82 protein-coding genes are annotated in these 90199 nt (G+C 64.0%); 33 read left to right on the top strand and 49 right to left on the bottom strand.

Annotated features, from left to right (window positions below; translation table 11 throughout):
- The first annotated feature begins 322 nt into the window (after positions 1–322).
- From cysT to BJ122_RS12880, 4 genes are all read left to right on the top strand, one after another.
- Positions 323–1150, top strand: coding sequence for a sulfate ABC transporter permease subunit CysT (gene cysT, locus BJ122_RS12895; protein WP_110781391.1), 828 nt, complete (start codon positions 323–325; stop codon positions 1148–1150).
- Positions 1147–2016: a sulfate ABC transporter permease subunit CysW gene (gene cysW / locus BJ122_RS12890; RefSeq protein WP_110781390.1), complete on the top strand. Its 870-nt coding sequence runs from the start codon at positions 1147–1149 to the stop codon at positions 2014–2016. The genes cysT and cysW overlap by 4 nt, the downstream gene beginning before the upstream one ends.
- Positions 2017–2135: 119 nt before the next feature.
- Positions 2136–4295 carry a malate synthase G gene (locus BJ122_RS12885; RefSeq protein ID WP_110781389.1) on the top strand — a complete coding sequence of 720 codons (2160 nt, stop codon included), beginning with the start codon at positions 2136–2138 and terminating at the stop codon, positions 4293–4295.
- Between the two features lie 99 nt (positions 4296–4394).
- Complete coding sequence (locus BJ122_RS12880; RefSeq protein WP_027276448.1) at positions 4395–4595, top strand: CsbD family protein; 201 nt, start codon at positions 4395–4397, stop codon at positions 4593–4595.
- Between the two features lie 174 nt (positions 4596–4769).
- On the opposite strand, the gene BJ122_RS12875 is transcribed toward BJ122_RS12880, so the two are convergent.
- Together BJ122_RS12875 and BJ122_RS12870 are read right to left on the bottom strand one after the other, a co-directional pair.
- Complete coding sequence (locus BJ122_RS12875) at positions 4770–4931, bottom strand: Thivi_2564 family membrane protein (protein ID WP_103011156.1); 162 nt, start codon at positions 4929–4931, stop codon at positions 4770–4772.
- A gap of 117 nt (positions 4932–5048) precedes the next feature.
- Complete coding sequence (locus BJ122_RS12870; protein ID WP_245407724.1) at positions 5049–5663, bottom strand: DUF2865 domain-containing protein; 615 nt, start codon at positions 5661–5663, stop codon at positions 5049–5051.
- Between the two features lie 252 nt (positions 5664–5915).
- Between BJ122_RS12870 and BJ122_RS12865 the strand changes: the two genes are divergently transcribed.
- Complete coding sequence (locus BJ122_RS12865; RefSeq protein WP_430694783.1) at positions 5916–7013, top strand: AI-2E family transporter; 1098 nt, start codon at positions 5916–5918, stop codon at positions 7011–7013.
- A 366-nt stretch (positions 7014–7379) separates the two neighbouring features.
- On the opposite strand, the gene BJ122_RS12860 is transcribed toward BJ122_RS12865, so the two are convergent.
- A complete protein-coding gene (locus BJ122_RS12860; RefSeq protein WP_110781386.1) occupies positions 7380–7796 on the bottom strand; it encodes a hypothetical protein in 417 nt (138 codons plus the stop codon).
- A 427-nt stretch (positions 7797–8223) separates the two neighbouring features.
- Complete coding sequence (locus BJ122_RS12855; RefSeq protein ID WP_110781385.1) at positions 8224–9030, bottom strand: response regulator; 807 nt, start codon at positions 9028–9030, stop codon at positions 8224–8226.
- Positions 9031–9244: 214 nt separating this feature from the next.
- Between BJ122_RS12855 and BJ122_RS12850 the strand changes: the two genes are divergently transcribed.
- Together BJ122_RS12850 and BJ122_RS12845 are read left to right on the top strand one after the other, a co-directional pair.
- Positions 9245–9454, top strand: a complete 210-nt coding sequence (locus tag BJ122_RS12850; RefSeq protein ID WP_027276443.1) for a NepR family anti-sigma factor — start codon at positions 9245–9247, stop codon at positions 9452–9454.
- Positions 9454–10002: a sigma-70 family RNA polymerase sigma factor gene (locus BJ122_RS12845; RefSeq protein ID WP_027276442.1), complete on the top strand. Its 549-nt coding sequence runs from the start codon at positions 9454–9456 to the stop codon at positions 10000–10002. The genes BJ122_RS12850 and BJ122_RS12845 overlap by 1 nt, the downstream gene beginning before the upstream one ends.
- Before the next feature lie 227 nt (positions 10003–10229).
- Here BJ122_RS12845 and BJ122_RS12840 read toward each other — a convergent pair whose 3' ends face one another.
- Both BJ122_RS12840 and BJ122_RS19030 read right to left on the bottom strand, forming a co-directional pair.
- On the bottom strand, positions 10230–11879 hold the full coding sequence (locus BJ122_RS12840) for a CHASE domain-containing protein (protein ID WP_110781384.1): 1650 nt from the start codon (positions 11877–11879) through the stop codon (positions 10230–10232).
- Between the two features lie 233 nt (positions 11880–12112).
- Positions 12113–12337, bottom strand: a complete 225-nt coding sequence (locus tag BJ122_RS19030) for a hypothetical protein (protein WP_146227189.1) — start codon at positions 12335–12337, stop codon at positions 12113–12115.
- A 77-nt stretch (positions 12338–12414) separates the two neighbouring features.
- Here BJ122_RS19030 and BJ122_RS19640 point away from each other — a divergent pair, with 77 nt between their 5' ends.
- Positions 12415–12780 (top strand): hypothetical protein, encoded by a 366-nt coding sequence (locus BJ122_RS19640; protein ID WP_245407723.1) that lies wholly within the window; start codon positions 12415–12417, stop codon positions 12778–12780.
- Positions 12781–13102: 322 nt separating this feature from the next.
- Positions 13103–13510, top strand: a complete 408-nt coding sequence (locus BJ122_RS19635) for a hypothetical protein (RefSeq protein ID WP_245407722.1) — start codon at positions 13103–13105, stop codon at positions 13508–13510.
- A gap of 927 nt (positions 13511–14437) precedes the next feature.
- On the opposite strand, the gene BJ122_RS12815 is transcribed toward BJ122_RS19635, so the two are convergent.
- Both BJ122_RS12815 and aadR read right to left on the bottom strand, forming a co-directional pair.
- Entirely contained in the window at positions 14438–15652 is a 1215-nt protein-coding gene (locus tag BJ122_RS12815) for a cyclic nucleotide-gated ion channel (RefSeq protein WP_110781382.1), read from the bottom strand.
- A 45-nt stretch (positions 15653–15697) separates the two neighbouring features.
- Positions 15698–16417, bottom strand: coding sequence for a transcriptional activatory protein AadR (gene aadR, locus BJ122_RS12810; RefSeq protein WP_027276437.1), 720 nt, complete (start codon positions 16415–16417; stop codon positions 15698–15700).
- A 193-nt stretch (positions 16418–16610) separates the two neighbouring features.
- Between aadR and BJ122_RS12805 the strand changes: the two genes are divergently transcribed.
- On the top strand, positions 16611–16925 hold the full coding sequence (locus tag BJ122_RS12805) for a c-type cytochrome (protein ID WP_110781381.1): 315 nt from the start codon (positions 16611–16613) through the stop codon (positions 16923–16925).
- A 21-nt stretch (positions 16926–16946) separates the two neighbouring features.
- On the opposite strand, the gene BJ122_RS12800 is transcribed toward BJ122_RS12805, so the two are convergent.
- The 3 genes from BJ122_RS12800 to BJ122_RS12790 are packed head-to-tail and all read right to left on the bottom strand — an operon-like array spanning position 16947 to position 19980.
- Complete coding sequence (locus BJ122_RS12800; RefSeq protein ID WP_110781380.1) at positions 16947–18047, bottom strand: ABC-type transport auxiliary lipoprotein family protein; 1101 nt, start codon at positions 18045–18047, stop codon at positions 16947–16949.
- 5 nt (positions 18048–18052) lie between these two features.
- A complete protein-coding gene (locus tag BJ122_RS12795; RefSeq protein ID WP_103011168.1) occupies positions 18053–18829 on the bottom strand; it encodes an ABC transporter ATP-binding protein in 777 nt (258 codons plus the stop codon).
- Between the two features lie 2 nt (positions 18830–18831).
- A complete protein-coding gene (locus BJ122_RS12790) occupies positions 18832–19980 on the bottom strand; it encodes an ABC transporter permease (RefSeq protein ID WP_110781379.1) in 1149 nt (382 codons plus the stop codon).
- A 207-nt stretch (positions 19981–20187) separates the two neighbouring features.
- Here BJ122_RS12790 and BJ122_RS12785 point away from each other — a divergent pair, with 207 nt between their 5' ends.
- Positions 20188–20601, top strand: a complete 414-nt coding sequence (locus BJ122_RS12785) for a hypothetical protein (protein WP_110781378.1) — start codon at positions 20188–20190, stop codon at positions 20599–20601.
- Positions 20602–20699: 98 nt separating this feature from the next.
- Here the strand turns inward: BJ122_RS12785 and BJ122_RS12780 are convergent, their stop codons facing one another.
- Together BJ122_RS12780 and BJ122_RS12775 are read right to left on the bottom strand one after the other, a co-directional pair.
- Positions 20700–23408 carry a bifunctional acetate--CoA ligase family protein/GNAT family N-acetyltransferase gene (locus BJ122_RS12780; protein ID WP_110781377.1) on the bottom strand — a complete coding sequence of 903 codons (2709 nt, stop codon included), beginning with the start codon at positions 23406–23408 and terminating at the stop codon, positions 20700–20702.
- Between the two features lie 199 nt (positions 23409–23607).
- A complete protein-coding gene (locus BJ122_RS12775) occupies positions 23608–24033 on the bottom strand; it encodes a CBS domain-containing protein (RefSeq protein WP_181418949.1) in 426 nt (141 codons plus the stop codon).
- Between the two features lie 271 nt (positions 24034–24304).
- Here BJ122_RS12775 and BJ122_RS12770 point away from each other — a divergent pair, with 271 nt between their 5' ends.
- Complete coding sequence (locus BJ122_RS12770) at positions 24305–25822, top strand: bifunctional aminoglycoside phosphotransferase/ATP-binding protein (RefSeq protein ID WP_110781376.1); 1518 nt, start codon at positions 24305–24307, stop codon at positions 25820–25822.
- A 3-nt stretch (positions 25823–25825) separates the two neighbouring features.
- Here the strand turns inward: BJ122_RS12770 and BJ122_RS12765 are convergent, their stop codons facing one another.
- Both BJ122_RS12765 and BJ122_RS12760 read right to left on the bottom strand, forming a co-directional pair.
- Complete coding sequence (locus BJ122_RS12765) at positions 25826–27637, bottom strand: PHA/PHB synthase family protein (RefSeq protein WP_110781375.1); 1812 nt, start codon at positions 27635–27637, stop codon at positions 25826–25828.
- Positions 27638–27644: 7 nt separating this feature from the next.
- Positions 27645–28469, bottom strand: coding sequence for a universal stress protein (locus BJ122_RS12760; protein WP_110781374.1), 825 nt, complete (start codon positions 28467–28469; stop codon positions 27645–27647).
- A gap of 164 nt (positions 28470–28633) precedes the next feature.
- Between BJ122_RS12760 and BJ122_RS12755 the strand changes: the two genes are divergently transcribed.
- From BJ122_RS12755 to BJ122_RS12725, 7 genes are all read left to right on the top strand, one after another.
- Positions 28634–29467 (top strand): universal stress protein, encoded by an 834-nt coding sequence (locus BJ122_RS12755; protein ID WP_110781373.1) that lies wholly within the window; start codon positions 28634–28636, stop codon positions 29465–29467.
- Positions 29468–29697: 230 nt separating this feature from the next.
- Entirely contained in the window at positions 29698–30426 is a 729-nt protein-coding gene (locus BJ122_RS12750; protein WP_110781372.1) for a CBS domain-containing protein, read from the top strand.
- A 145-nt stretch (positions 30427–30571) separates the two neighbouring features.
- Positions 30572–32215 (top strand): sensor protein FixL, encoded by a 1644-nt coding sequence (fixL, locus tag BJ122_RS12745; RefSeq protein WP_245407721.1) that lies wholly within the window; start codon positions 30572–30574, stop codon positions 32213–32215.
- A complete protein-coding gene (gene fixJ / locus BJ122_RS12740; protein ID WP_027276423.1) occupies positions 32205–32822 on the top strand; it encodes a response regulator FixJ in 618 nt (205 codons plus the stop codon). The genes fixL and fixJ overlap by 11 nt, the downstream gene beginning before the upstream one ends.
- Positions 32823–32901: 79 nt before the next feature.
- Positions 32902–33318, top strand: a complete 417-nt coding sequence (locus BJ122_RS12735) for a response regulator (protein WP_110781371.1) — start codon at positions 32902–32904, stop codon at positions 33316–33318.
- A 134-nt stretch (positions 33319–33452) separates the two neighbouring features.
- The gene (locus tag BJ122_RS12730) at positions 33453–34142 is read left to right on the top strand and encodes a helix-turn-helix domain-containing protein (protein WP_110781370.1); all 690 of its coding nucleotides are present in this window, start codon (positions 33453–33455) and stop codon (positions 34140–34142) included.
- A gap of 320 nt (positions 34143–34462) precedes the next feature.
- Entirely contained in the window at positions 34463–35770 is a 1308-nt protein-coding gene (locus tag BJ122_RS12725) for an O-acetylhomoserine aminocarboxypropyltransferase/cysteine synthase family protein (RefSeq protein ID WP_110781369.1), read from the top strand.
- 122 nt (positions 35771–35892) lie between these two features.
- Here BJ122_RS12725 and BJ122_RS12720 read toward each other — a convergent pair whose 3' ends face one another.
- From BJ122_RS12720 to BJ122_RS12660, 13 genes are read right to left on the bottom strand one after another with little or no spacing between them, the layout of a single operon-like run.
- Positions 35893–37263, bottom strand: a complete 1371-nt coding sequence (locus BJ122_RS12720) for an NADH-quinone oxidoreductase subunit N (protein WP_110781368.1) — start codon at positions 37261–37263, stop codon at positions 35893–35895.
- Complete coding sequence (locus BJ122_RS12715; RefSeq protein WP_027276419.1) at positions 37260–38708, bottom strand: complex I subunit 4 family protein; 1449 nt, start codon at positions 38706–38708, stop codon at positions 37260–37262. The genes BJ122_RS12720 and BJ122_RS12715 overlap by 4 nt, the downstream gene beginning before the upstream one ends.
- A complete protein-coding gene (locus tag BJ122_RS12710; RefSeq protein WP_110781367.1) occupies positions 38699–40669 on the bottom strand; it encodes an NADH-quinone oxidoreductase subunit 5 family protein in 1971 nt (656 codons plus the stop codon). The genes BJ122_RS12715 and BJ122_RS12710 overlap by 10 nt, the downstream gene beginning before the upstream one ends.
- 2 nt (positions 40670–40671) lie before the next feature.
- Positions 40672–40980 (bottom strand): NADH-quinone oxidoreductase subunit NuoK, encoded by a 309-nt coding sequence (gene nuoK, locus BJ122_RS12705; protein WP_110781366.1) that lies wholly within the window; start codon positions 40978–40980, stop codon positions 40672–40674.
- Entirely contained in the window at positions 40977–41477 is a 501-nt protein-coding gene (locus BJ122_RS12700) for an NADH-quinone oxidoreductase subunit J family protein (RefSeq protein WP_110781365.1), read from the bottom strand. The genes nuoK and BJ122_RS12700 overlap by 4 nt, the downstream gene beginning before the upstream one ends.
- Entirely contained in the window at positions 41474–41995 is a 522-nt protein-coding gene (gene nuoI, locus BJ122_RS12695; protein WP_037267624.1) for an NADH-quinone oxidoreductase subunit NuoI, read from the bottom strand. The genes BJ122_RS12700 and nuoI overlap by 4 nt, the downstream gene beginning before the upstream one ends.
- Positions 41992–42951, bottom strand: coding sequence for an NADH-quinone oxidoreductase subunit NuoH (gene nuoH, locus BJ122_RS12690; RefSeq protein ID WP_110781364.1), 960 nt, complete (start codon positions 42949–42951; stop codon positions 41992–41994). The genes nuoI and nuoH overlap by 4 nt, the downstream gene beginning before the upstream one ends.
- The gene (nuoG, locus tag BJ122_RS12685) at positions 42948–45566 is read right to left on the bottom strand and encodes an NADH-quinone oxidoreductase subunit NuoG (RefSeq protein WP_110781363.1); all 2619 of its coding nucleotides are present in this window, start codon (positions 45564–45566) and stop codon (positions 42948–42950) included. Before nuoG ends, nuoH begins: the two co-directional genes overlap by 4 nt.
- Complete coding sequence (locus BJ122_RS12680) at positions 45563–46849, bottom strand: complex I 51 kDa subunit family protein (protein ID WP_110781362.1); 1287 nt, start codon at positions 46847–46849, stop codon at positions 45563–45565. Before BJ122_RS12680 ends, nuoG begins: the two co-directional genes overlap by 4 nt.
- The gene (gene nuoE / locus BJ122_RS12675; protein ID WP_110781361.1) at positions 46846–47319 is read right to left on the bottom strand and encodes an NADH-quinone oxidoreductase subunit NuoE; all 474 of its coding nucleotides are present in this window, start codon (positions 47317–47319) and stop codon (positions 46846–46848) included. The genes BJ122_RS12680 and nuoE overlap by 4 nt, the downstream gene beginning before the upstream one ends.
- Complete coding sequence (gene nuoC / locus BJ122_RS12670) at positions 47316–49061, bottom strand: NADH-quinone oxidoreductase subunit C/D (protein WP_110781360.1); 1746 nt, start codon at positions 49059–49061, stop codon at positions 47316–47318. Before nuoC ends, nuoE begins: the two co-directional genes overlap by 4 nt.
- Entirely contained in the window at positions 49058–49675 is a 618-nt protein-coding gene (locus BJ122_RS12665; protein WP_103011184.1) for a NuoB/complex I 20 kDa subunit family protein, read from the bottom strand. The genes nuoC and BJ122_RS12665 overlap by 4 nt, the downstream gene beginning before the upstream one ends.
- The gene (locus tag BJ122_RS12660) at positions 49672–50067 is read right to left on the bottom strand and encodes an NADH-quinone oxidoreductase subunit A (protein ID WP_110781393.1); all 396 of its coding nucleotides are present in this window, start codon (positions 50065–50067) and stop codon (positions 49672–49674) included. Before BJ122_RS12660 ends, BJ122_RS12665 begins: the two co-directional genes overlap by 4 nt.
- Before the next feature lie 454 nt (positions 50068–50521).
- On the opposite strand from BJ122_RS12660, the gene BJ122_RS12655 reads away from it, so the two are divergent.
- The 4 genes from BJ122_RS12655 (at position 50522) to BJ122_RS12640 (ending at position 56671) form a co-directional block, all read left to right on the top strand.
- Positions 50522–52330, top strand: a complete 1809-nt coding sequence (locus tag BJ122_RS12655; protein ID WP_110781359.1) for a glucan ABC transporter ATP-binding protein/ permease — start codon at positions 50522–50524, stop codon at positions 52328–52330.
- A 261-nt stretch (positions 52331–52591) separates the two neighbouring features.
- Complete coding sequence (locus tag BJ122_RS12650; protein WP_110781358.1) at positions 52592–53998, top strand: D-alanyl-D-alanine carboxypeptidase family protein; 1407 nt, start codon at positions 52592–52594, stop codon at positions 53996–53998.
- 236 nt (positions 53999–54234) lie between these two features.
- Positions 54235–55923, top strand: a complete 1689-nt coding sequence (locus tag BJ122_RS12645; RefSeq protein ID WP_110781357.1) for a long-chain fatty acid--CoA ligase — start codon at positions 54235–54237, stop codon at positions 55921–55923.
- 262 nt (positions 55924–56185) lie between these two features.
- Complete coding sequence (locus BJ122_RS12640; protein WP_110781356.1) at positions 56186–56671, top strand: peroxiredoxin; 486 nt, start codon at positions 56186–56188, stop codon at positions 56669–56671.
- Between the two features lie 196 nt (positions 56672–56867).
- Here BJ122_RS12640 and rnhA read toward each other — a convergent pair whose 3' ends face one another.
- From rnhA to ispH, 3 genes are read right to left on the bottom strand one after another with little or no spacing between them, the layout of a single operon-like run.
- A complete protein-coding gene (gene rnhA / locus BJ122_RS12635) occupies positions 56868–57329 on the bottom strand; it encodes a ribonuclease HI (protein WP_110781355.1) in 462 nt (153 codons plus the stop codon).
- Positions 57326–58306 carry a homoserine kinase gene (locus tag BJ122_RS12630; RefSeq protein ID WP_110781354.1) on the bottom strand — a complete coding sequence of 327 codons (981 nt, stop codon included), beginning with the start codon at positions 58304–58306 and terminating at the stop codon, positions 57326–57328. The genes rnhA and BJ122_RS12630 overlap by 4 nt, the downstream gene beginning before the upstream one ends.
- Positions 58307–58311: 5 nt before the next feature.
- A complete protein-coding gene (gene ispH / locus BJ122_RS12625; protein ID WP_110781353.1) occupies positions 58312–59274 on the bottom strand; it encodes a 4-hydroxy-3-methylbut-2-enyl diphosphate reductase in 963 nt (320 codons plus the stop codon).
- 243 nt (positions 59275–59517) lie between these two features.
- Here ispH and BJ122_RS12620 point away from each other — a divergent pair, with 243 nt between their 5' ends.
- From BJ122_RS12620 to BJ122_RS12605, 4 genes are all read left to right on the top strand, one after another.
- Positions 59518–60222 carry a DUF1013 domain-containing protein gene (locus tag BJ122_RS12620; protein ID WP_027276400.1) on the top strand — a complete coding sequence of 235 codons (705 nt, stop codon included), beginning with the start codon at positions 59518–59520 and terminating at the stop codon, positions 60220–60222.
- Positions 60223–60577: 355 nt separating this feature from the next.
- Positions 60578–61075: a phosphate-starvation-inducible protein PsiE gene (locus tag BJ122_RS12615; RefSeq protein WP_110781352.1), complete on the top strand. Its 498-nt coding sequence runs from the start codon at positions 60578–60580 to the stop codon at positions 61073–61075.
- A 235-nt stretch (positions 61076–61310) separates the two neighbouring features.
- Positions 61311–61637, top strand: a complete 327-nt coding sequence (locus tag BJ122_RS12610; protein ID WP_110781351.1) for a hypothetical protein — start codon at positions 61311–61313, stop codon at positions 61635–61637.
- Between the two features lie 190 nt (positions 61638–61827).
- Complete coding sequence (locus BJ122_RS12605; protein WP_110781350.1) at positions 61828–62043, top strand: hypothetical protein; 216 nt, start codon at positions 61828–61830, stop codon at positions 62041–62043.
- Between the two features lie 466 nt (positions 62044–62509).
- Here BJ122_RS12605 and BJ122_RS12600 read toward each other — a convergent pair whose 3' ends face one another.
- The 5 genes from BJ122_RS12600 to BJ122_RS12580 form a co-directional block, all read right to left on the bottom strand.
- A complete protein-coding gene (locus tag BJ122_RS12600; RefSeq protein WP_110781349.1) occupies positions 62510–64054 on the bottom strand; it encodes a hypothetical protein in 1545 nt (514 codons plus the stop codon).
- Positions 64055–64193: 139 nt separating this feature from the next.
- The gene (locus tag BJ122_RS12595) at positions 64194–65489 is read right to left on the bottom strand and encodes an adenylosuccinate synthase (RefSeq protein ID WP_110781348.1); all 1296 of its coding nucleotides are present in this window, start codon (positions 65487–65489) and stop codon (positions 64194–64196) included.
- Positions 65490–65858: 369 nt separating this feature from the next.
- Complete coding sequence (locus BJ122_RS12590) at positions 65859–67463, bottom strand: MBL fold metallo-hydrolase (protein ID WP_110781347.1); 1605 nt, start codon at positions 67461–67463, stop codon at positions 65859–65861.
- Positions 67460–68377: a ribose-phosphate diphosphokinase gene (locus BJ122_RS12585; protein WP_110781346.1), complete on the bottom strand. Its 918-nt coding sequence runs from the start codon at positions 68375–68377 to the stop codon at positions 67460–67462. Before BJ122_RS12585 ends, BJ122_RS12590 begins: the two co-directional genes overlap by 4 nt.
- Positions 68374–69915 (bottom strand): thymidine phosphorylase family protein, encoded by a 1542-nt coding sequence (locus BJ122_RS12580; RefSeq protein WP_110781392.1) that lies wholly within the window; start codon positions 69913–69915, stop codon positions 68374–68376. Before BJ122_RS12580 ends, BJ122_RS12585 begins: the two co-directional genes overlap by 4 nt.
- A gap of 208 nt (positions 69916–70123) precedes the next feature.
- Here BJ122_RS12580 and BJ122_RS12575 point away from each other — a divergent pair, with 208 nt between their 5' ends.
- From BJ122_RS12575 to BJ122_RS12565, 3 genes are all read left to right on the top strand, one after another.
- Positions 70124–70945: an aldo/keto reductase gene (locus tag BJ122_RS12575; protein WP_110781345.1), complete on the top strand. Its 822-nt coding sequence runs from the start codon at positions 70124–70126 to the stop codon at positions 70943–70945.
- 6 nt (positions 70946–70951) lie between these two features.
- Positions 70952–71428, top strand: coding sequence for a Cys-tRNA(Pro) deacylase (gene ybaK / locus BJ122_RS12570; protein ID WP_103011194.1), 477 nt, complete (start codon positions 70952–70954; stop codon positions 71426–71428).
- A gap of 131 nt (positions 71429–71559) precedes the next feature.
- Positions 71560–72489 (top strand): DMT family transporter, encoded by a 930-nt coding sequence (locus BJ122_RS12565; protein ID WP_110781344.1) that lies wholly within the window; start codon positions 71560–71562, stop codon positions 72487–72489.
- Positions 72490–72528: 39 nt separating this feature from the next.
- Here BJ122_RS12565 and mbfA read toward each other — a convergent pair whose 3' ends face one another.
- Positions 72529–73500 (bottom strand): iron exporter MbfA, encoded by a 972-nt coding sequence (gene mbfA / locus BJ122_RS12560; RefSeq protein WP_027276389.1) that lies wholly within the window; start codon positions 73498–73500, stop codon positions 72529–72531.
- A gap of 167 nt (positions 73501–73667) precedes the next feature.
- Here mbfA and BJ122_RS12555 point away from each other — a divergent pair, with 167 nt between their 5' ends.
- Entirely contained in the window at positions 73668–75023 is a 1356-nt protein-coding gene (locus BJ122_RS12555; protein WP_110781343.1) for an esterase-like activity of phytase family protein, read from the top strand.
- A gap of 267 nt (positions 75024–75290) precedes the next feature.
- On the opposite strand, the gene BJ122_RS12550 is transcribed toward BJ122_RS12555, so the two are convergent.
- From BJ122_RS12550 to BJ122_RS19290, 12 genes are all read right to left on the bottom strand, one after another.
- Positions 75291–76976 carry a methyl-accepting chemotaxis protein gene (locus BJ122_RS12550; RefSeq protein ID WP_110781342.1) on the bottom strand — a complete coding sequence of 562 codons (1686 nt, stop codon included), beginning with the start codon at positions 76974–76976 and terminating at the stop codon, positions 75291–75293.
- A gap of 223 nt (positions 76977–77199) precedes the next feature.
- Positions 77200–78789: a phosphoglycerate dehydrogenase gene (gene serA / locus BJ122_RS12545; protein WP_110781341.1), complete on the bottom strand. Its 1590-nt coding sequence runs from the start codon at positions 78787–78789 to the stop codon at positions 77200–77202.
- Between the two features lie 224 nt (positions 78790–79013).
- A complete protein-coding gene (locus BJ122_RS12540; protein WP_110781340.1) occupies positions 79014–80183 on the bottom strand; it encodes a phosphoserine transaminase in 1170 nt (389 codons plus the stop codon).
- Positions 80184–80424: 241 nt separating this feature from the next.
- Positions 80425–80766 carry a hypothetical protein gene (locus tag BJ122_RS12535; protein ID WP_110781339.1) on the bottom strand — a complete coding sequence of 114 codons (342 nt, stop codon included), beginning with the start codon at positions 80764–80766 and terminating at the stop codon, positions 80425–80427.
- 74 nt (positions 80767–80840) lie between these two features.
- Positions 80841–82151 carry a methyl-accepting chemotaxis protein gene (locus BJ122_RS12530; RefSeq protein ID WP_110781338.1) on the bottom strand — a complete coding sequence of 437 codons (1311 nt, stop codon included), beginning with the start codon at positions 82149–82151 and terminating at the stop codon, positions 80841–80843.
- The gene (locus BJ122_RS12525; protein WP_110781337.1) at positions 82126–82650 is read right to left on the bottom strand and encodes a PAS domain-containing protein; all 525 of its coding nucleotides are present in this window, start codon (positions 82648–82650) and stop codon (positions 82126–82128) included. The genes BJ122_RS12530 and BJ122_RS12525 overlap by 26 nt, the downstream gene beginning before the upstream one ends.
- A 164-nt stretch (positions 82651–82814) precedes the next feature.
- Positions 82815–83282 carry a GNAT family N-acetyltransferase gene (locus BJ122_RS12520; protein ID WP_110781336.1) on the bottom strand — a complete coding sequence of 156 codons (468 nt, stop codon included), beginning with the start codon at positions 83280–83282 and terminating at the stop codon, positions 82815–82817.
- A gap of 101 nt (positions 83283–83383) precedes the next feature.
- Positions 83384–84196, bottom strand: coding sequence for an outer membrane protein (locus tag BJ122_RS12515; protein ID WP_110781335.1), 813 nt, complete (start codon positions 84194–84196; stop codon positions 83384–83386).
- A gap of 142 nt (positions 84197–84338) precedes the next feature.
- Positions 84339–85163, bottom strand: coding sequence for an outer membrane protein (locus BJ122_RS12510; protein ID WP_110781334.1), 825 nt, complete (start codon positions 85161–85163; stop codon positions 84339–84341).
- Positions 85164–85395: 232 nt separating this feature from the next.
- Positions 85396–86646, bottom strand: coding sequence for an MFS transporter (locus tag BJ122_RS12505; RefSeq protein WP_110781333.1), 1251 nt, complete (start codon positions 86644–86646; stop codon positions 85396–85398).
- Positions 86647–86794: 148 nt separating this feature from the next.
- Complete coding sequence (gene glmM, locus BJ122_RS12500; protein WP_110781332.1) at positions 86795–88144, bottom strand: phosphoglucosamine mutase; 1350 nt, start codon at positions 88142–88144, stop codon at positions 86795–86797.
- A gap of 202 nt (positions 88145–88346) precedes the next feature.
- Complete coding sequence (locus tag BJ122_RS19290; protein ID WP_181418948.1) at positions 88347–88520, bottom strand: hypothetical protein; 174 nt, start codon at positions 88518–88520, stop codon at positions 88347–88349.
- 154 nt (positions 88521–88674) lie between these two features.
- Here BJ122_RS19290 and BJ122_RS12495 point away from each other — a divergent pair, with 154 nt between their 5' ends.
- Both BJ122_RS12495 and BJ122_RS12490 read left to right on the top strand, forming a co-directional pair.
- Entirely contained in the window at positions 88675–89814 is a 1140-nt protein-coding gene (locus BJ122_RS12495) for an alpha-hydroxy acid oxidase (RefSeq protein WP_110781331.1), read from the top strand.
- Positions 89815–90004: 190 nt separating this feature from the next.
- Positions 90005–90199 (top strand): hypothetical protein (locus tag BJ122_RS12490; RefSeq protein WP_146227188.1); only part of this gene is annotated, 195 nt, incomplete at its 3' end.

The following is a 90199-nucleotide window of genomic DNA, read 5'->3' as shown; positions in this document are numbered from 1 at the left end:
CCGCACCGGGTTACGGCGAGATGATCGGCCGGGAATCTACCGAGCGGCCTCCGTCGCGCTGACTGTGCACCAGCACTCCGCAGATACAGGAATCTCTCTTCGCCACACCATCGAGATTCCGGGCCTGCGCGCTAATGCGCGCATCCCGGAATGACAACGAAATTGAATCCGTCATTGCGGGCGCAGCGAAGCAATCCAGAACGTCGTACACTGCGCATGAGAACTGCTTCGCCGCAGCGGAGCGGTTTTCGTCATCATCAATGTGCTGACCGCCGTGAGGTTCAAGTCTCGCAGCATCAGGTCTAATAGCATCAGGTTTCCCTTGCCACGCAGCGTTATTCCAGGGTTTGGGCTTAGCTTCGGCATCACCGTGCTGTATCTCGGCGCGATCGTGCTGCTGCCGCTCGGCGCGCTGATCCTAAAAGCTTCGGACATCGGCCCGGCCCAGTTCTGGGCCATCATCAGTTCGCCGCGTACCTTGGCGGCGATCCGGCTGACCGTGACGATGGCGCTGGTCGCCACCCTGTTCAACGCCATTTACGGCACGCTGCTGGCGTGGGTGCTGGCGCGCTACCAGTTTCCCGGCAAAAGGCTGCTGGATGCGCTGGTCGATGTGCCATTCGCGCTGCCGACCGCGGTCGCCGGGCTGGCGCTGACCGCGCTATTTGCCAAAAACGGCTGGTTCGGCGCGCCGCTCGATCAGCTCGGCCTGCAAGTGGCCTATACGCCGCTCGGCGTCGCGATCGCGATGGCGTTCACCAGCATTCCCTTCGTGGTGCGCACCGTGCAGCCGGTGATCGAGGATCTTGGCACCGAGGTCGAGGAAGCCAGCCGCTCGCTCGGCGCCAGCGACTTCCAGATTCTCAGCCGCATCATTCTGCCCTCGATCTTTCCGGCGCTGCTGGCCGGCTGCTCGCTGGCATTCGCGCGCAGCCTCGGCGAATTCGGCGCGGTGATCTTCATCGCCGGCAACCAGCCGATGAAGACCGAGATCGTGGCGCTTTTGACCTTCATCCGCCTGGAGGAATACGACTACCAGGCCGCCGCCGCGATCGCCTGCGTGATGCTGGCGATGGCATTCGTAATGCTGATCATCACCAACACGGTGCAGGCTTGGCAGCTGCGTTATCTCGGACGGGGCGGCCAATGACGCCCAAGCCCGATCGCGCGCTGCCGAAACATCTGATGTCTGCCCCGGTCGGCTCCGGTCCGATCGCCCGCTGCGTGGTGCTGGGCGTGGTCGGGATCGTGACGCTGCTGGTGCTGGTGGCGCCGCTGGCGCTGATCTTTAGCTCGGCGCTGGCGCCGGGCCTCGCCGGCTTGCTGCGCAATCTTGGCGACCCGGGCACGCTGCACGCCATGCTGCTGACCACGATCACGGCGCTGATCGCGGTGCCGGTCAATATCGTGTTCGGCCTCGCCGCGGCCTGGACCGTCACCAAATTTGCATTCCCCGGCCGCACGCTGCTGATCGCGCTGATCGAGCTGCCCTACTCGATCTCGCCGATCGTCGCCGGCGTTGCCTTTCTGTTCGTCTATGGCTCGCAGGGGCTGTTCGGGCCGCTGCTCGAACAGCTCGGCATCAAGGTGATGTTCGCGCTGCCCGGCATCGTGCTGGCCAGCCTGTTCGTCACCGCGCCGTTCGTGGCGCGCGAGGTGATCCCGCTGATGCAGGTACAGGGCACCGATGAGGAAGAAGCCGCGGTGACGCTGGGCGCCTCCGGTTTTGCCACCTTCGTCCGGGTTACCCTTCCCAATATCCGCTGGGCGGTGCTGTATGGCGCGATCCTTTGTAACGCTCGCGTGATGGGCGAATTCGGCGCGGTGTCGGTGGTGTCCGGCAATATCCGCGGCCAGACCACCACGCTGCCGCTGCAGATCGAGCTTTTGTATCAAGACTATAATGTCGCGGGCGCATTTGCCGCGGCGACCACGCTGACCGCGATCGCGCTGCTGACCATTCTGCTCAAAGTGCTGCTGGAACGGCTGAGCGGCGACGAGCGGCGGCTGCCCTGATAGCAGGGGCCTTCCAAAAGTTGCCAGTTTGGCGCAAATAGGCGCTGGGACCGCTCAGGGAGGCGGTCCCTTTGTTCTCATTCAATCGCCGCTTGTGCCATTTCTCGCTGGAAGATCAAATGAATCGCATCGAAGCCCACGGCCTGAAAATTGCGCCCGTTCTGTTCGACTTCATCACCAAGGAAGCCGCTCCCAACACCGGGATCGCACCAGACGCCGTATTTGCCGGGCTGGCCGCCATCGTCAATGATCTGGCGCCGAAGGCCCGTGAGCTGCTCGCGTTCCGTGATGCGCTGCAGGCCAAGATTGATGCGTGGCACCTCGCCAATAAGGGCAAAGCCGTCGATCTTGAGGCTTACACCTCCTTCCTGAAGGAGATCGGCTATCTGCTGCCCGAGCCGGCGACCGTGGAAGTCGAAACCGCCAATGTCGATGAGGAAATCAGCCGGCTATGCGGCCCGCAGCTCGTGGTGCCGCTCAGCAACGCCCGCTATGCGCTGAACGCCGCCAATGCGCGCTGGGGCAGCCTGTATGACGCGTTCTATGGCACCGACGCCATTCCGCACGAGCCGAGCGAAGCCAAGGGCTATGACAAGGCGCGCGGCGACAAGGTGATCGCCAAGGCCAAGGCGTTCCTCGATCAGGCCGTGCCGCTGGCCACTGCCAGCCACACCGACGTCACCAGCTATAGCGTGATCGCCGGCCAGCTCTCGGTGAAGCTCAAGAGCGGCAATGCCACCGGCCTGAAGAATGCCGCTCAGTTCGTCGGCTACCAGGGCGACGCCGCCGCGCCGAGCGCGCTGCTGCTGGTCAATAACGGCCTGCATATCGACATTCAGATCAACCGCAGCCACCCGATCGGCAAGGACGATGCCGCCGGCGTCGCCGACGTGATGCTGGAAGCCGCGGTCTCGACCATCCTCGACATGGAAGACTCGGTCGCCGCGGTCGATGCCGACGACAAGGTGCTGGTCTATCGCAACGCGCTTGGCCTGCTGCAGGGCACGCTGTCGGCCGAGTTCGACAAGGGCGGCAAGACGCTGGTGCGCGCCATGAACGGCGACCGCAGCTATCAGACCGCGGACGGCAAGGGCGTGACGCTGCACGGCCGCAGCCTGCTGCTGATGCGCAATGTCGGCCACCACATGTTCACCGATGCGGTGCTCGATGCCTCCGGCGCCGAGATTCCGGAAGGTTTTTTGGATGCGGTGGTGTCCGGCCTGATCGCGATCCACGATCTCAAGGGCCAAGGCAAGATCCGCAACAGCCGCACCGGCTCGGTCTACATCGTCAAGCCGAAGATGCACGGCCCGGACGAAGTGGCGCTGACCTGCGAATTGTTCGGTCGCGTCGAAGCCATGCTCGGCCTGCCGGCCAACACGCTCAAGGTCGGCATCATGGATGAGGAGCGCCGCACCACGGTCAACCTCAAGGCCTGCATCCAGAACGCCAGCAAGCGCATCGTGTTCATCAACACCGGCTTCCTCGATCGCACCGGCGACGAGATCCACACCTCGATGGAAGCCGGCCCGATGATCCGCAAGAACGAGATGAAGGCACAGCCCTGGATCAAGGCCTATGAAGACTGGAACGTCGATATCGGCCTGACCTGTGGCCTGCCCGGCCATGCCCAGATCGGCAAGGGCATGTGGGCCGCCCCCGACAAGATGGCCGACATGCTGGCGCAGAAGCTCGGCCACCCGCAGGCCGGCGCCACCACCGCTTGGGTGCCCTCGCCGACCGCGGCCACGCTGCACGCCCTGCACTATCATCAGGTCGACGTGATCGCCCGGCAGCAGGAGCTGAAGAAGGGCGGACCGCGCGCAAAACTGTCGGACATCCTGACCATTCCGGTGTCGCAGTCGAACTGGGCGCCGGAGGACGTGCGCCAGGAGATCGACAACAACTGCCAGGGCATTTTGGGCTATGTGGTGCGCTGGATCGACCAGGGCGTCGGCTGCTCCAAGGTGCCGGACATCCATGACGTCGGCCTGATGGAAGACCGCGCGACCTTGCGCATCTCCAGCCAGCACCTCGCCAACTGGCTGCACCACGGCGTGGTCAGCAAGGATCAGGTGATGGAGTCGCTGCAGCGCATGGCCGCGGTGGTCGACAAGCAGAATGCCGGCGATCCGCTGTACAAGCCGATGGCGCCGGGTTTTGACGGCGTCGCCTTCAAGGCGGCCTGCGACCTGATCTTCAAGGGCCGCGAGCAGCCGAATGGCTACACTGAATTCATCCTGCACGCCCGCCGCCGCGAGGCGAAGGCTGCCGCTTGATGAACTGACCATGCGGGCCGCGGTGACCATTGTCGCGGCCCGGAACGTTGTCGCCGCTTCGTCGTTGCCCATCCATCAATGTCACAGGAGTTGACGAAGATGGATTGGAACCGGGTTGAAGGTAACTGGAAGCAGTTCAAAGGCAACGTCAAGGAGAAGTGGGGCAAGCTCACCGACGACGATCTCGACACAATCGAAGGCCGCCGCGATCAACTCGAAGGCAAGCTGCAGGAGCGCTACGGCTACGCCAAGGACCAGGTCCGCAAGGACGTCGACGACTGGTTTTCGACGCTGAAGTAGCTGGCTTCCACCATCGACACAAAAGCCCCGGCGCGATGCCGGGGCTTTTTTTGTTGGACGCAGCGCCTTTGTTCATCGCGTAGCCTTCAAGACGTGGATACCCACGAGAAGCGCGGGCATGACGATTCTAATCAAAAGGCTGTCGCTCCAGACTAGCGCGTTCACGGCCACCGATCAGAACACCGCGAGATATTTCAGCAGCGAGATGATGCCGATGATGATCACGATCACCCGCGCGATCTGTTTGGCGCGGCCATCGAGCGGCAGCAGATTGATCAGATAGAGCACCAGAAAGACGACCAGAAAGGTAATCAGCACACCGATCAGCAGCGACATCGAACCATTTCCTCAAGCGGCGTGAGCTGGACCGCGCGGGTGCCGCGAGGCCACGCGCTCGGCTCAACGGCTGAGGAACTGATCGGTTCCGGACTGGGAACGAGGGCGGGCCAGTGGCTACTCGGCGGCCACCACGCGCGGCGCGGCCGATTGCGTGCGCCCCGAGGACTCAGCGGGCGACAATTCCAGATTGCCGCGGCGGCGGTCGATGCGGCGCGCGACCATCAAGCCATCGGCACCGGCCACGATATCGCCCTTGCGCAGGGTGGGATCATCATCGATCTCGACCTTGGCGAGGCCGAACTGATCCTTGCCGTTGCAGGTGCAGCCCTTGATGATCTCGGTGCGATAGCGAAACGCATTGGGCAGATCGCTGTAAGAGCGACCGCCCGAGGAGGCATGATCGATCGTGCCGCCATAAAACACTTTGGTTTCGGAGGCCGGACACAGGCTGTTGCAGGATTCGACCCGGCTGGCATTGTCGGCGCCCGACACCGGGAAATAACGACCGTCGCAGGTGCGCACACAATAGGCCTGGCCGCCGCCCGAGCTGCGCGCCTGCGGCCGCGGGGCGCGATCGCCCTCAACCGCAAACGGCAGTGATAGCGGCGCGGCCGACGGACGTGGTGGTTGGAAGCCGCCAAACAAGGCGGAGAAGAAGTCCTGGCCATGCGCCACACTCGGCGCCGCTGCCAGCGCCGCCGCGATGACCAGCACGGCGGAGGTCGGCAAAGACGGGCCGGGTCGTGACGCTCTCCCTGGCTGCCCGTTCATCTCACGCCCTCCACCTGTTCTCATCTGTCCCGCGATCGACCGAAAGGTTCATCGCAGCCGCTCAAAACGGCCGGCACAGCACCAATGCCGGGCGCGGGCAGCCGGTTCCGGCGGGTTGTGCCGCTCGCGCGCGCCCTCGGAACTTTGCAGCGGCGATCACGTTGCCGATCACGCGGCGGGGCCGATAATGGGGATCAACGTTTGCGTATCATGCCATCCGATCCGGTCGGCACGCCCGTTCCTGACAGCAATTCAGCTATCCCGCCGCTGATCCGCCGCACCGAAATCGTGCCGGTGGCGCTGGTCGCTCTTGTCATTATTATCGTCATCGGATCGCTCTACATCGCCAAACCGTTCTTCCTGCCGGTGATCACCGCCTTCGTGGTCGGCACCATGCTGGCGCCGGCCGCCGGCCGGCTCGAGCTGCACCGCGTGCCGCGCGCGCTGTCGGCGGTGCTGATCGTGGCGCTGGCCTTTGCGGTGGTGGCGTTCATGGTAACGCTGATCGCAGCCCCAGTGGTCGATTGGAGTGGCCGGTTGCCCGAGCTCGGTGCCAAGCTCAAAGAAAAGCTGCAGATGTTCGACGGCGTGATCGCGATGTGGCGGCAGATGCAGACCGCACTCGGCAGTCCCGACCACATCTCCGCGCCGATCCAGTTTCCGACCATCGAATGGATGCAGCCGACCTATGAATTCCTGTCGCCGACGCTGACCGAAACGCTGCTGTTTCTGGTGACGCTGGTGCTGTTCATCGCCAGCTGGAAGGATCTGCGCCGCGCTATGGTGATGACCTTTGCGGAGCGCGACACCAGGCTGCGAGTGCTGCGTATCCTCAATGAGATCGAGGGCAGCCTCGGCAGCTATCTGCTGACCGTGACGGTCATCAATTTCTGCTATGGCATCGCTACCGGAGTGATCTGCTGGCTGAGCGGGATGCCCAATCCCGCGGCGCTCGGCGCGCTGGCGGCAATGCTGAATTTTCTGCCGATCATCGGGCCGTTCGTGATGTTCGTGATCCTGACCTTGGTCGGGATCGTCAGCTTTCCAACGCTCGGCTCCGGTTTGATGGCTCCCTTCGGCTTTGCGCTGCTGACCTTCGTCGAAGGCCATTTCATCACGCCGGCGATCATTGGCCGGCGGCTGTCCTTGAACGTGCTGGCGGTATTCATCACGCTGGCGTTCTGGACCTGGCTGTGGGGGCCGATGGGCGGTTTCCTCGCGGTACCGCTGCTGATCGTGGCGTTGGTGCTGAAAGAGCACCTTGTCCCCGAAGACGCACCCAACCTGCCCGGCAGCGACGACAAATGATCCGAACGCGGGCAAAGACGTGCCGAAACGGCCGTGGAATAGATCATATGGATTAGATCATATGGACTCGATCATCCGGTCGCGGCCAGTCGGATTAGGCTAAGCAGCCTCGGCTGCTCAGCCTAAACTGTCCGAAATCGAGCGATTGGAATGCCGGTTGGCATGAGGATGATCAGCCTAAGCCGATAGGCCGAGAGCTTTCGGTCTAGACCGGCTGGCCTAATCTCGGGGGGGCATCCAGCCTAGGTCTTTCGCACGAACCAAGACGGCCTAGCATTCTCGGCCTAGCCCGCTTGTCCTATGTCCTGGATCGGTGAGCCTAGCGCGCTCAGCGTAAGATGCTCGCTCTAGCTTGGTCTATCTCGATTAGGTCACGCAGCGGCCGGGCGGCAATTGCCGGGCGATATCGGTGAGCACGCTCACCACCGGCTCGCACGCCACCATCGGTTTGCCGGCCGGGATCTGAGCCGGACGGGTCGGCGCCGGGCGGGCCGCCTCGCCGCTCACCACCGGAATCCGCACCAGATAGGACGAAGCGGCGGTATCGATCGGACGAACCGCAAAGGTCAGACCGGGAGCGATCACGCCCATGGTCACGCGATCCGCTTTCGCGGCCCGATTCACGGCCATCGACGGCGGCGTAGCCAGGTCCGCCCGCAGATCAACCTGAAGCGGCTGGCGCAAATCGCTACCCGCTGCGAGCTGCGCGACGCCGAAACTGATCGCGAGCGCCGCTGCGCCAAACACCAGTTTTGCTGTCTTCGTTGTCGCCGTGATCATCATGGCCGTCGTCTCGAACGCCTCACATCTATATGTCGAGGCAACGTGACGAACGGTCGGGTGGTTCCAACGAAAATTGCTGATCACTTGCTCGTGTGAGCAGACGTCAACCAAATAGTAAGGAACGTTTCGGGCTTTCGCGCGTCTTTGTCGCAGCCGGTCGTCCCCCTGCCCCCTGAGACCGGCGAAAGAATGGGGCGCGACTGTGGTGATGCCAGTCGCGCCCCAAACTTTTGAAGGCGAGGTGGGATTAGTCAGGTCGCGCGTCCGGCTTAGCGGCGCTCGCCCAGTGAGCCGCCGATTGTGCAGCTGCGAAGGCGCCAACAATCGAAGCCTCAATAAAAAGAAGCCGCAACAAAAATCGGCGCCGAAGCGCCGATTTCCAAACTCATCTGGTGACAGCGACCAAGCCGCCCAAGTTCAGTTCACGTCACGACACTGCGGCGCGCGCGGTGCGATTGCGCGAATTGCGCTGGAAGAACAGCGCCTGGCTCGCCACCGCCGACACCATCGCCGGCTGGAACGGTTTTGAGATCAGGAACGCCGGCTCGGGCCGCTCGCCGGTGAGGAAGCGCTCGGGGTAAGCGGTAATAAATACCACCGGCACCTCGAAGCTCTTTAACAAATCATTCACCGCTTCCAGCCCCGAGCTGCCATCAGCAAGCTGAATATCAGCCAGGATCAGGCCAGGGCGACGGTTCTTCGCCAGCGCCAGCGCGTCGGCGTGAGTGCGGGCAACGCCAATGACGCTGTGACCGAGATTCTTGACCAGGCTCTCCAGGTCCATGGCGATGAAGGTCTCGTCCTCGATGATCAGCACGTCGGTCGCGATCTCGGCGGCCATCTCGCGGCCGGCCTCCTCGGCCAGACGGCGAACTTCCTCGACCTCCAGCTTGAGGATGAAGGAGACTTCCTCCTCGGAAAAACCCTCCAGCGACAACAGCAGGAAGACCTGGCGCGGCAGCGGCGTGAGGTTGGAGAGCCGCCGCTCGGGCGGCATCGTCAGAGTCACCACGTCGGTATCATCGTTCAGCGACACCGAATTCCAGATCTGGGTGAACAGCCGGAACAAGCCGACGCGCGGTCCGTGCTGCTCATCCAGCAGCGTCGGATCCTGCAGCAGCGCCTCGAGCATCGCTGCGACATAGGCGTCCCCCGACGCCTGGCTGCCGGTCAGGGCCCGGGCGTAACGGCGCAACAAAGGCAAGTGTTCAGCAACAAGCTGTGATCGGGACATCCCCACTCCATGCGGTTTTTTGAGACCGTCAGGATCGCAACGGCTCTCAGCGAACTTATCTACGCTTAAGGCTCCGAAAAGTTCCCAGGCTTTGGAACTTTATCGTCGGCTCTGCATTAGCCCCCCAAGGCGAAGCGGCAACGGCTTGTAAAAACTGCAAAAATCACTGCCGGCGCCGGAAATATCACCTTCAGGGGAAAGACATGGACCTGTCATGAAAGATTTCAAGGCTCAGAAAGCGCCGGCACCGGCGAAGCAAGGCGGACTGAACCCGGAAATTCAGGCCCGCATCGGGCACCAATTGCGCGCCATGTATGATGACGTGGTGCGTCAGGGGGTGCCCGATCGTTTTGCGGAGTTGATCCGCAAATTAGACGTTCCTGGCGAAACGCCGACTTCGGGCCACATCGAAGGGAGGGACTAATGCCTCTCACCAACGCGCTCCGTGACGACATTCTGGCGGCGGTGCCAAGCCTGCGCGCTTTCGCAATCTCGCTGAGCGGTAACGCCGACCGGGCGGACGATCTGGTTCAGGAAACGTTGCTGCGCGCCCTCGCCAATATCGACTCGTTCCAGCCCGGCTCCAATCTGCCGGCCTGGTTGTTCACCATCCTGCGCAACCTGTTTCGGTCCGACTACCGCAAACGGCGGCGCGAGGTGGAGGATGCCGAAGGCAGCTACGCCAAAACGCTGAAATCGCAGCCGGGCCAGAACGCGCATCTGGAATTCGAAGAATTCCGCGCCGCACTGGAAAAGCTGCCGCAGGATCAACGCGAAGCGCTGATCCTGGTCGGTGCCTCCGGCTTCTCCTATGAAGATGCTGCGGCGATCTGCGGCTGCGCGGTCGGCACCATCAAGAGCCGCGTCAACCGCGCGCGCTCGAAACTCAGCGCCATGCTCTATGTCGAGGGCGCTGAGGATTTTGGCCCCGATGACACCGTTCGCGCGGTGATCGGCAGCAGCGGCAGCTAATCAAGCTGCCGCGCTGGAAAGCGATAGGCCCCGGTCGGCAATGCCGGGTTTGCGAATAATCGGATGGAAAGTGCACTCTTGAGCAGCGGTGACGCAGCTCAAGAGCAAAGGCGTGACTGCCAGCGAGGCGCCAGCAGCCACATCATGTCCTTCCAAGCGAGCAGCAATAGCCGCGGCCTGCCCTCATCTATCGATCTCAATGGTTCAACAGCGGCGTGCGGCGACCTTCAAGGCCGAGGCTTGACTGGCGCGGCGATCCGCCCGGTGCGCTCGCGTTCACCCTGATCGACCACCGTCGCCAGCGGCGCGGTGATTTCATAGACATAGCTGACATCGGTGAAATAGCGCTTGGCCTGACCACCGAGCGCCTCGGGCACCACGCGGTCGAGCAGGATCACGCCGAATTCGCTGTCCTCGCGGCGCGTTGCCGCGGTGCTGTTGAATTCTTCCCATCGGAAATGGAACAGGGCGTCGTCGCCGCTGCCGGTAACTGTCCACTGCGCCACCACATTCGGCTGCTGGCCGTGCGGCGCGCTGTCGGCATGCGACGCCAGTTCGAAGAACAGCAAGGCCAGGCTTTGCGCGGCGCGGGCGCTGACCATGATGTCCGGGCCGTTGACCGCGATGCGCGCGGCATGGGGCACGGCGCGCGAATCCAGCAGGCCATTGAGCTTGACGCCCTGCCATTGGCTGTCGGTGAGCAGCGACACCACATTCGACATGGCGTGAATGCGGCCGATCAGCAATTCGCGGGCGACATCGACGTCGGAGCCATGCCGCAAGGTGCGGGTCACGATCGACTGTATCACCGCGAGGATGTTCTTGACGCGATGATTGAGCTCATCGATCACCGCGGTGAGCCGGCGCTCGAAGCCGATCCGGACCTCGATCTCGCGGCGCAGCCGCAGATTGCTATAAGAAATGTAGCCGAACAGCCCGCAGATCAGCATGGTCAGCACGATGCCGATCGCCGCGGTGAGCATGGCGCTGTTCTGAGCCCGCGTCACTGAGCTGGTCTTGGGATAGTAGGCCAGAATCCAGTCGCGGCCGCCAAACCGCTCATTCCGGAGCACCGACGGCGGGTTTTCGGCGGGCACCGCCCGCACGCTGACCACGCCGCGATCGTCGGCGATCAATTCGCGATCGGCGGCCCGCGGGTCGCGCAGCGCCACCGAGAACATGGCGTTGTCATCATTGGTCAGCATCAGCGGCGCCAGCTCATAGCTGAACGTCACAAAACCGATCGCCTCGTCGCTGCCCGACTGCTGAACCGGGGCAGCCAGTACCAGCCCGATGGTATCATTACGATGGCGCAGCTCGAATGGATCGGAAGCAACCGGCTTGCGTTCGCGCAGCGCGCGCGCCAGCGTCGGTCCGAGCTGGAGATGATCGGTCAGGCTGCGGCCGAGCTGTTCGGTGGTAGCGTTGATGCGCGGCTCAACATCCATCAGCACGTCGAGCGACGATGCACTGTCATCCGGCGCCTTGATCGGGCCTTGAGAATTGCGGATCGCAGCATTTGGGAACCCGGCGTTACGCAGCACCCGCTCGGCTTCGGCGATCTCATCAGGGCGCAGCCGCAGAACCCACCCGGCCGACACGAAGTCAGTCTTGAAAGCGTAGATCGCGCTGCGTAGCGGCTCGAGCATATCGGCCCGCAGCACTGAGGGCGTGCGAAACAGCCCCGACGCGACGCGGCCCAGCAATTCGCGCTCGGTGAGCCGGTCCTGCACCAGGCTGGCGTGAATATCGATCGCGCGCGCGAGCGCGATGCGATCGATGGTCAACTCCTGATCGTAGGCCCGATGCGCAGCCAAACCCGACAGCAGCCCGCCGACGATCGCCAATAAGCCGATGATGAAGCCCAGTCGAACCACGAGCGCCTACTCAGCAATCAGGATGGCCCGAAACCACTCGTCCGCGCCAAGGAACACGCGCGACAACCGAGCGGCCTGGAGAAAATGAGGGAACTCGACCACGTTCGCAACCGACGATTGTCACCACATCCACATTGACTACGTCGTGCTGATCACACCTTGCGCATGTGGACATTGAGTGAATCAATCGTCTGTACCTGAAATTGTTCCGGTGCGGCAGCCTCGAGCTGACCTTAACGACCGGCCGGGTATCTGGCGATGCGCTGCGCACCATCGGACGTGATCAGCACCGCCGTACGAAATTTCGCTGGGCGCGCGCTCACCACATGCCTCTGCAATCGCGGCAATGAAAACCAAGCGCCGCAACATTGCAAGGCGACGCCCTGCTGCACCTCACGCGCGGCTGTGCGGCGCATCAACGCGCTGCCGCGGCACAACAACGCATTCGTCGCACTCATGCACCGATCTTACGCCGCGCGACGGCTTCGACTTATCCACCGCGCTGCGGCAATCAGATGAAATGCCTTCATTTTGATTGACCCATCGACCACCGTTCGACGAAATTGATTCGGAACACAATGGAAAGCAGTGGGTATTGAGTATGTCGCAGCACCGAGAGAACCGCGATCAGGCCGACCATCGCGTCGAGCTCACCGGCGGCAGCACCGAGAGCACCACCTATCACAAGCAGGAAGGACGGCCGGCATCGACGCCGCCGCTGCTCAAAGCAGCCGCCGCTAACGAGCCGCAAGCGTCCGAGCGCGCGGAGATCGCGCGCCGCGTGGCGGCGTTCCGTGAGCGGCAATTGCTGCTCAAGCGACAGCGCGAGGAATATTATGACGCGGTTTTAGCGAAGACACGCGCAGAACTGCGTAGTGGTCCGAGGTCAACCCGGCGCTAACCGCCGGGTTTTTTCGTTCCAGCAACTCAACGCTTAAGCTTCGGAACCATGCGGCGCGCGGTCGCGCCGCGCCGTCTCGTCAGAAACGACCGACATCCTTTCCAAATTCATAATGCATTTTCGCATCTTAGCATTGCGCTGAGCGGGACGCTTGCGGCTTTGCAATCATAGCGCGATTAGCAGCAGCGGCTCGACCGATTGGCTAGTAGTAGTACTCGCGCTCACGCTGATTAGTTCGTTTGTACCAACGACGCTTACCTATTTTGCGTTGTCGATCAGAAATTGCTGTAGTAGAAGGGCGCTTTATTGATAGGAGCACCGAGTGGCCAAAACTAGCACAGCCAAGTCTGCGAAGGCGAAAACCGCCAAGGCGAAGACCGCGAAAGCGAAGACCGCCAAGGCGAAAACCGCCAAGACCAAGACTGCGAAGGCCAAGACGGCGAAGGCCAAGACTGTAAAGGCCAAGACCCTGAAGGCTAAGACCCCGAAGGCTAAGACCCCGAAGGCTAAGACCGCGAAGACCAAGACTGTTAAGGCCAAGGCGACGAAGCCCGCCGCCAAGGGCAAGATCACCCGCCGCGAATACACCAAGGAGGACGTGAAGGAGCTTCGCGCTTTCTCCAAGGCCCGCACTCCGGTCGCGGAGATTGCTCGGCTGACGAACCGCACCGTTGGTTCGCTGCGCCAGAAGGCGCTCAAGCTCGGCATCGGCCTCGGCCATCAGCGCTGATTGCGGCGCCAAGACAACGAAGGCGAAGGCCCGCGTTGTTGGACTAACGGCTGCTCGTGACCTGAGCTTCGGGTACCGCATCGGCGGTCGCTGTGAAGCAAGCAGCGATGAGCCCTGCTCTCGCAGCTGTCACGTCGCGTAGAGCCGCGCCTCCATGTGGAGCGGCCGGGTGATATCCGTCAGGATGCTGATCTCCCGACCGCCCACATGAAGGGGGCTTCACGGTATTGATGGTGCTGGCCCCATCTGAATGTCGCGCTGCGCGCGTGTCGACGCGGCAAGCGTCACCTCCACACTGCAAACTTGACAACATAATCAGTACGTTGACTGATCCCGCGCGTCCCACGCGGCGTCGATGTCCGTGATCTGTCGCGGCACATGCGATCGCGCCCGTACCCGCTGATCGAGCTGAGCCTGATCGTGCCACGGCAATGAGGACCCGCGCCACAAATGCGGCCCATGATGGGCGTTCAGCGGTAATCATGTGCTGATCAGCCAACCCGGGTGATGATCAGCGCCAAGATCAGCGCAAGGATCAACGCAGCGCAAACAGCGAGTGCAAGCTTCAAGAGCCGGCAAGCGCTAGGCCATGGCCGACGCGATGCGTCATCCGTCTTGCTATAAATGTCCCAGAATTGGAAACGCACGCCGCTGATCGCGTTGTCGAGCGAGGCGGACACCGGTTTCGCGTCAAGAAAACGCTTCAGAACAAAGTTAGAGCTCGCGTCAGAACAAAGTTATACCAACGGCTCCTACCATTGAATCGTCATGCCCGCGCTTGTCGTGGGCATCCACGTCTTGAAAGCGCTGCAAGATCAAAGACGTGGATGGCCGGGACGAAGCCCGGCCATGACGTGCGGATGGGTTGGTATCAATTTCCGTTGGTAATAGAGCTGCGGTTCGGATTCAATCAGAACGGCAAAAGCTTTAAGAGGCCGTGGCTTCCTTGACCGCGTCGTCCATCTCGATGGTCTGACCGCGGCCATGCACGATCATGTCGATCTTCTTGGCGATACCGGGCTCGCGCGCGATCAGTGCGCGCAGATCCTCAGCGTCGAGCATCAGCAGCCGCAGCCGACCGACGGCGCGCACCGTGGCGGAGCGCTCCATCCGCTTCAAAACCGAGCTTTCACCAAAGAAATGTCCTGAGCCGAGCGAGATGCGCCGGCCGCGCTGCTCAGGCCCGAGTTCAATCTCGACCTCGCCTTCGGCGATGAAATACATCGAATGCGCGGGCTCACCGCGCCGGAACACGATGTCGCCGCGCTCATATTGCCGTGCATGGAGCAATTGCATGATGTGCGCGATGTCAGTGGCGGTGAGATGCGAAAACAGCGGCACCCGCGCCACCATGTTCCAGTTCACGATGAAATCGCGGCGGTGGATCATCTCTGAAAACGCGTTGGCGACGATGCCGACCGGCAGCGCGACCATGATCAGGCCGCCGATGATGGTGAACGAGGCAATCATCCGGCCGAGCCCGGTGACCGGCACCACGTCGCCATAGCCGACGGTGGTCAACGTCACCACCGCCCACCACATCGCTTCGGGGATCGAACCGAACTTGTCCGGCTGGATCTGACCTTCGACCAGATGCATCGCGGTGGCCGACACCAGCGTCGCACACAGTAGGATCACCAGACAGGCCAGCAGAGCCCGCCGCTCGCTTTCCAGCACCTCGAGCAGCGAGCGCATGCCGGATGAATAGCGCGCGAACTTCAAGACGCGCAGCACGCGCAGGATCACCAGCACGCGCAGATCGTCGGAGCCGACCAACGCCACCCACAGCGGCGCCACGGTGAAGAAATCGACGATGCCCTGCGGGCTCAGCACATAGGCCTTGCAGGCGTTGAAGGTCGACATCTGTCGGTAGAGCAGATGTTCGGGCGCAATCCAGACGCGGATGTAATATTCGATGCTGAAGGCCGCGAGGCTGATGTACTCGACCCAGCGGAACAGCGCGCCGTAGCTGGCGCGCAAATCCGGCACTGATTCCAGGACGGTGGTGGTAATGCTGACAATCAGCAGCAGTGCAATACCGCGATTGACGATGATCGCCGCGCGCGAACCCTGCGGCGCCGATTCCAAAATCTCGTAAAGATAATGTCGGGCTTCTGCGTGGAATGCCCGGCCCTCGCTCATGTTCGTAGCCTTCAATAGTCTCGAAGGCTGCGTGTCATGAGGCGCTTAGGCCGCCGCCAGGGCGTCGAAACGCTTCGGATCCAACACGCGAACGCCGTCGGGAACGATGACGATCAGTTTTTCCCGCTCCAGCTTGGTGAAGGTCCGGCTCACGGTCTCGATGGTGAGGCCGAGGAAGTCCGCGATATCCTGGCGGCCCATCGGCAACGTCACCGTCTTCGTGACCCCCTCCACCCGAGCCAGCCGGTCGCGCCAACTCACCAGGAATGCCGCCACCTTTTCTTCAGCGGAACGGCGTCCGAGCAGCAACATCTGGTCCTGAGCTTGACCGAGTTCGCGGGTGGCGAACTCGTTCATTCTCATCAGCATGTGCGGTTTATTCTCAATGAAACGATTGAAAGGTCCCTTAAAGAACCGGCACGTCACCACGGTACCAATCGCATCGGCCGAGAAGCTGTAGCGCGGGGTCGGCGCCATGCCGAGAAAATCGCCCGGCAACGCAAAGCCGATGATCTGACGACGACCGTCCGGCAGCAGCTTGTACAGCCGCGCGATGCCTTCAATCAGGCTGAAAACGGAATCGGATACCTCGTCCTCGGAGAACAACGGCTCCTTGGGGGCGTAACGCACGTGCTGAGCCAGCCGCTCGAACTCCTGGTGCTCCTCAGGACTGAGTTCGCCGCAAATCGCGAGCGGGCGAACTGAGCAATGGGTGCTGCAGCGGAATTCCTCACAATTCGTGTTCGGAAACGCAAGGTGCGGCATGGTTACTCCGAGATCAGTCGGTTGGCTTGCCCTGTGGTTCGGCGCCAGGATCGACCTGCCTGATAGGTGACATGTAATCGCTAATATGTTGGCAAATTGTCAAGCCAACTTGACACAGATCAATGCCCGAAGGCAACGCTACTTCAGAACTCCAACTTGACCAAAGTTTCTTTCCACAATGCGAACTGAGCCGATGCGGACCGTTGTTGCCTGTCTGATTCTCCTGCTGGTGACAGCGAACAGCGCTTTGGCCGCCTCTGCGTCCGAACGGCGTGGCAAGGCGTTTGCCAAGGCCCATTGCGCGCGCTGCCATGCCATCGACCGCCGCTCGGCCAGCCGCAACGAGGACGCGCCGCCGTTCCGCACTTTGCATCGGCGGTATCCAGTTGAGACGCTGGCGGAAGCCTTCGCGGAAGGCATCTATACCGGCCACCCGGAAATGCCCGCGTTCGAACTCGATCCGCGCCAGATTAACGACCTGCTGGCGTTCTTGAAAAGCCTGGAATAGCGCCAGCCGGCCCCCTTGCCGCTACAGCGTCGCCGCGGTCCAGCCCACCAGGTCCTTCGCAAGTGCAGCAAAAGCGTCGTTGAACGCCGCCAGCACCGGCAGCGGCTCCAGCTTGTTGATCGGGCGGCTCGCCTGGAACAGCCGCGCCGCCGCCACCTTGCCATCCTTGCCGAGAATTTTGGCGGCGAGCGCGATCTGCGCCTCCGGCTGATCGCCGCCAATCTGGAAAGTGTGTAAATCGATCACCAGCTGGTGGTCGGCCTGCACCATGTCCGAGGCCCGGATCGGGGCATGGGCGATGTCATAGACCTCAAAACTCTGCATCAGCTTGGCTTGCAGCAGTTTGGGAATGGCGTCGCTCCACTGAAAACCGGCCAGCTCCGGCGCTTCCAGACCGGGGGCGAACAGCAGCCGCTGGGTATCGAGCATCACCACCGCATTCGGTTCGGCAATGGCGAGCTGGCCCTTGATCGGCTTACCGGCCGGGAAGTCGCTTGGGATCTTCAGGTCATAGATGCCCTTGGTCACCACTGGCTTGTCGGCGCCGGTCATGCGCTCGATGCCGGCGACAATGCCGTCGAGCTTGCCGGAATTGCGCGCCAGGCTGTCGGCGAACACCTTGAGGCCGGCGATGGTCTCCTTCAGCGGCTCGGCGTTTTCGGACAGCACGGAGTCGACCTTGCGCAGCGCATCGCGCGCCGCCTGGGTCATGCTCTGCCCGGCGCCCGGATCGGCGATCAGCGTCGGCAGCTGGCCGGACGGCGTGGTGGCGCTGCCGCCCTCCAAGGCGATCACCGGCACGCCGGTCAGCCCCTGGAAATCGAGCCCGACCTTGGTGTCGGCGCGCACCGGGGTGGCGGCATCGACGGCAATGGTGGCGTTGACCTGGCGTGGACTGTCCGGCACCAGCCCGAGCGCGGTCACCTCCCCGACCCGGATGCCGTTGAACAGCACCGCGGCGCCGACCAGCAGCCCCGGCACCGGGCCATTGAACTGCACCTGATAGCTGGTGCGGGCGCCGAGCCCGCTGGAATTGTGCAGCCAGAACACGAAGCCGAACACCGCAGCGATGGCGGCGAGCACAAAGGCTCCGACGATCACGAATGGCGCCCGCGTTTCCATCTCACCTAGTCCTTTGCTGGCCGCAGCATCTGCGACCGCTTGCCGTGGAAATACGCCCTGACCCAAGGATGCTCCGAACGCAGCAGCTCCGCCATCGGACCGATCGCGACGATCTTGCCATCGGCCAGCGCTGCCACGCGGTCGCAAACGGTGTTGAGGCTGGCGAGATCGTGGGTCACCATGAACACGGTGAAGCCCAGGGTCTGCTGCAGTGTCTTGATCAGCGTATCGAAATCGCCGGCGGCGATCGGATCGAGCCCCGAGGTCGGCTCATCGAGAAACACGATGCCCGGATCGAGCGCCAGCGCCCGCGCCAATGCCACGCGCTTGGTCATGCCGCCGGATAATTGCGAGGGGAATTTGTCCCAGTCATCGGGCCCGAGCCCGACCAGTTCCAGCTTGGCGGTGGCGATCTCGTCCATCAGCGCGTCCGACAGCGTCAGGTTTTCGCGCAGCGGAAACTGCACGTTCTGACGCGCGGTCAGCGACGAGAACAGCGCGCCCTGCTGAAACAGGATGCCCCAGGCCGCGGCGCGGCGCGCGTGGCCGCCGAGCAGCCCGCCATCATCGCGGCCGCGCACTTCGATCTGGCCGCTGCGCTTGGGGATCAGGCCGATGATGGTGCGCATCAACACCGATTTGCCGCCACCAGAGGCGCCGACCAGGCCAAGGATTTCGCCGCGCCGCACGTCCAGCGACAAATGGTCGAGCACGGTCTGTTGCTCGAAACCAACCACCAGATCGGTGACGCGGATCGCGAACTGATCGCTGGCGGCGGTCATCGTCACATCCCGATTGAAGCGAAGAACACGGCGAACAGGCCGTCCAGCACAATCACGCAGAAGATCGACTTCACCACCGAAGTGGTGGTCTGTCGCCCGAGCGACTCCGCACTGCCCTGCACGCGCAGCCCTTCGCTGCACGCCACCAGCCCGATCACCAGCGCCATGAACGGCGCCTTGATGATGCCGACCTCGAAATGGGTCACCGACACCGCTTCATGCAGCCGCGCGATGAAGATCGCCGGGCTCATGTCGCCATAGAGCCAGGCCACCAGCCCACCGCCATAAAGCGCCGCCATCGAGCCGATGAAACTCAGGATCGGCAGCGCGATCACCAGCGCCAGCACCCGCGGCAGGATCAGCACATCGACCGGATCGAGATCCATGGTCGACAGCGCGTCGATTTCCTCGCGCATTTTCATCGAGCCGAGTTCGGCGGTGTAAGCGCTGCCCGACCGCCCGGCGACCATGATCGCCACGATCAGCACGCCGATCTCGCGCAGCACCAAGATGCCGACCATGTCGACCACATAGGACTCGGCGCCGAATTTGCGGAAATGGAAGATGCCCTGCTGGGCGATGATGGCGCCGATCAGAAAGGTGATCAGCACCATGATCGGGATCGCCTGCCAGCCGACCCGGTACACTTGATAGACCAGCGAGGTGAAGCGCAGCGTGCGTGGCCGGCGCAGCACGCCGAGCAGCGCCACCGCCAACGCGCCCAGCATCTGTAGAAATACCAGGACCTCGATCCGCGCGTTCCAGGTGGCGCGGCCGAGCCGTTCCAGCCCATCGAGCACGACGCCGCCGCGCCGCGGTGTGCCGGGCTGTTTGCGATTGACCTGATGCAGTTCAGTTATCAAACCGGCATGGCGCTCGGTCACCCCGACCAGTTCGGCACTGGCGCCGTGCTGCACCGCCTGCCGCGACGCCTTTTCCAAAAGCCAGGCGCCGAGCGTGTCGATTTCCTGCACCGCCGAAAGATCGATGGTCAGCGTCCGCGCCGCCGCGAGCTGTGGCGCCACCTCATCGAACAGCCGCTCCAGCGTTGCGGCGTTACCTGCGGTCCAGATTCCAGCGGGACGCAATTCGAGTCGGCCACTGCTGACGGTGGTCTCGAGCGTAGCATCAAGGCCCAAGCGTCCGTCCATTTATCACACCAGTTCTGCACGTTGCGCCAGCAAACGCACACGTCCCAACAGAGGCTAGTTGAGTTATCGCGGCGCCACAAGAGCGGGGTAACACCGCTGTTTGACGCAGATCAAACGCCATATTCACTGTGTTTTCTAGGCTCAGCTATCGCGTTTAGTTTCGCCGTGTTGTTTCATGGCGGGATGGCTGAAGATTAGGAAACCAATATGACAAAGGCCTCGTCACCGCCGATCCTCAACACGTCGCTGCCGTCGTGCTTCCGCAGGATCAGGCTGGAACTTGCGCGCGAGCCCGACCATCCCGAGGGGGAATGGAACGTCGCCTACATCATGGTGGCGCCGCTCGATGACGAGGGCCGCATCGACCCCGATCAGTGGAAGAAGCACCGCGATGCCTGCCGCGTCGCGCGCCAGCGCCCCAATGAGCCGGAAAGCCGTGGCCATCTGGTGCATCGCCCGGGCGGATCATGGGCGTTCCAGTATGATATTTCCGGTGAGGTGCACGGCGACGAAGCCGGCTATCACTTCCAAGACGAACGGTTCGTGCTCGATGAGTACGTTTCGATCAAGGATGGCGGCAAGATGCGCACCTTCCGCGTGGTCGGCGTCTCACACCTGTAAGGGTAAGCGGCGCGGGCCGCCTGCCCCAAGGCATCGGATCATAAAAGTGAAGCCGCCGTTTCCGGCGGCTTCACTGTTTTTGCACGACACTTGTTTTATTATTCCGCCGGATCGTTGCCGAGCGGCAGCGTGACGTCGCAGATATCCTTATCGTCCTTGCTCGACTTGATCTGGAAACCGAGCGCGCGGCACATCGCCAGCATCACCGTGTTTTCGTGCAGCACCTTGCCGACCACGTTCTGCAAGCCTTCGGCCTTGGCGTATTCGATGATCAGTCTCATCAAAGCCCAGCCCAGGCCTTTGCCCTTGAGGTCAGAGCGCAGCAGAATCGCGTATTCGCCATTCTCATAGAGCGAATCCGAATGCAGCCGCACCACGCCGGCCACCTCTTCGGTCTCCTCATCAATGGCGACGAACGCCATCGCGCGCGAATAATCGAGCTGGGTGAGACGGGCGATGAAGGCGTGGCTGAACTCCTTCATCACCGCAAAGAACCGCAAGCGCAGATCCTGCGGCGTGACCTTCTTCAGCAGCTCCTGCAGCGCCGGTTCGTCATCGGGCCGGATCGGTCGCACGAACACTTTCCAGCCGTCCTTGACGACCAGATGGCGCTCCCACTCCGACGGATAGGGCCGCACCGCGCAGCGCGCATTGCCGCGGCCGGCAAAGCGCACCGACGGCGTGCCGACCATCACCCGCGAGTCGATCGCCAAGACGCCGGTTTCGTCGGCGAGCAGCGGATTGATGTCGAGTTCGCGCAATTGCGGCAGATCGACCACCATCTGCGACAGCTTGACCAGCGTCAGCGCGATATCATCAAGCCGCGCCGCTGGCACGTCGCGATAGCCGCGCAGCAGTTTTGATACCCGGGTGCGGGCGATCAGATCGCCGGCGAGTTGCAGATCGAGCGGCGGCAGCGACAGCGCCTTGTCGTCGATCACCGCGACGCCGGTGCCGCCATGGCCGAACGCGATCACCGGCCCAAAGGTCGGATCATCAGCGATACCAAGGATCAGCTCGCGCGCCTTCGGCCGCACGATCATCGGCTGCACGATCACGCCCGCCAGCCGCGCGCGCGGCCGCATTTCCTTGGCGCGTTGCAGAATGTCGGCGGTGGCGGCGCGCACCGCATCGACACTGGTGAGATTGAGCACCACGCCGCCGACGTCCGATTTGTGCGGAATGTCATGCGACAGCACTTTGACCACCACGGTATGGCCGTCGGCGAATAGTTTGGCCGCGAATGCCGCGGCCTCATCGGCATCGGCCGCCGCCAGCATCGGCACTTGCGGGATCTGGTAGGCGCCGAACAGCTCGCTGATCTCGATCGGATCGAGCCAGCGCCGCCCCTGATCGACCGCCGTTTCCACGATGCGCCGCGCCACCTCGACATTGGGCACGAAATCCTTGGGCATGCTCGGCGGCACTTCGGTGAGCGCCTCGACCGCCTCGCGGTAATGCACCAGATGGATGAAGCCGCGCACCGCGTCGTCTTCGGTCGGGTAATTGGGGATCGCGGCAGCATCGAACATGCGCGAAATGCTGTCGTCGCCGCCGATCCAGGCCGTCAGCACCGGCTTGGCCGGCGTGCGCGCGGCGCGGTGTTCGTTGACGATCCGCACCACGGTGGTAGCGATGTCGCTCGACCCGGCAATCGCGGTTTGCACATTCATCACCAGCACGGCGTCGTTTTCCGGATCGGCGAGCAGCGCTTCCAGCGCTTCGGCGTAGCGGTTGGCGTCGGCATCGCCGACCAGATCGATCGGGTTCGAGCCCGACCAGGTGGTCGGCAGCGCGGCGTTGAGCCGCTTCATGGTCGGCGCGGAAATCGCCGCGGGAATGCCGCCGAGTTCGACCAGCCGATCGACCGCGAGCACGCCGATGCCGCCGCCATTGGTGGCGATCGCCAGCCGCTTGCCGCGCGGCGCGGTGACCCGGCCGAGCGTTTCGGCGCAATCGAACAATTCGCGCAGGTCATAGACCCGCAACATGCCGGCGCGGCGGAACGCGGCGTCATAGACCGAATCCTCGCCCGCGAGCGCGCCGGTGTGGGTCGCGGCGGCACGCGCGCCTTGCGCCATGCGCCCGGATTTCACCACCACCACCGGCTTGACGCGCGCCGCAGCACGCGCCGCCGACATGAATTTGCGCGCGTCGGTGATCGCCTCGACATAGAGCAGGATCGCCCGCGTCTTGTAATCAAGCGCGAAGTGATCGAGCAGGTCGGAGATGTCGACATCGAGCTGCTCGCCGATCGATACCAGACCTGAAAAACCGATCGATTTTTCGACCGCCCAATCGACCATGCCGGCGGCGATCGCGCCCGATTGCGAGATCAGCGCCAGATGGCCGGCGCGCGGCATATGAGCGGCGAAGCTGGCATTGAGCGCCATTTCCGGCACGATCACACCGAGGCAGTTCGGTCCCACCAGACGCACGCCATATTCCCGCGCCAGCCGGTTGGCCGCTTCGGCGTACGAACCGGCGCCGCGCCCGAGACCGGAACTGATGATCACCGCGCCGGCAACGCCGAGCTTGCCCGCTTCCGAGATGATCGACGGCACGGTGCGCGCCGGTGCCGTGATAACGATGAGATCGGGAACAAAGCCGAGTTCGCTCAGACTCTTCGCGGTCGGCGTACCACCGATTTCGGGATAACGCGGGTTCACCACGCCGAGCGGACCGGGAAACTGCCCCGAACGGATGTTGTTGAGAATCGCCCGTCCCAGCGAGTCGGGCCGCGGGCTTGCCCCCACCAGCGCCAGCGACTGCGGCGCCAACAGGCTGCTCAATCGGTAATGCGACATCGGACCTCGGTAGAGACGCGGGGAAGCGACAGTCGATCAAGCCTTCGGTTTCAGCAGCAAATCGCTGCCGAACCGCAGCCATACTACAAGGGCGCAGGCCCAAGTCGAGATGCGTTTCGACGCAACCCGGCGAGATCGTGATGGCAGGCGGGAAACAAAAAAGCGACCGCAAGCGGTCACCTTATCAAAGCTCAAGGCTTCAATGCCGGGTGCAATCCGCCAGAGCGTGGATCACATCCTCGCGCGAGATGATGCCCAGCAGCTTACGGTCGTTATCCAACACCGGGATGCTGCGGGTCTGATGATCGACCATCAATTGCAGCACCCGCGTCAGCTTGATCTCCGGGTGCACATAGATGAAGTCGGGCGACATCACGTCGCCGACGGTCTTGTTCATCAGTTCGTCGTAATGCGGCACCATATGGACCGGAGCGAACGCGAAGCACTTCAGGAAGTCGTACTTCGTCACCAATCCAACCGCCTGGCCATCTTCCACCACCGGATAGGCGTTGTAGTCGTCGCGCTTAAAAAGCTCCTTCAGCTCACCCATCGTCAGGTCACGGCTGACCGAGGTGACTGATCGGGTCATGTAGCCTGCGACATTGGCTTCGAGAAACTTGTACAAATGCGGGCTCAATGAACTGCCGTTTGCTTTGCACCGGTCAAGCGTGGCACGCGCCTGCGCCGACAGTGAACTTCATCTATACTTGTCCACTACACTGCGGCTTGTCTGATTGGATTGATCAAAGTCAAACCAACCGCTGATTGCGATACTGTGTGTCGCTGATACAGCAGTTATGGTTCCTGTTTGGCAGTCCAGAGTGGTGACTGCCGATCGCCACAATTCACCCCTGGTAATATCCCGGAGGCCTGTCATTTCGACTCCATCAGACGAGATGCAACAACACGTATTCGCTTGGCTGGCGAATCCGGCGACGCATGGCGACGTGACGGTGCAGCGAATCGATACCCATGGCGCCGTGGTGTTTCTGGCCGGTGCGATCGCGCAAAAGATCAAGCGCGCGGTGAAGTACCCCTATCTCGATTATTCGACGCTGGCGCGCCGCAAGCTGGCTTGCGAACAGGAGCTTGAGATCAACCGCAGTTTCGCGCCGAAAATCTATCGCGGCTTGCGCGCGGTCCGGCAATCTCCTGACGGCAAATTGTCGCTCGATGGCGATGGCGAGGTGGTCGAGTGGCTGCTGGAGATGAACCGGTTCGACGAACGCAAGACCGTCAATCATCTCGCTGAACAGAACGCGCTACCGGACCCGCTGTTGCAGGAAATCGCCGATGTGATCGCGGCCTCGCATCACAGCGCGCCGCGCGCCGATGACGCCCCCTGGATCGCCTCGATCGAACGCATCATCGCCGGCAACACCGCCGCGTTCAACGCGGCCGGTTTCGATGCCGAACGAACCGCTGAACTCGATCACGCAAGCCGTGCCGCATTCCCGCGCCTCAAAGCGTTGCTGCAACAACGCGGCAGCCAAGGCCAGGTGCGGCGCTGTCATGGCGACCTACATCTGGAAAACATCGTGGTGATCGATGGCCATCCGGTGTTGTTCGACGCCATCGAGTTCGATCCGGTGATCGCGTCGATCGACGTGCTCTATGATCTCGGCTTCGCGCTGATGGACCTGTTGCATTATCGGCGCCATGCCGCGGCCTGCCGGGTGCTGAACCGCTACCTTGAGGTCACCGGCGATGAACATCTCGGCGCGCTCTCGCTGCTGCCGTTGCTGCTGTCGATGCGCGCCGCGATCCGCGCCAATGTGCTGCTGGCGCGGCCGACACGCGATGAGGCGCAGCGCCGCGCGATCCGAGCGCAGTCCGACAGCTATTTCGATCTCGCCTGCCGGTTGATCGCGCCGGCACCGCCGCGGCTGATCGCGATCGGCGGCCTGTCCGGCACCGGCAAGTCGCTCTTGGCGCGCATGCTGGCCGCCGATATCGCACCGCTGCCCGGCGCGGTGGTGCTGCGCAGCGACGTGGCGCGCAAGCGGCATTTCCAAGTCGCCGACACGGTGCGGCTCGGGGCCGATGCCTATCGGCCCGAGGTGACGGACGCGGTCTATAATGGGCTGGCGCAGCGTGCCGCGCGCATTGTGGCGCAAGGCCATTCGGTGATTGTCGATGCGGTGTTCGCGCGCGAGCCGGAACGGGCGGCGATCGCCAAGGTCGCCGAAGCGGCCGGCGTGCCGTTTCACGGCCTGTTCCTGACCGCCGATCTCGCCACCCGGATCGCGCGCATCGCGCAGCGTAGCGGCGATGCCTCCGACGCCACCGAAGCGGTGGCGCGCAGCCAGCAGAACTATGATCTCGGCACGTTGAGTTGGCCCCTGGTCGATGCTTCAGGCAGCCCGGATGTGTCCCTCACGCGCGCGCAGGCGGCGCTTGCAGGTGACGGCTAGGCGTCAGCGCTGCAATACGTAGCTGCCGGGCGCCGCGCCAAGCGCCGGATCGCTCATGAGCGGCGGTGGCGGCACTTTTTCGCCGGAGCGCGCCGTGAGCCAATGCAGCCATTCCGGCCACCACGACCCTTCGCGGCGCGGCGCCGCCGCGAGCCAATCGTCCGGCCCGAGATAGCGGGCATCGGCGGCCTTGGTCAGCACCTGATAATGACGGCCATTGCCACCGGGCGGCGACACGATGCCGGCATTGTGGCCGCCGCTGGTCAGCAGATAGGTGATCTCGGCATCGGCCAGGAAATGGATCTTGTAGGTCGAGCGCCACGGCGCGACGTGATCGCGCAAGGTGCCGACCACAAACATCGGGGTATGAATGTCGGACAGCGAGATCGGCCGGCCATCGACCAGATAGCGGCCGCCGGCGAGATCATTGTCCAAGAACAGATGCCGCAGATATTCCGAATGCATCCGGTAGGGCTGCCGGGTGGCGTCGGCATTCCAGGACATCAGATCGTTCGGCACCGATTGTTCGCCCATCAGATAGTGCCGCACCAAGCGCGACCACACCAGATCGTTGGAGCGCAGGATCTGAAACGCGCCGGCCATCTGCGTGGTGTCGAGCACGCCGCGCTGCCACATCATGTCTTCCAGAAACGCCACCTGGCTCGGATTGATGAACAGCGTCAGCTCGCCGGCCTCGGTGAAATCGGTCTGCGCGGCAAATAGCGTGATGCTGTGCAGCCGATGGATGCCGTCGCGCGCCATGGTCGCGGCGGCGATCGACAGCAGCGTGCCGCCCAAGCAATAGCCGACGCCATGCACCGGCACGTCGGGCACGATGTCGGCAATGGCTTCGAGCGCGGCATCGACGCCGAGCGTGCGATAGGCATCGAAATCGATGTCGCGATCGGCGGCGTCCGGATTGCGCCAGGAGATCATGAACACCGTAAAACCGTGGTCGGTGAGATATTTCACCAGCGAGTTATGCGGCGACAGATCGAGAATGTAATATTTCATGATCCAGGCCGGCACGATCAGCACCGGCTCGCGATGCACCTGATCGGTGCTGGGCGCGTATTGGATCAGCTCGATCAGATGATTGCGGTACACCACCTGCCCCGGCGTCACCGCGACATCGCGCCCGACCACGAACGGCGACGCCGCGGACAGGCCGCCGGTGGCGCATAGCTGCCGCCAGTCTTCCAGCCAGTTCTGCCAGCCCTCGAACAGGCTCTGGCCGCGGCTCTCCAGAGTTTTGCGGATCACCTCCGGATTGCTGCCGGCGAAATTCGACGGCGCCATCGCATCCAGCACCTGGCGCATCGAGAAATCGACGATCGCTTCGTTCTGTCGCCCGACGCCGCGCACCCCGGTGGTCGCCAGATGCCACCATTGCTCGGCGAGCAGAAAACCCTGCGCCAGCAGATTGAATGGCGGCAGCTCCCAATCGGCGCCCGTAAAACGCTGGTCCTGCGGCTGCGGCTTGATGCTGGCCCACGGCGTGGTAACGTCCCGGGCCGCGGCGGCGTAGCGCTCGGCCGCGTGAGCCGCGGCCGCGGCGATCTCAAGCCGCCGCGCCGGCGCCGCGGCGAGATGAATCAGCCAATCGCTATAGGCGAGCAGCAGCGCCGCCGGGGCGATGCCGCCGGTCAGCCGCGCCAACGCGGCATGCAGCAGCCGATCGGCATTGTCGAAACCGGAGGGGGCGCCCGGCGCTTCCGAGCCTGCGTTCGGGTTGGGCCTCTGGCTGGCAGCCGTCAGCGGCGTCTCGCCCTGCGGCTTGATGATCGGCACCCCTGGGTCAGCGGGCCGGTCCATGGCCGGCTCAATGCGACAGCAAGGCGCAGCGGCCGGTCTGCGTCACCAGATATTGCGTCACGCCGCCCAAAATCCATTCCCTGAAGCGCGAATGACCATAGGCGCCGGCGACGATCACGCCGGCCTCGCTCGCGGTAGCCAGCCGATCGAGCTGCAATGCGACATTGCCGGCCTCGTCGGGAACCAGCCCGGTGGCGGCCACTTCATGGCGGCCAAGCCAGGCCACGACATCGGCGACGCCGGCCTGGGCTTGATCGCGGCTGACATCATCCTCGACAATGCCGACCACCAGGACCTGCGCAGCCTGCTTGAGCAGCGGCAGCGCCGCGACCACCGCGCGGCGCGCCTCCGGATTGTCCTTCCAGGCGATCAGCACATGGCCGAGATCAATGGTGCCGGTGTTGGCCGGCACCACCAGCAGCGGCCGGCCGAGCTGCATCACCAGATCGGCCGGATCGGGCACGGTGAACGGATCGCTCATGGTGCCGCCACCGCCACTGACCACCAGATCGACCGCGCGCGCCTGGGCTGCCATGAAGCGCGCCGGCACGTCCTGCGCCGCGCGCCAATGCAGCGCGGCGCCATGCCCCTGGAGCGCGCTCCGAAACTCGTGCTGCAAAGCATCGACCTTGCTTTGCAGCGCGTCCGAACTGAGCGCTTCCAGCTTTTCGGCCTGCGCACCGGAGGCATAATACAAAGGCGGGCTGTCATCGGCCGCGGCAACGCCAATGACATCGGCGGCAAAGTGCTTTGCTACCTGAGCGGCGACTTCGAGCAGCCGGGTGTTGTCCTGGTCTACCGCCAGACTCACCATCACTGTGCGATATGTCATCGTTCCCTCTGCGCGGCGTCAGGTCGCATAGAAGCTTGCGGCCTGTGCTGATTGCATCCTGCAGGGCAGCACACAGGATGAGATAGATCAAACCACAATCTGATGGCAGCGATATAATGAAATGATAGCTGCATTGGGATGGGTAGCAACGAAAGAGCGCCGCCATGCTGAACGATATCTTGGTTCACCTGCCGGTCGAGCGGCCGGCGGAGCCGGTGATCGATTGTGCGGTTTCTGTCGCCAAGCTGTTCGGAGCGCATCTCGAGGCGATCGCCTGCGCCTATCAGCCGATCAATCCGGCGATCGTGGTCGGCGCTTCCGCTGCCTATTATGCCGACGCCAGCCAGTACAACACCAATCTCGACAAGGCGACGCAGCGGCTCGACCAGTTCAAGGCCACGGTCGGCGCCGCCGGCCTGCCGCATGACGGCCGCACCATCGCCGACAGCCCGGCGCTGGCCAATGAGACCTTGTCGCTGATCGGGCGGATGTACGATCTCAATATCGTGGCGCAGCCCGATCCGGCGCATCCTTGCAATCATGATGGGCTGGCGGAAGCGGTGCTGTTCAACTCCGGGCGGCCGATGCTGCTGGTGCCCTATATCCATGCCGGGCCGCTACAGCCCAACCGGGTGCTGATCTGCTGGGATGGCAGCCGTCCGGCGGCGCGTGCAGTGCACGATGCCATGCCGTGGCTAAAGCGCGCCAAGACCATCGAGATCGTCACCATCAATGAGGACCCGGACGTCGCGGGCGACACCAGTTGCGACGCGCTGGTCGCGCATCTTTCGCGTCACAAACTCAGCGCCACCACCAACAAGTTCAATTGCGACAGCGGCAAGATTCACAGCGCGCTACTGTCGCTGGCGGCCGATAGCTGCGCCGATCTGATGGTGATGGGCGGCTATGGCCATTCGCGGCTGCGCGAATTCATCCTCGGCGGCGTGACGCGCGGCATGTTCAAGTCGCTGACGGTGCCGACGCTGATGGCGCATTGACACTGGCCGCGCCGCGCGGCTGCGCCGGCACCGCGCTTCGCCCTACGACCGCTGCGGCGCTGATGGCGCCGCAGCCTTTGCCCTTGGCCGATCGGGCGACGCAAGCAAGACCACTGCCGTTCACAGGTAGTTCAGATCGACCGCGCCGTTGACGTGGGTCAATCGAGCTTGCGGGCAGCGCGCCTAGGCTACTCAAGCGCCGACAACGAAGCCATAACGGGGAGCAATCCATGCGAGCGCATCAGATCATGACCCGGGACGTCGTCACGATCGGACCGGAGGCGTCGATCGTCGACGCCGCCACGATCATGCTGACGCACCATGTCAGCGGCCTGCCGGTGATCGATCATGACGGCGAACTGATCGGTGTGATTTCGGAAGGCGACTTCCTGCGCCGCGTGGAAATCGGCACCGAACGCAAGCGCGGCCGCTGGCTGAAGCTGCTGCTCGGCCCCGGCCAGACCGCCGCCGATTTCGTGCATGAGCATGGCCGCAAGGTCGGTGAGATCATGACCCGGCATCCCTACACGGTGCGGGCCGACGCCACGGTTGCCGACATCGTCCGCGCCATGGAAAAATATCAGATCAAACGCCTGCCGGTGATGCAGGACGGCCGGATGATCGGCATCGTCACCCGCAAGAATCTGCTGCAGGCGGTCGCCACTCTGGCGCGCGAGGCGCCGGCCGAAGGCACTTGCGACGACGTTATTCGCGCCAAAGTGATCGCCGCGATCGACAACAATGATTGGCGGCCGTTTGGGCTCAGCGTGCTGGTGCGTAACGGCGCGGTCCATCTCAGCGGCGTCATCACCGAGGAACGCTCGCGCCGGGCCTCGATCGTCGCGGCCGAGAATGTTTGTGGAGTCAAGGAGGTTCACGATCATCTGTGCTGGGTCGACACCATGTCCGGCTTCTATCTGAACTCGCCGGAAGACGAGCACACGCTCAAGTCGGCCTGAAACACTAAGCGCTGACTGGGTCGTCACCGCGACGCAGCAGGCGTCTTTCTGCCCATTGACCGCCATGGCCGCACCCGCCGGCCGTGTTGCGAATGAGAATGCTGTTGTGTTATGAAATAGCTAATCAACGGCTGAAGGCGGGAGCGTGACGGTTATTGATCGATCGGACATCGATGATCGCTGTCTCCACGAGCGCCTTCAGGCGGGCATCGAGGGGGCCGGAGTCGGGGTCTGGGAGCTAAATCTCACCAGCCATGATCTGGTGCTGTCGCCATCGGCGCAACACCTCCTCGGCTTGACCGGCCTTGACGCCGCCACCGCACCGGACGCCGCCCCCCTTGCCGCCACCAGCTCGGACTGCACGGTCGATGATCGCGCTGTGACCAACTCTGCGGTGCTGGGCGCGGCCCACAGCCCGCCGATCAGCCTGGAACGATTTTTGGCGCTGCTGCCGGCGGACGACCGCGCCACCGTGCAATCGGCGCTGCGCCATTCGATCGAAACCGGCGCGGCTTTCAATGTCGAATACCAGACCGAGCGCGCACCCGGCGGCAGCCATTGGGTGCGGCTGCGCGGCAGCGTGGTGCCGGCTATGCCGGGCACGCCGCTTTGTCTCGCCGGCATCGTGCAGGACATCGACGACCAGAAAAGGCTCGAACAGGCGCTGCGCACCCAGGAGACCCATCTGCGGTCGATCCTGGAGACGGTGCCGGACGCGATGATCGTGATCGACAGCCGCGGCATCATGCGTTTTTTCAGCAGCGCGGCGGAACGGCTGTTCGGCTACAGCGAGGGCGAGGCGATCGGGCGCAATGTCAGCGAGCTGATGGCGGGGCCGGACCGCTCGCGCCACGACAACCATCTGCAGCGCTACAGCAAGTCCGGCGAGCGGCACATCATCGGCATCGGCCGGATCGTCACCGGGCGGCGCCGCGACGGCAGCACGTTCCCGATTCATCTGACGATCGGCGAGATGCAATCCGGCGGCGAGCGCTATTTCACCGGCTTCGTGCGCGACCTGACCGAATATCAGCAGACCCAGGCCCGGTTGCACGAGCTGCAATCCGAGCTGGTGCATGTCTCGCGGCTCAGCGCCATGGGCGAGATGGCGTCCGCCCTCGCCCACGAGCTGAACCAGCCGCTGTCGGCGATCAGCAATTACATCAAGGGATCGCGGCGGCTACTGAGCGCGATCGACGATTCCAATCGCGCCAAGATCGAAAGCGCCATGGACCGCGCCGCCGAACAGGCGCTGCGCGCCGGTCAGATCATCCGGCGGCTGCGCGATTTCGTGGCGCGCGGCGAAACCGAGAAGCAGGTCGAGAGCCTGGCCAAGCTGATCGAGGAAGCCGGCGCGCTCGGGCTGAGCGGCGCGCGCGAGCAAGGCGTGCAACTAAGGTTCAATCTCAACGCGCGACACGACCTGGTGCTGGTCGATCGCGTGCAGATTCAGCAGGTTCTCGTCAATTTGTTTCGCAACGCGCTTGAAGCGATGGCCAATTCGGAGAAGAAGGAGCTGATCGCTGCCAATGCGCGGGCGGCCGATCACATGATCGAGGTGTCGGTTTCCGATACCGGCACCGGATTCCAGGACGATGTGCAATCCAATTTGTTTCAGACCTTCTTCACCACCAAAGAGACCGGAATGGGTGTCGGATTGTCGATAAGCCGCTCGATCATTGAGGCCCATGGCGGCCGGATGTGGGCGGAGAACAACCCTTGGGGGGGCGCCACCTTCCGCTTCACGCTGCCGGCTGCGTCGCAAGAGGACTTGGCCGATGCCACATAAGGGACACGTCTACGTCATCGACGACGATCCGGCGATGCGCGACTCGCTCGAGTTCCTGCTGGATTCGGCCGATTACGCCGTGACCCTCTACGAATCGGCGCTGACCTTCCTCGATTCGATGCCCAATTTGCCGTTCGGCTGCATTGTGTCCGACGTGCGCATGCCGGGCATGGACGGCATGGACCTGCTCAAGCAGCTCAAGAGCGAGCGCGCCCGGCTGCCGGTGGTGATGATGACCGGCCATGGCGACGTGCCGCTGGCGGTCGAAGCGATGAAGCTTGGCGCCATCGATTTCATCGAAAAACCGTTCGATGACGATCGTCTGATTTCGATGATCGATGCCGCATTGCAGCAGGCCAGCGAAGGCGCCCGCAACGAGGCGATCGCGCTCGATATCGCCGCCCGGATTCAAACGCTTAGTCCGCGCGAACGGCAGGTGATGGACGGTCTGGTGGCCGGCCTGTCCAACAAGGTGATCGCGCGTGAATTCGATATCAGCCCACGCACCATCGAAGTTTATCGCGCCAATGTGATGACCAAGATGCAGGCCGGCAGCCTGTCCGAGCTTGTTCGCCTGGCGATGCGCGGCGGGGCGTTAAAGGATTGAGTTAGATCAAGCTGCAACCCGGAAAAGCATCTTATTTCAAATCTGCATCGTTCACTTGCTGGCACGTGTGGGATTTAAGATGCTAGCACCGCCCGCGGTTGTTTACGTCGTCGACGACGATTACGGCGTACTCGGTTCGCTACGTTTCCTTCTGGAAACGGACGGGTTCCAAGTACGTACGTTCCGTAACGGCGCAGCGCTGCTGGAAGCGGTCGCCGAAAACCACATCGATTGCATTGTGATCGATTACAAGATGCCGACCATGAACGGCATCGACCTCACCAAGCGGCTGCGCGAGCGGCACGTGCAGACCCCGATCGTGATGATCACCGGCTATCCGGACGAGACCATTTCGGAACGGGCCGCGGCGTTTGGCGTGCACCACCTCGCCACCAAGCCGAACCTTGAGGACACGCTGGTCGGGCATATCTGGGGTGCGATCCGCGAGGGCAATGGCCCGCTCGCCCCGTTCGCGATGCAGGAAAGCTTGCGTTAACACGCTGCTTGCGCACGCTAAATCCCTCCGGAAAACTACGTAGGGGGACACCCTTAAGATAACGATCGAAATGGTCTGCCAGCGGTAAAGTTGGCTAGAACGCCGGCCATCAGCTTCCGAATAGGAGACGGCGTATGCTCAACCAGGCAGTCAGAACTTCGGTCACTCCCGTCAAGCCGGGCAACAGCGCGTCCTCCGCGTCCGACCAGTTCTCGATGGTCATGGTGCATGCCGGCCTGGTCGCCTCCGAATTTTGCTACAAGAAGGAAGAAGAGATTTACGGCGAGGACGAGCCCGCCGAATACGTCTATCAGGTCGTGACCGGCGCGGTGCGCAACTACAAGCTGCTGTCTGACGGCCGCCGCCAGATCGGCGCCTTCTACCTGCCCGGCGATGTGTTCGGCCTGGAATCGGGCCCGGTGCACCGCCTCACCGCCGAAGCGATCGTCGACACCACCGTGCGCCTGCTGAAGCGCCGCAGCGTCGAACAGGCAGCCGCCACCGACGTCAACGTCGCCCGCAGCCTGTGGGCGATGACCGCCGGCGAGCTGCGCCACGCCGAAGACCATATGCTGCTGCTCGGCCGTAAGAACGCCATGGAGCGCGTCGCCAACTTCCTTTTGGAGATGGACCGCCGCCTCGCTGTTGCCGGCCTGCTGGCGCTGCCGATGTGCCGCCGCGACATCGGCGACTATCTCGGCCTGACCCTCGAAACCGTTTCCCGTGCACTGTCGCAGCTCCACAGCCAGGGCGTTCTTGGCTTCTCGGGCGCGCGCCAGATCTCGCTGCGCAACCGCCAGCACCTGCACAACATGGACGCTTGAGCACGCTGCTCAACCGTAACGATGGCGACCTCGCTATCGTGCCCTCCTTGGGCGTTTCCTCCCTAGACTTGGCCGCCTGCAAAGGCGGCCTTTTTATTGGCCGACTCAGCGCGCCAGAATGGCCGGAACGAGAAACAATTTTCTCCTTCTGCAGCTGAACGATGAGAAACGACCTTCTCCAAACCCGTTTCACCGGATGAAGGAGATTGTTTTTTCTCTGAGCTGATTGACTTGCCCCCTCCATCCCGACGTGATGCGTCCATCAGGCGCCCGATCGCAGCCGCGAGCGGCGCCCTCGCCTCAACGTCAAAGGATGCGCCATGACCGACAAACTTCACCCCGAAACCCTCGCGCTGCATGCCGGCTGGCGCGCCGACCCGGCCACTGGCTCGGTGGCGGTGCCGCTGTTCCAGACCACCTCGTACCAGTTCCGCGACACTGACCACGCCGCCAACCTGTTCGCGCTCAAGGAACTCGGCAACATCTATACGCGGCTCGGCAACCCGACCACCGACGTGCTGGAACAGCGCGTCGCCGCGCTGGAAGGCGGCGTCGCGGCGCTGGCGGTGGCCTCCGGTCAGGCGGCTTCGGCGTTCTCGATCCAGAATCTGGCGCGCGCTGGCGACAACATCGTCAGCTCGACCGACTTGTATGGCGGCACCTGGAATCTGTTCGCCAACACGCTGAAGGATCAGGGCATCGAAGTGCGCTTTGTCGATCCGTCCGATCCGGAGGCGTTCGAGCGCGCCACTGACGAGCGCACCCGCGCTTATTATGCCGAGACGCTGCCGAATCCGAAGCTGGCGGTGTTTCCGATCGCGGAGGTCGCCGCCATCGGCCGCAAGCACGGCATTCCGCTGATCGTCGACAACACCGCCGCGCCGCTGCTGGTGAAGCCGCTCGAGCATGGTGCCGCGATCGTTGTTTACTCGGCGACCAAATATCTCGGGGGCCACGGCACCTCGATCGGCGGCGTGATCGTGGACGGCGGCAACTTCCCCTGGGAGCAGTTCCCGCAGCGCCAGCCGGCGCTCAACACTCCCGATCCGAGTTATCACGGCGCGGTGTGGGTTGAGGCGGTGAAACCGATCGGCCCGGTCGCCTACATCATCAAGGCGCGCACCACGCTGCTGCGCGATCTCGGTTCGGCGCTGTCGCCGTTCAACGCCTTCCAGATCCTGCAAGGCATCGAGACGCTTCCGCTGCGCATCGAGCGCCATGTGCAGAACGCCCAAGCGGTCGCCGACTTCCTGGCATCGCGGCCCGAAGTCACCAAGGTGATCCATCCCTCCAAGCAGAGCGGCGTCGCCCGCGAGCGCGCCGACAAATATCTGAACGGCAAGTTCGGCGGTCTGGTCGGCTTTGAACTCGCCGGCGGCAAGGAAGCCGGCCGCAAGTTCATCGACGCGCTGAAACTGCTGTATCACGTCGCCAATATCGGCGATGCGCGCAGTCTGGCGATCCACCCGGCCAGCACCACCCACTCGCAGCTCTCCACCGAGGAACAGCTCGCGACCGGCGTGTCGGAAGGCTATGTGCGGCTGTCGATCGGCCTTGAGCATATCGACGACATCATCGCCGATCTGGAACGCGGTTTGGCGGCGGGACGGCTGGCGGTCGCGGCGTAAACGACCGCCGTTCGATCAATCACCCATCGTCATTGCAAACGCAGCGAAGCAATCCAGGGGCCAAGCCAATGGCCCGATGGATTGCTTCGTCGTTTGGGTTACTTGCGACGCCGGTGTGACGCTCACCGCACCGCAAGCGCGGTGGTGACGGCGGTGACCAGCAAGGTCGGCTCGAAGCCGAACAGCAGGATCACAAAGGCGCAGAAGATCAGCAGCACCCGATCGGCCCGATGGCGCGGCGCCGGCTCGATCCGGCTCTTGCCGACGAACGGCGCGGTGAAGAACCGCGCGTAGTAATAGAAGCCGAGCGATGCGCCGATCGCGGCCACCACCAGCAGCACCCATGAGCTGGTCACCACCAGCGACTGGAACAGATAGACCTTGGCGATGAAGCCGCCGGCCGCCGGCAGGCCAGCCAGCGACAACAGCCCGATCACCAGCGCGGTTGCTTCCAGCGGCCTGGTCTTCGCCAAGCCGCGCACATCCTCCAGCGTCGGCCGCTGGCCGAGCATCGCCGAGGCGCATAGCGCCGCGGTCAGCGCCGGGGCGTAGATGCCGAGATAGAACAGCACCGCTTCGGCAGCCTTGGGCGCGCCCGAGGCCAGGATCAGCGCGATATAGCCGGAATGGGCGATGGTCGAATAGCCGAGCATGCGCGGCAATAGCGGCTGGCGCAGTGCCAAGAGATTGCCGATCAGCACCGAGGCTGCGCCGAGCGCGGCCAGCCCGCCGCTCCATAGCGGCTGCGCCAATGACGCTTCGCTGTTCAGCCGCAGGATCGCAATCGCCACTGCGGCCTTCGACACCACGCCGGCGAGCGCGGCGGCGCCAGCCGGTGCGCCTTCAAAGGCGTCCGGCGTCCACATGTGAAACGGCGCCAGCGAAAACTTGAACGCCAGCCCGGACAACAGCAGCGCGCCGCCGAGCGCGAACAGCGCGCCCTGCCCGGTCCAGCCGGGAAAATCCAGCGCGCCGGTTTCGGCATAGATCAGCGCCACGCCGAGCAGCTGCGCCGAAGTGGCGAGACCGCTCATCACCAGGAATTTATAGCCCGCTTCCAGCGCCGCAGCCGAGAGCGGAAATGCGAACAGCGCGATCAACGACAGGCTGATCAGTTCGAGGCCGAGAAACAGCGTCGCGGCATGACCGGCGCCGGCCAATGAGGCGGCGCCGAGCGCGACCAGCGCCACCAGCGCCGGCGCTTCCTTGGCGACATTGCCGACACGCAGGAACACCAGCGCGGCGAGTCCGAACATCGCCGCATAGGCGGTGCCGAACCGCGCCAGACCGTCATCGGTGTACAGCGCACCGATCGGTTGCGGCGGGGTGCCGACCCGGAAGATCACGATCAGCGCCGCGGCGGCGAGCCCGATGGCCGCGGCAATGCGCGCGGCGCGATCACTGTGCATCACCGGCGCCAGCAGCATGGCCGCCACCGCGCCAAGCGCGACGGCAATCAGCGGCGAAAGAGCGATCAGCTGATCAGCGGTCATGGCAGCTTCAGCACCAGCGCCGCCTTGATGGCCGGCTCGAGCAACGCGATCAGGCTTTGCGGATACAGGCCGACCACCAAGGTCGCCACCGACAGCACGATCACCGGCACATATTCCCGCCAGCTCAGATCGATCACATGGCGCGGCCGCGCTTCGCCAAACACCACGCCCTTGAGCAGCCGGGTCGCATAAACCACCGAGACGATCAGCGTCGACAGCGCCACCAGCGCGAACGGCCAGTTGACCTGGAAGATGCCGACCACCACCAGCGCCTCGCCGACGAAGTTAGCGGTGCCAGGCAGAGCCAGCAGCGCCGAACAGAACATCGCAAACGCGGCGGCAAAGCGCGGCGCGGTCTGCTGCAGACCGCCGAGCTGGCGCAGATCGCGGGTCTGGGTGCGCTCATAGAGCGCGCCGATCAGCATGAACAGCGCGGAAGCCGAGAACGAATGCGCCACCATTTCGACCGCGGCACCAGCCAGCGCATAATGCACGCCGGCGGCAACGCCCATCAGCACGATGCTCATATGCGCGATCGAGGTGTAGGCGACCAGCCGCTTGGCATCGGTCTGGCCGCAGGCGACAAAGCCGCCATAGAGCGCGCCGGCAGCGCCGAGTGCGAGCGCATAGGGCGCCAGCACCGCCAGGCCGTCCGGAAACAGCATCGGCGCGAAGCGGAACAGGCCATAGCCGCCGGTCTTCAGCAGCACGCCCGCCAGCAGGATCGAACCCGCGGTCGGTGCCAGCGTATGCGCATCCGGCAGCCAGGCGTGGAACGGCGGCACCGACAGCTTGACCAGAAACGCCAGCGAGAAGCCGAGCAGCAGCCAGACCTGCGCGGTCGGCGACAGTTTTAGTTCGGCCAGTTCAAAGGCATTGAAGGTCATATGGCCGGCCATCGAGGCCAGCGCGAACACCGCGGCCAGCAGGCCGAAGCCGGCGACCGCGTTGAAGATCAGGAATTTCAGCGCCGCGCCTTCCTTGTCGCCATGCCCCCAGATCGCGATCAGCATGAAGCTCGGGATCAGCATCGCTTCCCAGAAGAACACGAACACCAACAGGTCGAACGACATGAATACGCCGATGGTCGCGGCGATGGTCCAGCACACGCAGGCATGGAACAGCCCGGAATCGACGCGGATATCGCGCCAGGAGGCCATCACGCAGATGATGCCGAGCCCGGCCGCGATCGCGATCAGCGCCGCCGACAACCCGTCGAGCGCAAAATTGATGGAGATGCCGAGCGACGGCACCCAGGGCACCATCACTTGCGCCATCCAGCGGCCATCGCCGCTGCCGGCCATCGCCAGGATCAGCACCGCGAGCGTGGCGGCGAGCGTGACGATGGTGACCCAGCGTTCCGCATCGCCCCGGCCCTTGCCCGCGACGATATAGGCCGCCAGGCCCCCCAGCAGTGGCAGCAGAAGAAGGGCGATCAGCGCCATGAGGTCCCCCAGGCAAACAGAAGCAGACCGACGAAGCCGAGCGCGAGGCCCAGCGATTGCTCGCGCAGCCGGCCGGTCTGGATCAGTCGTGCACGCGCCCATGCCCCGCCGAACGACCGGGCAAAGCTCATCCAAGCGAGGTCAATCCGATCGGGATTGAACCGCGCCACGATTGTATTGGCGATCCGGATCGCCGCCGTCACCAGCGCGCGACCAATCGGATCACCCGACACCAGCCGTACCACATCGAGCACCAGCGGCGGCTCTGGCATCTGCACCGCGCCGTTGTTGCCATCGATGGGTCCCGAGAGCCGCTTGGTGGTGCGCCGGAAATTGCGCACGAAGATCAGGTAATACAGGCTGTCGGCCCGGAAGATCTTGCGATGGCGCAGCCGCGCCGCGAGACGTCGCAGCCGGCGCGGGTCGCGCTCGAACTGCCAGGCCAGCGCCAGACCGGCGAGCGGCGCCGCGGCGCCGAGCAGCACCGCCAGCAGCGGCAGATGCTCCGGCAGGCCGCCAGCAAAGCCGATCAGCGCGTTGACGGTGAAGCCGGACAGGATCGCCAGCGTCGCCAGCGTGGCGAGCGGCACCCAGACCGCAAAGCCGTCCCACGGCGCCGGCGCCTTTTCCGGCCCGTCGCTGGCGGCGACCAGCACCACCCGGAACGAATAGGCGGCGGTCAGCACCGCGGCGATGACGCCGAGCGCCCACAGCGGCACGCCCCACAGCCCGCTGCTCCACACCGCGGCCAGCACCGCTTCCTTGGAGTACCAGCCGGCGGTGATCACCGGCAGACCGGCGAGCGACGCCGCGCCGACCGCAAAACTCCCGAACGGCAGCGGCATGCGGCGGCGCGAGCCGCGCAGCGCTTCGATCGCGGTCGAGCCATGAGCGCCGTGGCTCAAAATGCCGGCGCTGAGGAACAGCAGCGACTTGAACACCGCATGGATCGCAAAATGCGCCAGCGCCGCGGCGGGCGAGCCCATGCCGACCGCCAGCACCATGAAGCCGATCTGGCTCATGGTCGAGAACGCCAGCAGCTTCTTGATGTCGCGCTGGATCAGCGCCGCGGTCGCGGTCAGGAGTGCGGTGCCAAGGCCGAGCAGCGCCACCACCGCAGCGACATCGGGCGACGCCGCGATCAGCGGCGACAGCCGCACCAGCAGGATCACGCCGGCCGCGACCATGGTCGCCGAATGCAGCAGCGCCGACACCGGGGTCGGGCCAGCCATCGCGCTCGGCAGCCAGGTGTGGAACGGCACCTGCGCCGATTTGCCGAGCGCGCCGGTGGCGATCAGACCGGCGATCGCGGTGAGCTGCCAGCTATCGATGCTGCCGACCTTGGCCAGCATGCCGTCGAAGCGCGTGGTGCCGGTCGCCAGAAACAGCAGCATCAAGCCGCCGAGCAGCAGGCTGTCGGCAATGCGGGTGGTGACCAGCGCCTTGGTGCCGGCCGCCAGCGATTTCGGCTTCTTGGTGTAGAACGCGATCAGCAGGAAGCTGCACAGGCCGATGGTTTCCCAGCCGAGGAACAGCAGCACCGCATCGGCAGCCAGCACCACCGCCAGCATGCCGGCGAGAAACAGGTTCATATAGGCGAAGAACCGCCGCAGATCGGCGACCGGCTCCTCGCTCATATAGGCGCCGGCATAGATCAGCACCATCGCGCTGATGAACGCCACCGTGATGCCGCCGACCACGCTGACCGGGTCGAGCGCCATCGCGATTTCGGCGGTGAACGCGCTGACATTGATGCTGAGGATGTTGATGACCGTGCCGGCCTGGCAGGCGTCGCCGCCGACACAGGAGACCAGCACCGGCAGCATCACCAGCGCCGGCAGCACCGCGCTGACCACGCCGATAACGGTGACCAGCGCGCGCGGCATCCGCAGCGGCACCAGCGCCAGCAGGATGAAGCCGAGCAGTGCCGGGACGGGAACGAACGGAAGGAGCTGCGCCATGGCTACCCCTTCAGCCCGCTGACGGCGTCGCTGTCATCGCTGCCCTTGGCGCGCCTGATCCGCAGGAACAGCGCGAGGCCAACCGCGACTTCGGCGGCCGCCAAGGTCAGGGTCAGCACGAACATGCCCTGGCCATCGGCTTCGCCGTGATAGGCACCGGCAGCGATGAAGGCCAGCGCCGGGCCGCTCAATGCCACTTCCAGCGCGACCAATTGAAACAGGATGCCGCGGCGCGCCAGCACGCCGAACAGCCCGGCTGCGAACAGCCCGGCGGCGATGATCATCATCCCGGTGAGTGCGGCGCCGCTCATGGTTCCTGCTCCGGGCCGCGATCACGGCCGATATGGCGCACGCCGATCAGACCGGCGAGCAACAGGAACGAGGCGAGTTCAATCGCCAGCGCCCAGGGGCCGAACAACAGCCGCCCGACCGCCTGCGCCGATACCGGCGTGGCGTGGCTCGGGATCGGATCGCTGATGCCGAACAAAAATGGCGCCGCCACCAGCACGCTGATCGCGGCTGGCACCGGCCAGGACTGCCGCAGCATCTCGCGCTCGCGTGCGATCGCCGAGCCGTCGGTGCCGACCGTCATCGCCACGAACACGAACAGCACCACGATGGCGCCGGCATAGACGATGATCAGCAGCGCCGCGGCAAAGCCGGCGCCGAGCGCAAAGAACGCCGCCGCCAGCGCCAGCAGCGTCGACAACAGATAGAGCAGCGAATGCACGACATTGGTCCGCGTCACCGCGAGTGCGGCGGCGATCAAGGCCAGCGATCCGGCGTAAGTGGCAAGAAGCGGGCTCAGGGCAGCAATCCCTTCAAATCAACGGGCGGCGATTCATGATCGGCTTCGCCCTTGTCCTTGCCCGCGATCGCCTTGCCGGCCACCGACCAGTAGCGATAGCCGCGCACCTTGCCCTCGCCAGCGATCAACAGATCATGCTTGTCATAGACCAAGGCATCGCGCCGCCATTCGCTCAGTTCGAAATCCGGCGTGAGCTGGATCGCCGAGGTCGGGCAGGCTTCCTCGCAGTAGCCGCAGAAGATGCAGCGGGCGAAATTGATTCGGAAGTGTTCTGGGTACCAGCGGCCGTCATCGGCCACCGCCTTGGCGAGGTCGATGCAGCCGACCGGGCACGCCGCCGCGCACAGATTGCAGGCGACGCAGCGCTCCTGGCCATCGGGATCGCGGGTCAGCACGATCCGGCCACGGCTGCGCGGCGGCAGATAGGGCCGCACCTCCGGATATTCGACGGTCTCGACCTTGCCGAACAGTTTTCGGCCGACCCGCAGCAGACCTTCCAGCCAGCCCAGTCCCTTCATGGCGCGCTCCTTGCCACCACGACCACGCCGGTGATCAGCAGATTGAGCAGCGCCAGCGGCAACGCCACCTTCCAGGCCACGGTCACCATCTGGTCGTAGCGCGGCCGCGGCATCGCGGCGCGAATCCAGACGAACATCACCGCGATCGCGCCGGTCTTCAGGCCGAACCAGATCGGGCCCGGCAGCCACGGACCGAGCCAGCCGCCGAAGAACAGCGTGACGGCAAAGGCCGACACCAGCAGGATCGCCAGATATTCGCCGAGGAAGAACAGCCCGAACGACATGCCGGTGTATTCGGTGATGTAGCCGCCAACCAGATCGTTCTCGGATTCCGGCAAGTCGAACGGCGTGCGATGCGCCGCGGCGATGCCGCCGAGCGTGAACAGCGCCGCGCCGAGCGGCTGCAGCACGATGAACCAGACGTTTTCCTGGGCGCGGACGATGTCGTTCATCGACAGGCTGCCGGCCAGCATCACCACCCCGAGCAGCGACAGGCCGAGAAACGCCTCATAGGCCAGCATCTGCGCCGCGGCGCGCAGGCCGCCGATCAGCGAGAACCGGCTCGGCGAAGCCAAAGCGCCCAGCACCACGGCATAGGCGGTCAGCCCCATCATGCCGAGCACGAACATCACCCCGACATCGATCGAGGCCAGCGCCAGCCCATCGCCGAACGCCACCACGCCAAAGCCGGCCAGCACCGGCGTCGCCGCCACGGCGGGCGCCAGCCGATAGGCGACGTGGTCGGCGCCGGGCGGCACCTCGTCTTCCTTGGCGATGATCTTCACCGTGTCGGCGACCCATTGCAGGAAGCCGAACGGACCGACCCGGTTCGGACCAAGCCGCTCCTGCACGAATGCCAGCACGCGGCGCTCGACCCAGGTGAAGGTGCCGGCCGCGACCAGCAGCGCCATGATCAGCATGGTCGAGATCGTGGCGGTGAGCAGCATGCCGATCATCGCGCCGCCTCCACCCGCACCCGGCGCAGCGGACCGCGCGGCGCCAACGTCCCGGCGCTGAGCGCCACCACGCCCTGCGCCAGTGACGGCTCAAGCGTCAGCCGCGCCGCGCAGGGTTCGCCATTGATCAGCACCGCATCACCGGCCGCAAGGCCAAGGCGCTCGGCCTCATCGGGATGCAGCAATAGCCGCGGCGCCGGCGCCCGTGCCGCCAGCAAGGCCGAGGCGCGGCTGGTTTCGGTGCCGCTGAACACATCGGGCAGCGGCAGCAGCAGCAGCCCCTCGCCTTCGATCGCGACCGGCGGCGCAGCTTCGGAAATGGCGCCGCCCTCGGGGCCGAACAGCCGCGCGCCGGGATCGCCGCCGCGCAGCGGGCCGTTGATCTCCTCGACAAAGCGCGTCACCGCATTGGCGGAGTGCAGCCCGTGGGTGTCGTAGCCGGTCAGCAGCGCGGGCGGCAATTCGCGGCCGCGCGAGCCTTCCATGCCAAAGCCGAGCGCGGAATCCGGATCAAGCGGCGGCGTCGCCGCCGGATCGCGGCCGGCGCGGTCATCGGCGGTGCGGCCGGACAGCGGCCGCGGCGTGCGCGTGCCATGACCATGGGCGCATTGGCACGACGCCTCGGGCGCGGCGCCTTTCAGCCCGGCAAGCTCAGGCCGTTCGGCCAAGATAGCGTCGATCAACTGATCGAGCGCCGTGAACGGTCCGGCTCCGAGCGCGGCGAGCCGCCGCCACGACGCCGGCACCTCGGCCGACGGCGGCAACGCGGCGAAGAAGCGCTGCGCGCGGCCTTCATAATTGACGTAGCTGCCGGCCTGTTCGCTGAAACTCGCCACCGGCAGCACCAGATTGGCGCGCTGCGTGGTCTCATTGTCGAGGCAGTCGAGCGCGATCACCTCATCGGCCGCCCCCAGCAACTGCTCGACGCAGGCACGCGGCGCGCGCTCGAACAGATCGTTCTCCAGCACGATGACGTGACGGGCTGGCCCGCGCCGCAGCGCCGCGGTGGCCGCCTCGATGCCCTCGCCGCTAAGCAGCGCCAGCCCAAAACTGTTGGCCTCGGGCGCGATCAGCGCAATCCTGGCATCACCGCCAAGCGCGGCCGCGATCGCGGCTGCGGCTTCCACCGTGTCGGCAAGGCCGAGCCCGGAGCCGGCGATGATCAGCGGCCGCTTGGCTGCTTGCAACGTGCGGGCAATGTCGCTGGCGTCGCGATCTTCATCGCGGCCGGCGAGCGCGGCGGCGACCGCATGTCCGAGCGCGGCGACCTGCAACGGGTCGCGGCGCAGCGCCAGCGTCGCGATCGGATCGAGCGTCGAGTCCGGCAGCGGCGTCGCCAGCATGATCGGGCTGCGGCGGCCTTCGCCGGCGACGCGCACCGCCTGATCGAGCCACTGATGGACGCCCTTTTGTGCCGCGAGTTCACGCTCGGCACCGCGCGAGGCCTGGCGCAGCGCCAGCGCCATGCGCGGCGCGCTGTCGGTGAGCTGTTCGCCGAGCACCAGCACGGCGTCGCAGCGTTCGATCTCGGATAGCGAGGCGATCTGACTTGGGCGCGCGCGCAGCAACTCGGCCATGCGCCGCGTCAGCCGGGCTTCGGCATCGGACACGCCGGCAAAGAACCGCTCGGGCCCGACCAGCCGGCGCAGCGCGGCATTGGCTTCCAGCGAGGCGCGCGGCGAGCCGATGCCGATCGCGCCCGCGGCGATCAGTTGTTGCGCGGCATTGATCGCGTCATGATCGCTGAGCGCGGCATTGCCGCGGCGCGGCGCTGTCAGCCGGCGCTCGGACACCACATGCAGCGGCCCGAACCGGCCGCGATCGCACAGGAAATAACCGTTGAGCGCGCTGTGATAGCGGTTCTGCACCCGACGCACCTGGCCGCCGCGCTCGGCGACAAACAGATTGCAGCCGACCGCGCAATGCGGACAGATCGACGGCGTCGCCTTCATGTCCCATTTGCGCGCGTAATGCTGCGACCAGCCCTTGTCGTTAAAGACGCCGGTCGGGCAGACCTCGGCGAGATTGCCGGCGAACGGGCTTTCCAGCACGCCGTCCTCGGCACGGCCGAAATACACATTGCCATGCGAGCCGAACGCATCGAGATCACGGCCGCCCGCATAGTCGCGATAAAACCGCGTGCAGCGATAGCAGGCGATGCAGCGGTTCATCTCATGGGTGAGCAGCGGCCCGAGATCCTGATTGCGATGGGTGCGCTTGTCGAACTGATAGCGCCGGCTGTGATGGCCGGTGGCAATGGTCATGTCCTGCAAATGGCAGGAGCCGGCTTCCTCGCACACCGGACAATCATGCGGATGATTGATCATCAGCCACTCGATCACCCGCGCGCGGAAATTGCTGGCCTCCTGATCGGCGACCGAGACCCGCAGCCCGTCGCTGACCGGCGTCATGCACGACATCACGATCTTGCCGACGTCATCGTCCGGTCCGCCATAGACCCGCACCGCGCATTGCCGGCAGGCACCGGCCGAACCGAGCGCGCCGTGCCAGCAGAAATACGGAATGTCGATGCCATTGGCGAGGCAGACCGCGAGCAGATCCTCGCCGTCCTTGGCCTCGATGGTGCGGCCATCAATGGTGATTTTCACGGTCATGCGCGCCCCACCGGACAATGGCCCGCAAGATGTGCGGCAAAAACATCAGCAAAGCGTTCAAGCCCGCTGCGCACCGGCGTCATTGCGCCGGTCATCAGATCGCAGAAACTGCGCCCCGAGGGACCAGCCAGATCAACATGCATCTGTAGCAGCTCGAGCGTTGCGGCAGTGCCCTGCCCGGCTTCGAGCTGATCGAGCAGTTTTGATACCCACGGCAGGCCGTCGCGGCACGGCGTACACAATCCGCAGCTTTCGCGGGCATAGAACCGCGCGTGACGCGCGATCGACGCCACCGGGCACGAGGTTTCGTCGAGCACGATCAATGCGCCGGTGCCGAGCGCGCTGCCGGCCTTTTTCAGATGGCCGAAATCCATCGGCACATCGAGTTCGGCTTCTTCCAGAAACGCGGTGGCACCGCCACCGGGCTGGAACGCGCGTAGCCGGCGGCCGTCACGGATGCCGCCGCAGCGCTCGATCAGTTCGCGCGCGGTCGTGCCCATCGGCGCCTCGATCAGCATCGGACGATTGACGCGGCCGGACACGCCATAAAGCTTGGTGCCGCCTTCCTCGGTGCGCGACAGGCCGCGGAACCAGTCGGCGCCGTGCTGCACGATCAGCGGCACGCAGGACAGCGTCTCGACATTGTTGACGATGGTCGGCCGGCCCCACAGCCCGCTCTGCGCCGGGTAAGGCGGGCGGGCGCGCGGCACCGGACGATCGCCCTCGATCGCCGAGATCAGCGCGGTTTCTTCGCCGACGATGTAGCGCCCGGCCGAGCCGTGCACCCGCATGGTCAGCGAAAAGCCCGAGCCGAGAATATTGCTGCCGAGCAGGCCTGCGGATTCGATTTCGACAATGGCGCGGTTCAGCGCCGCGGCGCCAGCGCGATAGGCATCGCGCACCAGCAGGATCACTTCGGTGGCGCCGATCGCATAAGCGGCCAGCATCGCGCCTTCGATCAGCTGATGCGGCAGCGCTTCCAGCAGCAGCCGGTCCTTGAACGAGCCGGGCTCCATCTCATCGCCATTGACGCACAGATAGCGCGGCCCCTCGCCGGCGGCAGCCGCCGCCTTGCGCATCAGCTTCCATTTGGTGCCGGTCAGGAAGCCGGCGCCGCCGCGGCCGCGCAGGCCGGAGGATTCGACCAGCGCCACCAGATCATCGGGCGACAATTCCTTGAGCGCGCGGCGCAGCGCCTCGTAACCACCAAGCCGTTGCCACTCGGCAAAGCTGTGCGGGCTACGGTCGGGCCTGGCGCGGCAGGTCAGCGGGGTTTCGCTCATTGCGCCGCCTCGATCAGTTGGTCGAGCTGATCGGCCGACAATGGCCCGACCAGCTTGCGGTCTGGCCCCAGCAGCGCCGCCGGCGCGCGGTCGCAGCCGCCGATGCAGCAGACATTGAGCAGCGTGAACTTGCCGTCCGGCGTGGTTTCGCCAAAGCCGATGCCGAGCTTCTGCTGCACGGCGTCGCGCACATCGTCGGCACCGTTCAGATAGCAGCTCAGGCCATCGCACAGCAGGATCACCGTTTCGCCGACCGGCGAACGGAAGATGTGGCTGTAGAAGGTGGCGAGGCTGTCGAGTTCAGCGGTGGTGACGCCAAGCGTGGCCGCGGCTTCCGCGAGATGCGCATCCGACACCCAGCCTTCGGCCGCCTGCACCAGCTTGAGCGCTTCCAGCATCGCCGCCTTGGCGCCGCCGTGATGATGCGCGGCGGTGCGGATCGCCTGTATGGTTTCAGCTTTCAGGGTCATCGGTCGACGTCCGACATCACGTAGTCAATGCTGCCGAGATAGGCGACGAGGTCGGCCACCGTCAGCCCGGGCGCGATCGCCGCCACCGATTGCAGATGGGTGAACGACGGCGTCCTGATCCTGGTGCGATAGCTCGTGGTGGTGCCATCTGAGATCAGCGAATATTGCGTCAAGCCGCGCGCGGTCTCGATCTGGCCGGTCGCTTCGCCGACCGGCACCACCGGCCCCCAGCTGACGCCGACGAAATGGTGGATCAAGGTATCGATGTCATGCAGCATGCGCTCGCGCGGCGGCGGCGTGGTCAAAGGATGATCGGCCTTGATCGGCCCGGACGGCATGTGATCGAGGCACTGCCGGATGATGCGCAGCGATTGCCGGATTTCCTCGACACGCACCAGCACGCGATCATAGCAATCGCCATGAACGCCGGTCGGCACCTCGAACTCGAAATTCTCATAGCCGCCGTAAGGTCGCGCCTTGCGGATATCGAAGCCGCAGCCGGTGGCGCGCAGCCCCGGGCCGGTGATGCCCCATTCCAGCGCGGTCGCGGTGTCATAGGCGGCGATGCCGACCGTGCGGCCGCGGAAGATTTCATTGCCGAGCACCATGCCGGCATAATCATCGAGCCGCGACGGCATCCAGTCGAGAAACTCGCGCACCAGCCGCTCCCAGCCTTCCGGCAGATCGGCCGCGACGCCGCCGATCCGGAACCAGCCGGGATGCATGCGTGCGCCGGTGACCGCTTCGATCACCCGGTAAGCGCGTTCGCGGTCGGTGAACATGTAAAACACCGGCGACATCGCCCCACAATCCTGCGCCATCGTGCCGTAGAACAGCAGATGGTTCATGATGCGGAAAAACTCGGCGAGCATGATGCGGATGGTTTTGGCGCGGTCCGGCACGGTGATGCCGCACAGCCGCTCCACCGCCTGCAGATAGGGCAGCTCCCCCATCAAGCCGCCGAGATAATCGATGCGGTCGGTATAAGGGATGAACTGATGCCAGCTCTGCCGCTCGGCGATCTTCTCGGCGCCGCGATGATGGAAGCCGATATCCGGCCGCGCCGCGACGATCTCCTCACCGTCCAGCGCCAGCACGATGCGAAACACGCCGTGCGTCGCCATGCTGTGCGGGCCGTAATTGAGGATCATCAGTTCGAGGCCGTCGCGCTCGGTCGGCAGGTCGAGCGCCTGCGGATCGACCGCGAGCGCCCGCTCCTCGGCATCGAACTGCGCCTGCGTCATCACGAAGGGCGGCCGCTCGGTGGCGCGCACCGGCTGATCCTTGCGCAGCGGATGGCCTTCCCACAACGGCGGCAGCAGAATGCGGCGATGGTCCTTGCGGCCTTCAAACTGGACGCCGAACAGATCATACGCCTCGCGCTCATACCAATCCGCGTTCGGATAGACATGCGCGATCGAATGCGCGCGCGGCTGCTGCGCGTCGAGCGGCACTTTGAGACAGATGTCGAGATTGCGATCGAGCGACACCAGATGGCTGGCGATGGTGACGCCGGACGGCGGCTGGCCCTCGCGATGGCGGCGCGCGGTCTCGTCGATCGCCCACAGATCGGCGAGCAGCGAAAACGGCCTCGCGATCTCGCTCTTGAGAAAGCGATGCACGGCCGGAGCGATCTCCGGCCTGATCCACACCGTCGGGAACGAATCCTTGGTCAGCTGTTCGCCCAGAACGCCCTGACCAAAGCGCGCGCCGAGGTGTTTGACGAGCTCGGCGGCGGTCACAGCTTCTCCGGGGGATCGAGCAGAGTTTGCGCCATGCGCTGCTCGCGACGATCGTCGCGGCGGCGCGGCGCATCGAAGCCGAGCGCGGCGGCATTGCCGACGGTGACGCCGAGCGGACGACGCTGCGCGCCGACCTGCTGCTGCAACAGCATCAAGGCATCGAGCACCGCTTCCGGGCGCGGCGGACAGCCGGGAATGTAAACATCGACCGGCAGAATGCTATCGACGCCCTGCACCACCGAATACACGTCGTACATGCCGCCAGAATTGGCGCAGGCGCCCATCGAAATCACCCAGCGCGGCGCGCGCATCTGCTCATAGAGCCGCAGCAGCGGCGCCGCCATCTTGTGAAACACCGTGCCTGACACCACCAAGAGGTCGGCCTGGCGCGGCGAGGCGCGGATCACTTCGGCGCCAAAGCGCGCCTGATCGAACACCGGCGTCAGCGCCGAGACCTGTTCGACATAGCAGCACGACAGCCCGAAATTGAACGGCCACAGACTGTGCTTGCGCGACCACGCCACCAGATCCTCAAGGCGCGTGAACAGGCTGGTGAGCGCCATCTGTTCTTCGACCGGCATTTCCGCGCCGGGACGCTGCAATTCGTAGCTCATTTCTTGCGCTGCCTCGGCCCACCCCAATCGAGCGCACCATCGACCCACAGATAGATCAAGGCCAGCAGCAGCACGCCGATGAAAATCGCCGCTTCAGCAAGGCCGAGCCAGCCGGCATCGCGCGCCGCCACCGCCCAGGCGAACAGGATCGCCGCTTCCATATCGAAGATCACGAACAGCGCAGCGATCAGGAAGTAGGGCGCGTTCTGTGGTCCCTGCGGCGGCGCCGCGGGCAGAATGCCGCTTTCATAGGGAACGTCGGGCCGCGCCCCGGCGCGCTTTTCGCGCAGCCAAGCTGCCACCACCACAATGGCGGCAACGATGCCGGCCGACAGCGCAACATGAATCGCCAGCGCTGCGCCGGGGGCAATCGGAAACAGGAAATCACCCAACGGCAAAGCTCCAAACGCCTGCCCGCTCTGCGCCGCGGCAACGGCCACACAGGGGATTGAGAGATGCGTGGCTGACATGCCACGGCGACGACGAGCTCCAGTTGACCCCAATCAACCCGCGGCATCACGACCTGATGAAGCCAGGGTATCGCTAATAAAGCTGAGATTGTTGCAACAAGAGGATCGGTTAGCGGTTCGGTCCACCTGATCAGTACAGTTATCGCGCCCCATTCTGCTGGCTGTATCAAGGGCTTAAGGTAGGAGATCGAGTCATGATTCTCAAGCCTTGGGCCAACTAGCTATACCGTTAGCGCATTGGCCTGCGTACGCAACCACCGCCTCGTTGACATTGCCGCGACCACGCAGCCACCCGCCGTGCGAGCGACGGAACCGCATTCCGTGTCGCCGCAAAATGCTCTATCGATAGCGCGTTGGTTCCGCCGAGCGAGCGCCTATGCCCATGCTTCGACTCTACGCCCGCGTGCTGCTGCTGCTCGGCAAGGAAGCGCTGCTTGGCTGGGTGCTGGCGGGCGCCAATCTGCTGCTCGCAGCCGCACAATTCGCCGAGCCTGTGCTGTTTGGCCGCATCATCGACGTGCTGTCCGGCAATCTGTCGACCGGCGCGATGGCGGCCCAATCGCAGTCACCCTGGCCGCTGCTGCTGGCCTGGGCGGTGTTCGGGCTGTTCACCATCGGCTGTAGCGCGGCGGTGGCGCTGCATGCCGACCGGCTTGCCCATCGCCAGCGCCAGGCGGTGCTCACCGATTATTTCGAGCATGTGCTGCAATTGCCGCTCACCTATCACACCGGCATTCATTCTGGTCGGCTGATGAAGGTGATGCTGCAGGGCACCGATGCCTTGTGGCGGCTGTGGCTCGGCTTTTTCCGCGAGCATTTTGCCGCGATCCTGTCGCTGGTGGTGCTGCTGCCGCTGTCGCTGTATCTCAACTGGCGGCTGGCGCTGCTGCTGTTTGCGCTGTGCATTGTGTTCACGGTGCTGACCACGCTGGTGGTGCGCAAAACCTATGCGATGCAGGGCGCGGTCGAAGACAGCTACAGCGCGCTGTCGGCGCGCGCCTCCGACGCGCTCGGCAACATCGCCTTGGTGCAGAGTTTTGTGCGGATCGACGCCGAGGTGCAGGGTCTGCGCTTTGTCGCCGATAAGCTGCTGGCGATGCAGATGCCGGTGCTGTCGTGGTGGGCCGCGATCACGGTGATCACCCGTGCTTCCACCACCATCACCGTGCTGGCGATCTTCGCGGTCGGCATCGCGCTGCACGAGCGCGGCCTGTCCAGCGTCGGCGAAATCGTGATGTTCGTGTCGTTCGCCACCATGCTGATCCAGAAGCTGGAACAGGTGGTCGGCTTCATCAACAGCGTGTTCATGGAAGCGCCACGGCTGCAGGAATTCATCAACATACTCGACGCGGTGCCGACGGTGCGCGACCGCCCCGACGCGGTCGATCCGGGACGGCTGAAAGGGCGCGTCGAATTCGACAACGTGTCGTTCTCCTATGACGGCAAGCGCCCTGCGGTCGAAGACCTCAGTTTCGTCGCCGAGCCCGGCGACACCATCGCGCTGGTCGGCGCCACCGGCGCCGGCAAATCGACCGCGATCGCGCTGCTGCACCGCGCCTTCGATCCGCAATCGGGCTCAGTGAAGATCGACGGCGCCGACATCCGCAGCTTCACGCTCGCCGGGCTGCGCCGCAATATCGGCGTGGTGTTCCAGGAAGCGCTGCTGTTCGACCGCACCATCGCCGACAATCTGCGGGTCGGCAAACCCGATGCCAGCGACGAGGAACTGCGACTGGCAGCGCTGCGCGCGCAGGCCTTGGACTTCATCGAACGCAGCGATCAGAAATTCGACACCAGCGCCGGCGAGCGCGGCCGCATGCTGTCCGGCGGCGAACGGCAGCGGCTGTCGATCGCGCGCGCACTGCTCAAGAACCCGCCGATCCTGATCCTCGACGAAGCCACCAGCGCGCTCGACGCGGTCACCGAAGCCAAGGTCAGCCTGGCGCTCGATGAAGTGATGAAAGGCCGCACCACTTTCGTGATCGCGCACCGGCTGTCGACCATCCGCCACGCCACGCGAATTTTGGTGTTCGACAATGGCAAGGTGATCGAGAGCGGTAGTTTCGACGAATTGCTGGCGCGGCGCGGTACCTTCGCCGAGCTCGCCCGCGCGCAATATATGGCGCAGGACGAATCCCGTACCGCCGTCGCGGCAGCGCGCGATGAGGATGCCGAGCCGCGGTAAGCTGCCATCGCGATTATGCCAATGGTCGAATTTTGGCCCCTTTCATCGCTGAATAACCCGCGCCAAGCCCTGTTCTGGAACCGGAAGCCAGTATAGGTTGGGCAGCGCCCGCCGTTTCGCGGCGCCATGCGCTGGAACACCCACCAACCGACAGGAACCGCAGCCCGATGGGCTGCCAAGGACCGGAATCGGATCGTGCAATTTGCTCCATTCGCGCTTCGCGCATCGCCGCTGAAACTATTTGCCGCACTCGCAGTGGCCATGCTCGCCACCGCGGCGCCGCACAACGCGGACGCCGAAGCGCTGCTGCTGGTGGAAGCCGACAGCGGCAAGGTGCTGCATGCCGAGAACGCGACCTATCCGTGGTATCCCGCCTCGGTCACCAAGCTGATGACGACCTACGTCACGCTCAAGGCGGTCAAGGAAGGACGCATCACGCTCGACAGCGTGTTCACAGTGTCGCCGACCGCGGCGGCTGAGGCGCCCTCGAAGATGGGGTTCCGCGCCGGCACCCAGGTCACCGTCGATAACGCGCTGAAGATGATGATGGTGAAGTCCGCCAACGACATGGCGGTGGTGCTGGCCGAGGGCGTATCCGGCTCGATCGACGCTTTTTCCGAGGAGATGAACCTCACCGCCCAGCGGCTCGGTATGACGCAGACCCACTACGTCAATCCCAACGGCCTGCCCGCCGAAGGTCAGGTGACCTCGGCGCGCGACCTTGCGATCCTGGCGCGCGCCATCATTCGCGACATGCCGGAGTATGAGTACTTCGTGCATATTCCCGCGATCCGTTTCGGCAAGCGCGTCACCCCGAATTTCAATCGGCTGATCGGCCGCTATCCGGGCGCCGACGGCATGAAGACCGGCTTCATCTGCGCGTCCGGCTTCAATCTCGTTGCCTCGGCAACGCGCGACGGCCGCCGCCTGATCGCGGTGGTGCTCGGCGCATCGTCGTCGCAGGCCCGCGCCATCAAGGCGATTCAACTGCTCGATCGCGGTTTTTCCAGCAATTCGCTGACCTGGCTGCAACCGGCACTCGGCACCGTTGATAATCTCGCGCCGATCGATGCCATGCCGCCCAATCTGCGCGACGAGGTATGCGGACCGAAGCGCAAGCGTCCGGCATCCGATGAGTCGCCGGAAGACCTGATGGCCAGTGAGCAGAACGCCGGCAACGCCACGATGTCGTTCTTCTCCGGACTACAGACGCCGTCGCTGCGCCCGGTCGATATGCTGGCCGCGGCACCAGCGCCGACCGAACCGGTGGTGGTTTACACCGGACCGAAAAAGAGCGGCGCCGCGCTCATTGCAGCGGTCGAAGCCGATAGCGCAAAGCCCGCGCCCAAGCCGCGTAGCAAGAAACAACACGCCGCGACTGACAAGTCCGCTAAGCCCACAGCCAGCTCCGCCGCCGACACCAAGGTCGGCACGAAGCCCGATGGCCGCAAATCGGTGACGCTTGATCCGAAGACCAGCGTCGCCAAACCGGCCGCCGCGCCGAAACAAGCGCCCCGCCCCGCTGCCGGCGCCGTCAAGCCGGCACTGAGCGCTGCCAAACCGGCCGCCGACAAGCCCGCTGCCGATAAACCGAAGGCCGCCAAGCCGGCACCGAAGGCCAATACTACCGACGCCAAGCCGGCGCCCGAGTCCAAGCCGAAAAGCTGAGCGCGACAGCCCGTTTTTCCGCAGTGCGGCAACACAAAGCCAGACTTTCCGCCGCTTGCGTTCCGTCTCGCCTTTGACCAATACTCCGCCACAACAAAGTGCCTGCACAAAGCAGGAACAATGGAACTGGCGATATGGTTTTGTCGCCGCGGCGCGTTTCACGCGGTTCTTCGCCCCAGCGTGATACCACCGGGACAGCGGAGCGGCGGCTCCAGGAAGGACTGAGGGGAAACATCATGGAGCGCATCTGGCTTAAGCACTACCCGCCGGGAGTACCAGCGGACATTGATACCACGCAGTATCCGTCGCTGGTCGATCTGTTCGAGGAAAGCTTTAGAAAATTCCGCGATCGCAAAGCGTTCATCTGCATGGACAAAGCGATCACCTATGGCGAACTCGACGAATTGTCGGCGGCGTTCGGCGCCTATCTGCAGAACAAGGGCTTAAAGAAGGGCGCGCGCGTCGCCGTGATGATGCCCAACGTGCTGCAATATCCGGTGGCGACCACCGCGGTGCTGCGCGCCGGCTTCACAGTCGTCAACGTCAATCCGCTCTACACCCCGCGCGAACTCGAGCATCAGCTCAAGAATTCCGGCGCCGAAGCGATCGTGGTGCTGGAAAACTTTGCCAGCACCGTTGAGCAAGTGGTCGCCAAGACGCCGGTCAAACACGTGATCGTCGCCACCATGGGCGACATGCTCGGCTTCAAGGGCCTGATCGTCAATTTCGTGGTTCGCCGCGTCAAGAAGATGGTGCCGGCTTTCAATCTGCCGCAAGCGGTGCCGTTCAACGACGTGATCGCCGCTGGCCGCAAGATGCAGCTGGTCAAGCCTGTCATCGGTCCGGACGACGTCGCGTTCCTGCAATACACCGGCGGCACCACTGGCGTGTCGAAGGGCGCCACTCTGCTGCACCGCAACATCGTCGCCAACGTGCTGCAGAACGATGCCTGGCTGCAACCGGCGCTGCAATTGCTGCCGAATGTCGAGCAGATCTTTATTGTCTGCGCGCTGCCGCTCTATCACATCTTCGCATTGACCGCGTGTTTCCTGCTGGCGGTGCGCGCCGGCGGCGTCAATCTGCTGATCCCCAATCCGCGCGACATGAAGAGCTTCGTCAAGGAGCTGAAGAAGTATCAGGTCAACAGCTTCCCCGCGGTCAACACGCTGTACAACGGCCTGCTGCACGCACCGGGCATCGAACAGGTCGATTTCTCCAAGCTGAAGATTTCCAATGGCGGCGGCATGGCGGTGCAGCGTCCGGTGGCCGAGGCCTGGAACAAGCTGACCGGCTGCGGCATCGCCGAAGGCTATGGCCTGTCGGAAACCTCGCCGGTCTTGACCTGCAACCCGGCGACCATCGAAGGCTTCACCGGCACCATCGGTCTGCCGCTGCCCTCGACCTATATTTCGATCCGCGACGATGCCGGCAACGAAGTGCCGCTCGGCCAACCGGGCGAAATCTGCGCCCAGGGCCCGCAGGTGATGTCCGGCTATTGGAACATGCCGGACGAAACCGCGATGGTGATGACCGCCGACGGCTTCTTCCGCACCGGCGATATCGGTGTGATGAATCCGGATGGCTCGGTGCGGATCGTCGATCGCAAGAAGGACATGATCCTGGTCTCGGGCTTCAACGTCTATCCGAACGAGATCGAGGAAGTGATCGCCACCCATCCCGGCGTGCTGGAATGCGCGGTGGTCGGCGTCTCCGATGCGCGCTCCAGCGAAGCGGTCAAGGCGTTCGTGGTCAAGAAGGACCCGAACGTCACCGCCGAAGAGATCATCGAGTTCTGCCGCACCCAGCTCACCAACTACAAGGTGCCGAAGATGATCGAATTCCGCACCGAGCTGCCGAAGACCAATGTCGGCAAAATCCTGCGTCGGCAGTTGCGCGACGAGAAGAAGGGCCAGGCGGCGGCCTAAAGTTACAATGGCGGGCGGCTCGTTGGAGCCGCCCGTTTCTTTTTGGGCCGAGCGCCAGCTTCGCGCGCGAATCCTGCAGCGGTGCGTGGCGGAGATTTCCCGGCGAGCCGCACTGCGCTGGTTTCAGACCCGGCTGTGCCGCACCACATGATCACAGCAGAACGGTATCTGGCACCTTGGTCGCGACAATGACTGTTGCGACAGCTTGTCAGTTCCGTACTCCCAGTCTAATGACGGTGTCCCATTCACGGAGAAGTTGGCAATGACTATTAAAGTCGGCGATCGTTTGCCCCAGGTGCAATTCCGCGTCATGACCGAAGACGGCGTCCAGGTGAAAACCACCGACGACGTTTTCAAGGGCAAGAAGGTCGCGCTGTTCGCGGTGCCGGGCGCCTATACCGGCACCTGCCACAAGATGCATATTCCCAGCATTTTCCTCAACGCTTATGCGATGAAGGACAAGGGCGTCGACACCATCGCGATCGTCGCGGTCAACGACGCGTTCGTGATGAACGCCTGGAAGCGCGACACCGACCAGCGCAACGAAGCGATCTTCCTGGCCGACGGCAATGCCGAGTTCGCCAAGGCGATCGGCCTCGACCTCGACGCCTCCGGCCTCGGCCTCGGCATCCGTTCGCACCGCTATTCGATGCTGGTGGAAGACGGCGTCGTGACCAAGCTCAACGTCGAGCCCAATCCGGGCGCGGTTGAAGTGTCGGGTGGCGATACCCTGCTCGGTCAGCTCTGATATCGACCCGATACCGACGGCCGTCACTTGTGACTCGTCATGCCCGCGCTTTGTCGCGGGCATCCACGTCTTGAAAGCAGGTGCAAGCTCAAAGACGTGGATGGCCGGGACGAGCCCGGCCACGACGCGTGGTGAGGTTGGTCGGCATTGCTAAGACGACATCAGCCTTGGGGCCCAGCGCCTCAAGGCTGCTCTACTAAACGGCCCGGGACCTGGCGCGGTTTTCGGCAAGGCCGTCGCGGGCGAGCTGATCGGCGCGCTCGTTCTCGGGATGGCCGGCATGGCCCTTGACCCAATGCCAGCGCACTTCATGCTGATGCAGCGCCGCTTCCAGCCGCTGCCAGAGATCGACATTCTTGACCGGCTTCTTGTCAGCGGTCTTCCAGCCGTTGCGCTTCCAATTATGGATCCAGCTGGTGATGCCCTGCCGCAGATATTGGCTGTCGGTATAGAGCTCGACGGTGCACGGCTTGGTCAGCGCTTCCAGCGCCGCAATCGCCGCCAAAAGCTCCATGCGATTATTGGTAGTCGGCGACTCGCCACCCTTCAGCTCTTTTTCGATCTCACCGAATTTCAGGATCGCACCCCAGCCGCCCGGCCCGGGATTACCGGAACAGGCGCCATCGGTGAAAATGGTGACCAGCGGCCGCGCGCTCACGCCGGCAGCCCTGAGGTCTCGACGCCGTAATCGGCCATGCAGCCCACGCTTTGGTGAAAGCGCAGCTTGCGGACATATTCCAGCGGGTCCTTGGGCTTCACCAGCGCGCCTTCCGGCACGTTCAGGAAATCGACCAGCCGGGTCAGCAAAAAGCGCAGCGCGGCGCCGCGCGCCAGCAGCGGCAGGGCGTCCTGTTCGGCGGCACTGAGCGGCCGATCGCGATTATAGGCATGCAGCAACGCCCGCGCCTTGGTGACGTTGAAAGCGTGGTCCTGCTCAAAGCACCAGGCGTTCAGGCAGATCGCGACGTCATAGGCCAGGATATCGTTGCAGGAGAACGGAAAGTCGATCAGCCCCGACAGCTTGTCGTCGATGAAGAACACGTTGTCCGGGAACAGGTCGGCGTGGATCACGCCGTTCGGCAGCTGCTGCGGCCAGCAGCCTTCGAGATGATCGAGCTCGGCGGCGATGAACGCGCGCAGCCCGACCTGGATTTCATCCGCACGCTCGGCCGCCAGCTCGAACAGCGGCCGCCAGCCCGACACCGACAGCGGATTCCGGCGGTACAGCGGAAAATCCTGGCCGGCGAGATGCATTTTGGCGAGCGCTTCGCCAACCCCGGCGCATTGCGCCACATTGGGCCGGCGCGGCCACACGCCTTCCAGAAAATTGATGATCACCGCCGGCCGGCCGGCCAGCGTGCCGCACACCGCGCCGTCGCGGTTCTTCTCCGGCTGCGGGCAGTTGACGCCACGCGCCGCCAGATGCGCCATCAGCGACAGGAAATACGGCAGGTCTTCCGCGGCGACGCGCTTTTCATAGAGCGTCAGAATGAAATGGCCGCGGCTGGTGTGCAGCAGATAGTTGGAATTCTCGACGCCTTCGGCGATGCCCTTGTAGGAGAGCAGCGCCCCAATGTCGTATGCGCTCAGGAACGCCGCGAGTTCATCCGCGGCGACGTCAGTATAAACGGCCACCCCAGCTACTCGGCAGCGTCGGGTCGCAACGCCCGCGGCAACGGGAAGAACTCGTTCTCCTCCGCGGCCGACACCGTCTCAACGCTGAGCTCATATCGCTCCGCGAACGCCCCCATGATCTCTTCGACGATCACTTCGGGCGCCGAGGCGCCGGCGGTCAGGCCGAGCGTGGCAATGCCTTCGAACTGGCTCCACTCGATATCGGAAGCGCGCTGCGCCAGCACCGCCACCTTGCAGCCCTCGCGTTCGGCCACTTCACGCAGCCGCAGCGAGTTCGACGAATTCGGCGCACCGACCACAATCATGGCATCGACGATCGGCGCCACCTTCTTGACCGCCGCCTGACGGTTGGTGGTAGCGTAGCAGATGTCTTCCTTGTGCGGCCCGGAGATGTTCGGGAACCGCTGCCGCAGCACGGCGACGATGCCCGAGGTGTCGTCGATCGACAGCGTGGTCTGGGTCACAAAAGCGAGATTGTCCGGGTTCTTGGGCTGATAGGCCTCGGCATCCGCCGTGGTTTCGATCAGCGACACCGCGCCTTCCGGCAGCTGGCCGAGCGTGCCGACCACTTCCGGGTGATGGGAATGGCCGATCAGCAGGATTTCGCGGCCGCGCTTGTAATGGATCGCCGCCTCGCGGTGCACCTTGGTGACCAGCGGACAGGTGGCGTCCAGCGAGAAGAAATTGCGGCGATGCGCCTCCTCCGGCACGTCCTTCGGCACGCCATGGGCGGAAAACACCACCGGCGCCTTAGTGTCGGGGATTTCGTCGAGTTCCTCGACAAACACCGCGCCCTTGGCACGGAGATTGTCGACCACGTAGCGATTGTGAACGATCTCGTGGCGAACATAGACCGGGGCGCCATACAGCGCCAAGGCACGTTCGACCGTATCAATGGCCCGCACCACACCGGCACAGAAGCCGCGCGGCGAGCAAAGCACTATTTTCAGAGGCGGTTTTGAAAGCATGGTCAAGCGATCCGGAGCGCTGTCCACCGCACCATAGGATCGGGAACGGACGCGGCCAATTGGCGTTTCGGCTACTCAGAGTTCTCTCTAGAACTGAAGGTCCTTTGTGACCCTGTCAAGGCCGAACCACGGCCATTGCGCCAGCCGGGCTGGACGGCTTATATAGGCGCGAATTCCGTCATTCCGAGGACCCGACGGCTTCGCCTCTTCCGGGAGGTGGGCGAAGCGCAAAGGAGATATGCCATGAGCAACGCCCCGCTGATGCCGAAAGCGACGGCCGTCTGGCTGGTCGACAACACCGCTTTGACCTTCGATCAGGTCGCCGACTTCACGAAGATGCATCCGCTGGAGATCAAGGCGATTGCCGACGGCGACTCGGCCCAGGGCATCAAGGGCATGGACCCGATCTCCACCGGCCAGCTCACTCGGGATGAAATCGAGAAGGGCGAAAAGGACCCGAATTACCGGCTGAAGCTCGGCGAAAGCCGGGTGATTCTGCCGCAATCGTCCAAGAAGAAAGGCCCGCGCTACACCCCGGTGTCGCGCCGCCATGACCGTCCGAGCGCGATCCTCTGGCTGGTGCGCAACCACCCGGAACTCAAGGACGCGCAGATCATGCGCCTGGTCGGCACCACCAAGACCACGATCGCCTCGATTCGCGACCGCACCCACTGGAACGCCTCGACCCTGACGCCGATGGACCCGGTGACGCTCGGCCTGTGCACCCAGATCGAACTCGACTTCGAAGTGCAGCGCGCCGCCAAGGAAAAGCCGCTCGATCAGGCCTATGGCGGCGCCACGCTGCTGCCGGCCTCGGAAACCACCCGCAAGGACGACGAATACGAAAGCTCCGACAAGAGCCAGGACGATCTCGACGTCGATGCCGTGTTCGCCAAGCTCAAGACCATCGGCGGCAAGAAGCACGACGAGGACGAGGACGAGTTGTAAGTTTTCTCACCTGCCCCGGCCGCGGCGTCGCGCTGCGGCCCAAGGGTTTGATGGCCGCGTCTATGAGGGCGCGGCCTTGCTGTTTCTGGCAACGCCGCCACCGCCACTTCAACATGCGACGGGCCGAGATCGACGGCTGTCCTTTCCGCACAAGTAGCACGCGCGCAACATTGTCGTTTGAGGGTGCGACAGCGCACCACGGCGCTCGCCTTGTTGCACGCACCTTTGCAGGCTAAGGCTGCCGGTTCGCAGCAGCCTTGCTCGATGCCAGCAAGAACCATCTGCAACAAATTAGTATCACACCGACCAACGGTGTCTCTCACTCACGATCGGAAGTTTTATGCAGCCCGACCGAATGAATAGCACGCCGCAATCCGTGCCGGCGAATATGCCTTTGCTACGCAAGGTGATCCAGCATCTGGAAAACGCCTTCCTGGTGGTGATCGGCACCTTCGCGGTGATCGCGATGACGCAAGAAGTCTACGAAACCGTGCGCGGCATGCGGGTCTCGCTCAAAGACCTGCTGCTGATGTTCATCTATGTCGAAGTGCTGGCGATGGTCGCGGTCTATTATGAAAGCAAGAAGATCCCGATCACGCTGCCACTGTTCATCGCCATCACCGCGATCGCGCGACTGCTGATCTTGCAGGGCAAGGATCAGCCGCCGCAAAACCTGTTGTACGAAAGCGGCGCGATCCTGATCCTGGCGATCGCGTGCGCGGTGATCAATTATCGCCCGCCGGAGCGCGCCTACGAAGCAACCGGCCGCGACACCCCGCGCCCTGACGCCGTCGCCTCTGCCGATCGCAGCCGCGCCGCCGACTTGGCGCCGCAACGCTCCGCCGGCGAGTAATCACAACAAAACTGCACGCGGGCGCCAGCCCGCGTCGCAGGCGGTGCGGCGATTCCGCACCGCCGCCGCGCCGGCAGATTTTTGGCGCCGCAGCGCAGCATAGGGGCGCGCCGCCCCCGCTTCTCCTCAGAAAATTTATTCTCCTCAAATTGGCAGTTGCCGTGAACCTGCGCTCCCCGCCGCGCGACCAATCACCGCTGGGAGCGTGCGTCGCGTTATGCCGAGGAGAGACGGAATGTCGATCACGCTGCAGGGAACCACCACGTTCGAGCCCGAATTTGTCGGGCAGCTATCGCAGCTTGGAAGAGCCTTGCTCGACGCCGGGTTCGATCCCTCGTCGGTGGTGATCGTCAAACAGCGCAGCCGCGCGAGCGATGGCGCCGAGCCGCTGTTCGACTACATCGTGCAGGCCGAAAGCACCCAGTTCACGATCGCAGCGTCCGATGATGCGCTGTTCCTCGATCGGCTGCTGGCGCGCATTCATGATGATGCTCATGCCAATGCCGCGCTCGCGCAACGCCCCGGCCTGTTGGCGCGCGTCACGCGCTGGATCACTCAGTGATTGGTAAACCGCCATTAACGTGTTGGGCGTCGTTGAGTTGCAATGATTCAAGGATCTTTGCAACGCGGGCCGCATCGCATTGTGCGAATCAAATCAATGTCACGATCTGTCACCACGTCTTCATCGCCATGACTCACTGCGGCCCTATTGCGCAGCGATGGTCCGCCCCGCCATCAAAAGGAGACTGTGCATGACCAAGACTTCGCATCATTTCGACGCTGACTATGTCGCCGTGCTGCGTGAGGTGCTGGACATCGCGGTGGAGCAGATCGCGGCCGAGCATCGCACGCCCGCCACCAAAGCGAAGATGGCCGAAACCATTGTGCGCACCGCGGCAGCCGGCGAGACCGACGCCCGGGCATTGGTGTCGCATGCCGTCGCCGCGGGAGCCGAAGGCGCCCCGTAGACGAGAGTTGTTTCGTCACCGCGCATCTTCCCTCCCCCCGCGTAGCGGTGGGGAGGGTCGGCGCGAAGCGCCGGGGTGGGGGGCTTGCGCCCCACATATTCGTCTAAGCTTCAACTATATGGTTCGATCAGGATCTCGCGCCCAGCCGCTGGCCGGCTGATCCGCCACCCGACCGGCCTGCGGCCGGCCACCCCGCAAGGGAGAGGGACAAGACGGCGCGTTGCACCGCCCTGGCCCTCAGCCAGGCAATCGTGATTGTTACGCGCTTAATACCAACGGCGATTGATACCAACCACTCCGCACGTCATGGCCGGGCTCGTCCCGGCCATCCACGTCTTTGATCCTTGCAACGATTTTAAGACGTGGATACCCGCGACAAGCGCGGGCATGACGGGTCATTGATACGACCCGCTGGAATAACACGCCGCTTCTGACAGCGTCACAGATCCGCGATCAGGCGCGCGAACTAACCGCCCCAGGCCGCGAACGCATCGTTGAAGGCGCGCTCGCCGGGCGAGCCCTTCTCGATCGCGATGATGGCGCGGCGCTGATTGCTGTACACCAGCGGAATATCGAACCAGGAGCGCTCCTTCAGCAGTTGCTGATTGCGCACCCGGTCGCTCTCCACATTGGACAGCCCGACCAGGAAGAAGCCGTCGGTGACCTTGACCGCGAGGCCAGCGAGCGGCGTGCCGCGGGCCTGTTCGTTCGACTTCATCAAGATGCCGGGAACGTTCGAGACGCCGCCGGCCGAAAAGTCCGGCGGCAGCATGAAGGTCAGTTCCACGGTATGGCTCGCCGGCAGCGACGAGTCGGTATTGCGGCGGAACGACATCGTCATCTTGAAACGGCGTTCCGGAATTTCGAGATCGGCGCGCACGGCGATATCGCCGGGCTTGGCGCCTGCGCCCTTGATCGGCTCGGTGCGCCACACCACCGACCCGACATATTGCTTGCCCTTGGGATCGGACGGGTCCTCGTCATAGAGCACGACGCGCTGCGCCACCGCCGCGATCTGATCCATCGACGACGGCTGGCCGACCCGGTCGGTGATCTTCGGACGGCTGGTCGAGGGCGAAGCGTCCTTGGGGGCTTCGACCACGGCGGGCTGCGAGCTGAGCATGCCGCGCACACTATCGTAGAGCGCAGGTCCCCACAGGAACGCACCGCCGATCAGCATCAGCAGTACGCCGCCGCCGATCAGCGCCTTGATCGGGAACGGGCCCCGCACCCGCTTGGAGGGCGGCGGCTGATCAGCCTGCGGCCGTGCACCCGGCTGATAGCGGGCCATGTCGTCCGGCTCAGCGCCATAGCCATAGCTCGGCTCGGTTTCGGTGCGGTTCTCGAGGCTCGGCTCAAGCCGTTCGAATTCCGGCGAGGGCGAAGCGACATTGGCGTAGGTCTTGCGCGCGGCGCGATTGGCCTCGGCGGCGGCGCGGCCGAGATCGTCGGCATCGGCCACCACATCGCGGAAGCCGCGCATCGAAGCGCCGGGCTGTTCGGGCTTGCGCGGCGGCATGCCGGGCATGCGCGGCGGCTCGGGACGGGTCGGGGAAACGGGATCGGCAGAAGCGCCCGGCTTCGGCTCGGGCGACCAGCCCTCTGGCTGCTGGTCCGGCTTTGATTCGCTGCCCGGCGCATCGGCCGGGCCACCCTCGGCAGGGCGGCCGGGAATCCGGGGGCCAGGACGGGTGGCTTCGCCCGAACGCGGGTCGCCGGGGCGAGCCTCACCGGGGCGCATGGCGTCGCCGGGACGAGCGCGATTCTTCTGTTCGGTGCGGGCGGCGTCGCGGGCGCGCTGGGCGGCCTCGGCCTCGACCTTGCGCACCGCCTCTTCCAGCGCCAGCCGTTCGCGGGTGATCTCGGATTCCGACAGCGGAGGCTGCACGTTGCGGAGCTGCGCGATCAGCGCGGTCCGGGCACGTTCATAGAGCGCGCGGCGAGCCTCGCCGGGCGCGTTGGGGTCCAGTCCGGCAATCGCACGGGCAATAAGCGGGTAGTAATCAGCCATCTCGACTCAAAATATCCGCCCCGCCTGGGTGATCAACGCATGATCGGCCATATCGACCAGATTTAAGTGCAAACTCGTAACCGGGCACCGGCCAATTTCCGGCAAGTCATCCTGCCGGAAACTGTCGCGGTTTAACATCCTATTCAGCCTCGAACGGGTTCTGCACCAGAATCGTATCTTCGCGCTCCGGACTTGTGGATAGCAGCGCGATCGGGCAGCCCACCAGCTCTTCGACGCGGCGGACATATTTGATCGCCTGCGCCGGCAGATCGGCCCAGGAGCGGGCATTGGCGGTCGGCTGCTGCCAACCTTCAATGGTCTCGTAGATCGGCTCGACCCGTGCCTGAGCGGCTTCACCGGCCGGCAGATGGTCGATCTCCTTACCGTCGAGCTTGTAGCCGACGCAGACTTCGATGGTCTCGAAGCCGTCGAGAATATCGAGCTTGGTCAGCGCCAGGCCATGAATACCGCAGGTGCGTACCGTCTGCCGCACCAGCACCGCGTCGAACCAGCCGCAGCGCCGCTTGCGCCCGGTGTTGACGCCGAATTCCTTGCCGCGGCGGCCGATCTCCTCGCCGATCTCGTTCTTCAATTCGGTCGGGAACGGACCGGCGCCAACGCGCGTGGTGTAGGCCTTACAGATGCCGAGCACATAGCCGACCGCGCTTGGCCCCATGCCGGTGCCGGTCGCGGCCTGCGCCGCCACGGTGTTGGACGAGGTGACATAAGGATAGGTGCCGTGATCGACGTCGAGCAGTGCGCCCTGCGCGCCCTCGAACAGGATGCGCTTGCCTTCGCGGCGCTTGATGTCGAGCAGCCGCCACACCGTTTCGGCATAGGGCAGCAGCTCGGGCGCCATCTTGGACAGGTCTTCCAGAATGGTGCGACCGTCGATTTCCGGCAGGCCGAGGCCGCGGCGCAGCGCATTGTGGTGCGCCAGCAGCCGTTCGATCTTCGGCGGCAGGGTTGAAGGGTCGGCAAGGTCCATCAGCCGAATCGCGCGGCGGCCGACCTTGTCTTCATAGGCCGGGCCGATGCCGCGCTGCGTGGTGCCGATCGCACCGGCCTTGGCGGCGTTCTCGCGCTGCGAATCGAGCTCGCGATGCAGCGGCAGAATCAGGGTGACGTTCTCGGCGATGCGCAGATTGTCCGGCGAGATCGCCACGCCCTGGGCCTTGAGCTTCTTGACCTCGTCAAGAAACGCCTGCGGGTCGAACACCACGCCATTGCCGATCACCGCCAGCTTCGAGGAGCGCAACACGCCCGACGGCAGCAGCGCCAGCTTGTAGGTCTCGCCGTTAATGACCAGCGTATGGCCAGCGTTGTGGCCGCCCTGGAACCGCACCACGATGTCGGCCTGTTCCGACAACCAGTCAACGATCTTGCCTTTTCCCTCGTCGCCCCACTGGGCGCCGACGACGACCACATTGGCCATTTGGAGAAAACCCCTGAAATTCTTCGGTTAGGGCAGATCGGGACGGAAGCGCGCTCACTCGAGCTTCCTGATCGTACCCGCGCGCCCAGGCAACCCACGGCCGTGGCCGCTCGCATGCGAGGCACCCTTTCGGATACTGGACAACGCTTGGCGACGCAAGCGCCAAGGGCCGGCGACCGCCCGGTTGGGCTGCGGCAAATCATTGATATCCGCCGAAAAAACAGGCGTCGCCAGCGCGGCCCGCCGCATCTTCCGGGGAAAACAGCAGCCGCAGCGCGGCCGCGGTGACGCGAGCGCGCGCGATTCTGCACCGACAGCGCGAGCCGGCGCGGCATTGTGGCTCACGGCAAACCCGCCGCGCGCTGTTGGTCAGTTGCCGGCTTCAGCCTCCAGCGCACGGCGCAGCCGGCGGATGATCACGCTGCGGGCGCGGTCGTCGGCGGCGGCATCGATCCGCTCGCTGATGTCGAGCATCAGCCTGGACATGTCGTTGTGCCAATCGAGCTCGACCACCGCCTGCGGCTCCAGCCGGCGGCGATGGCCGCCATCGAGCACCGCGGGCTCCGGCGTGGTCAGCTCAAACAGCTCGTCCAGCACCGGCGTGAACAGTTTGGCGGCCGGCACCACGCCATCGGCGAGCCGCGCCACCATGCCCGCAATCGCCGCTTCTTCGCCATGGGTCAGAAACACGCCGCGGCTGATCGGGCGGCGCGCGCTAAGCCAGCGCGCCAGCTCCGGGCCATCGGCGTGACCGGAGTAATCATCGATCCAGCGGATTCGCGCCGCGACCTTGATCTCCTCGCCCTGGATGCGCACCGCCTTGGCGCCCTCTTCCAGAAAGCGGCCGAGCGTGCCATGGGCCTGATAGCCGACCAGCAGCACGGTGCCGTGCCGCCGGCACAGCCAGCGCTTCAGATGATGACGGATGCGGCCGGCGTCGCACATGCCGCTGGCGGCGATGATGATGTGAAAGCCGTTCAGCCGGGCGATCGACTTGCTCTCGTCAACCGTCTCGGTGAAGCGCAGCTGCGGCGAATTGAGCAGCCGCTCGACATCGACGCCGCCATCGAGATCGGCGGCGTGGCGGCGGAACACTTCGGTCGCCCGGATTGCCAGCGGAGAATCGAGGAACACCGGCGCCTTCGGCACCTCGCCGCGCTCCATCAGCTGGATCAGATCGACGATCAGCTCCTGGGTGCGCTCGACCGCAAAGGCCGGGATCAGCAGCGCGCCCTGCTGCGCCGCTGCTTCGCGCACCTCGCCGGCCAGCCGCGCGCGGCGCTGCTCCGGCGTGGTCGCCGGCCGGTCGGTGTCGCCATAGGTGGATTCGCAGATCACGTAGTCGAAGCCGGTCGGCGCTTCCGGATCGGGCTGCAGCAGCTTGGCATCGGGGCCAAGATCGCCGGACGCCAGCACGCGCAGCGGCGCGCCATCCTTGCCCTCGCCGGCGAATTCGATCTCGATCGACGCCGAGCCGAGCAGATGGCCGGCGTTCCAATAGCGGGCGCGCACGCCGGGAATGACCTCGATCCAGCTTTCGTAATCGACCGGCCGAAATGAATCGAGCGTCACCACCGCGTCGGTCTTGGTGTAGATCGGCTCGACCGCATCGCGGCCGCGTGCGGCGTTGCGGCGGTTCAGCGCCAGCACTTCGGATTCCTGAATGCTGCCGGCGTCGGGCAGCATGTAGGAACACAGATCGCGGGTGCCGCGGGTGGCGAAGATCGTGCCGTCAAAGCCGTCGCGCACCAGCTTCGGCAACAGCCCGGAATGATCGATATGGGCGTGGGTCAGCAGCACCGCGTCGAGCGAGGCCGGCCGGAACGGGAACGCGCTGTAGTTCAGCGCCTTCAGGGTTTTGGGCCCCTGATACAGCCCGCAATCGACCAGAAAACTGCCCTTGGCGGTCTTGAACAGATAGCAGGAGCCGGTGACGGTGTGGGTGGCTCCGCAGAATTGCAGGCTGACGCTCATCGGGATGCACCTGAAGCAAGCGGCGAGACAAGTTCGTTGTGCAGCGCCTCGGCGAACAGCGCATCGAGCGCGATCGCATTGGTGGGATGCGCGACACTGTCGGTGGACCGCATGGTGCGGATGCCGGCAGAACTGAAGGCTTGCAGCATGCCGAGCGGAAACAGCGCGTGGGTGATCACCGCATCGATATAAGTCGCGCCAGCGGCGCGCAGCGCCTTGGCGCAGGCGATCAGCGTTCCACCCGAGGACACGATGTCATCGACCAGCAGCACCGGGCGCAGCACGAATTGCGTCGGATCGGCAAAGCCGACCTCGACCGTGCGATCATCGCGCCTGGTCTTGGTTGCGACCGCACAATCACAGCCAAGCCGGCTGGCCAGATTGCTGACCCAGGGCAGCGACTCGGCGTCCGGGCCGACCACGATGGTGTCGGCAGCCAGCGAGCCCGACAGCGCCGCCGCCATCGCCGGCGCGGCGGACAGGTTTTCCGCCTCGATATCGGCGAACACCGCGCTGATCTCCGGGGTGCGGTGCAGATGCGCATCAACGGTGATCACCCGATCAACCGCCCTGCCCAGCAACTGCCCGATCACGCGCTGGCTGATCGCCTCGCCCGGCCGGAACGCCGTGTCCTGGCGCATGTAGCACAGATAGGGCGCGATCAGCACGATGCGCTGGGCGCCGCCGCGGCGCAGCGCCTCGCAGGCAAATAGCAGCGCGATCAGCTTGTCATTGGGGCGGTCGAGCGAGGCATAGATCAGCATGGTCGGCGCGACGTCGCCGACCCGGACCCGCAATTCGCCATCAGGAAAACGATGCAACTCGATCAGGTCGATCGGCACGCCGAGCCGCACCGCCAAGCGCCGCGCCGCTTCGCTCGACTCGGGCAGTGCAACGATCCGGACCGCACTCACAACACCTGCTCCCGGAACGGCTGCTCACCATCAACGGTGTAGCCGCTGGTTTCCTCCGCCGCGGCCAGCGTCAATTCGCGCTCCGACGGATCGAACGCATAGATGCGATACAGCGGCTCGCCGGCCTCGACCCGGTCGCCGACCTTCTTGAACAATTTGATGCCCGCGCCCTTGTCGATCGGCGCGCCGGCGGTGCGCGCCAGCCGGTTGAGCTGCAGACAATCGATCGCGGTGACCACGCCGTCGCGCGGCGCCACCACATCGGCGGTGAGCGTGCCGAGATCCTTGCGGCAAGTCGAGGGGCCCTGATTGTCGATGATCTTCTGCATCTGCTTGAGCGCCGCGCCGCTTTCCAGCAATTCGCGGGCGCGGGCATAGCCCGAGCCACCGCGCAGCTGCGGATCGTATTCCAATAGACGACCCGCGAGCCGCAGCGATTTTTCGCGCAGATCAGGTGGCGCCTTCGGATCATTGCCGAGCACGGCCATCACGTCCTGCGCTTCCAGCACCGGGCCGATGCCATTGCCGATCGGCTGACGGCCGTCGGTGGTGATGGTTTCGACCGCGATGCCATAGTGATCGCCGACGAATTCGAACAGCTTGCGCAGCCGCATCGCATCGGTGGCGCCGGTGACCTTGGCGGACGGGCCGACCGGCAGATCGACCAATAGATGCGTGGAACCGGCGGCGAGCTTCTTCGACATGATCGAAGCCACCATCTGCTCGCGGGTGTCGAGGCAGAGCGGCCGTTCCACCGAGATCAGAATATCGTCGGCCGGCGACAGATTGACGTGGCCGCCCCAGATCATGCAGCCATTGCAGGCCGCGACGATCTCCTTCATCTCGGCGACGCCGACATCGACCCGCGCCAGCACTTCCATTGTGTCGGCGGTGCCGGCTGGCGATGTGATGGCGCGCGAGGAGGTTTTCGGAATCGTCAGGCCGTGGGCGGCAACGATCGGCACCAGCACCATCGAGGTGCGATTGCCCGGAATGCCGCCGATGCAGTGCTTATCGACCACCACCGGCCGGTCCCAGCGCAGCTGGGTGCCGACCGAGGCCATCGCCGCCACCAGCGCCAGCAATTCATCGGACGTCATGAAGCGCGCGCAGCCGATCAGGAACGCGGCGATCTCCATGTCGGAATAGCGATAGCGCGCCAGATCGTTGACGATCGCCTTGATCTCGTCGGCGGCCAGCGTGCGTCCCTGAATCTTGCCGCGCACCGCATCGAGGCTGGCGGGCGGCGGCGCCGGCGACACCGTCACCGCGGTTCCGACCGGCTCACCGAACCGGCGGAACGACGGCTCGGCGAGGCCGAGATCATCGGGGCCGATCAAGGCGTCATCGTCGGAAATCAGCAGCGTGGCCAGCAGCGATTTGGTGCCGCGCCTGATCTCGACACGGCTGAAACCGCTGAACACTTCCGGACGCAGCGCGCGCGAGCGCCGCGAAATCACCGCGACGTTCTCGCGGCCAGTGTCGAGGCGGATCTGACGGATCGTGAGTTGTGGCCGGGAAGCATCAACAGGAGACATCATGACAAGCCAGAACAGTGCAGGTGGTTGAGGATGGCCCGCTTCGTCCAGCCCGCAATTGATCCAGGTCAGGTTGTGTCCGGACCAATGGTCGCGACGGCTGGGCTGTTGCGGAAGTCAGCGAAGTGGCGCTGTGCTCTTGACCGCCCCCGGCACGGCTTGCTTGTCTGACGATCACATCCGACACCCCGCGCGCATGGGAACTGACATGGATCGAATCACTATCCAGGGACTGCAGGTTCCTAAGCTTGGGCTTGGCACGTTCCGGCTGCAAGGCGAACCATGCCGCGCCGCGGTCGAAAGCGCGCTGGCGCTCGGCTATCGCCACATCGACACCGCGGAAATGTATGCCAATGAGGACGCGGTCGGCGATGCGGTGGCAAGCTCCGGCATTGCGCGCGACCAGATTCACATCACCACCAAAGTGTGGTGGCAGAATCTGGCGCCCGATGCGATCCGCCGCGCGTTTGACGCCAGCCTCGCCAAGCTGAAGACGGATTATGTCGATTTTTATCTGATCCATTGGCCGGCACCGGACATGGACCTTGCCGCCGCGCTACGCACGCTGCTGAGCATCAAGGAGCAAGGCGGCGCCCGCGCGATCGGCGTGTGCAATTTTCCGGTGGCTTTGCTCAAGCAGGCGGTTGAGCAACTGCAGGCGCCGATTGCCTGCAACCAAATCGAATATCACGTGCTGCTCGGCCAAAGCCGGCTGTGCGACTATGCGCAGCGCCATGGCATTCCGATCGTGGCCTATGCGCCGCTGGCACAGGGCCGCCTCGCCTCTTATCCGCAGCTCCAGGCGATCGCCGACAAGCATGGCGCCACGCCATCGCAGGTGGCGCTGGCGTGGTTGCTGCAACAGGATAACGTGCTGGCGATTCCGAAATCAGGCAGTCCCGCCAGCCAGCGCAGCAATCTCGTCGCGCTCGATCTCAAGCTTGATGACGATGACCGCGCCGCGATCGCCCGGCTGCCGAAAGACCAGCGCTTCGTCAATCCGCCGTTCGCGCCGCAATGGGATGAATGAGCCGCAATGTCCAAGACCACCCGCGCCACCCAGGCGCTCGACAAGCTCAAGATCGACTTCACGCTGCATCACTACGACTACGACCCCAATGCCGACTCGATCGGGCTGCAGGCGGCCGCAGCGCTCGGCGTGCCGGCGAGCTGTGTGCTGAAGACGCTGATGGCCGAGGTCGATGGCAAGCCGGTGTGCGTGGTGGTGCCCTCCGACCGCGAAGTGAGCATGAAGAAGCTGGCCGGTGCCTTTGGCGGCAAGAGCGCCAAGATGATGAAGCCGGCCGATGCCGAGCGGCTGACCGGCTATCACGTTGGCGGCATCTCGCCGTTCGGGCAGAAGAAGCAGCTGCCGACCGCGGTGGAACAAAGCGCACTTGCGGAACCGCTGGTCTATCTCAATGGCGGGCAGCGCGGGCTGCAGATCCGGCTCGACCCAAACGCGCTGTGCCAAGCGATCGGCGCGCGGGCAACGCCGCTGGTCGCCGATTGAATCTGCACAGCTGCGGCACAGCCGAGATTGTGATCGGCGCAAAAATCCGTATTGCTGACGACAACCAGGGAAGCGACGCTCACATCATGCAGGCAACCGCAGGCACGGCCGCGCCCTGGATCGGGCTTTGAATGACGACTGCGCCGCCTTCTTCTCATCCACACCGCTTCGGCTGGGTCTCCGACCAGCCTTATCTGCTGCTCAGCCTGACCTCGCTGTTCTGGGCCGGCAACGCCATTGTCGGCCGGCTCGCTGCTGGCCATTTTCCGCCAGTGACGCTGTCGATCCTGCGCTGGAGCTGCGCGTTTCTGATCGTGCTGCCGTTCGCCTGGCGCCATCTGCGCCAGGACTGGCACGAAATCCGCCGCCGGCTGCCATTGATGCTGGCGATCTCGATCAGCGGCATCTCGATCTTCAACACGCTGCAATACACCGCGCTGGAATCGACCACCGCGCTCAACATCCTGCTGCTGCAATCGACCGCGCCGCTGTTCGTGGCGCTGTGGTCGCTGATCATTCTCGGCGTGCGGCTGACACTGACGCAGGCGCTCGGCATTCTGGTGTCAATGGCCGGGGTGTTTGTGATCCTGCTGCGCGGCGACCTCACCCAGCTCGCCAAAATCGAACTCAATCGCGGCGACATCATCTTCATCACCGCGCTGGCGATCTTCGGCCTGTATTCGGCACTGACGCAACGGCGGCCGGCGATTCACGGCCTGTCGTTCCTGGCCTTCACGTTCGGCTGCGGCGCGCTGTTTCTGTTTCCGCCGCTGGTCTGGGAACTGATGGTGCGGCCGGTGGCGGCGGTCGACTTCGCCAACGCGGCCTCGCTGGCCTATGTGGCGATCTTCCCGTCGATCCTGGCCTATCTCTGCTACAATCGCGGCGTGCGGCTGATCGGCGCCAATCGCGCCGCGCCGTTCTTTCACCTGATCCCGGTGTTCGGTTCGGCGATGGCGATCGTGTTCCTGGGCGAGCGGCCGCAGCTGTTCCACGCCTATGGCTATGCGCTGGTGCTGGCCGGGGTCTATGTCGCCGCGCGCCAGCCGAAGACCAGCTAGTCGACAACGATAACACCCCGGCGCGCCGCGCCGGGGGCGCTAAGCGCCGCCGATCAAGATGCCGGCCGCCAGCACCACCACGCCGCCCAGCACGATCTGGAACACGGCCTGCAAGAACGGCGTGTCCATGTATTTGGCGCGGATATAGGCGATCGCCCACAGCTCCAGGAACACCACCAGGCCGGCGATCGCGGTGGCGATCCAGAACGCATTGGCCCAGGCATCGGGCACCAGATACGGGATGGTGTGGCCGAGGCCGCCGATCGTGGTCATCAGGCCGCAGATCGTGCCGCGCAGCCAGGGCGAGCCGCGCCCGGTGAGCGAGCCGTCATCCGACAGCGCTTCCGCAAAGCCCATCGAAATGCCGGCGCCGATCGAGGCCGCCAGACCGACCAGAAACGTCTGCCAATTGTTGTGGGTCGCGAACGCCGCCGCAAACAGCGGCGCCAGCGTCGAGACCGAACCATCCATCAAGCCGGCGAGGCCCGGCTGCACATATTGCAGCACGAACATGCGGCGACGGGTGTGATCCTCCTCGCTGCGCACTTCCGCGGTCAAAATCTTGTCGGACAGTTTTGCCGCGTTGTGCTCGTGGTGTTTCTCGATCTCGGCGAGATCGGTCAGCAATTTGCGGATGCCGACATCGGTGGAGCGCTCGGCGGCGCGCGTGTAGAAGCGGTGCGCCTCGAACTCCATCGTTTCCGCCTCCTTGCGGATTCGATCGAGCGGCAGATTGCGGGTCATCCAGATCGGCCGACGGCGGATAAAACCCTTGACGTCTTCACGACGGATTGGCGGCAGATTGGGGCCGAACCGATCCTCGTAAAGCTGTAGCAGCATGTGGCGGTGATTCTTCTCCTGCTCGGCCATCTCGGTGAACAGCCGGGCGGAGTCTGGGTAGCGTTCCGCGAGATCTTCGGCGAAGGCCAGATAAATCCGGCTGTCTTCTTCCTCACCAGCGATTGCAACGGCGAGAATTTCACGTTCCGTCAGTTCGGCAAAGGCCTTCATCCGCAGCGACATCCAACTTCATTAGAAGGATTCTAAGTTAGGTTGCGGTGCAGTCGTTGTCAAAGCGCCTTGAACGCAGATCGTTCATCACGTCGTCATTGATCCGTCAGCCGGCTGTGATCGTCGCTCGGCAAAAAGCCTCCGCGTCATCACAAGGAGGCTTTTCGATGCGACATAGTTGGCTTTGTTCCGTTGCTGCACTGCTGCTGACCGCCGGCGGCGCCGCTGCTCAAAGCGAGGGCGAATTCCCGGCCACGCTGGCCGGCCATGCCGTGCTGCCGGCGCAGAGCTTCGTCGCCGCGCCGGCCGACGCCCCGGACGACCTCAAGACCTCTGGCAAATACACCACCGGCCGCCGCGTCGACGCGCAGGGCACGGTGATGGGCAAGTCGAACGGCCGGCCGACCGGCGTCGCGGTGCCGTTCAACGGCCAGCCGCTGCAGGGCCATTCCGGCATCAAGGCGATGGCGGACGGCACCTTCTGGGTGCTGACCGACAATGGCTTCGGCTCGCGCTACAATTCGCCGGACTCGATGCTCTATCTCAGCCGGCACAAGATCGACTGGAAGAGCGGCAAAGTGGACCGCCAGCAGACCGTGTTCCTGCACGACCCCGACAAGAAGGTGCCGTTCCGCATCCTCCATGAGGACAGCAAGCAGCGCTATCTGACCGGCGCCGATTTCGACACCGAGGGCTTTCAGATCATCGGCGATCATTTCTGGATCGGCGACGAATTCGGCCCCTACATTCTGAAGGCCGACCTCAGCGGCAAAATCCTCGCGGTGTTTGAAACCCTTGCCGATGGCAAGCCGGTGAAGTCGCCGGATCATTGGTCGGTGCAGTCGCCGGGCGCGCCGGGCGCCAGCTATAGCGGCGTCAATCTGCGCCGCTCCAAGGGCTTTGAAGGGTTCGCCGCGTCCAAGGACGGCAAGCACCTCTATCCCCTGCTCGAGGGTCCGCTGTGGGACGCCGACAGCAAGGACTGGGAAAAGCGCGATGGCCGCGAAGTGGCGCGGATTCTGGAATTTGACGTCGCCGCCGAAAAATTCACCGGCCGCTCCTGGCACTATGTGTTCGAGAGCAACGGCCACGCGATCGGCGATTTCAACATGATCGACGCCACCCACGGCCTGGTGATCGAGCGCGACAATGGCGAAGGCACCAAGGACAAGGCTTGCGCCGAAGGCACCCGCGCCGAAAACTGCTTTGCTGACCTCGCCAAGTTCAAGCGCGTTTACAAGATCGAGCTGAGCGACGCCAATGTCGGCCAGCCGGTCAAGAAGATCGGCTTCATCGATCTGATGAAGATCCGTGACCCGAACAAGAAGGCGCGCAAGGAGCTGACCGACGGCGCGCTGGCGTTCCCGTTCTTCACCATCGAGAATGTCGACAAGGTTGACGACACCCACATCATCGTCGGCAATGACAACAACCTGCCGTTCTCGTCGAGTCGCGATCCCAACAAGGCCGACGACAACGAATTCGTGCTGCTCGAAGTCGCCGACTTCCTGAAGGCCAAGTAACCGGCCACGACAGGTAATACCAACGGCAATTGATACCAACCTATTCGCACGTCATGGCCGGGCTTCGTCCCGGCCATCCACGTCTTTGATCTTGCGCCGCTTTCAAGACGTGGATGCCCGCAAAGCGCGGGCATGACAAGTCAATGGTCGGAGTCGCTGGTATAACGGCCATAAAGAGGCCCGGACTGAGATCATCAGCCCGGGCGAAGGCAACCACAGCATCGTTGCTGGTCCTGGCGGTGTGCTGCACGCCGCCAGGATCATGATTTACGCGGCGCGGACCTTGCCGAGGAACTGATCGACCGCTTCGCGCAGCTTGCCGGACTGACCATCCAACTCGCGGGCGCTGGTCAGCACTTCGGCAGCCGCCTCGCCGGTCGCTTCCGCGGCGGTCGCGACCCCACCGATGTGGCCGTGAATTTCGCTGGCGCCGGTTGCCACCGACTGGATGTTGCGCGCAATCTCGCGAGTCGCCGCCCCCTGCTCCTCCACGGCGCCGGAAATCGCCACCGTGATTTCGCTCATCTTCGCAATGGTCTCGCCGATGCTGGAGATCGACTTGACCGCATCGTTGGTCGAAGCCTGCATCGCCGCTACCTGCGAAGAAATTTCCTCGGTGGCCTTGGCGGTCTGGCTGGCGAGCGCCTTCACTTCCGAGGCAACCACCGCAAAACCGCGTCCCGATTCGCCGGCACGCGCCGCTTCGATGGTGGCGTTCAGCGCCAGCAGATTGGTCTGCGAGGCGATCGAGTGAATGAGCTGCACCACCTCGCCGATCTTCTCGGCGCCGGTCGACAGTAGTTGCACCGTGGCGTTGGTCTGCTCGGCATCGGTCACTGCCTTGCCGGCGACTTCCCGCGACTGCGCCACCTGGCGGGCGATCTCGCCGACCGAGCTCGACAGTTCTTCCGCCGCGGCCGCCACCGTGCCGATCGTGCTCGACGCCGCTTCCGTGGCCGAGCCGACCGTGGCGGCGCGGGTCGAAGCATCGCCCGCGGTGGTCGTCATCGATTGCGCGGTCGCCTGCATGTTGCGCGCGGCGGTCGCCACCGAGCCGACGATGCCGCTGACGCTGCGCTCGAAATCACCGGCGATCTCGAGCATGGTGCGGCGGCGTTCTTCGGCGGCGCGCTGCTGCGCCTCGGCCTCAACCTGCTCCAAGCCGCGAATGCGGATCGCGTTGTCCTTGAACACCTGCACCGACTTGGCCATCGCGCCGACTTCGTCACCGCGATCGGTGCCCGGAATGTCGGCATCGAGCTGGCCTTCGGCGAGCGATTGCATCCGGTCGCCGAGCCTCGCCAATGGCCGGGTGATCGAGCGGCCGATCACCCAGGCAATCGCGCCACACACTGCGCCGATACCGAGAATCGCCGCGACCAGCGCCGAGACGATCGGCATCAGCCGGGCGTCGAGATCGTCGAGATAGGCGCCGGAGCCGACGATCACGTTCCACTGCGGTATCATCACGGCGTAAGAAATCTTGCGACGCAGTTGCTCCGAACCGGGGCGCTGGAAATCGTAATACAGCGTCGATTCGCCCTTCGCCATCACCTCATCGCGCAATTCGCGCAGCAGGTAGCGATTGCCGGTAGCGACGTTGAGGAAGCTCTGGCCAATCATCTTCTTGTCGGGCGAAGCGATGGTGATGCCGTCATAGCCATAGGCGAACAGATAGCCATTGCCGTTGTCGAAGGTCATCGCGCCGAGGCGGCGGCTGAATTCTGCGAGCGCCTGCTCTTTGGTGAGCTGGCCGGCATTGACTTCCTTCTGCAACGCCAGCGCGGTATTGCGGCCCATATCGACGAAGTACTTGGTCTGCTCGATGCGTGCCGTGAGCAATTCCTGCTTCATCATGTTGCCGGCATAGACGCCGGCGGCACACAAGCCGACCATCGCAACGGTAACTAAAATGGCGAGCTTGGGCGTGATACGAAGATTACTGAACTTCACCTGAGCGCTCCGATTAGCACGTCACACCCTCCCATGGGCGTTTCTTGCGGCGCACACTATTGGTAGAAGCTTTTCGGATTATTACCGTAAAAGTTGCGAAAATTCCACTTGGCGAACATACGTTGCAATTCGCGAATTGAATCAGACTCAAAAAAAATCCCTCCCCGAATGGGGAGGGATGCATTTTTTTGGTGATCGAAGCGTCGCGACGCGGCGCTGGTAATTAGAACAGCAGCGCCTTGGCCTGCTTGACCGGCGGCAGTGCCTGCACCTTGGCGAGCACGTCGGCCGGCATCGGCCCGTCGATCTCGACCAGCGCGATCGCATCGCCGCCCTGGCTGTGACGGCCGAGGCTGAAGGTCGCGATGTTGACATTGGCATCGCCGAGCAGGCTGGCGAACTTGCCGATGAAGCCCGGCTTGTCCTCGTTGGTCACATAGACCATCGACTTGCCGAACTCGGCATCGACGCGGATGCCCTTGATATCGACCAGGCGCGGATGACCGTCGGCGAACACCGTGCCGGACACCGAACGCTCGCCCTTTTCAGTGGCGACGGTCACGGTGATCAGGCTCTCATAGTCGCTCTCGGCGGCGCGGACGATCTCGTCCACCACCATGCCGCGCTCCTTGGCCACCACCGGCGCCGACACGACGTTGACGTCGCCCAGCATCGGCCGCAGCAGACCCGACAGCGCCGCCGAAGTCAGCGCCTTGATCTTCATTTCCGCGACTTCGCCTTCGTAAGTGATGGTCACCTTGACGATGTTGCTCTCGGTGAGCTGACCGGCGAACGAGCCGAGCTTTTCGGCCAGTTCAATGAACGGCTTCAGCTTCGGCGCTTCTTCCGCGGTGATCGAGGGGAAGTTCACCGCGTTGGAGATCGCGCCGGTGAGCAGGTAGTCCGACATCTGCTCGGCCACCTGCAGCGCGACGTTTTCCTGAGCTTCCGTGGTGGAGGCGCCCAGATGCGGGGTGCAGATCACGTTCGGCAGGCCGAACAGCACGTTGGAAGTGGCGGGTTCTTCGGTGAACACGTCGAACGCCGCGCCAGCCACCTGGCCGGACTTCAGCGCCTCGGCGAGCGCCTGCTCGTCAACCAGACCGCCGCGGGCGCAGTTGATGATGCGCACGCCCTTCTTCATCTTGGCGATCGCGGCCGCGTCGATGATGTTGCGGGTCTTGTCGGTGAGCGGGGTGTGCAGCGTGATGAAGTCAGCGCGCTTGAACACGTCTTCGAGTTCGACCTTATCGACGCCGAGATCCTTGGCGCGCTCCGGCGACAGGAACGGGTCGAACGCAATCACCTTCATCTTCAGGCCGAGCGCGCGGTCGGCAACGATCGAACCGATATTGCCGCAGCCGATCACGCCGAGCACCTTGCCGGTGATCTCAACGCCCATGAAGCGGTTCTTTTCCCACTTGCCGGCCTGGGTCGAGGCGTCGGCAGCGGGGATCTCGCGGGCCAGCGACAGCATCATGGTGATAGCGTGTTCGGCGGTGGTGATCGAATTGCCGAACGGGGTGTTCATCACGATGATGCCCTTGGCGGTCGCCGCGGGAATTTCGACGTTATCAACGCCGATGCCGGCGCGGCCGATCACCTTGAGACGGGTGGCCTTTTCCAGGATCTTCGCGGTGGCCTTGGTGGCGGAGCGGATCGCCAGGCCATCGTAATTGCCGATGATCTCGGCGAGCTTGTCCTTGTCCTTGCCGAGGCTCGGCTGGAAATCGACGTCGATGCCGCGATCCTTGAAGATCTGCACGGCGGCTTCCGACAGCGCGTCGGAAATAAGAACCTTGGGTTTGGTCATCGGAGTTGTCCTGAGCTGAAATTAAAGCTGAAGCTGATGTGAGAGCTGAAGCTGCAACGAATGCTGTGCGCTCCCTCGCCCCGCTCTTGCGGGGAGAGGGCTGGGTGAGGGGCTGCTGAGTCCCCGCATATGCAAACGGTGAGATGAGCGCAGTGCCTGGCCCCTCACCCGGATCGCGAGAGCGATCCGACCTCTCCCCGCTTGGCGGGGAGAGGTTAAGAGCATCAGGCCGCCTGATTCAGCGAGGCCTTGGTGGTTTCAAACGCCCAGTCCAGCCACTGCGTCAGGGCCGCAACGTCGGCGGTTTCCACCGTGGCGCCGCACCAGATGCGCAAGCCGGGAGGAGCATCGCGATAGGCGCCGAGGTCGTAACCCGCGCCTTCCTTTTCGACCGCCGCCACCAGCTTCTTGGCGAAATCGGCCTGGGCTTCGGGGCTGAGCGCGGTGATCGCGGGATCAACCACCTTCAAGCACACCGAGGTGTTGGAGCGGATCGCCGGATCGGTGGCGAGGAAATCAACCCACGGGGTCTTGGCGACCCAGTCGGTGATCACCTTGGTGCTGGCATCGGCGCGGCCGATCAGACCCTTGAGACCGCCAACCGACTTCGCCCAGTTGAGCGCGTCGATATAGTCTTCGACGCACAGCATCGACGGGGTGTTGATGGTCTCGCCCTGGAAGATACCCTCGATCAGCTTGCCGCCCTTGGTCAGGCGGAAGATCTTCGGCATCGGCCAGGCCGGGGTGTGGCTCTCAAGCCGGGCCACCGCGCGCGGGCTGAGGATCAGCATGCCGTGAGCGGCTTCACCGCCGAGCGCCTTCTGCCAGGAGAAGGTCACGACATCGAGCTTGGCCCAATCGAGCGGCTGGGCGAACGCCGCCGAGGTGGCGTCGCAAATGGTCAGGCCTTCGCGATCGGCCTTGATCCAGTCAGCATTGGGCACGCGCACGCCGGAGGTGGTGCCGTTCCAGGTGAACACCACGTCGGAAGCCGGATCGACCTTGGAGAGGTCGGGGAGCTCACCATAGCCCGCCTTGAGCTTGGTGACGTCCTTCAGCTTCAGTTCCTTGGTAATGTCGCCGATCCAGCCGTCGCCGAACGATTCCCAGGCGATGGCGGTGACGGGACGCGGGCCGAGCAGCGACCACAGCGCCATTTCGACCGCGCCGGTGTCGGAGGCCGGAACGATGCCGATCTTGTAATCGGCGGGCACTTCCAGCACTTCGCGGGTCAGGTCGATGGCCAGCTTGAGCTTGGCCTTGCCGACCTTGGCACGGTGCGAACGGCCGAGCGGAGCGTCGTTCAGTTGTTGGGGGGTCCAGCCGGGGCGCTTGGCGCAGGGGCCGGAGGAGAAATTGGAGTTCGTGGGCCGCGATGCGGGCTTCGTCGTCATGTAGTCTATCCTTCCAGATAGCTGCCTCTCGTTGGGGAGAGGTTTCCCGCCGCTGGGAATAGACCTCTGCGCTCCAATGTCAAGGAACTTCCCTGCCGATTTTCACCGGAAAAGCTAGACTTTGGAATCCCGGCCCGGCCTGCCTAGCGCCTGGAACGGCCCGCCACCTTGCGATGGCGCAAGCGCGAACGCCCTGAAAACAGGGGCGCTCGCGCCTTTTGCTGCGATGGCGTCGATACTGTTACTGACCGACCCGGCCCGGATAGCCAGGGGTACTCGGACTATCACCAGGCAGGCCGCTTGGCGCGGCGCCGGTGCCGATCGTGCCGGGCGTCTGCGTATTGGGCGCGCCGGGCTGATTAGTAGCGGCAGCGGGATTGGTTGCCGTGCTGCTCGACGTGCCGGTCCCTGTGGTGGTCGAGGTGCCGGGGTTGATCCCGGCGCCGCCGGGGCTCTGTACCGTGGTGCTCGGGCTATTGGCGACACCGGCACCGCCCGGCGCCGCACCGACGCCGCCGCTTTGCGCCGCAGCAGCCGATGATGCGCTGATCAGGCCCGCGATCAGTAGATATTTCAGAACCATGACATTCTCCCTGGAAGTTTCGACCAGGGAGCAACAGAGGCCGCGGCGCCACGTTCCTGGAACTCGCAGCGGCGCTACGCCGCCGAGACTTTGGCGAGGAACTGCCGCACTTCGTTGCGCAAGGTCTCGACCTGCGCAGCAATGCTGTGGGAGGCATGGTTGACCCGCGTTGCGATCCGCCCGGTGTCGTCAGCGGCTTGACTGATCCCAACGATGTTCGCTGATACTTCCGACGTGCCGCTGGACGCCTGCTGCACGCTGTTAGCGATTTCCCGCGTCGCAGCGCCCTGCTGCTCCACTGCGGCAGCGATTATGCCCGACACATCATTGATCTCTTTGATGCGCTGACTGATGATCTCGACCGCTTCGACCGACTGTTCCGTGACCGTCTGCATCTCGGCAATGCGCGCGGTGATCTCCTCGGTCGCCTTCGCCGTTTGCGTGGCCAGCGCCTTCACCTCTGAGGCAACGACCGCAAAGCCCTTGCCCGATTCGCCGGCGCGCGCGGCTTCGATCGTCGCGTTCAAAGCTAACAGGTTGGTCTGTTCCGCAACCGCATTGATCAGCTTGACGACATCGCCGATCCGCTGCGCGGCGTCGGAAAGATTGCGGATCTTGTCGTTGGTCTCGGTGGCTTCCTGCACCGCCTGCTTGGTGCTGGTCGCCGACAGTTGAACCTGCCGCGAGATTTCCAAGATCGACGCCGTCAGTTGCTCCGCTGCACTCGCCACCGACTGAACGCTGGCCGACGCCTCTTCGGAACCGGACGCAACGCTGGTCGACTGCCGGCTGGTTTGCTCGGCGGCCGCAGCCATCGAACCGGCCGCGCCTTGCAATTCATCCGACGCGCTGATCAGCGTCGTAGCGACCTGATCCATCCCAACCGCGAAATGCTGTGACACATTGGAGACCTCCCGGACCTTGTGATCCATCAGGTCGGTACTGGCATTGATGGTGTTCGCCGCAATGCAGAACGAGCCCGGCAAGCCGCGCGTCAGCACCTTGCGGAAGGTCTTGCCCTGCGAGACGTAGTCCATCGACGCTGACGCCTCACGGACGAAGGCGTCGACAATATCAAGCATATTGTTGACCTCGGCCTGCGCCCGCCCGAGGTCGCCTGCGTCGCGGCGGCCCATCGTGCGGGCTTCGAGATCTCCATGGCGAGCCTTCTCACAAACCGCGGCGATTTCCGCAACCGCCGCTGTGCCGCGGCTGAGTTGCTGGCTGGCGAGAGCAATCAGCCCGACGGCAACGAGGGCGGCTACAATTTCCGCCATCGGGCCAAGTACGCCATCCAGCGCGCGCATGACAACGAGCAAAAGAATCACGACCGCCGCCGCGAGCAGCGCGAACTGCGCCTTAGACAGAGAAGATGAATTCGTCATAGGCCACACCTTGCTGGGAGAGCATTTTCATCAGCATTGCGCTGCCCGCATTCATGCCTTCTTTGGCGCCGCCGGCCCGCCGCTCCTCTGCGCGCAACTGCGCGTAGAGCCGCTCGATTGTCGCCACCTGAGCACGGTCCGGCTTGCGGCGATTGGAGTGAAAGCCGATCACATTGCGATGGCTGTCAAAGGTGGGGGTGACGTGCGCGAACACCCAATAGTGATCGCCGTCGCGCGCCATGTTGACGACATAGGCGAAGATCTCCTTCTTGGCCTGGATCGTGTCCCATAGCAGTTTGAAGATGCAGTGCGGCATATCGGGATGGCGGATCAGATTATGCGGGGCGCCAATCACCTCTCGTCGGCTGAACTTCGACAGCCGTATGAAGACGTCGTTGGCGTAGGTGATCCGGCCTTTGAGGTCAGTCTTGGTAACAATCAATTCGTGATCATCGAATCGGCATTCAACGCCTGTCGGCTTGGCGATTGCACGGGCCATGTCAGTCACTTTCGCATCCAGCAGTCGAACAGCACACGCGATCACTCGCGAAGGCCGGTTATCGCGCGGTGAGATCGATTGCTAAACTGCGAAACACTACTTACTCGAGCATTAAGCTGCAGCCCCGTAACAACCCTAGGTTAAAGGAGCTGCACCGGGTGCAATCAAAACCGCATGGTCATGCCGACATGGCTCGGCTGGAACCCGAGGCGCTTGTAGAACCGCTGGGCATCGACCCGGCTTTCGTGGGTGAACAATTCCAGCAGTTTGCAGCCGTTGGCGAGCGCTTCGCCAATGGCCCAGCGCACCAGCCGCTCACCGACGCCCTGGCTGCGACGATCGCTGACCACACGGACATCCTCGATGATGCCGCGCGAGGCGCCCTGCGAACTCAGCCCCGGCAGAATCGCCAGTTGCAGGCAACCAACCACCTGTCCGTCGGCATCCTCCGCCACCATCATCTGAATGTGATGGGCACGGTGCATCGCATCAAAAGCTTTGTAGTAGCTCGCCGGCAGAGGCTCCACCACCAGCTCGCGGTTTTGACCGAGCGGATCATCAGCGAGCAACTTCACGATCGCGACCACATCAGCGCGCTTCGCTGGCCGGATGGTGATGGCTTCTCCGGTCATGCCCTACCCTTGCCTATTGCTGCAATGATCCTGCGGACAAATAGCACATCCAAAACACGGCCGCACGGTCCGGCAGATCAGCCCGACCACGGCGACCGCTATCAGAACTTGTAACCGACGCCGCCACGAACGGTCGAAACGCTGGTGTCGATCGGCGCCGCGAATTTCAGATATTCCCACTCAGCGCGCAAAAACAGGCCTTCATAGAGCATCATGTCGATGCCAAGCCCGCCGCCATAGCCGTAGATGAAGTGGCCGCGCAGCACATCGGTTTTAGCGAAAAAATTGGTACCTAGATAACCGCCCTGTGCGTCATACAGCCGATCCGCGATCGTAGCCGAGCGGACGATATCAGCCTGCCCCAGCGAAACGGCACCGAACATGTATGGCAGAAATCCGCCGATCATCCAGCCCGCCCGCGCCCGCACCGAACCCAGATCCTTGATCGAGATGGATCCATCGGCTGCATAGGCCGGACAGTGATCTCGTCCATCCGAAAGCGTCATGCAGCGCGCCATGGGATTGCTCGCATTGCTGTCGGAGTTATCGAATTTGCCGTGAATGTAGTTCGCTTCCAGGCCGAGAACGACGTCAGTCCACTGCCAGTTGTAACCAACAAAGCCGCCATAGCCCTGGCCATGACTTGATTGCTTGCCAAGCACGGGCCAACTAGAGACGTTCATCTCGGCGTTGAGGACGGTGACGGCCAACAGTTGATCGACGACACCCTTGGTCGAATTGACGAAATTCGAGTCGGTGGTGCCGTAACTGGCCTGACCACCGACATAGAACCCTTCCCAATTGACGTAACGTCGCGGGCTGTCGAGCAGCGAGCCACGCAACAGCGGCATATCTGCAGCCGCCGCACTCTGCGCTATCACCCCGAAAGCGACCGCTACCACCAGCCCACGCATCGCAACGCTCCTCGACACTTATGCGCTGCGATCATCACCGGTTAACCTTAATCAATCGTTGCGAAATCTCAGATCGCACCAAAGAAAACGGCGCGGGAGGAGCCCGCGCCGTTAACAATCACTAACACAATCGAGGCTGCGATCAGCCTTTGCGGATCAAGGGCGGCGGCGGCACATAGACCGGCGGCGCATCGAGATTCCAGCGCACGCCGAACTTGATGTCGTGCGAGGTGATATCCTTGAGCTCGACATAGTTGCCGACCAACGGGTTATTACCATTCAGCTCGCGCGGGTCGCCGGTCCGGCCAGAGCCGAGGCTGACATAGCTATAGGCCAGTTCAACCGTGAAGCTCGGGCTGACCCGGTAAGCGAGACCGGCATGAGCCGCCCAGGCAAAATTCCAGGTCGAAGCCCCCGGAGCCCAAGCACCGCCACCGGCAATGACATTGGTATCGCGCCAATTGTCGAGCGTAACACGGGCCGCACCGATGCCGGCGCCGACGAACGGGGTCACGCACCACCAGGTTCCGAGGTCGACATAGCCATTGGCCATCAACAGCCACTCGGACTTGGTCGCTTCGAGGTGGTTCGTGTTAACAGCAGCGCCATTCATAAACGAATCGAGCGCGGTGTACTTGGTCCGGCCGCGGTATTGTCCCGTGAGATCGGCGCGGAACCAGCTATTGAACTGATAGCCGACACCAAAGCCATACAGCATGCCGCTGTCAAAGCCGCCCTTGTCGAGCCACTGCCGACCGGCGACGCTGGCCAGAAAGGCATCGTTCAAATCGCTATAGCGCTGATTGGTCATGCCGATATCGCCGCGCAGATACCAGCCGCCAAAATCCTCGATCGGAGGCGGCGCGTAAGCCGGCGGTGGCGCGATCGGCATGTCGGCGGCGAAGGCAGCAGTCGAACTCAGCAATGAAGCCGCTCCGGCGGCCAGTAGAAATTTCACGCTACGCATTGGCGTCGTCCTTTAGCAATCGAGACGGCCGTGAGAGCTCACGCCGGGGTACTGATGGACAGACGATGCCAGCTATTCCTTAAGCGTGACTTAACCCTAATTTTTAAGGTTGATTTTTTGTGTCTCCGATGCTCGTGCGCTGCCGCGCATGTTCCGCGGCGCGCGATTCGGTAACACTTCGTTCACGAATATTGGAGCCCGGCGCGGCCGCCTTGCGACGGCCGCACAGCGCTTAGCGCGCGTGCTTTGGCATGCGCGGCAGGAATATCGCGAGCAGTCCGATCGCCGGCAGGAATGCGCACAGCTGATAGACGAACTCGATGCCGGTGCGGTCGGCGAGCTGGCCAAGCGCAGCAGCGCCGAGGCCGCCGATCCCGAAGGTGAAGCCGAAGAACAGGCCGGAGATCATGCCAAAGCGATGCGGCATCAGTTCTTGGGCGAACACGATGATCGCCGGGGTTGCCGACGCCAGGATGAAGCCGATGAACACGCTGAGCACCGCGCTGCCATAGAGCCCGACATAGGGCAGCGCCAGCGTGAACGGCAGCGCGCCAAGGATCGAGAACCAGATCACATAGCGGCGGCCAAAACGATCGCCGAGCGGCCCGCCAAAGAACACGCCGGCCGCGGTCGCCGCCAGGAACATGAACAGATAGATTTGCGCGGTCTGGGTCGAGACCCCAAACTTCCCGATCAGATAGAAGGTGTAGTAGCTCGACAGGCTGGACATATAGACCTGCTTGGAGAACAGCAGCACCACCAGCACCACCAGCGCCACCATCACCCGGCGCGAGCTGGGTCCGTCCGGATGCCGCGCGGCAGCCATCGCCTTCTTCTTGGCGATCTGCGGCTGATACCAACGCCCGATCCGCCACAGGATCAGGATCGCGACAAAGGCGATCGACGCGAACCAAGCGATGCTCGGCTGCCCGAACGGCACCACGATCAGCGCCGCCAGCACCGGCCCCATTGCGGTGCCGAAATTGCCGCCGACCTGAAACACCGATTGCGCCATGCCATAGCGGCCGCCGGACGCCAGCCGCGCGATGCGCGCCGATTCCGGATGGAACACCGCCGAGCCAAGCCCGATCATCGAGGCGGCCACCAGAATGATCAGATAATGATGCGCCACCGACAGCAGCAGCAGGCCGCACAGCGTAAAACCCATGCCGACCGACAGCGAATAAGGCTGCGGCTTGCGATCGGTGAGATGACCGACCACCGGCTGCAGCAGCGACGCCGTGAACTGGAACGCCAGCGTGATCAGGCCGATCTGGGCGAAGTCGAGCGCGTAGTTGGCCTTCAGGATCGGATACACCGATTGAATCAGCGACTGCATGGTGTCGTTGAGGAAATGCGAGACGCTGATGCCGCCCAGCACCAGATAGGCCGGCCCGGCCGCGGCCACTGTCGTGGTTGCAGCGTTCGGCGCCGCAACCGGCGTGGACTGATCCTCAGGGGCGACGACGACAGGCTTGTTCACGGCGGTTCCGACACATCTTGAATGAAAAAAGCAAGCGCCGGCCGCACCGAAGCGACCGGCGTCGAACTGAAATCATTAAAGGGCGCGAACGACACGCGCTAGCGCTCAGTTAACCATGGCTGGGTTGCAGCCGCGGCGCCGGCTTCCGCTACGCGGCAGCGGCGGCGTCGCCAAGCGCACTGCAGATGGTGTCGACCACTTCTTCCACGATCTCGCGATCGTCGCCCTCGCCCATCACCCGGATCACCGGCTCGGTGCCGGACGGCCGGATCAGCAGCCGGCCGTGGCCGTTCAGGCGCTGTTCGCCGTCGCGGATCGCCGACTTCACGCCGGCATTGTCGAGCGGCTTGCCGTTGCGATAGCGCACATTCTTCAGGATCTGCGGCAGCGGATCGAAGCGGTGGCAGACCTCGGAAACCGGCCGGCCCAGCTTCTGCACCACCGCCAGCACCTGCAGCGCCGCGACGAAGCCGTCGCCCGTGGTGGCGTAGTCGGAGAGGATGATGTGGCCGGACGGCTCGCCGCCGAGATTGTAGCCGCCCTTCATCATCTGCTCGAGCACGTAGCGGTCGCCGACCGGCGTGCGCATCATCTCGATGCCCTGCTCGCCGAGGAACCGTTCCAGCCCGAGATTGGACATTACGGTGGCGACGATGCCCGGCTTGGCGAGCCGGCCGTCTTCCTGCCAGCTCTGCGCGATCACCGCCAAAAGCTGGTCGCCGTCGATGACATGACCGCGCTCATCGGTCAGGATCACGCGATCGGCGTCGCCATCGAGCGCGATGCCGATATCGCCGCGCATCTCGCGCACCTTGCGGCTCAGCGCTTCCGGCGCGGTCGAGCCGCATTCCTTGTTGATGTTAAAACCATCCGGATCGACGCCGATCGAGACCACGTCGGCGCCCAGTTCCCACAGCGCTTCCGGCACCACCTTGTAGGCCGCGCCATTGGCGCAATCGACCACGACGCGCAGCCCTTCCAGGCTGATGTCGCGCGGCAAGGTCCGCTTGGCAAATTCAATGTAGCGATCGTGCACGCCGTCGATACGGCGGGCGCGGCCGAGGCTGGTGCTGGGCGCCAGGCGCTTATCCAGGCATTCGTCGAGCAATTGCTCGATCTGGCGTTCGACATCGTCCGACAGCTTGAAGCCATGCGGGCCGAACAGCTTGATGCCGTTGTCCTCGAACAGATTATGCGACGCCGAAATCATCACGCCGAGATCGGCGCGCATCGATTTGGTCAGCATCGCCACCGCTGGCGTCGGCATCGGGCCGAGTAGCAGCACATCCATGCCGACCGAGGTGAAACCGGCAACCAGCGCGGTTTCGATCATGTAGCCCGACAGCCTTGTATCTTTGCCGATCACCACGCGATGGCGGTACTCGCCGCGCTGGAACACCAGACCGGCGGCTTGGCCGACTTTCATCGCGAGTTCCGGCGTAATCAGGCCATTGGCACGGCCACGAATTCCGTCGGTCCCAAAATATTTGCGACTCATCGATCCCCCAAGGTCACTGAATTAGAAACGCCGCCACCGCCCACCGGCTGTTCCGGCTTATAGGGCGTTTCTGATTGAGATGACCTCAAGAAATATGATGAATTGTTACGACCGGGGACCTCGGGAGCGCCCTAAGTTGTTGAAAAAAGCGCCAATTATGGCGGAGATGCGCAGCGACGGCGCACCGCTTCCGTCCCCAGGTTCATCCTGAGGACGACGCATCGTCCTTCGAAGGCGCCGGCTGGGTGATGCTTACCGGGTCGGATCCCGGAAAAGAATCCTTGAGCGCCTGGTCGAGTTCCCGATCCTTGGCCTGCTTCTCTTCGGCCAGTTTGTCCTTCGCCTTCTTGTCGTCATCTGCGGCGTGGTCCGCCATACTACGCCTCCATTCTGGTCTCCTTGCCGGCAACGCGAAGCGCACGGCGGGGTTCCAGTCCGGCGGCGATCCGATTTCCGTTGCCAGCGAATTGCTTTAGCACTCGGCCGCTGCGCTGGTGCGCCATCGGTTGGAACTAAGGTTGGGAACGTTCATGAAGCAAATTACCTGCATCGAAGATTTGCGCGACATCCACCGGCGCCGCGTGCCCAAAATGTTCTTCGACTATGTCGATCACGGCTCCTATGCCGAGGAAACGCTGCGCGCCAATCGCGACGATCTGAAGAAAATCAAATTCCGGCAGCGCATTCTGGTCGATATCGCCAAGCGCGATCTCAGCACCACCATCATCGGCGAACGCGCCGCGCTGCCGCTGATTCTGGCGCCGGTCGGCTCCACCGGCATGCAGCATGGCGACGGCGAGATTCACGCCTGCCGCGCTGCGCACGCCGCCGGCATTCCCTACACGCTATCGACCATGTCGATCTGCTCGATCGAAGACGTCGCCGCCAATGTCGATCAGCCATTCTGGTTTCAGCTCTATGTGATGCGCGACCGCGGCTTTGTGAAAGCGCTGATCGAGCGCGCCATCGCCGCCAAATGCAGCGCGCTGGTGCTGACCGTCGATCTGCAGGTGATCGGCCAGCGCCACCAGGACATCAAGAATGGCATGTCGGTGCCGCCGGAAATCTTCCGGCTAAAGAACATCATCGACATCGCCAGCAAACCCGGCTGGGTGAAAGGCATCCTTGGCGCCAAGAGCCGCAACTTCGGCAACATCGCTGGCCACCTGCCCGGCTCGAAAGATCTCGGCTCGGTGTCGGCCTGGGTGGCGTCGCAATTCGATCCGTCCTTGAACTGGAAGGACATCGACTGGATTCGGTCGATCTGGCCCGGCAAGCTGATCATCAAGGGCATTCTCGACGTCGAAGACGCCGCGCTGGCAGTGAAGGCCGGCGCCGAGGCGCTGGTGGTGTCGAACCATGGCGGCCGTCAGCTCGACGGCGCGCCGTCATCGATCGAGGTGCTGCCGCAGATCGTCGATCAGTTCGGCCACCGCATTGAAGTGATGTTCGACGGCGGCATCCGCTCGGGACAAGACGTGATGCGGGCGCTCGCGCTCGGCGCCAAGTCGTGCATGATCGGCCGCGCTTACATCTACGGCCTCGGCGCCTTTGGCGGCCCCGGCGTCGCCAAGGCGATCGACATCATCAAAAACGAGCTGTCGACCACCATGGCGCTGTGCGGCGTCAATTCGATCGCCGAGATCGATCACCACGTCTTGGCGAAGTAAAGTAATGGCACGTATGGAGAGCACCTGGTGCTCTTAATCGATCGGTGACGACAAGCTTCGCATTGCGAGGAGCGAAGCGACGAAGCAATCCAGCTTCGAACCGCGTGGCTTCTGGATTGCTTCGCCTTCGGCTCGCAATTGTGCATGTTCAACAATTCGGTGATCGAATCCGCCCTTCAGGGAGGCTTCGATGCGTGACAACAGCTTTGATCGGACGATCGAACGGAATTACATCCAGAAGTGGCGTTTTCTGATCGCCGAGTACGAGGCGGTGAAGGAAGGTCGCTCGCCCCAATTCCGTCGAGTGGGCGACTTTTACCGTCATCACGGCACGTGCTCGCAAACCTTCCGGAAGTACTACAACCGCTATCTGCAGAGCGGTGAT

Origin of the sequence: Rhodopseudomonas faecalis, from assembly GCF_003217325.1 — a bacterium.
GTDB classification, from domain to species: Bacteria; Pseudomonadota; Alphaproteobacteria; order Rhizobiales; family Xanthobacteraceae; genus Rhodopseudomonas; species Rhodopseudomonas faecalis.
This window is presented reverse-complemented; position numbering and strand designations above follow the sequence as displayed.

What these genes read in the sequence shown, in the direction of transcription:
- BJ122_RS12600 (WP_110781349.1), bottom strand. Translation starts at nt 64,054, where the DNA reads ATGGCTGATTACTACCCGCTTATTGCCCGTGCGATTGCCGGACTGGAC.
- BJ122_RS12655 (WP_110781359.1), top strand. Translation starts at nt 50,522, where the DNA reads ATGCCCATGCTTCGACTCTACGCCCGCGTGCTGCTGCTGCTCGGCAAG.
- BJ122_RS12710 (WP_110781367.1), bottom strand. Translation starts at nt 40,669, where the DNA reads ATGGCGCAGCTCCTTCCGTTCGTTCCCGTCCCGGCACTGCTCGGCTTC.
- cysW (WP_110781390.1), top strand. Translation starts at nt 1,147, where the DNA reads ATGACGCCCAAGCCCGATCGCGCGCTGCCGAAACATCTGATGTCTGCC.
- BJ122_RS12750 (WP_110781372.1), top strand. Translation starts at nt 29,698, where the DNA reads ATGCGAGCGCATCAGATCATGACCCGGGACGTCGTCACGATCGGACCG.
- nuoE (WP_110781361.1), bottom strand. Translation starts at nt 47,319, where the DNA reads ATGACCCTGAAAGCTGAAACCATACAGGCGATCCGCACCGCCGCGCAT.
- BJ122_RS12860 (WP_110781386.1), bottom strand. Translation starts at nt 7,796, where the DNA reads ATGATGATCACGGCGACAACGAAGACAGCAAAACTGGTGTTTGGCGCA.
- BJ122_RS12515 (WP_110781335.1), bottom strand. Translation starts at nt 84,196, where the DNA reads ATGCGTGGGCTGGTGGTAGCGGTCGCTTTCGGGGTGATAGCGCAGAGT.
- BJ122_RS12525 (WP_110781337.1), bottom strand. Translation starts at nt 82,650, where the DNA reads ATGGCCCGTGCAATCGCCAAGCCGACAGGCGTTGAATGCCGATTCGAT.
- BJ122_RS12640 (WP_110781356.1), top strand. Translation starts at nt 56,186, where the DNA reads ATGACTATTAAAGTCGGCGATCGTTTGCCCCAGGTGCAATTCCGCGTC.
- BJ122_RS12735 (WP_110781371.1), top strand. Translation starts at nt 32,902, where the DNA reads ATGCTAGCACCGCCCGCGGTTGTTTACGTCGTCGACGACGATTACGGC.
- serA (WP_110781341.1), bottom strand. Translation starts at nt 78,789, where the DNA reads ATGACCAAACCCAAGGTTCTTATTTCCGACGCGCTGTCGGAAGCCGCC.
- BJ122_RS12760 (WP_110781374.1), bottom strand. Translation starts at nt 28,469, where the DNA reads ATGACATATCGCACAGTGATGGTGAGTCTGGCGGTAGACCAGGACAAC.
- BJ122_RS12845 (WP_027276442.1), top strand. Translation starts at nt 9,454, where the DNA reads ATGCCTCTCACCAACGCGCTCCGTGACGACATTCTGGCGGCGGTGCCA.
- BJ122_RS12755 (WP_110781373.1), top strand. Translation starts at nt 28,634, where the DNA reads ATGCTGAACGATATCTTGGTTCACCTGCCGGTCGAGCGGCCGGCGGAG.
- nuoK (WP_110781366.1), bottom strand. Translation starts at nt 40,980, where the DNA reads ATGAGCGGCGCCGCACTCACCGGGATGATGATCATCGCCGCCGGGCTG.
- BJ122_RS12800 (WP_110781380.1), bottom strand. Translation starts at nt 18,047, where the DNA reads ATGGAAACGCGGGCGCCATTCGTGATCGTCGGAGCCTTTGTGCTCGCC.
- BJ122_RS12725 (WP_110781369.1), top strand. Translation starts at nt 34,463, where the DNA reads ATGACCGACAAACTTCACCCCGAAACCCTCGCGCTGCATGCCGGCTGG.
- BJ122_RS12645 (WP_110781357.1), top strand. Translation starts at nt 54,235, where the DNA reads ATGGAGCGCATCTGGCTTAAGCACTACCCGCCGGGAGTACCAGCGGAC.
- BJ122_RS12595 (WP_110781348.1), bottom strand. Translation starts at nt 65,489, where the DNA reads ATGGCCAATGTGGTCGTCGTCGGCGCCCAGTGGGGCGACGAGGGAAAA.
- BJ122_RS12785 (WP_110781378.1), top strand. Translation starts at nt 20,188, where the DNA reads ATGACAAAGGCCTCGTCACCGCCGATCCTCAACACGTCGCTGCCGTCG.
- BJ122_RS12850 (WP_027276443.1), top strand. Translation starts at nt 9,245, where the DNA reads ATGAAAGATTTCAAGGCTCAGAAAGCGCCGGCACCGGCGAAGCAAGGC.
- BJ122_RS12780 (WP_110781377.1), bottom strand. Translation starts at nt 23,408, where the DNA reads ATGTCGCATTACCGATTGAGCAGCCTGTTGGCGCCGCAGTCGCTGGCG.
- fixJ (WP_027276423.1), top strand. Translation starts at nt 32,205, where the DNA reads ATGCCACATAAGGGACACGTCTACGTCATCGACGACGATCCGGCGATG.
- nuoH (WP_110781364.1), bottom strand. Translation starts at nt 42,951, where the DNA reads ATGATCGGCATGCTGCTCACCGCCACGATCTCGACCATGCTGATCATG.
- BJ122_RS19030 (WP_146227189.1), bottom strand. Translation starts at nt 12,337, where the DNA reads ATGAGTGCGACGAATGCGTTGTTGTGCCGCGGCAGCGCGTTGATGCGC.
- BJ122_RS12620 (WP_027276400.1), top strand. Translation starts at nt 59,518, where the DNA reads ATGAGCAACGCCCCGCTGATGCCGAAAGCGACGGCCGTCTGGCTGGTC.
- BJ122_RS12720 (WP_110781368.1), bottom strand. Translation starts at nt 37,263, where the DNA reads ATGACCGCTGATCAGCTGATCGCTCTTTCGCCGCTGATTGCCGTCGCG.
- BJ122_RS12650 (WP_110781358.1), top strand. Translation starts at nt 52,592, where the DNA reads ATGCTCGCCACCGCGGCGCCGCACAACGCGGACGCCGAAGCGCTGCTG.
- BJ122_RS12510 (WP_110781334.1), bottom strand. Translation starts at nt 85,163, where the DNA reads ATGCGTAGCGTGAAATTTCTACTGGCCGCCGGAGCGGCTTCATTGCTG.
- BJ122_RS12615 (WP_110781352.1), top strand. Translation starts at nt 60,578, where the DNA reads ATGAATAGCACGCCGCAATCCGTGCCGGCGAATATGCCTTTGCTACGC.
- BJ122_RS12575 (WP_110781345.1), top strand. Translation starts at nt 70,124, where the DNA reads ATGGATCGAATCACTATCCAGGGACTGCAGGTTCCTAAGCTTGGGCTT.
- BJ122_RS12540 (WP_110781340.1), bottom strand. Translation starts at nt 80,183, where the DNA reads ATGACGACGAAGCCCGCATCGCGGCCCACGAACTCCAATTTCTCCTCC.
- mbfA (WP_027276389.1), bottom strand. Translation starts at nt 73,500, where the DNA reads ATGAAGGCCTTTGCCGAACTGACGGAACGTGAAATTCTCGCCGTTGCA.
- BJ122_RS12495 (WP_110781331.1), top strand. Translation starts at nt 88,675, where the DNA reads ATGAAGCAAATTACCTGCATCGAAGATTTGCGCGACATCCACCGGCGC.
- BJ122_RS12805 (WP_110781381.1), top strand. Translation starts at nt 16,611, where the DNA reads ATGCGGACCGTTGTTGCCTGTCTGATTCTCCTGCTGGTGACAGCGAAC.
- BJ122_RS12610 (WP_110781351.1), top strand. Translation starts at nt 61,311, where the DNA reads ATGTCGATCACGCTGCAGGGAACCACCACGTTCGAGCCCGAATTTGTC.
- BJ122_RS12880 (WP_027276448.1), top strand. Translation starts at nt 4,395, where the DNA reads ATGGATTGGAACCGGGTTGAAGGTAACTGGAAGCAGTTCAAAGGCAAC.
- ybaK (WP_103011194.1), top strand. Translation starts at nt 70,952, where the DNA reads ATGTCCAAGACCACCCGCGCCACCCAGGCGCTCGACAAGCTCAAGATC.
- BJ122_RS12665 (WP_103011184.1), bottom strand. Translation starts at nt 49,675, where the DNA reads ATGAGCTACGAATTGCAGCGTCCCGGCGCGGAAATGCCGGTCGAAGAA.
- BJ122_RS12680 (WP_110781362.1), bottom strand. Translation starts at nt 46,849, where the DNA reads ATGAGCGAAACCCCGCTGACCTGCCGCGCCAGGCCCGACCGTAGCCCG.
- BJ122_RS12590 (WP_110781347.1), bottom strand. Translation starts at nt 67,463, where the DNA reads ATGAGCGTCAGCCTGCAATTCTGCGGAGCCACCCACACCGTCACCGGC.
- ispH (WP_110781353.1), bottom strand. Translation starts at nt 59,274, where the DNA reads ATGCTTTCAAAACCGCCTCTGAAAATAGTGCTTTGCTCGCCGCGCGGC.
- BJ122_RS12535 (WP_110781339.1), bottom strand. Translation starts at nt 80,766, where the DNA reads ATGGTTCTGAAATATCTACTGATCGCGGGCCTGATCAGCGCATCATCG.
- BJ122_RS12730 (WP_110781370.1), top strand. Translation starts at nt 33,453, where the DNA reads ATGCTCAACCAGGCAGTCAGAACTTCGGTCACTCCCGTCAAGCCGGGC.
- BJ122_RS12715 (WP_027276419.1), bottom strand. Translation starts at nt 38,708, where the DNA reads ATGGCGCTGATCGCCCTTCTTCTGCTGCCACTGCTGGGGGGCCTGGCG.
- BJ122_RS12815 (WP_110781382.1), bottom strand. Translation starts at nt 15,652, where the DNA reads ATGAGCGAGGGCCGGGCATTCCACGCAGAAGCCCGACATTATCTTTAC.
- glmM (WP_110781332.1), bottom strand. Translation starts at nt 88,144, where the DNA reads ATGAGTCGCAAATATTTTGGGACCGACGGAATTCGTGGCCGTGCCAAT.
- BJ122_RS12855 (WP_110781385.1), bottom strand. Translation starts at nt 9,030, where the DNA reads ATGTCCCGATCACAGCTTGTTGCTGAACACTTGCCTTTGTTGCGCCGT.
- aadR (WP_027276437.1), bottom strand. Translation starts at nt 16,417, where the DNA reads ATGCCGCACCTTGCGTTTCCGAACACGAATTGTGAGGAATTCCGCTGC.
- BJ122_RS12605 (WP_110781350.1), top strand. Translation starts at nt 61,828, where the DNA reads ATGACCAAGACTTCGCATCATTTCGACGCTGACTATGTCGCCGTGCTG.
- BJ122_RS19290 (WP_181418948.1), bottom strand. Translation starts at nt 88,520, where the DNA reads ATGGCGGACCACGCCGCAGATGACGACAAGAAGGCGAAGGACAAACTG.
- BJ122_RS12555 (WP_110781343.1), top strand. Translation starts at nt 73,668, where the DNA reads ATGCGACATAGTTGGCTTTGTTCCGTTGCTGCACTGCTGCTGACCGCC.
- nuoI (WP_037267624.1), bottom strand. Translation starts at nt 41,995, where the DNA reads ATGAAGGGACTGGGCTGGCTGGAAGGTCTGCTGCGGGTCGGCCGAAAA.
- BJ122_RS12765 (WP_110781375.1), bottom strand. Translation starts at nt 27,637, where the DNA reads ATGGACCGGCCCGCTGACCCAGGGGTGCCGATCATCAAGCCGCAGGGC.
- BJ122_RS12790 (WP_110781379.1), bottom strand. Translation starts at nt 19,980, where the DNA reads ATGGACGGACGCTTGGGCCTTGATGCTACGCTCGAGACCACCGTCAGC.
- BJ122_RS12795 (WP_103011168.1), bottom strand. Translation starts at nt 18,829, where the DNA reads ATGACCGCCGCCAGCGATCAGTTCGCGATCCGCGTCACCGATCTGGTG.
- BJ122_RS12885 (WP_110781389.1), top strand. Translation starts at nt 2,136, where the DNA reads ATGAATCGCATCGAAGCCCACGGCCTGAAAATTGCGCCCGTTCTGTTC.
- BJ122_RS12530 (WP_110781338.1), bottom strand. Translation starts at nt 82,151, where the DNA reads ATGACGAATTCATCTTCTCTGTCTAAGGCGCAGTTCGCGCTGCTCGCG.
- BJ122_RS12580 (WP_110781392.1), bottom strand. Translation starts at nt 69,915, where the DNA reads ATGTCTCCTGTTGATGCTTCCCGGCCACAACTCACGATCCGTCAGATC.
- BJ122_RS12520 (WP_110781336.1), bottom strand. Translation starts at nt 83,282, where the DNA reads ATGACCGGAGAAGCCATCACCATCCGGCCAGCGAAGCGCGCTGATGTG.
- nuoG (WP_110781363.1), bottom strand. Translation starts at nt 45,566, where the DNA reads ATGACCGTGAAAATCACCATTGATGGCCGCACCATCGAGGCCAAGGAC.
- BJ122_RS12770 (WP_110781376.1), top strand. Translation starts at nt 24,305, where the DNA reads ATGCAACAACACGTATTCGCTTGGCTGGCGAATCCGGCGACGCATGGC.
- BJ122_RS12865 (WP_430694783.1), top strand. Translation starts at nt 5,916, where the DNA reads ATGCCATCCGATCCGGTCGGCACGCCCGTTCCTGACAGCAATTCAGCT.
- BJ122_RS12875 (WP_103011156.1), bottom strand. Translation starts at nt 4,931, where the DNA reads ATGTCGCTGCTGATCGGTGTGCTGATTACCTTTCTGGTCGTCTTTCTG.
- BJ122_RS12565 (WP_110781344.1), top strand. Translation starts at nt 71,560, where the DNA reads ATGACGACTGCGCCGCCTTCTTCTCATCCACACCGCTTCGGCTGGGTC.